We start from the raw sequence: 115,343 nt of genomic DNA on the forward strand, positions 1-115,343 counted from the left end.
GCTCTTGGGGTGTGGTTACTCCAGCCTCCAGGGCAGCCGCTGCAGTTACGATTTTGAAGATAGATCCAGGTATTGCAGCCTGCAGAGCCCGATTATTCCACTCCCCACCCCGTGGAGAGATTTGGTCAGGATTATAGAAGGGCAAAGATACCATAGCCTCAATATCCCCGGTTTGAGTATCCAGCACCACTACTGCACCCTCTTTCATGCCCGCCTTGACTGCCAGTTTCTCAATCCCCTCCTGCAGGTTCTTATCAATCGTTGTGTACAAAGACAAGGGATAATAAGGATTACCTGGTGCCCTTACTTTAATCGGGCTTCCCGGCAGTCGATTGCCTCGCGCATCTACCTGGGTATAAGCCTCAGTATGACCCACTCCCCGGAGCAGCGGCTCCAGTGTTTTCTCCAATCCATCAGTGCCTGTCAATGGAATTCTAAGACCTGTTGGTGAAACTTCACTCTCCGATGTGGCAACCGCCTCAGACAAATATCCAAGCCATTGCCGCCCTGTTGAATTGCCGTCATATCGGCGGGCAAAAGGCAGCACACTTACACCATCAATCCCTAGTGCGCTCACCTCTTCAGCTTGCGACGGTGTAAGTGCCAAGGGGTGCTCTGCAGATTGTGAGGGCCATAGCAGAGGTTCCTTCAGGGCGGAACGTCTGTCCTGCAATTCTTCGTAGCTAACACCTAAGATCACAGCAAGACGGTGCAGCGGTCCGGACTGAATTTCCTCTTGGGCCGTCGCCTTCCTGAGCTCCTCCTGCGGAAAAAAAGCTGCAGTCCAGACTGTTTCTCCGGCTAGTGGTTTACCGTTCCGGTCATAGAGACGACCCCGCCCGCTATCCAGTACGGTCTCCCGCTCACTCTGAATCTCTGCCATCTTAGCCAATGAATATTTGGCTCCCGGAACTGTCTGATCCTTCATCACCAATTGGAGCCAAGCCAATCTCAGGATCAACACTGCTAGTGTGGCAGACAAAATAAGAAATCCACCAAATATACGTTTACGGGTGAAGTTACGCAACACCTTGCCTCCTGACCAGAGTTTATTGTCTTTATTATGTCCCACTCCATATTTCTCAGACTGTCTTTGTGTCATAGGAAACGGATATAAGGTAGTATCTGGGCGGCCGCTCAGCGAACGGAGCGTTGCTACAATCGCAACTTTCAGCAGTAAACATTATAAAAATAGACCAAAAAAAGCTAGCAAGTCTCCAATAGAAGGAAACTTACTAGCTTCTGTCTTTTTAAATAAAATAGATAACTCATCAATCGAAAAACTCTACTTAAACCCTGAACTTCGATAATCCTTCTCTCAGCTTATGCGATGCATTCTCCAAACTGACGGAAAGCTCTACCAGGTGGGTACTTACGCCTTGCTGCTCCCCACTGAGGGAAGCTACTTCCTGAGAAGATGCCGAAGATTGTTCAGCTACTGCACTAACATTGCTCATCGTTTCCGACAGCACACCTTGTGATTGGTTTAGACCGTCTATCGACATTGTCACAGACTCCAGACGAGCAATAAAGTGATTCATCTGCTCCTGAACGGATTCGAAAATATTACTTGTATCCTGCACCGAGATTATCTGCTCTTTAAAGAGCGGCGCTACCTCCGACAGAGCAGCCACGGTATCATTCATATCTATCATAATTCGGTCTGTTATGTCCCCTACAATAGCAATATTACGTTTAGATTGATCCGCAAGCTGGCGTATTTCTCTAGCTACCACCATAAAGCCATGTCCCGCTTCACCCGCCCGAGAGGCTTCGATACTTGCGTTTAATGACAAAATATTGGTCTGCTGCGTAATACTTTTCATTACCTCGAGAACTTTTATTACTGAGGTCGTGGTTTCTTTCAGTTCATTCACTTTTCTCACGAGTGTATTTGTCATATCTCCAGTCAAGCTCGTTCTTACCAGCAACTTTTGCAGCTTATCGACGCCTTCCTCACTAGATTGCCCCACGTTATGTGCCATGTTATCCATCTCATGGGTGGCAGTGAGGACCGTATTCATCTGCTCGGAAATCTCTCCCGTCAGTCCATTGCCCCGATCCGCTTCCAAGGCCAGACTGCCGGCGCCGCCGGCTATCTCTTCGGTTGCAGCAGCAATGTCTTTCGCTGATTCAGCAGTCTTATGTGATGCGATGCTAAGCGCATCTGCTGTCACTAAGACCTCACGCGCTGTCTCATTCGTATGTGTTACCAGCTCTGTAATACGCTCCATCATCATATTGAAGGAAGAGGACAGCTGCCCAATTTCATCGCGAGAAGTAACAGTTGTACGCACACGAAGATTTCCTTCTGCCCCTTCAGACATCAGATCCTTCAAGCGGGTCAAAGGTCGAGAGACCATCCGGACCATCCACAGCCCAATCAGAATGGCAACAACCGCAGCAGCAGCTACAGCTATATAAGTGGTCTGAAGAATGCGATTCGCATCTTTGAACAGATTCTCAGAGGGCACAACGCCCAACAGTCTCCAGCCCGAGCTGGCTAATGTACTATAAACCGCCAGTATAGATTTGCCCTGCTCATCAACTGTCGGCAAAGAACCCGAAGTCTGTCCCACTCCATTCAGAAGCGTTCCACCTAAACTCAAATAGGAGTCACTCCCTTGATGCAGGGAAGAAACAATAAGTTCATCCTTACTAGTTAGCAATTGAATATAGGAATCTACTCCCAAATTCACTTTACTAAGCTGGCTCTCCAGTTCACTGACCTTGATATCACTGACAGCTATGTATCCTGCATCTTTGGTAATGCCCTCAATCGATTTTGCAAAATGGATTACTCCAGAAGTATCTCCTTTTTGCACGGTTTGCGTAAGCCATAGACTTTGCGGCTTGTCCTGCAGCTGTTTAAACCAAGAGGCGGCCCTTGCGCCTTCAATAAAAGCGCTATCCTTTGTTCCCGCTACAGCAATAGGCAAACTTGCTTTCATAGGTATAAGATAGACAGCTTGTACACCTTTGACTCCGGAGAGCCCGTCGTTTAGTTCAGTCACGATCTGGCTGGACTGTATCGCAATTTCTTGGCTGCTGGAACCTTCAAGATTGACTTTACTGAACGCATCCTGAATTTCTCGGTTATAAAATATCTGCCCCAGATTGTCCTCAAACCGCTGCATTACAACATCAATCTTATCGGCAGTCTGGACAACAGTCTGCTGACTGGAGGATAAAGCATTGCGCTCGATCGTCTGCTTGGCAACAGAATAAGACGTATACCCCAGTGAAAGCACAAGCACCATCGTCGCAATAAAAAATACGAGAAAGAGCCGCAACCCCAACGATTTGGAGGGGTGCAGCCGATTTAGAACGCTTACTCTTCTTGCTTTGGACTTCAACAAAATAACCACCCGCCATCATCTACAGTTATTCTTGTAAGTGTCTATAACGTTACAAGTTTACAAGGTCATGAATGCTTGGAGGGCTCTATCACCAAGATATGGAAGATACTCATGACCGTATTCATAATAAACCATAAGTTCCTTTGACGCTGTGATTTTGTTGTATGCTGCAAATTGGGTGGAGGGTGGGCAGATTGTGTCCGCTAAACCGGTCACCCATAAGACCTTAGCTTGGATTCGTTCAGCCAGATTCTGAATATCAATAAATCCAAGTCGGTTAAAAATCTCATCCTCACGCAAATGATGCGGATCAAAAAAACGGAAGTAATAGTTGATTTCCTCATAAGCCGAGGTCGTAATATCCAGATCCCAAGCCCGTTTGTAATCGGAGAGAAAGGGATAGACCGGCACAGCTAACGCTATACGTGGTTCAAGAGCTGCACAAGCAACCGTCAATGCCCCACCCTGAGACAAACCAAAGGCACCCACTCGTGCTGGATCTACCTCTTCCATCGACATTAGAATTCTGGCAGTCTGCGCTGTATCCAGAAATACATTGCGATAGTACAGGTTGTCCGGATTAGGATCATCGATGCCGCGAATAATGTGACCACGAATGGTCGTGCCCTTTACGATAAGATTATCCTCAGACAAGCCACCCTGACCCCGGCAATCCATCGCCAGCACACTGATTCCATGCGCCGCATAGGTTACTTTCTCCATCCAGTCTCCGCTGTCGCAGGAGTATCCGTGGAACATGACTACACCGGGTCCTTTTTCAGTCACCGTCTTCTTTGGTCTTACATATTTACAGTGTATTCTCGCACCACCTACTCCGGTAAAATACAGATGATAACATTCCGCCAGTTCACTTACAAATTCAGCTGGCACCAGCTCATAATCTAGTGTCTGAGCGTCCAGTTCCTGCAAGGCCCGCTCCCAGAACAGGTCAAAACCCTCTGGTCTCACACTGCTCCCTTTATATTCTTTTAGTTGTGGTAGTGTCATATCGTTGGCCAAGATCGTTATCCTCCTTAGGGTTGGGGTTACTTCAAATCAAGCAAAAAAAGGGTTGGTGCTGTTAGCGTAACTACGAGGAATGTTTGGGCTTACGATCGCTTCTCCAGTCCCAAAATTCCTCTTCGTTACTACAGCACCGCTTATTTTCGCAAAGATGAACTAAATCCAATAACTGGGATTTAGTAAAAAGAGCAGAAACGGAAAACCTGCGTGCATGGTTTTCCGTTTCTGCAGGTTTACACTGAGTTAAATATTAGCGAGTACATTCAACCTAGATTTTGCCCAAACCAGCATCGTCCCCAACCTCTTCGTGGGTATCGATAACGTAGTTGACAATTTCTTGGATGGTTGTGTAAGCAACACCTACATAAGTATCGGCAGCGCCATAATAGATGGCGATCCGGCCGGTTTCGGCATCATGCAGGGTAGCGCATGGGAAGAGAACATTGTTCACGAAACCTCTCTCTTCATACCATTCCTCCGGGGTCAGCACAAAGTTCTTGGAACGGTATTTCACTTTGGAAGGCTCATTAATATCCAGAATTACAGCACCCATGCTGTAGACGAGTCCATTGCAGGTTCCTGTAACGCCATGATAGAACATCAGCCAGCCTTCGGAGGTTTCGATTGGAGCAGGTCCACCACCGATTTTGACACTTTGCCACCAGCCTTGACCACCTTTGGACATTACGTGGCGGTGTTTACCCCAGTAGACGAAGTCAGGGCTTTCGCTCAGGAACACATCACCGAAGGGAGTGTGGCCGCTGTCGCTCGGACGGGACAACATAACGAAATTACCATTGATTTTCTTAGGAAAAAGAACACCGTTGCGGTTAAACGGCAGGAATGGATTTTCGAGGCTGACAAATGTTTTGAAGTCTTGAGTTTTGGCTACGCCGATCGCAGCACCATAGAAATCAGTACACCAGATAATATAATAGGTATCTTCCACCTTAACCAGCCGTGGGTCATAAGCATACCGCGGCATATAAGGATTGCCTTCTTCATCAATAAAATGGATCGGCTCATCATCAATTTTCCAATCGAGGCCATCTGCACTATATCCCATTCGCAGATGGGGACGAGTAGTATTATCCTCGACACGGAATACTCCGAGAAAGCTTCCTTCATATGCGGCAACTGCACTGTTAAAGATGCGGGCAACACCCTTTGCCGGGTTTCTCTTGATAACCGGGTTATCATCATGTCTCCAGAGCGGATTCGTGTGTCCTTCCGGTTTCTCTTGCCAAGGCATATTCGGCAAGTTATTTCCAATCAACTGTACTTCTTTCATAGTTAAGCTCCCTCCAAATGTTATACCAGTATATTAAATTTCTCTATTTCACTGAACCTTGCGAAAATCCGTTATAAATATACTTCTGCAAAGATGTAAAGATAACCAATGTCGGAATAATTGCAATCATAATTGCGGCACAAATGACTTCCCACTGTGATCCGTAAGGGCCTTTGAATTTGAACAATGCAGTAGAGATAACTTGCAGATCACTCTTCGGCATGTACAAAAATGGTGTATAGAAATCATTATAAATATTTACGCCTTTTACAATGATGACTGTCACAATCGCCGGCTTCAGAAGTGGCAATATAATTCTCCAATAAATGGTCCAATACGAGGCTCCATCCAGCATCGCCGATTCATCCAGCGATTCGGAAATAGAATCCAGGAATTGCATGAAAATATAAACAGCGATAATATCTGTTCCCAGATACATCAATATGGGCGCCCAGCGTGTATTAAACAGCTCCAATGAGTTGATAATCTGGAACGTAGCCACTTGGGTAGTGACACCCGGAATAAGTGTAGCTACCAGAAAAGCACCCATTAGCAAGGCACTGCCTCTAAATTTAAAACGGGACAAAATATAGGCCATCATTGAACCTGTCAGAGTCGCACCGACTATAGAAATGACAAGAATAATGAGCGTATTCTTAAAGCCAAGCAGCATTTTTCCATCGACAAAAGCCTTGGTATAGTTCGAGAAGTTCAACCAGTTCTCCGGCAAAGTCAACGGTCCTGTTGAAGCATACTCCGTGTTGGTCTTTAGGGATGCGAACAAAACAACCACGATCGGAACCAAGGCGGCTAGCGCTCCCAAAATCAAGGTGAGGTATTTGAATACACTCGCTGCGGTATATTTTACATTATGCATATTCTAAGCCTCCTCCTTAATCAGAACACGCTGCAGAACGGTCACTATAAGGACGATGCCCAGCAGAACTACAGCCATGGCCGAAGCAAGACCAAGCTTACTATACTTAAAAGCCAAATCTACAGTCTGAATAACAAACGTGCCACTTCCGTTGGAACCACCGGTCATAACATAAGGAATTTCAAACACACCAATCGCGCCACTGACCGCGAGGATCAGATTTAATTGCAGGATACGTCTGATGCTTGGAAGAATAATATGTCTGAATTGATGCCATCGGTTGGCACCGTCGATATCGGAGGCTTCATAAATATCCTTGCCGATGGAAGAGATAGCTCCGAGAAAAATAATAAAGTTCATCCCCATATATCTCCACAGGGAAGCTCCCGCGAGCGAGATATTGATAAGCTTCGGATTCAGCAGCCATTTCTGCTGCAGGCTTTCCAGTCCAATCATCTGCAGGATCGTGTCCAGTGTTCCATCAGGTTTGAAGAAGAACAGGAAAATAAAGCCGATGGCTACACCATTCAGCAGCGTGGGGAAGAAGAGAATGCCTTTGAACAGATTTTTCATCCGAACATTAAAGCTGAGAATCGTTGCAAAATATAGGGCGAGTCCCATTTGGACAAAGGTGGCGAAGAAATAGTACAAACTGACTTTAAATACAGCAAAATACTCAGGTTTCGTAAAGATTGTCTTATAGTTGTCAAAACCTACATATTCCATCGTCTTGCTGAGTCCATTCCAATTCGTAAAGCTGTACTGGAACATTTTGATTACTGGAAGATAAGCAAAGGTGAATAGCAGCACTATTGGCACCAAAGAAAATAACAGTATAATAAGAATCCGTTGATTTTTATAGCTCATATCGGATAATTTGAACACTCTCCAACCTCCTAGGAACGCATACCTATAATTCCATTTAATCTAATTGAAAAATGAAGGGGAACATGCCATGTGGCATCTTCCCTTTCTTTGACTCTGGTTGTACTCTATTGAATATTATTGAGCTGTAATCTTAGCCCGTGCAGCTTTCCATTTGTCGTTCAGATCTCTCATGATATCATCATAGGATTCTTTTCTGTTGCCGATGGCCGCTTCAATAATAACTTTCTTGAAGTCAGGCTGCCAAAGACCGATTTCTGCTTCCTTATCAATCGCATCAACCCAGCCTTCTTCGCCGGCTTTTGCTGGAGCTAGAGTGTCAAAAGTTACATCCGTGCCGTCAAACTGTTTCAGGATTTCTGGAAGCTCTGCACCTTTAACTGGGCTCATACCGCCGCCTTCAGTTGTTGGATATCCGGATTCGTTAATGAACCAATCTACCCATGCTCTTGCTGCTTCTTTATTTTTACTGTGAATACTTACGCCCAAGTTATAATCATCGGACAGAGGTACAAGAATTTTGCTAGCATTGGTTGGGAACGGCATGAATCCAATATCATCAGGGTTTGTTGCAAGCCCTTTGATTTGACCAATGGCCCAAGATCCGAGCATCATTGTACCGATTTTACCGTTAGCCAGATCTGCCTTGGAAGATTCCCAGTCTGTTGTCGTCGGATCTTCTTCAATCAGGCCTTTTTGTGCGGCATCGAACAAGACTTTGTAAAGATCATAATGCGGTTGTCCTTTAACAAAGTTATCATCGGAAGCGACTTGACCAATGTTCACATAATCACGATCGCCAGCTACAGTAGCCAGATCGGCTTCCCACTGGGTCAGTGTCCAGCCAGCTGCATAGTTGGTATACAACGGCACAGCTTTAGTCTTGTCTTTAATAGATTGCAGTGCAGCCATGAATTGATCGATGGTTCTTGGAACTTCTGTAATACCCGCATCTTTAAATACTTGTTTGTTATAAATAACACCGGAGAAGTTGACGGTGATCGGAATTCCGTAGGAAATACCGTCAACAGTACGTTCTTCAAGACCCGTATATTGCTGCTCCAGATCGGAGATTTTGCCTAGAGGTTCAAAAAAGTCCGGAAGATCTTTAATAGCTACGCTTGTAGGCAGCAGCAGAACATCTCCATAATCTTTAGTGCTCATACGAATTTTGATCTGATCTTCGTAGGTGGCAAGTGCTTCAAAGTTCACTTTGACATCCGGATATTTCTCGTTGAATTTTGCGGCATAATCCTTGAATACGGTATCAACAATATCTGTTCTTTGGGTGATGACCGTGATATCTCCCTTAATATCCTTGGCTGCATCAGTTGGAGCGGTAGTTGCCTCCGTTGACGTTCCTGCATTCCCTGTAGTTGCTGCCGGTTCGTTGTTTGCATTGTTATTCGAGGAACAACCTGCAAACAAACTAGCCATGAGCGTTAGTGTCATTAATCCCATTGCTGTTTTGCTTTTGTTCATTTCTTGTACGACCCCTCTCATCAATTCAAATCCTGTTTTTAATAATAACAAATATAATAACTGTTATCATCATACTCTAAAAATAAAATAATTAAGTGCTTCTGAAATCGTATAATTATTTCGAAACTGTATGATGATATCGCTTACAAACACATTATAGATCTATTTTAAAGGTAAAACGATGGTTTCAATTGTTTTTTCTGGTCTTCAATTTGTTATTTTTGTTTTTATTATACCCAACATTTGTTATTATACATATTTAACTAGGCAAAAAAAAGAGAGCTCTCCGCCCTCCTGCTATAATCTGGACCCTTAGTCAAGGACACTTGAAAAAAGAGTGGTTTAGAACCATTAGGAAACTAACAATAGGTGATTCCTGTATTGAACAGGGGTCATCTTTTTTAAACCCCATTGATATCTGTGGTGGTTGTAATAACGGATATAGCGATCAATTTCAAACTGTAGCTCTTGTAAAGATCGGCAACTGCGGTGATCCACATGATCTTTTAAATGGCCGAAGAATGATTCTTGAGGGGCATTGTCCCAACAATTCCCACGCCTGGACATCGACTGACCTATCCCATACTTCTTCAGCAGTGCTTGGTAGGTTGGACTCGTGTAATGGCTGCCTTGATCGGAGTGGATGAAGACATCTTTGTGTAACTTCACACGTTTTTGTTTCATGAGAGCGTCAATCGTGTCCGTGGCAATATCTAATGTGAGCCGGTTAGATACGTTGTAAGAGAGGATCTCGCCCGTCGAGGCATCTAGCAGGGTCGATAAATACGCGATCTCCGAGCGACCATGCGGGAGATAGGTGATGTCGGTAAGCAACCCCAGACCCGGAATACCCTTTTTAAAATCCCTTTGCAGACGGTTTGGAAGGGTCCGATGTTCCTTCGTAGCCTTCGCCATACGCTTATAGGGGTTAGGTTTTCTATGCGGGCATACGATGTTGAATTTCTTCATAAGCCTGCGGATTTTCTTCAGGTTATAAAGGATGCCAAACTCGTTCTCTAGAACCATCTTGATAGAGCGCGAGCCCTTCTTGTATCCTCTTCGGTGGAAAGCCTTCTTGATGTAGTCTCCCGCTTTAGCATCTGAACGAGTTCGCTCCAAGCGTGTATCTGCGGAACCTAAGTAGCTATAGTATCCCGAACGAGAAACGTTAAGCAACTTGCAAATGTAGCCTGTCATACGTCCTAGACCTTGATCCACAGCGTTCTTAATGAGTTCGAATAACTTAGTTTTGCTTAGATTCATTCCTTTGGCTACCAGCAACCTTTCTTTCGTGTCTAGCTTTTTTAACAAATCGACTTGAGATTCGAGCAGTCTAATCCTCGCTTCTTGCTTTGCAATGACTTCATCCGGGGATAGCTCCCGCTGCAAAGGACGCCCAGTGGCTTCCTTTCGAGAGTCGGATAGTCCTACAATCCCTCCTTGTTCATAGGCTTTCTTCCAGCGGTCAGCAGACTGTTCGATTCGCTTCATACCCATTACACTCACGTTAAATCCGTGAGCTTCGAAGATCTCTCTTGGGGTTTTGCCTGTCATGTATTGGTCAATAAATAACTGCTTAAATTCATCCGCATAGGTTATCGCCTTGTCACTCACTCTAACGACGTATCTGTTCTTTGACATCTGTTCACGTTCTTCTTCTGTAAATCGCTTCTTACTCATTTAATCCCCTCCGCTGTTCTTTCAGTATACAAAAAGGTACCCACAGCTTGAACACCTTTTTTTAAAGTGTCCAGTCTATGGGTACCAGTGTACTAAAAACGGCTTCCTATTATAAAGCCTATATTTAAACTATCTATTCATTTCATTTTTGGCTTGTCTGTAACCGCTCTTGTAATCTTTGGGAGTCATGCCGCACATTTTCTTAAACAGCTTATTAAAATAAACGGGATCACTGTATCCGACCTTCTCTGCTATTTCATAATTCTTCAAGTCAGGCTGCTCTGTCAGCAGCTCTTTGGCCTTGGCAATACGAATTCCAATCAGATAATCCGTTATCGTCTGGCCGGTTTTGAATTTGAATAATCGGCTGATGTAGCTCGCATTCATACCAACCGTGTCGGCCAAGCGCTCCAGCTCAAAATTCTGCCCGTATTCCTTCTCCAATATAATCTTAGTCTGCTCGACAACATAATGTTCTCCGCCTTCAGCTGCCTGGATCACTATTTGTTCACGCTCTCGCTCCGGTGGCTTCTTCTTCTTCTCCTCGTCTACTCTCTTGAGCAGTTCATATAATTGTGTCTTATCAATCGGCTTCAGCAGATAATCAAGCACACCATGCCGTATCGCCCGCCGCGCATATTCGAATTCGCTAAAGCCACTCAGTACTGCGATAGAAACATTCTTCATGCTCCCTCTAACCTGCTCAATGAGTTTGAAGCCATCCATTCTTGGCATTTTGATGTCAGTGATCAGCAGATCAATATCTTCTGGACCTAATTTCGCCAGATGCTCCCAAGCCTCCTGACCGTTTCCATACGATCCGATTACTTGAATTTCCAAATCCATTCTGGAAGCAATCTTCGCAAGGCCTCTGCGAATGACCTCTTCATCGTCCGCAATCATGACTTTAATCATTTGAGAATCACCTCCAGTTGTAGTATTCCGCCCAATGAATACGCTATCGCACTAATTATAGACTTCAAATTTTCATTAGCAAATGTGCTGTGTTGCTCTTTTATAGTCTTGTATTTACTTTACGTATTTCCTCCTTGAAATCAATCTCAAAAAAGTATATAACTAAAGTGTATTGTTATTATTAAATAACAAAATAATAATAACAATATAACAAAATCCCTTTCATTAGTCTTCTAACATACTCTATCAAAAGTGAGGGTTACCAATGTCATTGCAGAATGAATATATCGGAGGTATAACCTGGGGCTTCATGGGCAGACGTGGGACATGGAGTACTGACGAGGCTGAACGCTCTATGGAGTTAATGTCCTCGGTCACTGGAGCTAACTGGACGGCGATTGCCTTTAGTGCCCTTCAGGCTACTCCGCAAGCTACGGAAATTCCTTATTGGGAAGAACCAACAGTTAGCGATGAAGAGGTAAAGCGGGCCATTGGAAAGGCCAAGTCACTTCAGCTTAAGGTATGCCTGAAGCCGATTGTAAATTGTGCGGACGGCACTTGGCGCGCCCATATCAACTTTTTCGATAAGGATGTTCCCTGCGAACCTAAATGGTCCCAGTGGTTCAGCTCTTATACTAACTTTATCTTGCACTTTGCTGCTATCGCGGAAGAAACCGGCTGTGAGATGTTCTGCATCGGCTGTGAACTAGTGCAAGCAGACAGACGAGCAGAGGAATGGCGCACTTTGATCGCAGAAGTCCGCAAAATCTACTCCGGTACAATCACCTACAATTGTGACAAGTATCAAGAGGACAATGTAACGTGGTGGGATGCACTCGATGTTATTTCCTCCAGCGGTTATTATCCAGAGCACGACTGGGAAGCCCAGCTTGACCGAATTGAGGCAGTGGTACAATCATACGATAAACCGTTCTTTTTCATGGAAGCCGGATGTCCGAGCCGCATCGGCAGCGCAGCCATTCCTAATGACTGGAGTTTAAAGGGCGAACCAAGTGAAGAGGAGCAGAATCGTTTCTATGAGGCTATGTTCCGCAGTTGTGAAGCTAGAGAATGGGTTCAGGGCTTTATGCTCTGGGATTGGCCTGCTCGTCTATATCCAATTGAGGAAGCCGCACAAAATGATGATTACTGCATGTATGGCAAGCAAGCCGCTAGCCTCATTAAAGATTACTTTACCACCAAGACCAAATAAGTAAGATAAAGGAGTGAACTTAACAACAATGAATAATCCCTCTGAACTATGGCTATCCCAGCTTGAGAAGGAACTGCAGGACAATATTCTTGGCTTCTGGATGAAACATACAGTAGATGAAGAGCATGGTGGCTTTATCGGTGAGATCGATAACAAGCTGAACATTATTGCCGGAGCCGAGAAAAGCCTTGTACTTAACGCTCGGATTCTGTGGACATTTGCGAGCGCTTACCGTTTATATCAGCTCCCAGAATATCTAACTATAGCGGAACGCGCCTACGCCTATTTGCTGGAGCATTTCACCGATAAAGAATACGGCGGGTTGTTCTGGATGGTTGATGCTTCGGGTTCACCTTCCCAACCCAAGAAGCAGATCTACGGCCAAGCCTTTGCCGTGTATGCCCTAGCGGAATTCTATCATGCAACCGGTCGTCCGGAGGTTCTGGAGGAAGCGATTCAGCTGTTCCATATTGTTGAGAAATACGGCTATGATCCTATTTATAAAGGTTATATCGAAGCCCTCTCACAGGATTGGCAAATGACGGACGACCTCAGCCTCAGCACCAAAGACATGAATGAGAAGAAGTCGATGAATACACATCTTCATGTGCTGGAAGCTTATACCGGACTTTACCGGGTCTGGAAGTCGGAAGAACTGCGCGACAAGCTGGCTGAGCTGATTGAAATGATGCTTGAGCATATCATTGATGATCAAGGACAACACTTTCATCTCTTCCTAGACGAGGAATGGAACGTCAAGTCTGACCGCATCTCTTATGGTCATGATATCGAGGGTAGTTGGCTGTTGGTAGAAGCTGCTGAAACGCTTGGAGATAAGGAATTGCTTCAGCGGGTGCGCACAGTGGCCATCTCGATGGCAGAGGCGGTTCTCGCTGACGGCGTTGCTGGAGACGGCGGAATATGGAATGAGGCTGACCACAACGGCCTAATCAATAAAGAGAAGGATTGGTGGCCGCAAGCTGAAGCCGTTGTTGGCTTCTATAATGCCTATCAGCTGACAGGTGAATCCAAGTTCGCAGATGCAGCTAGAGCTGCTTGGACTTTTATTGACACCTATATGGTAGACCACAAGCTGGGTGAATGGTACTGGGGTGTAGATGAGAATCTGCAGCCGATGGCTCACGAACCCAAAGTAAGCGCTTGGAAATGTCCTTATCATAACAGCCGAGCCTGCTTCGAAATGATTCATCGATTATCATTAATTACAAAGGGGAACTGACAATGACTTCAGTATTTCAAGCACGCAAACAACAATTAACCGAAAAATATGAGGCTTTGATCGAACGCAAAAATGAGAAAGTGCCTTTCAGCAATGGCACTTATGACCGTTATCAGCATCCACTGCTTACAGCAGAGCATGCACCACTGATCTGGCGTTATGACTTCAATCCGGATACCAATCCGTATTTTGCCGAAAGAATCGGTGTGAATGGTATCTTTAACCCGGGAGCCATCGAGCTTAACGGCAAATTCTATATCATTGCTCGCGTTGAAGGCAATGATCGGAAGTCCTTCTTCGCAGTCGCTGAAAGCGACAGTGGTGTAGACGGCTTCCGCTTCTGGGATCACCCAGTCGTACTGCCTGAGACCGAAGTGCCTGATGTTAACGTCTACGACATGCGTTTGGTCAGCCATGAGGATGGCTGGATCTATGGCTTGTTCTGCACAGAGCGCAAAGATCCGGCAGCGGCGCACGGCGATCTCTCTAGTGCAGTAGCCCAGTGCGGAATTACCCGCACGAAGGACCTGAAGACTTGGGAGCGTCTGGCCGACCTGAAGACCGGCTCCGCACAGCAGCGCAACGTTGTACTGCACCCTGAATTTGTTGAAGGAAAATATGCCTTCTACACCCGCCCACAGGATGGTTTTATCGACGCTGGTTCAGGCGGCGGTATCGGCTGGGGACTTTCTGACACCATTGAGGATGCAGTAATTTCAAGTGAAAGCATCATGGATGAGCGTCACTACCACACCATCAAAGAAGTGAAGAACGGCCAAGGACCTGCTCCAATCAAAACTGCACAAGGCTGGCTGCACATCGCTCATGGCGTACGGAATACAGCTGCAGGCTTGCGCTATGTCCTCTATGCCTTCCTGTCTGATCTTAAGGAGCCTAACAAGATAACTCACTCCCCAGGCGGCCACTTCATTGCCCCTGATGGTGAAGAACGTGTCGGCGATGTATCGAACGTTGTATTCTGCAACGGTGTGATTGCCCGGGACAATGGTGATATCTATGTGTACTACGCATCCTCTGACACCCGCATCCATGTGGCTACAACCACTGTTGATCAAATGCTCGATTATGTGCTGAACACACCTGAAGATCCACTTCGCTCCTATGCTTGTGTGCAGCAGCGGATATCTTTGATTGACCGGAATTTGCAGCTGTAGACTGAAGTCATTCACTTTAATCTACTTTCAATTACAAAGCTAGCCTTCCATTCCGCTTATAAAAAAGGCGTTCCTCCAGCTGCGACCAGCTGGGAGAACGCCTTTTTTCTTCTACTCTCCAACCTATTCTTAGCTAGAAAACCATCTCATGCTCGGGTAGGTGTCCCCTGATGGAAGAACATTTGCCAGCCATTCTCACCAAATTTCCAAATTGAACTGCGCAAAGTATGCTGCAACGATTTCTCATTGAATATTCGATACGTGGTTAATACCGCCTCTTCGGACAACTGATGAATTTCAAAATGGCTTAATGTCATTCTAACCACGCCTATACCCCCTTCACTTATCCCCTCATATTTATGCCATACGTGACCAGAACTTCCATATTCAAAAAAATCGTCTGCCAATAACTTTGAAACTTCTGCCGCGGAAGTACGAATTTCTGGCTTCAACAGCCTTTCCTCCAACTCACGCAAATGCTCCTTTAACGAAAATTCATGCTCCACGTTTATGCCCCACCTAGAACTCAGATTATTAATCTCCCTCTATGTTCAGATATATCTACCTCCACCTATGGCTGTTTAACAATGGGAAATTCAGTTTAAAAATAAATCATTAAATATTAGAACTCTATGGAGGTATGAATATTATGTTCAAACGTATGGATGAAATCATGATCGAAATCCCGGAAGTAGAGAAACCAGATCCTAATGCTGCAGCTGCTATACAAGAACTGTTAGGCGGGAAATTTGGAGAAATGTCCACACTGAACAATTACCTCTATCAATCTTTTAATTTTCGTTCAAAGGAAAAGCTTAAGCCATTCTACGATCTGGTGATGAGCATAACGGCGGAAGAACTTGGTCATGTCGAGCTAGTATCGCATGCTATCAACAAATGCCTGAGAGGTTCAACCGACTATAAACAGCCGGACAATACCCCACTTGGTTCGGTCAAAGATGCGAGACTGTCTTATCACTTCTTGGCTGGTGCTCAAGGTGCAATGCCGTTCGATTCCATGGGTAATCCCTGGACCGGAGCTAATGTGTTTAACAGTGGAAATTTGGTGGAAGATTTACTGCATAACTTTTTTCTTGAATGTGGAGCCAGAACACATAAGATGAAAGTATATGAAATGACGGATCATCCGGCGGCACGCGCAGTAGTTGGGTTCCTACTTGTCCGTGGTGGAGTTCACGTTGTTGCATATGCCAAGGCACTAGAAATAGCCACAGGCGTTAATGTAACTAAGTTGGTACCCATTCCTTCCTTAAGCAACAAGTCATTTACCGAAGCCAAGAAATATGAGGAAAAAGGTGTTCATACGAAGCTGTACACATGGAGTGACAGCGACTTTAACTCGATCGATCAGATCTGGAAGGGAACGCATCCTGAAGATAATCTTCCACTTGAAGTCATCCAAGGTGCTCCAAAAGGTTTCCCGATTCCTGATGCGCCTGCAGTCAAAGAGGAATTCGCCCCCGGAATCTCCGCAGAGGAGTTTAAAGAAATCGCCAAAAGGCTGAAAATGGCTGGGAATATTAAAGAGTAATCAGATAGAGTAGTTATATATAGGAATAACTTCTGAAAAGCAGTCTCTTGGATTATCAGGAGCTGCTTTTTCATACCCTCTTTAGTCTTCATCTTTATTGTTCTCTGCCTTTATTCAACAGCGAGCCTTAGCTGTACATTGTGCAACTATTAAGCCTTATATCACTCTAATAATGGATTTAGTTGTATATACAATTAAATCTAATCATATGGCGAAATTGAATGATTTAACTGCATGAAGTGCAGCTAAACTCTGGTTAGCACATGCTAGGTACATGGAAAATGGCGTGATTGGTGTGTTGGATTAGCTCCGCGGTTCAGCCACAGATTCGCGGTGTACGATATCAGCGGAGATGAGGATCTTTTCCAGGGGTGCAGAGGGATTATGAATACGACTCAATAGCTTTTCTACCGCTGCATGGCCCATCGCTTCTTTGGGTACATGGACCGTTGTGAGTGGGGGCACCCCTCGTGAGGCATCCTCAATATTATCAAAACCGGTGACAGAAATATCGTCTGGAAGGGTGAATCCTTCTTCCTTTAATACCTCGCTAACTGTAAGCGCGATGGAATCATTGGCACAGATTAGAGCTGTCGGCAATGTCTTTGCTTTTTTCCTTTTGTTGATCCAATTCTTAAATTCATCACGGAATGTTCCATCGTCCATACCTTCCAGAAACAGCATCTCATCATCTTCCATCGGCAACCTCATTCCGCTCTCTTCAAGCGCACTGCGAAAGCCGATCCAGCGGTCACGAAAGCTGCGCGAATAACGGATATTGCCGATAAAATGCAGCCGTGTATGCCCGGTACCCATCAGATGATTGCTCAACCTGGACATAGAATCCACGTTATTGGCAAACACGGTATCGCTCGGGATTAACGGGTCCTCATGATCGATCAGAACCATCGGCAGACCGATCCGGTGTACCTCCAGCAGTAAGGAAGTAGAAATTTGACCTACCCCCACCAACCCAAGAATTCCATTTGGATTCAGTATATTCACAAAATTGTCTGCACGATGCTCTGACACAATAACCATACCAAGCCCTTCACTATCCAGAGCAAGCGCGATGCCATCCACGATCTTTCCCCAATAGAGAGAGTCCTGAGTCTGGGAACGGATATTAGGCATAAGAACAAGCACCGATTGCTTGTTACGGTCACTGCCTACTCCCTGCGTGGTACGCTTTATACTTTGGACGTACGCGTTCTTTTGCGTGAAATAGCCTAGCTGTGAAGCCGCCTGAATGACCCGCTCTCTGGTGGTTTCGTTGACTCCGTCTTTGCCGGACAGCGATTTAGAGACAACAAACTTGGACACGCCGAGATGATCGGCTATTTTTTGCATCGTAACCTTTTTAGCCATATGTAATTACCTCCAAAATTCTCTTGAATTCTATATCTCAGAGCGTAGATGATTACTGCAGCTCCACCCGCGCTTCCTTCCACTTCGCATTCAATTCGTCAAAAGATTTCTGCAAATCCGGTGCAGCAATGAGCTCCTGAATATAATCTCCCGACCAAAAGGATAGCTTCGCTCGGTTCGCCATTTCGATGAAAGCATCACTCTGCACGGTAGCCTCAACTAGTTTAGGCTGATAGGACATGAACTCGCGGTATTGCGGCAAAGAGGGCTCAGCTGAACTGTCTGCAGGCAGAAAACCCCAATCTGCTATATATGAGGTCTCTTTCACAAAAAAATTCAGCCAGGCCATAGAAAGCTCCTTGTTCTTACTGTACTTGCTGACTCCGATGAACCAATCCGGATTGAGTGAGACATAATGTGTACTGCTGTTATCATAAGGAAAAGGGAAGAAACCAATATCGTCCGGTGAAGCCCCCGCGTCAAACTCCTGGCGGATCGTCCAATTTCCTTGCAAATACATGCCCACCTCGCCTTTGGCCAGCTTGGTCTTGGAGATCTCCCAATTGTTCGAGAATAGCTGATCCTCCACGTAGCCTTTTGCTATCATTGTTCTGGCAATGGAAAGTGATTTTCCCCACTCATTGTCTAGTTGCCAAGGATTATCCTGGCCTACCATATTATTGAGATACTCGGCGTTCCCGGTCATATAGTTAACCAGATTATTGCCCCATTCCCGCAGTGGCCAGACGGCTCCATAATTCATATACAGCGGCGTTATTCCGGCCTGCTTCAGCTTAGCGCAAGCTTCATAGAATTCATCAAGCGTTCTAGGGATTTCGAGAATGCCTGCTTGTTCGAACGCCCGTTTGTTGTAGACAATGCCACTAGTAGTAGTTCCTGTAGACAGCCCATACCTTTTACCGCCGTATGTAGCAAATGTAGTAAAGCGTTCATGGGCAGACGTAGCTTCATCCAGCGGCTCGAAGAAATAATCCAATTCCTTCGCTGGCAGATTAACAGGCAGCAGCAGTACATCACCGGCATCTCTTGTGGACAGGCGTACCAGAATATCTGTTGCGTAATTGGAGAGGCCTTCAAACTCCACGTTGGCTTGCGGATATTTTTGTTTGAACTGGTCCACATAGCCCTGAAAGGTTCCATTCTCAATCAGATCGATCCGGTTCGTCAGCATGACTATATCGCCCGTCAGACTGGATGTTCCTTCGTCTACGGTTGGAGACGGTGTAGATGCTACCTGTTTGGCATTCTGGCTATCACAGCCTGTCGCCAGCAGGAAGAGCAGCACTAGCACTGTAGTACAACGTATTCTTATCCCCTTCAAGTGGACAATCCCCTCTCATTCTCTGACTCTTTTCATCCCAACATAGGTTCCGTTTCCAGCAGCGGTAGAGACAGGATAACATCTGTACCGTTTCCAGGTTCGCTGTATACCTTAATGCCATATGCCGCTCCATAATGAAGCCGTACACGCTGATGCACATTTTTCATGCCGATTCCCCCGATGATACTTTTCTTCGGTGGGCTTTCCTTCTCCATAGCGGTATTAAGCTTGTCCAAGGTAGCCGCATCCATACCGCATCCATCGTCTCGGATATGAAAAAACAACATATTCTCTGTATACTCACATTTGATGCTTAGATGCATCTGCAACTTGCTGTCATCCAGACCATGGTATGCGGCATTCTCAATAATGGGTTGAAAGACCAGCTTAATAATAGAATAATTGTCGAGCTCCTTCGGAACATCGATCTGCAGCAGGAATCGGTTAGGGTAACGGCAGTTAAGCAGTTCCACATAATTGCGTACATAACCGAGTTCCTGCTTCATCGTTGTTCTGCTAGTTACATCGCTTGTGCTATAACGAAGCAGCTTGCCAAGAATAGAGATCATATCAGCGGCTTCGATATCATCATTGAGTTCAGCAGTCATCCGGATCGATTCCAGGGTGTTATAGATAAAATGTGGATTGATCTGACTCTGCAGCGCCTGCAGCTCTGCTTCCTTCTTCTGCTCTTCAATCTGATAAATATCCTGAATCAGTTGCCTGATGCGGGCCAGCATTCGATTGAACTGATGCCCTAATAGGCCGATTTCGTCCCGCCGTTGGACTCTAAACGTCACATCAAGGTCACCACCCTGCACCTTTTTCATCAGCTGAATCATTTGTGTGAGAGGTTTGGTCAAGGCAAAGGATAGGATAATCGAGATCATAAGCGCCAACACAATAATACTCAACGTAGCAGCAAGCGTTACATTGCGGGTTACCTTCACGTCCCGAGTCAGTTCATCAACCGGGATGGAGATGATCACCTTCCAGTTGGTTTTGGTCGAACTAGAATATATATTTAGCCGTTCTTCGTTGTTCACAGTATCGTAGAAGCTTCCGGCAATTCCCGCGGCCTTCTGAAATAGCTCAGAATGAGAAATATCCGTAGTGAGCAGCGATTTATCACTGTCATAGACCACTTTGCCTTTCTCATCAACAATCAGCGATTTGCCGTGGGTTACGTTATCCAGCTCGGTGACCTGGTTCTCCATGTTGCTAATATTGGCTTCCACTGCGATCAGTCCAATTGGATTCCACAGTCCATCAACAATTTTACGAACTACGGTAAACGCATAACGGGTACTCTGTAGATTACTCGTATACGCCTGAGTACCGAACAACAGTGCTTCTCCATTGGAATCTTTGGTCTGCTCACTCCAGAACTTATAGCTCTCTTTCAGATCAAGGCGTACCCCCCATCCTTGGCCGAATAATATCCATTGCCATACCCATCAAAAATGTAAACCGAGTTCGCACCGCTCTTGATATTGTTAATAAAAGAGATATTCCCTTCGATTCCTCGCTGGATGGACAGCAGTAAATCGAAATCACTTGGAGACAACGAGGCGCTGCCTTCACTTCCATCCATCACACTTTTTTGCTCATAGTAGTGGTTCGAACGGATTAGATTCTGCTTAATATCATTTACATAGGCTGGCATTGATGAAATACGCTTCATATCCTCAATATAATCATCTATCCCATCCATCATTTGATCGATTAATTTCTCCGAGTAAGCAATGGTATTCCCTTGGATAGACCCCGAATAACTTTTGTAGGTGATTACACTTATGAAGGAAAGCGGGAGTGTAATAATAATTAAAAAAACGAGGAGTAGCTTGCGTTCCATGCTCATGTCCGCAATTATGGACCACCAGCTGAAATTACGTTTAACTTTCATTGGATCTTTCTCCTCAAGGCAATTTTACCTAACTTGTTATCAAATCATAACAAATACCTAACAAAATTATTATACGGGGTAGTGCTTCATTACACAACAATAAACCGCTTCTTCACGAGGAAGAAGCGGTTTATTGGGCACAACTAGCTAACAATAACTCCCGTTAGTTATATTAAATAGTGAACAGTGATAGCTTGTCTTTCAATTGACTAGAAGCACTCTCAAGCTTGCCGGACAATGAAACGAGATGATCACTCACATTTTGTTGCTCGTTGCTGAGTGAAGCCACCTCTTCCGACGTCGCCGATGATTGCTGAGCTACCGCACTGACATTACCCATTGCTTCAGATAATATACCCTGCGAATGATTCAGGCTGCCAATCGCTGTTGTCACTGACTCCAGACTCGTAATGAAATCATTCATCTGCCCTTTTACGGATATAAAGATATCACTAGTACTCTTAACAGAGCTGATCTGCTGTTTAAAGAGCGGTGCGACCTCTGACAACGCGGCTACGGTAAGGTTCATTTCCTCCATAATTTTATCTGTAATACCAGCGACAAGCGCAATAGACTGTTTGGACTGATCAGCCAGCTGCCGGACTTCGCCTGCAACCACCATAAAGCCCCGTCCTGCTTCGCCTGCTCTTGCAGCTTCTATTGTCGCATTCAGTGATAAAATATTGGTCTGCTGCGTGATGTTCTTCATAACATCCAGCACCTTGATGACCGAGAAGACCGTTTCCTTCAGATTATTAACCCGCTCTACAAGAGCACCCGTCATTTCTCCGGTACGGCCTGTCTGATCGAGCAGCACTTCCAGCTGTAATGCTCCCTGTCCACTGGCTTCTCCTACGCTACGTGCAGCTTCGTCCATCTCTGCGTTAGCAGAAATCACAGTTTGCATTTGAGTTCCGATCAGATCTGTTAGATCGCTGCCACGTTCAGCCTCAAGTGCCAAACTGCCTGCTCCATTGGCAATCTCTTCCGTTGCTGAAGCAATTTCCCGCGCGGATATCGCTGTCTTGCGTGAAGCATCGCCAAGTTCGCCTGCGGTCTCAAGCACTTCGCGGGCGGTTTCCGTCGTCTGTGATACAAGTTCTGTAATACGTCCCATCATAATATTAAATGAAGCGGATAATTGGCCTATTTCATCAGAGGATGTATATTCCGTGCGTACGCTTAGATCGCCCTTTGCACCCTCAACCATCAAATCCTTTAGACGGGCCAATGGACGTGCGATCATGCGTACCATCCAGATTCCAATCAGAACAGCCAACAGCGCAGCTGCGCCAGCGGCAATAAAGGTTGTCATCAGAATCGGTGCTGCTGCCTTCACGAGTTGATCCGTAGGAACTACACCTGCCAGCTTCCAATCGGCTTTCTGCATCGGATTAAACACGGCCAGTAGAGCTTTCCCATCAACATCCGTTGTCTCTTGGCTGTTGCTGTTAGCCTTGCTATCCTTAATGAAACCATATACCGATGGTTTACCATCCGATTCGGGAGCATTAGAGGCTACTACCGTTCCATCTGCTGTGACCAGCTGAATATGGGAACCATCTCCCAGCTTGACGCTTGTGAAGGCATCCTCCAGCACTTTATTCTTCATCTCAAGCAGCACCACATAACCTGTGTTTTCTCCGAGATTCTTGAGCGAGCGCACCATGGCAACGTTCTTCTCACTATTGCCTTGAACGGCTGTCGAGAACCAATAGTTCAGGGCACTTTTCGCTTCTTCTGAATAATAAGGTTGATAATCTTTTGTATTTGCCACTACCTGTTTATACCAAGCCTGATCTCTTATGCCATCCAGTTCAAGAGTAGAGCTGCCACTTGTAATAATATCCAAGTCAGGGCTTTCAGGCACTAGTGTAATGCTAACTATATTAGAGTCCGCTGTTGTCTGGCTGGTAAGCTTCTTGCTGATTGCGTCCGTAGCTACAAATTTATCGTAATTGCTTGTTGCTGCCTTCAACTCTGACAGTTGCCCTTGCACCTGTGGATCGAAGAACATCTGCAGTGCCAGATTCTCATACTGCTTAAGCATAATATCCAGCTTCTCAGAGGTCTGAATAATGGTCTGGCGGTTAGCCTCTGATACATTATCCTTGATCGTATTCTTTGCTTTCGTGTAAGACAAGACGCCAAGCGCCATTACTACGATAACGATTGAGCATAAAAAGATCAGAAAAAGCTTCACTCCAACCGATTTCACTGGATTGACTTTCTTCATCTGCCCTACCGAGCCACGAAGCGTATTTTTATAGTCTATCTGTGATATCTTTCGAAACCCCTTTTTCAACTTATCATTGTTTACTGTAGGCACTTTGCCCTTAGAGTTAGTCTCTGTTTCCTGTACTATCGCCGACTTCTCATTTTTCTTAATCACGCTAATCCTTCTTTCTTTCTTCTCTTCCTTCTTACTCTCCTGTCTAGGAGTCGCCATTAAGATCACCTGCCAGTTAGTTTAGAGGATGTATGTAAGCGTTAACTAGAATATATATCGGTTTATAAGCTCTTTTATCTTAGATATTTGAAGAATTTTATGTGATTTTTTATATCTATTAACTTTTTTAAATAATTCTCCAAGAAAATAGAGAGATTCTTTTTATTAAAAAGAACCTCCCTGAAGATGATTAAGAAGACTTCCTCTTCCGCATCATATCAAAATATGCAACTGGCTGATCCACTTTCAGTCGTACACGCTGCAACGGATGACGTGCGGCATCAAGCACATTGCCTTCCTCATCCCACAGTTCTCCCACCGTCTGTTTGAACAGTGTATTATTCGGGCCAAAGAACTCCACCTGTTGTCCCGGCTTGAAGTTATTGCGCTGCTGAATCAGTGCTGTACCGCTGTCCGCATCATACTCTAAGACCAATCCTGCAAAATCAAATGGAGTCGCCTTTTCTTCAGGCTCATAAATATGATCCTCATGATCCGGTGTGTCATAGAAAAAACCTGTATTCAGCGGACGGTTCGCCGCCTTATTGAGCTCATCCAGCCATTCCTGTTTCAGTTCATAGCCCTCAGGGTCTGCCATATAGGCGTCAATAGCCTTACGGTATGCATTGACGACCGTAGCCACATAATGAATGGATTTCATCCGGCCCTCAATCTTGAAGCTGTCAATCCCTGCTTCGATCAGCTCAGGGATGCTTTCGAGCATACACAGATCCTTAGATCCCATTGAAAAAGGATTATCCTCAGGTTGATGCAGCGGCAGTTGAGTCACACCTGGCTGCAAAGGCTCTGGAGATTGCAGCGCCTCGGCCTGCTCTTCCTCCGACACCCATGGACCTTCAGGACGCGCATCCTCGAACAGGTCATATTTCCAGCGGCAGGATTGACAGCAGCCTCCGCGATTGGAATCGCGGTCTGTGAAGTGATTGGACAGCGTGCAGCGTCCAGAATAAGAGGAACACATCGCGCCATGAATGAAGCTTTCGATTTCGATATCGACATGCTTTTTAATCTCAGCGATTTCTTCCAGACTAGTCTCCCGACCCAACACTACACGTGGCAAACCTTCTTCCTTCCAGAAGGCTACAGCCTGCCAGTTCAAGGTGGACTGTTGGGTGCTGAGATGCACCTCCAGCCCCGGTACCAGGCGACGCGCTGTATCCACAATAACAGGATCTGCCACAATAATAGCAGCGATGCCGACTTCATATAAGTTACGCAGGTATTCTTCAATCCCGGCGATATCTTCATTGTGAGCATAAATGTTCGTTGCAACAAATACCTTGGCACCATATTTCTTGGCGAATTCCACGCCTTCACGCATTTCCTCGAAGCTGAAATTGTCTGCTCCTGAACGCAGGCCGTATTTCTGACCTCCGATATAAACTGCGTCCGCGCCATAATGCACAGCGAATTTCAACTTCTCCAAATTACCTGCCGGAGCGAGGAGCTCCGGTTTGTCCAGACGGTAACGTTTGCCCTTATGCTGCGGCTTTGTCATGGTTCCCATTCCTGTTCTCCCCTTCCAATTAAAATACTTGTTCTTTATAAAAGAATCCGAACGAAAGCTCCCGCTCCGGGTCCTGCAAACCTTTAATTCCGTCAAGCCACTCCTCCTGGAAAGCATAACTTTCCGGATCAGCAGCATAAAGATCAATGGCTTTACGGTATGCCTTTACAACCGCTGCATTGTAGGCTATCGGCTTCAACAAACCTTCTATTTTGAGACTCTGCACACCAGCCTCCATCAGTATATGAAGATCCTCCAAAATACAAATATCGTCAGAGCTCATAATATGTGTACCATTCTCATCCTCATAGATCGGGAACTTCTCATCCTGGCGTTCGGCTTCTATCAGAAAGAGACCCCGATCCTTGCCAAGGCTCCCCCCATCACTAGGGCGGCCTTGATGGGACATATAGCTCTGTACAAGCTTGCGCTTGGAATGGTAAATGTTCGTCATTCCGTGCACTTGAACCTGCGCCTCCACTTCCAGCAGCGGCACCATTTCCGTCATTTCCTCCATGTTCAGCTCACGGGCCAGTACGACCCGCGAAGCGCCCTTACGGCCCCAATAGTTAGCAGTGGCATAATTGGTGGAGGTCATTTCAGCATTCCAATGCAGCTTCAGGCCTGGCGCTTCCTGCTTCACGGCTGCCAGCACGGCGGGATCACCGAATTCAACACCGTCGATCCCAAGCTCTCCAATTGCCGATACATAGATCGGAAGCTCGTCCAGCAGACGGTTAGGCATCAGTCCTCCCAGACTGGAGTATACTTTGCAGCCCTGTGCATGTGCCATGTCTATCACTGCCGCTGTATCCTCCAGCGAGAAATGACCAGCCAATCTCATCCCGAAACGGTCATCCCCGATTAGCAGAGCATCCGCTCCAGCATTCAGTAATATAGCCGCCTCTTCCAAGGAAGCCGCCGTCGCCAACAGCTCCGGTTTCTTAATCATTTGTAAGCACCACTCTTTATTTTAATAGTTTATTGCGCGGATTGTTTGCTTTTTTCAATATTGGCTAAATGTTCCTTGTAAGTCTTGGCAAATAGATGGCCCTGAGTGCCGTCCTTTTTAGTAACATAGTAGAAATAGTCCGAAGTCTTAGGCTCTAAAGCTGCCTGTATAGATGCCAGTCCTGGATTGCTGATCGGTCCCGGAGGAAGACCAGCATACTTATACGTATTATAAGGGTTGTCGACTTTCAAATCCTTGTTGTACAATCTTGCCTTTTGCTTGTCCAGTAAATATTGAACGGTCGCATCAATCTCCAGCTTCTGTCCCTCTTTCAGCCTGTTATAGATAATACCAGCTACAAGCGGGCGCTCAGAGTCCACAACTACCTCCCGCTCCACAAGCGAAGCCACCGTCAAAAGCTCATGTAGAGATATTCCCCGTTCCTTCAGCTTCTGGCGCCAGTCTGGAATCATATCCAGCTTCTTCGTTAGCTGCTCAAGCATAGCCTCCACAATCTCCTGCGGAGTACTGTCCTTAGCCAATTCATAGGTTTCCGGGAACAAGTATCCTTCAAGGCGGTGCCGAAGCTTCTGATCCTGCGGAATACCCAGAACATCGGCTTCTGTTAGTCCTGTACCTGAATTTAGGAGTCCCAGAAAAACAGCCTCATCCTGGTTCCAGGCAGTTGCAAGCTTGGCCGCAACCTGTTCAGCCGTATACCCTTCAGGAATCGTGAAGTTGACCATTTCCGTCTTCACAACATCGCCCTGATTCAGCCTGGTAATGAGATCGTCATAGGTGTCACCTGGACTGGCCGTATAGGTACCTGCCTTGAACAACGAACCTTCCTTACTCCATTTCAAATAACCTTTAAAAAAAAGACTCTTACGAATGATGCCATTATGCTCAAGCAGGTCAGCAATTTCCGCGCTTCCCATACCCTTCTCTATCGTAAAGGTAACGGCTGGTCCTGCAGGCTCAACCGGCTGCATACCATTCCAGATGTACCATGCCCCACCTCCTCCTGCTACTACCAGCAAAAGAATAAGAATAAGCACAGTGCGAATAACGGATTTCAAGTGTGTCTCCTCACTTTCCGAAACTAAAGTATAAAATTGAATTGTCTTAAATTCAACATATATTTCATGGGAAGGTTATAATGAAGCCTACAAGCTCCTATATATCCAGCAAAAAGAGAGCGGAATTCTCCGCTCTCTTCCGCGCTAGACATAAATGTAAGATACATGTGGTTTTATTTACGCGTCATCGCCGGGAAAAGTCAGCTCATCGTACAGCTCCGAGATGTCTTCCCACTCTTCATCGTCCTCGATACTTTCGAGCTCCGGCAATCCATCAGGAGAGAAGACAATATGCATAATCTCATCTTCTATATCTTTTCCGGGGCTTCCCAGTACCGCATAACCACGATCACCGATCTCAAATTCTGCGATAATATTGTAAACGGAAGATTCGCCCTGCTCATCTTCCAGTTCTACTGTTTCTCCATAAGTTTCTTTGAGCTTGGACGACCATACCACTTGATCAGCAGAAAATTCAGTCATTATCCTCTTCTCCATCCAGCTCGTCTACCAGTGTGTTGAACGTCTCTTCGACGATCGCCCACTCCTCGTCGTTATCGATCATAAACAGCTGCAGATCGTCACCTTCTTCCTCATAACGGAACGCATAAACCTCATCCGTTTCCTCGTCTTCGGAATCCAGTGGAACCACCATCATATATTTGGCATCCGAACCATCAACCTCAAATTTCATGATGACTTCGAATTCCTCTTCATTACCATCCTCATCAGGAATATAGATGATCTCCGGTTCTTCCTCTTGGCCAATCTGCTCGTTTGTCATATCCGCGCACCCCTCACCTTTTACTATTAGCATCCAAAAAATTTTGCAAAATCAGGGCTGCAGCCATTTTATCTACAAGCCCTTTGCGTTTCTTCCGGCTGACGTCCCCTTCAATCAATACCCGCTGTGCGGATACCGTCGTCAGACGCTCATCCCAAAGGTGTACGGGCAATTGTAATTCCTCCCGCAGCTTGTCAGCAAACTCTATGCAGATCTCACCACGGAAGCCTATAGAACCGTTCATATTCTTCGGCAGACCCACTACAATCTCTCCGATTTCGTGCTCCTTGACGAGTTCACGGATACGTACAAATTCATTGCCGTTACCACGCCGCTCAATCACTTCAAGCGATTGCGCAGTCCATCCGAAAATATCGCTTGTGGCGACTCCGATTCTTCGGTCACCGTAATCCAAACCTAACTTCTTCATCATTTGGTGTTATCCACCCGATGATTGGCAAGATAGAAACGGACCAATTCTTCAATCAGCTCATCACGTTCTTTTCTCCGGACCAAACTTCTCGCATTGTTGTGGCGCGGAATGTAAGCCGGATCTCCGGAAAGAAGATACCCTACGATCTGATTGATCGGATGGTACTCTTTCTCCACCAGTGCATCGTATACGGCAAGCAGTATTTCCTGGGGAGAAGCTTCCTTTTCATCGCCCTTCACATTGAATTTGACTGTTTTGTCCATGGAGTCCATTTGTGACACCTTCCTTCTGCAAAATCACCCTTATAGGCGCCTTCGCAAAGTTGCTGCTGTACAGCTTACTTGCTGACTTCATCATAACATATTCAGGGTCCAACGAGGAAATCCTGCCCGAAAATAACGCTTTTTTTGGCATTTTGTCCACAATAATAATGTATTTTTTGGTTTTCAAGCTATTGTCAAACACGTATATTCGTGAAAATAAGACAAGCTGCTACGCCAGCGCAGCCACCAGTTCTTCAGCTTTAGTCAGTGCCTCAGCCAGCTTGGAAGCATCCTTGCCACCAGCCTGTGCCATATCCGGGCGTCCACCGCCACCGCCACCGCAGACTGCAGCAATTTCCTTCACCAGTTTGCCCGCGTGGAAACCTTTTTTCACCAGCTCTTGCGGTACAACTACGACAAAATTCACTTTATCGTCCATAGCTGCGCCTATCACCAGCACGGCATCAGGCAGCTTGGATTTCAGTTCATCCACGGTAGTGCGCAGTGCATCCATATTTCCAGCTTGAACGGAAACCGCTAGCAGTTGTGTACCCCCGCCTACAATCTTCACGCTTCCTGTCAGCTCAGCTGCAAAGGTAACACTCAGCTTGGCCTGCAGCGATTCATTCTCACGCGAAAGCTCACGAACTTGAGCGTGCAAGGCTTCAATCCGTTTCGGAACATCATTCAGCGACGATTTGAGCAGTCCTGCTGACTGCTTGAGCAGATCAAGCTGGCTTTCTGTAAACTGATAAGCGTAACGTCCGGTTACCGCCTCGATCCGGCGCACACCGGAGCCTATCCCACTCTCGCTAAGCAGCTTGAAGATGCCAATCTGTGCAGTATTTGCGACATGGCAGCCGCCGCATAATTCCAAGCTGTAATCGCCAACCTGAACGACACGGACGATGTTGCCGTATTTTTCACCAAAGAGCGCCATCGCACCCATTTCCTTGGCTTCATCAATCGGTTTGCTCTCAATAACAACATCTAAACCGCGCCAGATTTGTGCATTCACACGCTGCTCAATGTCACTCAGTTCTTCTGCCGTAATGGCACCGAAATGCGAGAAGTCAAAGCGCAAACGTGCGCCTTCTACTAAAGAACCGGCCTGATTCACGTGACCGCCAAGCACTTCCTTCAGTGCTTTGTGCAGCAGGTGCGTCGCGGTATGATTCTTCACGATATCCTCACGCTCTGCACGATTCACCTCAGCGCGGACGGTATCGCCCACTCTTAACTCTCCTGCTTCCACAGTTACCAGGTGTACATGCTGTCCGTGTGGAGCTTTGAACAGCCCCTTCACCTTAGCGGTCACAGAACCGCCAGTCAGCACGCCGGTATCGCTCACTTGTCCGCCGCTTTCCGCGTAGAATGGTGTTGTGCCCAATATGACTTGGCACTCTGCACCTTCGCCAGCGACATCTACCAATATACCGTCAAGCACGATTGCCAAAATTTCCGATTCGGTTACCGAGTCATTATAACCAACAAATTCGCTTTTAACCGTCAATTCACCTAGAACTCCGCCCTGTACCTTCATGCTTCCGCCATCATGGCGTGCGGCTCTGGCACGTTCGCGTTGCTCTTGCATCGAAGCATCAAAACCCTCGCGGTCTACCGTAAGTCCTTGTTCAGAAGCAAAGTCTTCCGTCAGATCGAACGGAAATCCATACGTATCATACAGCTTGAACGCATCGGCACCAGCGATTGTGCTAAGTCCATCAGCTTTGGCTTTGGCACTAATCTCGCCCAGAATAGCCAGTCCATCAGACAAGGTCTCATGGAAACGTTCTTCTTCCGTCCGGATAATCTTCGCGATATATTCACGGTTCTCCACTACAGATGGATAGTAGACGCCCATAACTTCTCCAACAGTTTCAGTAAGCACATGCAGGAAAGGCCGGTCCAGACCCAAAGTCTTGCCGTAACGGACAGCGCGGCGCAGCAAACGGCGGATGATATAACCGCGTCCTTCATTAGAAGGAAGTACACCATCACCCACGGCAAAAGTAACCGTACGCACATGGTCAGCGATAACTTTAAGCGCGATATCCTGTTCCAGATTATCTTTATAGGTTATGCCAGCGAGCTGAGCGGTCTTTTGGATAATAGGTTGGAACAGATCCGTGTCGAAGTTGGAATCCACATCCTGCAAAATGGAAGCAAAGCGTTCCAGACCAGCACCCGTATCAATGTTCTTGTTAGGAAGCGGCGTATAGCTGCCGTCCTTGTTATGATTAAACTGTGAGAATACCAAGTTCCATACTTCGAGCCAACGCTCATTTTCTCCGCCGGGATACATTTCCGGATCACTCAGGTCACTACCATAGGCATCACCGCGGTCATAGAAGATTTCCGAACAAGGACCGCAAGGGCCTTCGCCGATATCCCAGAAATTATCATCTGTCAGCTTAATGATACGTTCAGTGGGTAGGCCTACTTTTTCATTCCACAGCTTGAAAGCTTCTTCGTCCTCATGAAACACAGTCACGGAAATGCGCTCCGGATCGAAGCCAATCCACTCTTTGCCCGTCAGGAATTCCCAAGCCCAGGTAATCGCTTCTTCTTTGAAGTAATCGCCGATAGAGAAGTTGCCCAGCATCTCAAAAAAAGTATGGTGGCGGCGTGTCTTGCCGACGTTCTCGATATCATTGGTACGAATACATTTCTGCGAGTTAGCCAGCCGCGGATTCTCTGGAACCTCCCGGCCGTCAAAGTAAGCCTTCAGCGGTGCCATACCTGCGTTGATCCAGAGCAGCGAAGGATCGTTATGGGGAACGAGCGACGCGCTGGGTTCAATCTTGTGACCTTTACTTTCAAAAAATTGCAGCCATTTGGAACGGATTTCACTTGCTTTCATAATGTACAGCCCCCGTCTACATATTTAATGCGGCACATACGCCGAAAAACAAAAAAAACGCCCCTGAGAATTCAGGGACGATTAATATCGCGGTACCACCCTGGTTATCGCCTTGACCCGTATATTACTACGAGACAACTGCAGACGATCGCCTTGTCGCGGCTGTTAACGGGAACCCCCGGTGAGCTTGTCCTCACACTCCGAAATCAGCTTTCCGCCAGCCAGTCTCCAAGGTTCTCGCAGCCATTACGAAGTCTATCGTAAAGGAACCTGTTCTCTGAGGAAGCCATTCTCTTGGCGTACTTCATTTCATCAACGTTTTGTCCGATTTTCATTTTAACATTTCAAGTATAGCCAGCGGCCTTATTTCTGTCAATCTTGGGGGTAGGAAAAGAAGGTTCAAACCAAAATTAGCGGTTGACAGGGTTCGTTCGTGAATCAAACTAGGAATAAATCAATGATTTACGATTAGCCCCAAAAATGGATCTAACTTACTATATAAGTTGAACTTGAGATCTCCCTAAACCGGCTTTACTTGTAACTGCAGTGAATGTTTGGACTTCCGGCAGCTGTTTGCGGATGAAATTCGGAGACAGCTTATGCTTACGATGTGAGCTTTCCTACGGAAAGCTTTCGGGCGGTCGCTATCGCTCTCCAGTTCCAAAATTCCCCTCCGTTCCGTTTACCTCTAGTTATATTTTTTAGTTCAATACACATCAAAATTGTAGCGTATAACTTCAAGAGGATGACGAAAATACCAGGCAAGAAGAGCTTAGAGCGGATGAGATTCCTGTTCATTCAGTTGGTTGCTAAATAATCCATGCCCTTTTCCTTATTAGCTCTGTAGATCGTTATAAAAGTAACTGTAATATGAAGAAGCAACCTTGAGTCCAGTAGAATACCGGACTAAGGTTGCTTCTTTATAAATACGACATGCTACAGCTTACTTCAAGTAGGTTCCTGTCTCTCCAATTCCACCGCTGCCATTCAATACATATACCCTTGCGTTTCCTTTGCCGGAGCAGGTCAGCGTAATGGTGCCGTTTGTAACAGTTTTCGTATCACCAGTCACTACATCCACATAAGTCCCATTTGGAATTCCGGTAAACGTTGCGTTTCCCGAAATCGTAACCAATGCAAAGCTGTCAATGCCTTTGGCACTGTCGGTATATCTTCTTTTAAACGCCAAGTTGCCCGTTACATTCTCTGTTGAATACTGGCCTTTTTGCAAAGCCGGAACCGCTCTTCTGATTAAATTGAGTTGTCTGATATGTTTCGCCAGCGGATAATTCAGTGATTCCGCCAGTGTCCCACTGGCATTAGTATATCTCCCATAATCTTGAACTGTAACACTGCCCTCCATGTGGTCACCGTAGTAAGCACGACCTGTTGAGCTGAGCGGTGCGTTTGGACCCGGATCGATGACTGCCCCTTTTTTGAATTCAATTTCAGTACCATAGAAGATCGCGGGTATTCCGCGGAAGGTGAACATCAAATCGAGATTTTCGGCCCAAGTATCCTGAGTACCTGCAAATCTTTGATTTTCCGGAGCTTGATCGGGTGCATAGTCATGAGAGTCGACATAGGTTACATTCCAAGTAGCATCGTTATAATATTGGTCACCACTTCTCATACTGAATGCTTCCTGAGCGGTCTTGAATGCCCAGTGCATTGGAAAGTCAATTACATCCATACCCGATTTCATCGAATAGTCTGGTGCATGATAGATATTGCCATTTAAAAAAGCATTGTTCGAAGTTGGCTGTCCGGTTGTGGTAGCGTTATCTGCCCACTCTTGTTCAACAGACAACTTATTGGAAGCGTAGTCATTTTTCCCGTCGCCTGGATATGATTTCGAATCTTTCCAAGTATAGAATGGGGTCGAAATCGCCGGAATCCCGCTGTTCCAGACATCTCTGTACCGAGTAGCCACCTCACCAAAGACATAGAAGTCTGAACCGCCTCTGGTCTTCCAGGCCGGAACAAAGTATTTATTGAAAATATATCGGCTTACATGCTTCACCGTGTCGACACGAAAAGCATCAACACCCATGTCAATGTAATGGTTATAGGTGTCAATCAAATATTGATCAACTGCAGGATTTTCCGTATTCAAGTCCACACAATCTCCGGCAATCTGTCCTGTCTGTACGGTATAAGATTCCCATGAAAGACTTTTTTCGGTATGGTAAATGTTATTATTGGTTTCTGCGGTCTTCATTAAAGTCAGCCTTGCCTGATATTGCTGATCAGGGGTCATGGAATCATAGTTCGATGGCAGTTGAGTTGATATTTTGATTAAGTTGCTAACCGTGTCCGCCTTAGTCGCATCTTTTTTGAACATGGGAAACAGATTCTCTTCACCGAAATTACCGGTATGATTAACGACGATATCCTGAATAATCTTCAGCCCTTTGGCATGTGCTGCGTTGATTAATTCCTGATAAGATGCTCCGGTCGATTCATACCTTGGATCTACTTTGGCAAAATTGATAGCATGGTAACCATGATAATCATAACCGCTCGCATTCTGCACAACAGGTGTAATCCAGATGGCACTGAATCCGAGAGCCTTGATGTAATCGAGCTTTTGAATCAGCCCCTTAAAATCCCCTCTCCAAGCTGGGTCCGAGTCCGGGTTTCCCGCCTTGGCATCATCCCATGCATGCACATTGTTGCTAGGATCGCCATCATAGAACCGGGAAGTGATAACGAAGTAAATGCTGTCTTCCCGGAAATCGCCCGAGTTTCCAATGTTATAAACAAAGCTCTGTACAGTTTGATTGCCAGCGCCGTCTATAACCAGAAATTTCAAAGTCGTAGTCTTGGAGATGAGAATGGAGGGTCCGGTCAAGCCAGCCAATACATTGCCAGAAAGATAAACTTTAGAGCTAGTGGAAGGTTCCTTACCATCATCTGTATAGTAGGCAGTTGTCGTTGCCGCCTTGTTATCTTTCAGATTGAAGGATACGGTAACCGAAGACGCGGAATTCCCAACAGGCAAATTTGCTGTGATTGTTGGAGCTTGCAGATCTGCATTCAAGTCAATCACATAAGCGAATGAGGCCACGCTTCCTGCTTGACCGATGGAGTTAATACCGAAGGCTTTGAGGGTCAATGAGGATGCAACCTGTATTGGCAAGGTATACAAGGTCGATGATACCGAAGGTGTCGACCCGTCGGTCGTATAGTATATTTTATCGCCGCTGTTACTACTTGAAAGCGTCACTGTTTGGGTTGAATCGTATGTTTTGGGCACAGGTGAGACTGAAATCACCGGAAGTTTGGGAATATCTGGGTTGGCATCATACCATACGTTATCCGCGTAGTACCAACCTTCTTTCACACTGCGTGACAAGTCAGCCGTCTGTTTGCCACTGCCGTCATTAAAGATAATGCTTGCACCCGCGGCTGTGGCAATAGTATAGCTGTACCAGTCGTTCCCATCGGAATTCATTAGAATTCCCGGCCACGTGCCACTTGTCGGAACAGTTGTCGGACTCAGATTCCAGTAATGGATTCGAACTGTTGAACTCCAACTTGAGGGTTTCTTAAAGTGAACCGTTAAGCCAGCCGACGTTGGTGTTGGTGTTGGTGTTGGTGTTGGTGTTGGTGTTGGTGTTGGTGTTGGTGTTGGTGTTGGTGTTGGTGTTGGAGTAGGCACCACAGTAGCTGTCGGCGTTGGTGTCACTGTTGGTGTTGGTGTTACTGTAGCTGTCGGTGTAGCGGTAGCCGTTGGTGTCGGTCCTGCCGAGATGGTCACATTGTCGATATTGATATTCCCGCTGTCATCTGCATCGTATTTGTATGCAACTGTATTATTCCCCGCTAGTAAGGAGAGAGCTTCTGTTTGGTCCCCCCATATATCCCAATTTGCCAGGTTCGCTAGAACTGTCTGTTTTACCTTTGCTCCATTGACGTAAATGGAAACTTTCTTGGCACTGCCAGTCGCATTCGCGTAATGAAGAGTGGCATTATACGCAGCTGAGGAGGAAGACTGAACGGTGAAGGTTGTTGTTGCTCCGGTAGCTGTGTATCCATCAACAAAGCCGGTTCCTGAATATCCAGTGTGATTCGAACTTATTTTTGCGCCGCCTGACAAGGCTGCACCCTCGGCTTCGTATTTCCCGGCAACAGGAATAATGACCGTCCAGTTCTTCCCACCATTGCTATCCCAGCTATCCGTTGGAGAAGTAATGTGAAAACAATATATTAGTGTGGCACCCTCCTGGACGTTGATGTTCGCCGTATACGTGGTCCCGTTCTTGGACATGGACGTGTCTGTAGTATTCGTCCAGTTATTCGTGGACCAATGCAGAGTCACAGCTGCCGCTGTGGAATTTGTATAGGTGACTGTATAATCGGTATTGCTGGCCGAAGCCCCGCCGGATAATCCGAACAAGCTAAAGCATAGCGCAAAAATAATCAGCCAAGAAACTAAACTCCTAGTTTTTTTCCGTAACAAATAAACAACCTCCTGATCAAATTTTAATGGAGTTGCGTAGTGCAAACGTTTGCAATAAATGATAAAAAAAGATACATAACAAAAAATTTTATTTATGAACCGCCTCCACCCTTATTTTACATAGGAAAATTATTTGTATGCGTTTACAATTGAATCTGAAAGAAGTAATTCAGTTCCATATAGTTCCATAACTAATGAATTTTCCTTGTTTATGATTATAGGCTCCAAATTTTTTTTGGTCAATGCATCTTTTCGGCTATCATTCTAAATTTTCAGCTGTCTATTTACGCAAGTACAAACGTTTACACAACGGATAGTTTCAGGCTGGTGTCCTTATTATCGCATGTACAACAATGAATGTGGCAAGTTGACGATTCCCATTTATTAGGTTAATCTAATACGAAAAGAGCCCTCTCCTTTGGAATTTAACATACGGCAGTATTTTTGCAGCAGTCAACTAACTAGTTGACTATTGCAAAAATCTTGTCGTGAGCATGGGTGCGACTGCACCACGAAAATTCGTGAGAACTAGGAGCTAGCGGGTAATTTGATAGTTACAGCTGATGATGCTAACGCTATACGTCTGTCCAATAGTTTCCCTAGTATTTTCATCCAGACGGGAGAATGGAATGAACCTGGGTTTGTTCAGAAACCAAAATTTTAGATTGCTTGTCATCGGTTACTCTACTTCGTTTTTTGGTACGGTCTTTCTCAATACGGCACTTTCACTTTACATTTTAAATGTAACAGGTTCAGCTACCAAATATTCACTAGTGTTGTCCCTGGGAATCATTCCTCAAATACTGCTTGGTTTATTTGCAGGCGTTGTTGTGGATAGGGCAGATCGGCGAATGCTTATTCTATTGTTGGATATTGGGCGTGGATTATATTTAATATTACTTTTTGCATATTCAATATTTTATCCGCTTGGGGAATGGCTCGTCTATGCAACTGTTTTCCTGTTTGGAATCTGTGATTTGTTTTTCACTCCTGCCTTTGTCACAATCCTTCCTTCAATCTTAGAAAAAGAAGATTTGATTGATGGCAACTCGCTGCTGACTACCCTAACAGAGGCTACAAAAACTTTGGCACCAGTGCTAGCGGCTCTAATCTATACAGTGAGTGGCATCGGAGTGGTCATGCTGGTTGATGGTTTAACTTTCCTCGTGTCTGTTGTAACCACTTATTACATGGTTTTTACCAAGCCACTTAAACATTTGGGTAAGGTTACTTTATACAGGGATGTGCAAATCGGTTTAGCTTCAGTCTTTACACGTGATGTTCGCATAACTTCACTGGTTCTAAACGGTGTGCTGACACATATTTTCTTACACTCGTTCGTGCTCGTAGGAGTGCCGTACCTATTGATAAATATTTTTAAGGGAACTGCTATACAATTCGGTACTGTCCAGACAATGATGACTGCAGGCTCTATCTGTGCGATTGTGGTTGTAACTTTTATTAAAAAACGCTTTAACACTTCACAAAACATAGGTTTAGGCATACTCGGAATGACAATAACGGTCTTGCCCTATTTCGCGTTAGGCAATAACCATTTTTTGCAGCTATTTTCGATTAGCACGCTCGCACCGGTCACCTTTTTCAGTATGGTCACTTTTGCTATTTATCTTGCCTATAATACTTATGCCGTATTTTTCATTGCCTTCTATCAAAAAATAATCCCAACAGAGATGTTGGGACGTTACCTTTCTGTGTCATCATTGCTCTACGCGATTGGCAGGCTGCTTGGCTTCAAAATGTATGGATATTTGCTCGATCATGTTCCATTAGTTGTTTCTATAGGGGTGCTGGGCTGTGGCATGCTGTTAAAAATGCTGATTCATATTCCCTTTATGAAACAGGATAAAAAGCTCAACGCAAGCGAAACTCCCGCGGAGTCTGGCCGGTCTGGCGGTGGAATAAACGCGAAAAGTAGTGCACCGAACTGAAATGATATTTTTTGGAAATCTCCGTAATGCTCAGGCGGGTATGGAGCAAGTCCTCCTTCGCTCGGCCTAGCCGGAAGCGGTTCATATATTGGATGGGGGAACAGCCGGTGGATTTCCAAATTCGTCAAGTCATTTATATTTTTGTATAATCATAGGGGTGATTGGAAGAGCTGTTAGTTATGATAGATCAAACCGAAAGAGGTTGACGATAAATGTCCTTTTCTTATCATCATTATGATGCTGTAGGTCTTGCGGAGCTTATCAAAGCGCGTGAAGTCTCTCCGCGCGAGCTTGTGGAAGCCGCATTTGCCCGGCTGGATGAAGTGAATCCACTCCTGAATGCGGTTGTGCGCACTCGCCGCATAGCTGCGCTCAAGGAAGCGGATCACATGCCTGTCGATGATTCATCCCGGCCATTTGCGGGAGTTCCTTTTCTGCTGAAGGATATCTCCCAAGCTATAGGGGGCGAACCGCTGACCTCAGGCGCACTGCTGTTGAAGGACAATGTTGCCAAGCGGGACTCAAACTTTGTAGCTCGTATCCGGGGCGGCGGCTTCATTCCGCTTGGACATACCAATACGCCCGAATTCGGGCTTAAGAACATTACCGAGTCCGTCCTGCATGGACCGGCTCGCAATCCCTGGAATCCTCAATATTCGCCCGGCGGTTCAAGCGGCGGCTCTGCTGCCGCAGTTGCGGCGGGCATCGTTCCGGCGGCGGGGGCAAGTGACGGCGGCGGATCGATCCGTATTCCGGCCTCGTTCACCGGCCTGTTCGGACTTAAGCCAACGCGCGGTCGAACACCGGTAGGACCCGGAGTCGGCCGCCAATGGCAAGGCGCGTCCATCGACTTCGCGCTCACCCGCTCGGTACGCGATAGTGCAGCCCTGCTGGATCTGCTGCAAATTGTACAGCCCGAAGCCGCTTTCCAGACGCCGCTGTATCCTGGCGTATATCTGGACGACCTGTACAAGCCGGCAGATCGAAAGCTGCGGATCGGCTATACGATCACTTCGCCAGTCGGAACACCTGTTACGGAAGCAGCCGCACAGGCTGTACTGAAAACCGTAAACTGGCTCGCTGCCGCAGGACATGAGGTCGAAGAAACGCGGAATCCGGTGAATGGCGTAAGGCTGATGGAAAACTACTATACGATGAATGCTGGCGAAGTCTCCGCGATGTTTCTCTCACTTGAACGGATGAAGGGCCGTGCCATTACTGCCGGGGAAGTTGATATTGTGACCTGGGTTCTTGCTGAAGCCGGCAAAAAGGTCTCGGCCGCAGAGTTCGTACACAGCTTGAATGAATGGGATATCGCTGCCGCCCAAATGGCGGCATTATTCAATCGCTACGATCTGTACGTGACGCCGACCAATGCCGATTCGGCACCTAAAGTTGGCGAGCTTACCCAACGTCCCGAGGAAATCGAGAAGCTACTGCAGGTTAGCGAAATGTCCAAAGAAGCGCAACGACAGCTGATCTATACCATGTTCGAGCCGAGCTTAACCTATACACCCTTCACCCAGCTCGCCAATCTGACCGGTCAGCCAGCCATGAGTGTACCCGTACATATGACGCCAGCAGGACTTCCGATTGGTGTTCAGGTGACGGCTTCGAAAGGCCGCGAAGATCTGCTACTGCAGCTCGCCGCACAGCTGGAACAGACAGATCTGTGGGTAGGTATGCAGGGAAACCCGCTTTCCACATAACGAAGTGTAATGATTCTTCCCCGTGCTTTCCCGTCTTCCACCATCTTAACGAGCAGCAGCATGATTTCCCGCTCATACAGCTCCTCAATATAATGAAACATCGCTTGGTCATCGATCATTAACTCTTTCACAATAGCAGGGGGTAGGCAATGCTTTTGGACTAAATAATGGCTCGTTGCTTTCGCTTTAGGGATTGAGCTCTTCAGACGGGGTGATCTGCCTTTATAGAACCAGGTTGTAAAAAGCCCATTTGAGTAATATAATTATTAACTATATAGGCTTAAACGTAAATGAAATTCGGAGGCAACCCATGAAACTTGATCTGACGGAAGAATCCCTTCCTGTGTATGAAGCATTATCCAGCTCTGTACGTCTGCATATGCTGCGTCTGCTTGCTGAACACCCGATGAATGTCAAAGAATTGGCTGGTGCAGTAAAGCTCAGCAGCGCTATTATGACTATGCATGTACGAAAGCTGGAGACCGCTGGCCTAATCCGAACCCATATGGCACCCGGACGCAGTGGCCTGCAAAAGATCTGTACACTGGATGCCGATCACGCCGAAATCATCTTTCCGGGTCACCTGGAGGCGGGACGCAAGAGCTACCGCAAGGATATACCCGTAGGTCATTATTCCGACTTCCTGATCGAGCCTACCTGCGGACTCGCAACTACCGAGCAGGTTATCGGCAGCTTCGATGATCCCCGCTATTTCTGGGATATGGAGCGGATGAACGCTGGTATTCTCTGGTTCGGCAAAGGTTATGTTGAATATAAAATCCCCAACTTCCTGCTGACCAGCCAACAGCCCGAGGAACTGGTCATCACCATGGAAATTGCCTCCGAAGCACCGTCAGTCAACAATAATTGGCCTTCGGATATCACCTTCACACTAAATGGAGTAGCGTTGGGCTTCTGGACCAGCCCCGGCGATTATGGGGACAGCCGTGGCAAATATACGCCCACCTGGTGGCCGGCGCTCACCAACCAATATGGCCTGCTCAAGCAACTGCGCATTACCCAGAAAGGCACCTTTATGGATGGCTTGAAGTTGTCTGAAATTACGCTGGAGCAGGTGAGCATCCGCGATAAACAATGGACCTTCAAGCTCTCCGTCGATGAGGATGCGGAGCATATCGGCGGTTTAACGCTTTTTGGCAAAGGATTCGGCAACTATAATGAAGATCTTGTGGTGGAGCTGTTCTATACAGATATCCGTTGACCGGACTGAGAAGCCCCTATTTGCTGAAAATAACTATGTAATCCGTTCTTACGGACTCAGGTTCCGCTATTTTCGCTAAACCCACTGATTCTGAGGCCATTTTATCCTAATAACGGATTCTCAGTCCGCGAACACTCCCAAACAGCAACAAACAACTGAAATAGCGGAATTACAGTCCGCAGTGACAGGTCACCATAAGTGTGTATAAGTACCATGTAAATAATTCGTTCGGCCTCCCTTAATTCCCAAATAGAGCCGCATTCTTCTCCCGAACAGGGGAGTCGAATGCGGCTCTTGTTGTGTTTAGCGATATTTAATTTAGGGGTGCCCACAAGCCCCCGCCAGGCAGCGGACAACCCCGTTCCTTAAGCTTGGCTACAACCGGGATAATGCAGCCGCAGGCCAGGCAGGTAACACCTTCCTGCAGCTTCGGGCAAGTTCCGCACAGTGTTAGCCGTTTTGCGTATACCTCTTCAGAAACAGAATTCTCCAGATTGAACATGGAGGAAGACAAGATACGGGCAATCTGTGCCTCCGTAACTTTGTAATCCTCGCGGCACCCCTTGCATGCTGATGAAGTTGACATTGCCATCCCGCCTTATGCTTGTGGCTTAATTTCCAGCACAGTTACGGACATTGGAGCCAGTTCCACGGTCAGACGGTCACCCTCCAGCGTATAGGCATGAAATGGCTGTGGTGCCACTGCTTCCGGCTGGCTGAACGTATTATGAGCATCGATAGTTTGACCTGCTAGGGTTGTGCCAGTTATTTCGACAATCTGTCCAGCAAGTCCGCGCAAATCCATGGGAACAATGGAACTTGCTTCATGATTCAGGTTGCACAAACTGACATGAATCACTCCCTCAGCAGTAATGGAAGCCGAAGCCGATATCTCAGGAATCTCATGTCCATCGAAGCTGTAAGAACCGCTCTCCAGCGTCAAATCCAGCAATTCAGCATCCTGATGTACCTTGTACATGTTAAACACATGGTACGTAGGGGTCAGCAGCATTTTCTCCCCTTCTGTCAATATCACCGCCTGCAATACATTAATCGTCTGCGCAAGATTGGCCATCCGCACCCGGTCACTGTGTTTGTGGAAAATATTCAAGGTCACCCCTGCCACCAGTGCATCCCGGATCGAATTCTGCTGATAGAGGAATCCCGGATTGGTGCCAGGCTCGACATCATACCATGTACCCCATTCATCGACAATCAAGCCTACACGCTTCTCTGGATCATATTTATCCATAATGACGCTATGCTTCGTAATCAGTTCTTCCATATGAAGTGATTTCTCCAGAGTAGTGAACCACTCGGCGACTTCAAAGCCTGTAGCCGTTCCTTTTTTGTCCCAGGTTGGGCCGGGAACCGTATAATAATGCAGCGTGATCGAGTCCATAAAGCGTGTTGCTTCACGCATCAGAACTTCCATCCAATTGTAATCATCTGAATTAGGTCCACAAGCTATACGGTGGATATGATTGTCGCCATAATTGCGAACATAGGTCTGATATTGACGATACAGGTCAGCATAATATTCAGGACGCATATTTCCTCCGCAGCCCCAGTTCTCATTGCCCACGCCAAAGTAAGTCACAGCCCACGGTTCCTGTCGGCCATTCGATTGGCGCAGCTCGGACATCGGGGATACACCGCCGAAGGTTAAATACTCCACCCATTCAGACATTTCCTGCACGGTACCACTGCCCACGTTTCCATTAATATAAGGCTCACATGCCAGCATAGCACATAATTCCATAAATTCATGAGTCCCAAAATGGTTATTCTCAACCATACCGCCCCAGTGAGTGTTAATCATGCGTTTCCGGCCTTCCCGCTCGCCAATCCCATCTTTCCAGTGGTACTCATCGGCGAAACAGCCGCCAGGCCAGCGCAGCACAGGGATTTTGATTTCTTTAAGCGCTTCCACAACATCGTTACGGATACCCTTGGTGTTCGGGATTGTAGAGTCCTCTCCAACCCAGAGCCCTTCATAAATACAACGTCCCAGATGTTCGGAAAAATGACCGTAAATATTTCTGTTAATCTTTCCTTTGCGGATATCCGTGTTAATTACAGCACGTTGAGTCATTATTCTTGCCGCCTCTCATAGTTAACATTAATATTAATTAATTAATACTTATATGAATATTATAGACGTCTGAAATCCCATTCGTCAATCTAAAAAAAGCAGGACGCCAAAAAGACCCATTACCTAAACAATAGGCAATGAGTCATAATCCATTTACTCTTGATCAACAGGTTTATGGATACCATCCTCGTAGAAATCAAAGACAAGCTGCTGCTGCGTTCCCCTAACGCCGTAGAACACGTCAGATATCTTTTTCCCCTTACGCTTCAGCTCCGCTTCAAGCCACTCCTCAGTTAGTCCGTTATTCTTCAGGTTATTCTCCATCAGGGTCCCATCCATAATTAATTCAAGAGGAAAACTTTGAGGATGGAGATGCAGCTTCATATCCTTTTTGGTCACATATTGATATTTTTCTTTTTTCAGAACCGAGACCATTCCGTTATCCTCTAGAACCGCATATTCAACCTCTTCAATATTAAAAACCCCATTCCCCCGCAAGGCCTGATCCAAGGAATCCAGCGAATATCTTACCTTTCGCATATTGTCTTCCAGAATTCTCCCGCCTTCAATAAGGACCGTTGGCGAACCGGATATCCAGTTCCTCATTTTGTGGTTCTTGAGAGCAATAACAGATAGCAAAAGGGAAGTGCCGGCAATCATGATGAGCGCCAAGATCATATATGAGGATTTTATGTTTTTGTTAAACGCCAGGTTTGACGCTACAGCCCCTAAGGTAATTCCTGTTACAAAATCATGAAAGGTCATATTGGAGATCGTCTGTTTCCCGAGTATTTTGGCTATTAACAGCAGCAGTAATATAGCAGATACGGAGCGTATCACAACATCTAAATAGGCTTGCATCTCAAATCCCCCTCACTGCTGCATTATTTACAAATACAACAGGAAAGAAACCTGATTACAGGTTAATTCTCCTCCGCTCAATATTAGATGCTATTCCGTCTCTCCTATACTACAGTACGATTTGAAAGCGTATTTATGATACACTAGCAGTGGAATGACTAGTTTAGTCTAATAATGGAAGACAAACAAGTGTACAAAGGAGACCTAACATGATTGATGTAACAGGTAGATGGGCGTTAATTACCGGCGCAAGCAGAGGTGTAGGTTATCAGACAGCCCTCTTTATGGCGAAGCAAGGCTGCAATCTGATTTTGCATAGCAGAAGTTTTGAACATACCCAAAAGGTAGAGGAAGAAGTTAAAGCTTTAGGGATTGAAGCCTATTGTGTACAGGCTGAGCTGGCAAATAACGAAGAAGTAATTGCTATGCTCGATGTAATTGAAGCAAAGGGCACAACTGTAGATATCGTGTTCAACAATGCTGCTGTGCAGATTGCCTACAGAACGGATTATTGGAACACTCCGGTTGAAGACTTTGAAATGAGCTTCCGCATTAACTTTATTTCAATCGCAACCATATGTAATCGCCTGATCCCCAAAATGATTGAACATGGCTTTGGACGTGTGATCAATACAACCAGCGGAATTAAGAATGAACCCGAGCAGGCAGGCTACGCAGCCAGCAAAGCCGCCCTTGATAAGTTCACCAAGGATTTGGCTTCCCGACTGGATGGAACAAATGTAATGATTAGTTTGACTGATCCGGGCTGGTGCCGTACGGATTTGGGTGGTCCCCAAGCCACAAGTGCCGTTGAAAGTGTAATACCCGGAATCGCAGTAGGTGCTTTCTTGGATGATCAGAAAAGCGGAAGATTCCTGCACGCGCAGAATTTCACGGAGTTATCCTTAGCAGAAGCTGTTGCCAAAGCAGAATTGATAGAAGCTACTCCTTATACTATTTAAAAATATAAACATTTAATATCCATTTATTTCTGACGATTCGTTAGCTGCTATTACAGGGCGAGCGGATCGTTTTTTTCATCCTATACCCTGATTGAACCACATTACGGTTGGAATATCAGGGTCATGACAAATTGGGTGAACAAGAGGAGATACAGGAAATAACTGTATTTATGAAGAATTAATTACTAATAACGATCTTCTTAGGAGAGGACAATCACAATGCAGATTCTAATCATACGGCACGGACAATCGGAAGCAGATCTCTTGAAGGTACACGAAGGAAGAGCGGATTTCCCACTAACAGAATTGGGTCGAAGACAAGCTAAACTGATGGCTGAAAGAGTAAAAGAGAACTTCCCTCCTGAAATAATTTGGGCGAGTACTTTGAAACGCGCTAAAGAAACCGCAACAATTCTGGCTGATGCACTTTATTGTCCTGTGAAATTTGAAGATCGTTTGATGGAATATAATAATGGGATACTTGCTGGGCTTACGTATGAGGAAGGCAAGAAATACCCAATTCCAAAGACGATGCATGAGCGCCGTGTGAAAAACGGTGAGTCCTCAATCGAATTTAGAATGCGAGTGGAAAGCATTTTTTCGGAAATACTGTATACCTCCACGTATAATCGAATAGCTATTGTCGCCCATGGAGGAGTAATAAATAACCTAATGAGAGCATTTTATAAAATGCCCGTAACGACGGAGTTTTTATTTAAGAGTGGAGATACAGCGATTCACTTAGTAGAAATAACAGAGAAGGAGCGTATTGTACATTTTTCAAATGACCTCGCGCATCTTCAGCATTTGCAATAGTCAATGCACCTTCGTTAGAAAGAGAAGGAATGAGGCTCTATTTAAAAATCAGAGGTTGACTTTACATGCGAACATAAGCGGAGGGTCGGAGGGAATCTGGAGAAACGATAGTGTTCGCCTTTAACAGCGATCGTAAGAACCCTCCGAACCCGTAGCGGCTTGATTCACAAACGGTCAACTGCTGGTTTTGGTTTTAAGCCGGGAATTATAAGGGAGATTTGTAATGTTGTTCAGAAAATTCAAAGGCTTGTTTGTCATTCTTCTAGGATTGTTGGCTTTAGGAGCGCTTATTTTGTGGACACCCGCAGGAAATGATGCAATAGCTAATATAGTCTCAAATACAAGACTTGAGGGTTATGCGAAGAGCTTGGGAATTGAAATACACAAGAAATCCCCCCCACTTCCCACAGTAACTTCAGAAGCTTCAGAAATACCCGTTGTCCAAAGCAGTTATTGCTGGGGAACACTGGGCTGTGGCGAATATGCGGGTGGAAAATTAATGCTTGAAGGAAAATCTGCTACGTTGGTCCCGTCAGGTTCAGCCATTAGTATACGGTTTGATTACAAGCCTAAGCCTACTCAATTGAATGTATATCAGTATCTAAATGATACAGCCATTAGTATTACTTTAAGAGATGGGCATTTTGATGCTCCTAAAGAAAGTGGAGTTTATTATTATGGCATTTCAGCCTACTGGACATCTGATGACGGTAAATATTCGAAAGGTGATACATCGTCTGTGTTTGTTATCGAAGTGAAATAGCCATGAACAAGATTTACACAAACCAAAAACCAGCCAAACAATTTACGCTAGTGTTTGGCTGGTTTTTTGGGCGGTATAACAGGATTAGTTATCTCACCATTTAAGCAATGTGTCCACCTTCACCGGCAAACCGGTAGCCATCGAATGATTGGCAGCAATACCGGTCATGATCGACCAGGCGCCATCCACATGAGACGCTGCACGGTTAAAGCGGTCATCGATCGGCCGTTCAAAAATATCACGCAGCATCACCGGATCTCCACCGCCATGACCGCCGACTCCTTCCTCAATTTCCACTTCATACGGTTCGGCAAACTGAGGAAAGATAGTGATTGTTTTATCTTTCACTGCGCCCTCCTGAGCCTTGCTGCCACCGGCATTCACATAGGATTGTTCGACGACCTTAACTTCCATCCGGCCCTTTGTCCCGTTGAAGACAACGATAAAACCCTCCCATGGCAAATAGGCATTCAGCGAATAATTCATGATAGTTTTGTTCTTGTATTTGACCATAACGCCCATCGTATCCTCAATGCTGATGTTATCTCCAAACACACTCTGATCCCGCAAATATCCATCCTCATGCTCAGTATCCAGATACATAGCCTTCAGCTGTTCATTATCTTCCAGATGCAGGGCAAAGGGATCGTTCTTCGCCGCCGCACTCCCATGAACACGCTGATAGAATTCACTCACGCCACGTTTCTCGGCATTTTCTCGACCGTAGAATCGGAGATCACCCATCGCAAACACCGTTTCAGGACGCGAACCCAGCCAGAAATTCATCAGGTCAAAATGGTGCGTTGATTTGTGGACCAACAGTCCGCCACTGTTGCGTTTATCGCGGTGCCATCTGCGGAAGTAATCCGCTCCATGCTGTGTATTTAACAGCCATTCAAAGTTAACAGACAGCACCTCGCCAATAGCCCCGTCCATGATCAGTTCACGGATTTTGGTATTATGCGGGGCATAGCGATAATTGAACGTAACCCGCAGTTTTTTGCCGGTCCGTTCCACAGCGTCCAGAATCTCCTGGCATTTCTCTTCATCAATAGTCATCGGTTTCTCGGAAATCACATCACAGCCAAGCTCCATAGCCCGAATAATATAGAGGTGATGCGTACGGTCAATACTCGTCACAATCACTGTATCCGGCTTGGTTTCAGCAATCATGCGGTCAAATTCATGCGCTTTATACACAGGCACAGCGTGATACTCATATTTCTCCTGCAATAGCTTGTTGGCATGCGCCATTCTTGCTCCGTTGACATCACAGATGCCCACGATCTCTGAGGTTTCCCGGTAGTTCGTGGTGATCTCACCATAGAAGAACTCAGCCCGGCCGCCGGTACCTACAAACACGTATTTCTTCTTACTCACAATTATCACTCCATCAATTATGGATTTGGTTGCGTTTTCTTTCTATAGTGTATAGTATAAAATACATCTAAATCTAAGCATTTATTAGTGATTCACTCATAAACTATGTATATATTATCCTCATTTTATTAAAAGGAGCCCCCACATGCCCGAAGCGCTCCATTCAGAGTTTTTCATTGAACAGCTCAAACGAACCGGACCTTTCAGCATGGACTCCGACCATGTTCACGATAGCTATGAAATCTACTATTTATTAGCTGGCGAGCGTAACTATTACATCAACAATCTAGTATACTCTCTACGCAAAGGTGACCTCTTATTCATTAATAAGAACGAATTGCATCGTACTACCGCCAAAGGGACAGCGCGTCACGAACGGATCTTAATTAACTTTGAAGAGGTTTTTCTGCAAAAGATGATGGCCCAGGTTACTCTCCATTTCCCATTTATGACTACTCAAAGCATGCTGCTCCGGCCCGATGCCCATGAGCAGGGCGTTATAGAGAATATTCTCAACTCCATGCAAAAGGAACAGGCGGAGCACCGGGCACAGCATAACTTATATCTCCAGACGCTGCTTCTTCAGTTATTTATTGAAATGGGCAGAATCCAGGAGCTGCAGCGGGAAGCCATTGCTCCCGAGAATAATGAAAAGCAAATAAAGGTCTATGAAATCATTGATTATTTACAGACGCATTATGGTGATAAGCTGACTCTGGCGCAGTTGTCGGAAAGCTTTTATATCAGCAGTACTTATCTGTGCCGTCTGTTCAAACAAACCACCGGTTTCACGATTATTGAATATCTGAACTATATCCGCATCCAGAAGGCCCAGCAGCAACTGCGCGAGTCAAACGCCAAGGTCACCCAAATTGCCGAGGATACCGACTTTGACAGCATCGCCCACTTCGGACGCGTCTTTAAGCAAATCGCCAAGCGATCGCCCTTGCAATACCGGAAGCAGAACCGTTGATATAGTCATTAATAAACATTGATTATTATTGGATAAGGGGATAGCACTTTTTGGGGGGTGTACTTTGAAATCAACGGGAATTTCTCCCGCTAATCCTCAATTCTGAGCAAAAATCAGCTAATTAGAGGGATATTTTCCCTATACTTCCACTATACTTTCACTATATGTTCAACTTAGCTAGCCACGAGGAATATAGCTTAGATGCTTCCTCGCTGGAGTGAATGCCCGATGTCTGTTTAATAGAAGAGTTGTCGATACTGCCTAGTAAATAACTCAACTTTCGCAGCTCAAATCTCTAAACAAACCCTTGATATAGCTGGGTAAACTAGAGATCCATTCCTCTAGTTGACAAAAAACGGACGTTTTGTTCTTCTTGGTATTGGCTTGGGACATTTCAAGAAATAAATTCATGAGTTGCTGGAGGGCGGTCTGATAATCCAGATCGCGGACTTCATCCGCGAAGAGAAAAAAGAGACCTCCAAGTGTTCGGTCATCACTCGATTGACGCCGTTCGTACTCCATCGCTAAATAACGGCTGAATACAATCGTTGTATGGCTAATCAGTTGATCGAAGGAACGACCTTGAAACTCGGTTCCCAGTTTCAAATAACTTTTGGTGACTTTGAAAAAGGTCTCTATACTCCAGCGCATGCCGTAGATTCGTACGATTTCAGCTGCATCTAGCGTCACATCTGTACTTAAAATCGCGAGCCATTCTCGTTTTTTATTTCGGTTGCGCACAAAAACAAGTTTCACGGGTAGACCGCAGGTCGTCTGTACGATGACAGAGCCTTTAATGTCTTTGGCATTCGATTTGGGAAGGCTTTGAAAGACTTCACGCAGCGTCATTCGTGTTCCTTGAACCAGATAGTGTTGTTTCATTTCCTTGACCATGCCAATCACACCAAGGCCTTTGCCGGTGAGCTGACGAAAGAGTGGAACTTGGGTAAACCAGCTATCCATAAGCACATAGTCGGCAGTGAATCCCGCTTTCAAAGCCCGTTCCAGCAAGGCGACAACGGCATCCGGCTTCCGAGAAAAAGCCTCCATTCGACGTTTGTACCCAGCGCTGCGTTTCGAGAGATTCGAAGCCATTTCGCAAATACGATTGGCCAGCTTGGCCGAAGAAAGCATGACAAAGTCAAGCGGAGCGAAGCTAAACCCGTCCGACCAGCCTAACGTTAACAGGGTGTAGCCTTTAATGAATTTGCCCGTGGAATGGTCAAATACTCGTGCCAGTAACTCTTCTTTTTTACTACGGTTTCGGCTCAACACGGAATCGTCAACGATGAATACTCGTACACGCGAAGATGAAATAAGCGATTCGAAATAGAGCACAATGCGAAGACTTAAGGTCTGCAAAAAGCGCCGCCAAGCAAAAGAAGTTTGATTTAAAAACCGATAGATAACATCTTTGCCTGGAAGATCTGCTCCACGGTCACTCTCTAGGAGTCGAAACCAGTTCTTACCTTCGAAGACTAAAGAGAAAACGATTTGAAAAACCGCGAGACTCGAAAGACCAAAGGATTTGGAAATACCTGCGTGTCGTAAGGTTTTCCCGATATGGAGAGTGACAAAAAGTTTGGAAAAGCGAGACTGTTCAGACAGGGAATGTTGTTGTAACATAGGGTTACGCACCTTTCTTGTTGGCATGGTTGATTCGACACTTCCATGATACCAAACAAGTAAGGTGTTTTTTGTCAATAGCAACAAAAGTATTGAATTCTTCTTACGCCCTCAAGGGTTTAAGACAATATTCCAGGTGCGAAAGTTGAGTAAATAACTTTAATAGGTGGGAATGACGATGTGGACCTCACTAAGTAGTAAAGATAATATGATTGCTGAAATGTTTAAGGTTGCTTTGGAGCTTGAAGAACCCTGGAAATTGACACACATAGAATATGACGATAAAGACGAAGCCTGGCATCTATTTATCGACTTCGAACGGGGAGCGATCTTCGCTTGCCCGTCCTGTGGTGCTGCATGTAAAGCCTATGATGCGGAAAAGAAGGAATGGCGTCATCTGGACTTTTGGAATTGGAAAACCTATATGCATGCCCGTGTCCCTCGGACAAACTGCACGAACTGCAACAAAGTGACCCTCGTCCCTGTAAAGTGGTCACGTCCTTTATCCCACTTTACGCTGCAATTTGATGCTTGGGCCATGCGGCTTATGGCGGAGATGCCGGTCAATGCAGCCGCCAGAGAACTTCGAGAACACGATACACGGATGTGGCGGATTTTTCATCACTACGTCCATGTAGCCATGAATGAACTGGATCTGACGGGTGTGAAACGAATTGCTGTAGACGAAACTTCGTCCCGTCGAGGCCATCGTTACATTACTTTATTTGTAGATGTAGATACCAAAACGGTATTGTTCGCAACCGAAGGAAAGAGTAAGGATACCCTAGAGAAATTCAAACAACATCTGATGAGCAAAGGGGCAACAGCCACACAAATTCAGGAAATTTGCTGTGATATGTCCCCCGCCTTCATCCGAGGTATTCAGGAGCAGTTCCCTGAGGCTGAAATTACCTTTGATAAGTTTCACGTCATGAAAATGGTGAATGAAGCCGTTGATGATGTTCGCAGAGAAGAACAAAAGCAAGTTCCTGAACTGAAAAATAGTCGATATCTGTGGCTGAAAAATGCATCTACCCTAAAAAACGAACAGAAGGTGGAACTGGATAAGCTAAAGGACGGACACCTCCAAACCGGGAAAGCTTACCGCTTAAAGCTATCTCTACAGGAACTCTGGACACAGCCACACATTTTAGCCGATGTCTATTTACGGGAATGGATGGGTTGGGCTAGACGCTCCCAACTGAAACCTATGATGGAATTATCCAAAACCATGAAGCGACACGAAGAAGGCATTTTACGATGGTTTCACAGTCGCATGACGAACGGCTTGCTTGAAGGTATTAACGGGCTCATCCAAGCGGCAAAGAGAAAGGCGCGGGGCTACCGTAATGTCCAAAACTTGATTGCGATGGTGTACATGACGGCCAACAAGCTTAGGCTCCCAACGCTCGCAGCTCGTCGAGGGTAGTACCCCTCCCCTTTATACCAAGGTGTTAGGAATCTATTAAAACAAATAAATCTATGATCCTATTCTAGACAGCATTACCCATCCAGTAGAGCGAAGAGCCGCTTAGATTAGCAGCAGTAATTCATCTTTAATACTACTAAAAAGGAGTGTCCGCAGCCATTTGTTGGCCTTTGGGACACCCCTGATTTACACTCGGATGAATGTTTCTTTGAATGATTCTAGGCTTAGGAAATTGATCAATGCAGCTCTTAACCAGACTGGTAGAATTTATCCCCAGCCTTACTGCTAGCTGCCCTTGATTACGCCTTTTTTGAGAATCACATTCCCGTATAATGCTTCTTCACCAGTAACTATAATGGCATAACTCTGCTTGGACCGATTGTAGAAGTCGAAGCGCTCCTCATATTCAATCGTGGCATCCTCATCATGTTTGGCGAGGATCGCTTCATAGGTAGACCAGATGACCGGCTCGGTAGGGTCCCCCGCAACCACAGACATAAATGCCGCCTGATGCGACGCATAATGGTCTAGTGGAAGCAGCTCCAAGATGGCATCCAGCAACTGAGGGATACCTATCCCATCATAACGCAGTACTTTTGAATGCAGCGAGTGTCCCGGATAATTGGCATCGGCCAGTACTAGCTCATCTCCATGGCCCATTTCCATCAGTATACGCACCAGCTCGGGAGATAACAGCTTAGGAATTTTTTTTAACATAGGTTCCGCTCCTTACATGCCATAAAATGATCTTAGCGCCACCAGCTCTTCAATCCGATGCTGCGGCAGTTCGCGCTCCCCGCCAATCATCCGGGTGATGAAGGTCAGCTTAGCGGTATATTCCAGTCTTTCCATGTTCATGTAGGCACCCATGACGTCCTTGCCCCAGGTAAGCGCACCGTGACTTTCCAGCAGAACAGCAGTTTTTTTACCTAAAAAAGGAACGATGGAGTCCGGTATTTCCTCCGTTGAAGGTGTACCATACACGGCCAATGGGATATCCCCCATCGCAATTACAGACTCGGGCATCATCATCTTATCCAGAGACTCGCCCTTAATAGCAAAAGCTGTAGCATACGGTGGATGCGCATGAACTACACCGTTGATCTCCGGGAGTGCATTATAAATCTTGAGATGCATCTTCACTTCCGTGGAAGGGCGGTAGCCTTCGGCTGCTTCCAGAATTTCTCCCTGCAGATTTACCTTTACAAGCATATGCGGCTCCAGATATCCTTTGCTGACCCCTGTCGGGGAAGCAAGTACTTCATTCTCTGACAAGCGTGCCGAAATATTACCGTCATTGGCTGCAATAAAATCCTTGTTAAACAGGTTCTTGCCAATATCACAAATCTGTCTACGTAATTGTTCCTCTTTAGTTTCCATGTATGATACTCTCCTCTTCTCTAATCCATCTTATAATTTATGAATGTTACACAATTGCCGGATGATAGCTAACTAGCGTATAAGATCGCGCTACAATATCTCTAATTGCGGAAGCTTCCACAATGCCAAGCGCAGCTAATTGAACCACAATATTCCCAATGGAGCTCGCCTCAGCAGGTCCCGCCACAATTTCTCGGCCAGTGGCATTTGCTGTAAGCTGGCACAGCAACTCATTCTGAATGCCCCCGCCAACCATGTGAATAGTGCGGATGGTGGTTCCGGTTAAAGCCTCCAATTCATCAATAGTCTGGCTATACGACAATGCCAGGCTCTCTAATATAACTCGAATGATTTCAGCCTTCGTATGAGGCACTGGCTGAACGGTCTTCACACAATATTCTCTAATCCGCTGAGGCATATCTCCTGGTGTGCTGAAGATCGGATCGTTGGGATCGATGATGGCTGGTGCTTGTGCAAGAGTTCCGGCAAGCTGCACCATTTCGCTATAACTAACTGGCTCACCCGCTTCTGCCCAATTCCTGTCACATTCCTGCAGAATCCACAGCCCCGTAATATTCTTCAACAAACGGTTAGTGCTGCCAAAGCAGCGCTCATTGGTAAACCCATACTCATAACTCTGATCCGTAACGATAGGCTCCAGCGTCTCCATCCCTACCAAAGACCAGGTGCCACAGCTTATAAAAGCTGCCTCGGCTTTGCTGATATAAGGAATCGAGGCTACTGCGGAGGCCGTATCATGGGAAGCTCCAGCGATTATGCTCATAGGACCAATTCCAAGCTCGGCCTGTATTCCCGGATCAACCAGCCCAATTACTGTACCTGCGGAGATTCCTTCCGGGATTATAGCCGTCGGAATACCCAGCCTGTTAAAGACCTCTTCGGAAACCCCTCTGGAGGCAGCATCCAGCAGGCCACTGGTGCTCCAAATCGTCTGCTCCGCCACAGCGATGCCCGAGAACAGATAATGAAATAAATCGGGCATCATTAATATTCGGTCCACCGTCTGTGTGAGGTCAAGGTTGCTCTGAAGATCAGAATACAGCTGATAGACCGTATTTATCAGGCTCGGCTGGTTGCCGGTCAGCGCAAATTGCTCTCTTGGAGACAGCAAATCCTCCATCCTTGTGCTAATTGCGGCCATTCTCTGGTCCCTGTAATGATGCGGGGAATAGAGCAGCTGTCCCTGTTTATCGAGAAAACCATAATCAACTCCCCAGGTATCCACGCTGAGCGCCAATGACTGCCCACACCTTCGATGAGCCTTTTGGATGCCCTGCTTCATTTCGTGGAACAGCTTCAGAACATCCCAGTATAAATGTCCGCGGATCTGCACGGGGATGTTGGCGAAACGATGAATCTCTTCCATGCGCAGGGTATCACCATCGAAGATTCCTAACATGACTCTGCCCGAGCTAGCGCCGAGATCTATCGCCAACAGCTTTATCGTATCGTCCATTTCTTGCACACCTGCTTCGCCAAAGGATTTAATAGAGCGGTCCAAAGTTCTGACAGGCTCTGTAATCCGCACCCTCAAGATCTCCGGTACCGAACAATGACCAGACCCGTGGTCTGAAAATACGCGACTCTTCCACGTTATGCATACTGACTGGAATGCGCAGAATAGAGGCTAGCGTAATCAGATCGGCACCAATATGCCCGTAGCTGATTGCCCCGTGATTGGCACCCCAGTTGTTCATCACATCATAAACCGATTGGAATGAACCTTGGTTCGTAAGCTTAGGTGCAAACCAAGTCGTCGGCCAAGTGGGGTCGGTTCTTTGATCCAGCGTGTTATGGACATCTTCAGGCAATTCGACCGTATAGCCTTCAACCAGCTGCAGAACAGGTCCAAGCCCTTTTACCAGATTCATCCGCGCCATCGTGACCAGCATTCCGCCTTTTGTTAAATAATCAGTAGAGAAACCGCCCCCACGAAAATATTCCTGTGAAGCTGCCCGGAACTGGGTTTGTGCCAAGCAGGACTCGACTTCCTGATCCGTAATCTCCCAAAAAGGCTTAATGGCTGGCTTACCCTCAAGGCTCTGCTCCCCTGTTCCATCCAAAGCAGCCGAACCCGAGTTTATTAGATGCAGCAAGCCATTTGCAGCATGACCTTGTAATTGATGACCTGTCACACGCTCAACTGCGGCCGGACTCCAGAAGGTGCGAACATCGGCAAAAATTTGTGCAGTGTTCGTCAACAGATAATTAAACAGCATCGTTACACCGTTTAAGCTATCATTCTCAGTCGCCACAATATAAGGCGCCCGTTTGCCGTTCCAGTCAAAGGAGGAGTTAAGTATCGTCTCCATAAAGTCACCGTTCGGAAAGTGGTCCGTCCAATGACGCTGGCCTTGAAAGCCACTCACAATCGCATTGTGACCATTTGCTTCTTCCTCGAAGCCGAGTTTAGCCAGCTCTGGATTCCCAATCATCAGATCGCGTGCAATCAGCGTCATTTTGACACAGGTCTCCCATTGCTGTTCCTTCTCTTCATCACTGATCTGTAGATGCTCTGGGTTATTGTCAGCTCCGATTCGGCAGTTTTCCTTCACCCAGCCCAAGGCCCGCACGAATTCTGCTTTATCATATATTTCTTCTTCAAAACGGCGTACATATTCAGACATATCCACGTATTCATTACGCATACCTAGATAATCTTGAAAGAACTGTTCGTTTACAATTGAACCTGCGATTCCCATGGAGACAGAACCCATCGATAGATACGATTTGCCCTTCATAAGTGCAACCGCCATGGCTGATTTGGCAAACTGCAGCAGCTTCGTTTGTACATCAGCGGGGATATCCTCACTGCTTGATTCCTGCACATCCTCACCGTAAATGCCAAACGCCGGAATGCCTTTTTGTGCATATGCAGATAGAACAGCAGCCAGATATACGGCACCGGGACGTTCTGTCCCGTTGAAGCCCCACACGGCATGTGGGATCGAAGCATCCATATCCATGGTTTCAGAGCCGTAGCACCAGCAAGGGGTTACGGTAAGCGATACGCCCACATTGGCACTTGAGAACTTCAGTGCGGCGGCGGCGGCCTCTTTAACCCCTCCAATGGTGCTATCAGCGATAATACATTCCACATGCGATCCATCTGGATAATATAAGTTCTCTTCTAGAAATTTGGCTACCCGCTGAGCCATACCCATAGTCTGAATCTCCAGCGATTCCCGTACACCGCGTCTTCTTCCATCTATAGTAGGACGGATACCAATCTTAGGATATTTTGCTGCCACTGCTGTTCCTCCTCAAGAATAGGTTAGAATTTCAATAGATTAAAGCGTTATCATTACTTATCTCAATACCATCATAGAATCTATAATCTATTAAGTCAACAAAGAAACCACAACATATTATGATATTTGTGTGGTTTTTTGTGATATTGTAATTGTATTCTGTGGGTTTTCTGTAGTATTCATTTCTTTTTTTAAAAATATAAAAATTTATATGTTGCACACGATAACTTATCCTTATATTTCTCGAAGAAACGGGTGCCGTCCATATAAAGGACGGCGAAGCCGTTTCTTCTTGTTTATAAGGCTTTGTAGTAAACTATTAAATATGCAGATTTAGACCAGGGGTGAGCAGTAGATGAAGGCTTTTGAACGTCGCGAAGTGATAATAAACGAACTATACAGACATAAGAAGGTACATGTAGCAGATTTGGCGCAGAAATTTAACGTCTCGGAAGAGACAATACGGCGGGATCTCGATAAGCTGGATAAGGAAGGCCTCGCCAAAAAAAATTACGGCGGCGCGATTCTAAACGCCCACACGAATGAAGATCCCTCTTATGCCAGCCGACATCAGGTCAATCTTGAAGCCAAGCAGAGGATCGCCGTCAATGTACTCGAGCTGATCAATGATGGCGACAGCCTGATGACCGATACTAGCTCAACAGCATTTGAGGCACTGCGGAGAATCCTTGATGAGAAAAAGAATCTGACGATTATCACCAATTCACTGGTGGTTCTATCCGAATTCCAGCATTCCGGCCAAAAGCTGATCTCCACAGGCGGGACCTTGGGGCCCGAGACCAGCTCCTTCGTAGGTCCCAATGCGCTGCAGACGATTCAAAAATATAATGTAGATGTAGCTATTTTCAGCTGTAAAGCCTTGTCCATGACAGGTGGACTCAGCGATTCGAACGAAGCGGAAAGTGAACTTAAGGTGCTCATGCAGCAGCAGGCGAACAAGGTCATACTGCTCGTAGACCACTCCAAATTTGACCGGATCGCCTTTATTAAATTGCTTAGCTTTGATAAAATCGATTATATTGTCACAGATCAGAAGCCTACGGATGAATGGATTGCTTTTCTGAATAAATTTCAGGTATCCCTCATCTACACTCCTGCAGAATAAGCTGCGGAATTAATAATAGAGCACCTCTCTATGACTAGAAAGATGCTCTATATATGAAATTTATGACTGGAACCCATCTAACAATACTGCAGCGAAACGGATGGCTGACTAAGAAAAAGATAATATTAACAGCCTTTTCTGCCGCTAATGAGACTCTTAGCTCGCTAGGAGACCCATTAACAGCATTTCCTGCCTTTAAATCGTTGTGCAGAGACCATTTGGAGCAATTTCGCTAGAAATAACAGCATAAATTGACGTTAATTACTAAAAACCAGTCAAATCTCCGTGATTAACAGCATAAATTGCCTCTAAAATTAATTAACAGCCCATTCTATCCAAAATCTAGCACATACCCCTGCTCCGCCGCAGTATCAAACTCCGCGATCCCGTCCATGATACGATACTCAACCGCTAATCCGCCGGTAGTCGTCACAGACGACAGATTGGTGTTGCTTATTCTGCACAACCCGCCTTTGTGGGAATGAATTCCCATTTGTACTGGAGCTCCTTGTGCCCACTTCAGACTGACCTCTAAGCCACCTCGCGCACGCAAGCCCTTGAACTCACCCACAGGCCAAGCATCTGGCAGTGCCGGAAGCAGCTCCAAATAGCCTTGATGAGATTGCAGCAGCATTTCGATAATTCCAGAGGTTGCTGCGAAATTCCCGTCGATTTGAAAAGGTGGATGCGCATCGAACAGATTCGGATACACGCCTCCATGCGCACTGCCTTCTTCCACCAGCTGCAGTAAATTGGCTAGGAGCTGTAATGCACGATTTCCTTCGCGAAATCTGGCCCACAAACTGATCTTCCAGCCGAGACTCCAGCCCGTTCCACCATCGCCTCGCCGCTCCAGACTTTGCTTGGCCGCCTGAAACAGCAGTGGATTGGTACGCTCCGTCAGTTGGACCCCCGGATATACCCCGAACAAGTGTGAGACATGACGGTGGTGCACATCCTCGTCCTCAAAGTCGCTCGACCATTCCTGTAATTGCCCGTATTTGCCGATCTGCAGCGGGAATAAAGCAGATCTCGCCGCGATTAATTTCTGAGTGAATAAGACATCCGTACCCAAAAGTACAGAGGCATCAATACAATTGCTGAATAAATCCCAGATCAGCACCATATCCATGGTGGAGGCTTTACTAACACCTACCAGGTTGCCATTACTACGGAACTTATGCTCCGGCGAAGTTGAAGGCATCGTTACCAAGACTCCATTTCCGTCATCGATTAACCAGTCCAGACAGAACAATGCCGCCTCTTTCATCACTGGGTAAGCACGATCTCGCAGGAAATCCTTGTCCAAGCCGAATTCATAATGCTCCCATAGATGATGGCATAACCAGGCACCTGCAAGTGGCCATAGCGCCCAAACGGCTTCACCATGCCCTTCCCCACCAGCCGGAGAGCTCTGACGCCAAATGTCTGTATTATGGTGAGCCGTCCAGCCCTTTGCTCCATAATGAGTTTCGGCGGTCTTCCGCCCCGTTTGGGCCAGCTCCTCAATTAATGTAAATAAGGGTTCATGGCATTCCGCCAGATTGCCGCTCTCTGCCGGCCAATAATTCATCTGAGTATTAATATTCAGCGTCCAGTTGCTGCTCCAAGGCGCTCTGGTTTCTTGATTCCAGATGCCCTGCAGGTTGGAGGGCTGAGTACCTGGACGTGAGCCGGAAATCATCAAATACCGCCCATATTGAAACAGCAGCGCGACCAGTCCGCGATCTTCTGCACCATATTGTTTAATCCATTGATCTGTAGTCAGCTCTTCAGGAGCCACACGTTGCCCCAGATTGAGCTGAACGCGGTTGAAGAGGGCGCGATAATCATCCATATGTGCTATACGAAGAGCTTCATATGTATCTTCCAAAGCTAGACGCAAGTCTTGCACGGCGGCTGCACTATAATCCTTGCCTTCTCTGCCCGGCAATTTAGCAAAGCCGTTATAGCTGGTGGCTGCGCTGAAATAGAGCGTGACCGCTGTTGCCTCTTTAATGTGAATAGCACCAGCAGCAAATTCTGTATGACCACCTTCAGTCTGTACGCCAACCCGACCTTCAAAGCTCATCGCGTCGGTATTATCCCAATCTCCGTATGACAGCGGACGTTTCTTGCTCATATAATTCGGATCGGCATTCTCTGGTGCTATTCCCCGAAGAATCAGTTGTCCACCTTCTACCCCTATGCGATGCCGCAGTGGACTGTCGAGTTTAATACTCAGGCTCAGCATTCCCGGCTCATCCGCAGCAAGATGAAGTGCCAGCACACGACCTGGATACGAAGCGAAGGCTTCGCGGGTATAATGCACCCCGCCAATGGTGTAATCCACACGGGATATGCCCTGCTCCAGATCCAAAGTTCTCTCGTATGCCTCTGTATAATCACCATGTTCAAACTGTAGATACAAGTCACCAAAGGGCATATAGGATTGGGCGTATGGACCGAGCATTTTTTTACTCAGCTCATCTGCTGCAAGATATTCCTCCTCAGCCAGCAGGCGCCGCACTTCAGGCAGCAGTTCAAGCGCTTGTGGCCTGTTACGGTCCTGCGGGCTCCCCGACCATAACGTATCTTCATTCAGTTGGAAGCGTTCCTTCTCCACGCCACCAAAGATCATAGCCCCTAAGCGGCCTCCACCAATCGGCAGTGCTTCGTTCCAATCCTTGGCCGGTTTATTATAATTCAGCTTCATGACTAACCTCTCCCTAATAAAAGAATCAATTACTCAAAAGACCACTCTTCTCGACGGTCTTCAGCCATTCTCTGGCAATCAGATCATGTCCGGCTGTCGTCGGATGCACACCATCCCACAGCCAATAAGCCGCATCCGTTCTAAGCGCTGCTTTATTAAGAGCTCCCTGCAGGGGAACAAATACCGTATGAAACTGCTCGGCTAGCTGACGGACAACCTGCTGATAGTGTTTAATCCATCCCTCCCAGGCTTCCCATTGCTCTGCCGGTGCTCCGGTATTCAGAATAAACGGCTCGCATAGAATCAGCTTCGTTTGCGGCATAACCTCGCTTGTTTCCACAAGCACATGCCGGTAAGCCCTTTCAAAACGGTCCGTCACCCCGCTTGGTTCGCCCTTCATCGTTCTCCAAATATCGTTAACCCCGATTAGAATACTGATCATATCAGGCTTGAGACTGATCGCATCTTCGTTCCAGCGTGCGTATAAATCAGAGATCCGGTCGCCACTTATTCCCCGGTTATAGAATATTGGCCGTTGCTCAGCCAGATCGTTGCCCAGCTTCCCGCCAATGATATAGGCATAGCTATGCCCCAGAATATGATTCGGGTCATCGTCACGCCCGCGGTTGCCATCAGTGATCGAATCCCCTTGAAATAAAATAATCTTATTGGTTTTAGAAGTTGAATTAGACATCTAATGTTCATCCCTTTAATTATAATTTAATAGATTTAACAGCCTCACCAGTTTCCCTCTCCCGATAACTGCCCGGGGCCTGACCTACATATTGCTTGAACCCTTTATAGCAATGACGCGGATTCTCGTAACCGACACTCCGCGCAATTTGTTCCAAGGAGAGGGTTGGCCCTAGTACCATCAGCAGCTTCGCATTCTCAATCCGGACCATCCGTAAATAATGTACAAAGGTCTGGCTGGTCAGGACGCAGATAATTCCCTTATCCATCTATGATCATCAGTTTCAGCAATGGATTCCTCCTTTTCTAGCCTAAGTTACCTTCTGTTATTATTATAACAAGCCACCGCAGAAGTCTATAAATATCTACTGTGGCTATTTCTACTAGTCTTTGACTTCCTGCCTTATTCGAATAATTTTTGCAGTTCTACATATTTCGCTTCAGACTTGAAGCGGCTCATGGACTGCAGCCGTTGAATCCGTTCTCATGTGTATCCCAAGATCAGAACAGAAAAAAGACCAACCCGAAATCTCAGGTTGATCTTCTATTTATTATTTCTTGGATCTAGTGCATCCCGAAATGCATCACCTACAAAATTGATGGACAATACGCTCACAATGATCATGATTCCGGGTGGAATCCATAACCAGGGTTGTGAAGTAAGTACGGTTAATGATTGAGCACCAGCCAACATATTTCCCCAGCTTGGAGTAGGCGGCTGCACGCCAAGCCCCAAGAAGCTTAGTGCCGCTTCGTCAAGTATTGCCCGGAAGTATTACTGTAAGGGTCCCATACCGCTGCCACATTAACCCAATCATAGATGGAGGGCAGCACAACAAGCGCGGCAATCAGCAGCAAGGCAACGTGAACCTTAAACAGGTTCCGCCAATCGTCTCTATATATCCGCAGTATTCCCGCCATTTGCTACCACCCCTGAGCCGTAATTTAGATTCATTACTATGCCCGGAGTGACCACTTTTTACTATTAAATCTCTATTCTTAGGACTCCAGTAAAGGGAAGCCACTAGTTTTCGCAAATAATTGCAACTTTTTCAGGATAGTTCCGTTTATAAGGTATAACGCCGTTTGAGAACTATCAGTAAGGGTAATTACCTAGTATAGGCTTACGACACTGAGCTCTACAAAGGCCAAGGGGGAGATTGTTTATGTTTACGAAAAAGTCAGTTTATGTCTTGCCTGTTCTTGTCCTGCTATTCCTTTCTCTCATTACTACGGCAAGCACAGTTGGAACACGGGTAGATGCGCAAAGCATTGCCAAGAGCCAGCAATTAACGGTTTATATTCATGCGCTGCACACAGACAAAGGCGCTACTATAATTACAGCAGATGAAATTCAGTGGTATGAAGGCGCGGAAGCAGATCGTGTGTTTGCCCAACAAGATCCAGAAGCTGCAGCTGAAATAGGTGGTGCACTGGATGGTTACTATATTCTGAATGACAGTGACACATTAAGTAATTATCCGGTCGCAGATAATGCTACAGTGAGCATGCAGATTTATGATCATACCGGCAACATCAATGATCTTGATATTAATTGGAATGAACAGCTCACCTTGCCGGAATTTATCGCTCAATTTAACAAGACAGACGTTTTTGATCTGAGCCAGTCGCCTTATCACATCACGATCCAAGATGGCAAGGTAACCGCCATTACTCAGCAATATACTCCTTAACAAAGAAGGGGGTGTTCCACAGCCACAATGTTCTGGCTGCTGGGGACACCCCTTCTGTGTTTTTGAGTAAGACTATAATTTCCCCGCCAATTCCCCTCTGATGAAACGGGTGCCACTTCACCAAACTCCGGAGGATTAATTTAGACGTCGGTTGGAAAATAACTGCATTTTATGCTGCTATTTCAGCGATTTCGCTCCTCAAATCCAATTTAACTGCAATATATGCTGTTAAATTGGACCTCAGTGTGAAAATCAGTCCAAATCCAATAATTTAACAGCATAAAATGCATTTAATCGCTACAAGACCAGAAAATAATGGAATATAACAGCACAAAGTGCAGTTATTTCAACTAAGTAGACTCCATTCTACCTTACAACATTTATTTCTCATCCCACAGCGCTCAGCACTCGACACTCAATGCTGAGCATCTAATACGCCAACTACTCTTTATCCCAATACTAACCACTTTCTGCATACTCGAACCGAACACTCACTTAAACGAACATATTCGCTGTACCTCAGCGAGCATTCCTGACTTTTTCACACCTATTCGAACGTTGAACTATTTACCACCAACCGCCATGACTATAAGCTTAAATAATACTATTGCACATATAGAGATTGGTGGTGGAACATGTCTGTTAAGACATCGACGCATTCGGCGACAGAACCCAACGTAATAAAGGATTTCCGTATGGATCAGGTCAGCATTACTGATCCTTATTTCATTAATGCTTTTGCCAAAGAAATTCAGTATCTAAAGAGCTATGATCTGGATCGGCTGCTGGCCGGATTCCGTGAGAACAAAGGTCTGCCTCCCAAGAAAGACAAGTATCCCGGGTGGGAAAACACCGAAATTAGAGGCCATACTCTAGGACACTATCTCAGCGCACTCTCTCAGGCTTACCTCAGTACCCAAGATAATGAAATATTAATGAGATTGGAATATATCTTAGTAGAACTTGCTCTCTGTCAGTTGGACAGCGGCTACCTTTCGGCTTTTCCGGAACAACTATTTGATAACGTGGAGAATAAACAGCCTGCTTGGGTGCCCTGGTATACTCTGCACAAGATTATAGCTGGACTTACTGCCGTGTATGCTTCCACTCATAACAATGCCGCCTATGAGATTGTGACCAAGCTTGGCGAGTGGGTATTCCGGCGGTCCGCGAACTGGTCTCCTGAGGTTCAAGCAAGTGTGTTATCCGTGGAATACGGCGGTATGAATGATTGTCTCTATGAACTGTATAAGATGACGGGTGACGAGCATCACCTGATTGCTGCGCATCAGTTTGATGAGTTGACACTGTTCACACCGATCCATGAGGGCAAGGATATCCTTAAAGGCAAACATGCGAATACGACCATCCCGAAATTCCTCGGCGCGTTGAACCGTTATTTGGTATTAGGGGCCAGCGAACAATTTTATCTAGAGGCTGTCCAGCAGTTCTGGGAAATGGTTGTTCACCATCACAGTTATATTACCGGAGGCAACAGCGAATGGGAGCACTTTGGCGATCCAGATATTCTCAATAGCGAGCGCTCCAATTTCACCGCCGAAACCTGCAACACCTATAATATGCTGAAGCTTACGCGAGAATTGTTCAAAATCACCGGAGACGCCAAATATGCCGACTTCTACGAGAATACCTTCCTTAACGCCATTCTCTCGTCACAGCATCCGCATACTGGGATGACGATGTATTTTCAACCTATGGCCACCGGATATTTCAAGGTTTACAGCTCGCCATTCGAGCATTTCTGGTGCTGCACCGGAACGGGAATGGAGAGCTTTACCAAGCTGAACGATAGCATCTACTTCCATGACAGCAGCAGTATTTATGTCAACCAATACTTGAGCTCTACGCTGGTCTCGGAGGAACACCAACTCAAGCTGATCCAAACTACCAGTATTCCTTATAAGGACACCGTTCAATTCACGGTGCAGACCTTACAGCCGCAGGACAAGCCGCTTGTACTTAAATTGCGCTTACCGGACTGGATCGCAGGAGACACGGAGATCAGCTTGAACGGGGAAAATATAGACTACAGTATCGCTCAGCGTTACGCTCTAATGGACAGAATATGGCGGGATGGCGATACTCTCCAGATCAGAATCCCTATGAAGCCTTCTTTCTATCATTTGCCGGATGCCAATAATGTAGTGGCCTTTAAATATGGACCTGTTGTCCTTAGCGCCGGGTTGGGACAGGCCGATATGTCTGAGTCGGCAACAGGGGTAGCCGTCAGTGTGCCCACCAAAAATATGCTGGTTAAAGACTTTATCACCACCGCTAACCACAATGTTGCGGAATGGCTGGAGGAATTTGCACAGCATTTTGTCCAGAATAACTCGGAGCTTGCTTTTACTTTACGCAATACGGATGAGGATGACCGGCTGGTATTCACGCCCCACTTTAAGCAGCATAGTGAACGATACGGGATTTATTGGAATTTAGTCGAGTCGGATTCTCCGGAATTGCAGCAGCATCTTTTACAAAACAAGCTAAATCAAAGAGTTCGAGACGCCACCATTGATAGCTTGCCGATCGCCAACGATCAATACGAGCTTGAGCATCACATCAAGGGCCAGAATACCTCGGTGGCTACTTGGGACGGATATAACCTTAGACAGGCCGAGAATAATGGCTGGTTTAGCTATCAGCTTCAGGTCATTCCTCATACGGATAACTATTTGTCGGTGACTTATTTCTCGGGCAATAACGGTAAATCCTTAGACATTTATGTGGATGATAAGCTATTGGCTAAGGAAACGCTGCAGACGGACAAGGCCCGGACTTTTTATAATAAGAGTTATCTACTCCCAGCCGCTCAGGTAAAAGAAAAGTCGGAAGTAGAAGTTAAGTTTGTTGTTTCTGGACAGATGAACGGTATCTTTGATGTGCTGCGCATGATGACAGGCTTTGACTCTAACGCGAAGCTGCAGGATTTGGCGTTTGATGAGGGCGTTTATTCAACACCTTTTACTCCAGACCAGACTGCATATACGTTAACTGTGGCTCAAGCAACAGCAAGTCTACAGATGAATACCGTAGTACAACATAAAAATGCTGTGGTCTATGTGAATGGAATTCTAATCGACGACTCGCAAAGCCGAGTGATTCCCCTGCAAGATAGCCCTACAATATTGAAGCTTTTGGTTAAGGCAGAGGATCAGGTCACTACACAAGAATATACGGTTACTGTATTGAAGAAACTGGAGTAATAAGCAGAACCTCTCCACATATCGCTCTAAAAAAGTACCCCGCGGACGATTATAGTCTGACGGGGTATTTGCCGCTATTTTCGGACTATGATTCTGTCTGTCCCTCCATCCCAAGCGATGAAATATTTGTAAAATGACCCGGGTGAGGTAAAATTATAATATTAATGGCTTGGAGAAGAGGTTAACGATGCTTAATGAAAATAGCAAATCCAAAACACTTGGTGAGTTTCTGAAATCACGGCGAAACCGGCTTCAGCCGGAACAAGCAGGATTTAGCGATTCCTACAGCCAGCGAAGAACGCCAGGACTCCGGCGGGAAGAAGTCGCTACACTGGCTGGTGTCAGTGCTACCTACTATACTTGGCTGGAGCAAGGCAGAGAAGTCACTGCATCCAGGGAGATCATCGAGAATATCGCAAGAGCTCTGCAACTGAGTGCGGACGAGCGACAACACCTGATGGAGCTATGGAATCCCAATGAGCCTGAGGCAGTTATATCTATAGATACGATGCTGAATCCACAGTGGCGGGATATTATTAGCCAGCTGTCTTATCCTGCCTTTATTACGAATGAAAGAACACAGGTATTTGCCTGGAATGATGCGGCTAATGAAATCCTCATTGATTTTAATGCTTTGCCAGTGTCAGAGCGTGTGATGCTGCGCTTGTTGTTTACCGATTCCGGACTGCGCTACCGTATGGTGAATTGGGAAGAATTCGTGCTCCACTCCGTCGCTGTCTTTAGAACTTATTATGACAAGCATCAGGAAGATCCGTGGTTTAAAGAGCTCGTAGAGCAGCTAAGTGCGGAAAGCGCTGAGTTCTTAACGATGTGGAAGCTGCATAATATTCAGCGCAAAAAAGTAAGCCGAGTCTATATCCAGCCCCAAGATGTTACCAAGGCTGTAACCTATGATATCCATTCCTTCGTAAGTCTTGCTGACCACCCGGACCTGCACGTTTGCATCTATACGCCGATTTTTTCGGATAACTAAGGCTACTCTCCCTAGTAATAATCTTACTAGCATAACCATACTGTGGTTGCCTCCCGACAGGTCGATTAGAATGGGAATATGTTCAACCAGCCATGATCACTGAGAAAAGAGGGAACCGCATTATGCAGACAAGAAAATTGGGACACGAAGGGCTGGAAGTATCGGCCTTGGGCCTTGGCACGATGATGATGCCGGACAATGAAGAATCGGTAAGTACCCTCCTGGGAGCACTGGATCTTGGGGTGACTCTTTTTGATACAGCAGATATTTACGGAGAATTCTTGCAGGGGCGCTTTGGTGGCAATGAGAAGTTGGTTGGTCGGGCGCTCAAGGGTCGGCGGGACGAAGCCGTAATTGCGACTAAATTTGGGATTACGCATACCCAAGGGCCTAAAGGAGATCCGGCTTATATCAAAAAATCCGTGGACGCCAGCCTATACCAGCTAGGTATGGATTATATCGACTTGTATTATCAGCACCGTCCCGATCCCCATACCCCTATCGAAGAGACCATCGGGACGTTGGCCGATCTGGTCAAAGAAGGGAAGATCCGCTATATTGGCCTGTCGGAAGCCCCTCCTGAGCTGATCCGCCGTGCGCATGCCGTCCATCCGATTGCCGCTGTGGAGACCGAATATTCACTATGGAGCAGAGAAGTGGAAGATGAGATTCTACCACTCGTGAAGGAGCTGGGGATCGGCTTTGTTCCCTATAGTCCGCTCGGCCGCGGCTTTCTGACCGGCCAGATCAAGAGCTTCGACGATCTGCCATTGGATGATTACCGCCGCTATTATCCACGTTTCCAAGGCGAGAATTTCGCCAAGAACCTGGAGGTCGTTACGCTGATTGAAAAGATGGCTGCGCAAAAAGGCTGCGCCCCTTCCCAGCTAGCGCTGGCGTGGCTGCTCGCACAGGGAGAGAACGTCGTACCTATTCCGGGAACGAAGCGGCTGGATAGAGTACAGGAGAACCTCGGTGCCCTGCAGGTATCCTTGTCTGAAGATGAGCTTGCCCAAATCGAACGGATCTCACCCAAGGGCATCGCTGCGGGAAGCCGGTTTCCCGGGTAAACAGAAACCTGATCACATTCATATTCTTCGCTAAGTGAGCCTCATTATTGAGAATAGAGGGAAAAACTCCCTCTATTCTCATCAAAACCTTCACTTTTTGGGAATTAGAGGGAAAAACTCCCTCTATTCTCGGCGTAATCACTCATTTATGCCCAAATGGACAAATTTAAAGGGACGATTTCCCTCTAACCTCTAAAATATCCTAATTAGAGCATAATTAGAGGGCGAAATTCCCTCTAATTTGATGTGCTGACCTCTGTAAATCAGTAACCAGCAGAATAAGCTGAATGATAGTTAAACGGCTACAAGCATGCCTGCCAACCCCGACCTGACAACCACAAACAGAATCCAGCCGCCTAGGTAGGCAGCTGGATTCTGTTGTACATATAATACCACTGCATCGCTCCAACCTTATAATAAGGACTGAAGTTCCGGGTCAAGAAATCATACCCAGCTACATGACCGGTGTCGGTGACAAAGGAATTCGGCTTGCTCGCAGCAGGATGAATCCAGGCGGATGGCTCAGCGGCATTCCCAATGAAATGGGTCATTGTATCGGCAATAAGCACGAGCGGACCATAATTCAAAACAACGATATCCGGATTAACCTGATCTACCGCTTTGAAATAGAGCGCGAACGGAAATTCCACCTCTACGATGTCTCCATCTTTCCAGACCCGGCTGATCGTTGCCCATTCATTAGCTGAAATTGTCATGTCCAGCGGTGCCCCATTAACCTTGATCCTATTTAATCCTGATGCGCCCCCTTTTCCTCCCCTCTTTTGAGGTCATTGATGTCTTTTCCTTATTACCAGCTTATACTTTATTTAAATTTGATCAAATAGTTAAGAGTTCGAATATGTGTAAAAAGGTTAGTCATTATCTAAACACTTTCTAGTAAGCGCTTTACATACTGCTTGCTTTAATTAATAATGAGGTACAAAGAAGTGTACTAAAGTCAGTACAAGGAGGACTCGTGGATGATTGCTTTCGAGCTGCTCGTAGATGTGCCTGTTGATTTGGAGATCACGGGTAAATTTATCGCTCCATCTTCTGATTGGATCCACTTAAGTAGAATTTTGCTGGATTATGAGCTTATTGTGATCACACATGGCGTATTATATCTGGCGGGTGACAAGCAGCATTTTGTAGTTTCCAAGGGAGAATATTTGCTCCTACCGCCCTTAACGAAACAATATGGTTATAAAGCTTCGGAATGCAGTTTCTATTGGCTGCACTTTTCCTCCAAGAACGGAATAAAAATTACTGATATCTCCAATCATCCCCATAACAAGGAAGACAATAAGATTATGCTGCCTCAGTATGGAACCCTGAAAAGTCTGGAGAAAATCATTGTTATGATGAAGCAGCTCCAGGATGCCGTTCGTGGCTACAACCAAAAGACGTTAAATAATTATATGTCGACTGTAATTCTATGCGAGCTGTACAATCAGGTCTTCTATACGGATAATGACCCTTCCAAGAAAACCAAGCAAGAGCAACTGTACAACGATATTGTAGATTATATTAAATGGAGCCGCAGCGAACACATCAAAGTGTCGCAGATCGCCGCCTACTTTGGCTACAACGATAAATACTTGTCCCACCTATTCACGACCATTTCCGGTTTGTCCCTGAAGCAATATATTTTGCAGCAAAAAATGGAGCTGGCGAAGTTTCTGCTGGCGGATACCAATCAGAACATCAATGAAGTCTCTATTCAGCTTGGTTATACCGATTGCCATAACTTTATGAAGTCCTTCAAAAAGATTGTGGGTTTAACGCCGACCGATTTCAGAAATGCTTATGCGAAACGTCTGCTTTTTTATGAGTAAACAAGAAGAAACGGGTACTGTCCTTTGCATGGACGGTACCCGTTCTTCCTTATGTGTATGGTTAAGTGAAGGATTGTTTAGCTTCTACTATCTTTTACCGGAACTCCGAAATTCGGTGTGCCATCCTCGTTCCAATGAAAGACTTGCGCACGGGTATGACGGTTCGGATCGTACAGTGGATCGCCAATGATTTCTTTATAATTGCGGGCATGATAGATCATCACATCTTCCCCGACCTCATTGATCGTAAAACTGTTATGGCCTGGGCCAAATTGTCCATTCTCGATACTGGTCTGGAATACTGGCTCCGGCCATTTCGTCCATGAAGCGGCATCCAATAGATTACTATCTTCATCCACAGAGAGCAGTCCCATACAGTAGTTGAAATCGGTAGCGCTGCCCGAGAAGCTGATGAAAATACGTCCATTACGCTTCAATACAGCTGCGCCCTCATTGACGCTGAAGCCGATAATCTCCCACTGGTATTCAGGAGTGGAAATCATAGTCTGTGGACCGGTCAGCGTCCACGGATTGCTCATTGCCGAAATATACAGGTTCGAGTTCCCTGGAATCTTCAGATCTTTCTGAGCCCATACATAATAGAGCACACCTTTATGCTGAAAAGTAGTCCCATCCAGCGCGAACGATTCCCAGGCCGTTTTTACTTGGCCTTTTTCTACCCAGGTTCCTTCCAACGGGTTCGCAGATTCGTTCTCTAGCGCATACATGCGGTGATCGAATAAGCCGTCCTGCGTCTCCGTCGTGCGGGCAGCAGCGAAATAAATATACCATTTCCCATCAATGTAATGGATTTCCGGAGCCCAAATATTGGCACTAAGCGGCCCTGTCTCATACTTGCGCCAGGCAACAATGGGTTGGGCGGCCGTCAGTCCCTCAATGGACATTGCTCTACGCACCTCAATGCGATCATATTCCGGTACGGAAGCCGTATAGTAATAATAGCCGTCCGTATGCTTGTACACCCATGGATCAGCGCGCTGCTCCACCAGCGGATTAAGGTATTGTCTATTTATATTCATAATGGTTTCTCCTTTGTGAACTTCAACAGTAAGCAGCCATGCGGCGGAAGATCTTGAGAGACAGCATCCTCTTCAGCTTCAAATGCACAGCCTCTCCATAAATCACGAATAGTAGCTTGGGCTGGCAGGTTAAGTTGCTGGAATGACAGGTTAACGTTTAAATTCTCATCGCTAAGATTGAATATAGCAACGTAATGGTTGCCTTGTTCATCCTCCGCTGTCCAGATAGCCAACTCGTCATTCCGCAGAACCGAAATGCCTCCCTTGCCATATCGATGTAAGTGCAGTACTTCTTCATTGGTCAACAAAGACAACGTCCATTCATCATTGTCGCGCAACTCTCCCCCGAACATCAGTGGTGAGCGGAAGATACTCCACAGCGTCATCATCGTAACCTGCTCGTCAGGGGTAAACCGCGTAAACCGGTCGCCCCCTCCATCTACGGATCGGATGCCGAGATGACCGAGCGGCAGCATATCACAATCGGGCCAGTGGCCTGGTTGAACATAAGCTGCCCATTGCTCACAGCGCTCGAACATCCCGCGCAAGAGATGCCAATGATCCCAATAATCATCGGTCATTCTCCAAAGGTTGGCGTGGCCTGCTAAATGTTCGGCCTCCTCCAACGGAGCTGGTCCAGGTGACAAGCTAAGTACTATTTCCCGTCCGCAACGATCAATAGCCTTGCGGATCAGTTCAATCTCGTTCTTGTGGTATCCATAAAGTCGTGAAGCGGCAATATCGTCTACCTTGATATAATCCACGCCCCAACTGGCATACAGCTCAAAGAGTGAGTCATAATAGGCCTGACTGCCTGACTGCGCAGCATCGACCCCATACATATCCGTATTCCAGGGACAAATGGAGTTGGGATGGGCAATATCGCGCGCGGTACGCTCTGAACCAAGAATTCTACTGGCACTATGAACTGCCTGACGCGGGATACCACGCATGATATGAATGCCAAATTTCAAACCTAGACCATGCACATATTCAGCTAGCGGTGCAAAGCCTTTTCCGCCTATACTTGAGGGGAAGCGGTTCTCCGCGGGTTGAAGTCTGGAATATTCGTCCATCACTAGGGGTACAAAATTACGGTATTGCGACGAATTCGCTCCCGGCTCATACCACTGGATATCTACGATCACGTACTCCCAGCCAAAATCCTTCAGATAGCATGCCATGTACTCCGCATTGCCTCTTACTTCTTCTTCATTAACACTAGCGCCGTAACAGTCCCAGCTATTCCAGCCCATGGGGGGTGTTGCTGCTAGCAGTTTCTCTGCGATGGCCTCCACGTCCTTTCCTGATAACCGCCTCTATTCACTACAAGATTGCTACTCTAGAGTTAGCACAACAACAGAAGCAGGCGGAAGCTCGCAATCCAGTACTCCGCCCTTTATGGAAGCGCCATCGTACGCGGACGGTGTTACGTTGTCTGCTGCCTCGAACGTATTATGGGCATTCAACTCTGTATGGGTCAGGATTAGACCGGATACCATCTCGTGCACCGCACCTTCAATATTGAAGCTAAGGTTCGCTTGTTCCTTATGGCTCAAGTTACAGATCGATACATATACCTTGCCGCTAGCATCACGGGAAGCAGAAACGCTAAGTTGCGGAATAGTAACCTCTCCAAAGGTATAATCAGGACTCTCAAACGTTAATTCAAGCAGCTCGTTATCCTGATGCACTTTATACATTTCAAATACATGGTAGGTGGGCGTAAGCAGCATTTGTTCACCCTCTGTCAGGATCATCGCCTGAAGTACATTGACTACCTGAGCAAGATTGGCCATATGAACCCGACTGCAGTGTTGTTGAAAAATATTAAGATGTATGCCTGCTACTAATGCATCTCTCAAGGTATTCTGTTGATACAGAAACCCGGGATTCGTTCCAGGCTCATTCAGGAACCACGTGCCCCATTCATCTATAATCAATCCTACCCGCTTCTCCGGATCATACTGATCCATAATGGCAGAATGACGGGTAATAAGTTCGTCCATATGGAGTGATTTCTTCATCGTCTCGATCCATTCGGCATCGTCGAAGCCAAGTGCGTGGCGCTTCTCTTCCCAGCTCCCTGGGATGGTGTAGGAATGCAGACTTAGGCCATCCATGAAGCGACCAGCTTCCCGCATCAATACTTCCGTCCATTTGTAGTCATCGACATTGGCCCCACCTGCGATTTTGTAGAGCTGGTTATCACCGTAGTTTCTTACATACGTCTGGTAACGCCGATATAAATCCGCATAGTATTCAGGACGCATGTTGCCGCCACAGCCCCAGTTCTCATTGCCGACACCGAAATACTTGAGCTTCCATGGTGTCTCGCCACCATTCTCCCGGCGCCAGTCAGCCATTGGAGATTCGCCTTCAAAGGTCATATATTCAACCCACTCCGACATTTCCTGAACCGTGCCGCTGCCTACATTGCCACAAATATACGGCTCGCAATCCAGCAATTCGCATAGCCGGAAGAATTCATGTGTGCCAAAGTGGTTGTTCTCCACCAGCCCACCCCAGTGCGTATTAACCATCCGCTTGCGCTCTTCTGATGGCCCGATGCCATCCTTCCAGTGGTACTCGTCTGCAAAACATCCGCCCGGCCAACGCAGCACAGGTATATTCACTTTTTTGAGCGCGGCCAAGACATCATTACGGAAGCCTTCCGTATTCGGAATAGGTGAATCTGCACCTACCCATATCCCTTCATAAATACATCTGCCCAAATGCTCGGCGAAATGTCCGTAAAGATGACGACTGATAGTTCCTTTACCTACTCCTGCATTTAATTTCAAAATAGTAGCCATATGTTCTGTTCTCCATCCTTTCCTGCTCCATGTCTTCGTTCACTTCAGGAGCTCTGTTTACCCCAGCTGGCAATGCCGATTTCATTCAGTCCGGTAAATACAAGCGTGGCTCTGTTCTGCTCCCAATCCCATGCAGGCAACAGTTGAAGCTTCTCGGTGCGGCCCGCTCCCTGTTGAATATCGTTCCATACCAAAGTTAATGTTCTATTACCGTCCAAGGACCATTGTCCTGCACCACACGCTCCCTCAACATTGCCGTTGCTCTGAAATACTAGCGGAGCCGATTGTACCTGTCCGTCCACCGAAGGGTCCAATAGCACTTGCTCCCATGTTCCGGTTAGTAGACGTTCTGGGATCTCCTGTTCCAGCTCTCCTGCATAACGTTCCGGTGAAACTACTGGCCAACCGTCCTCTGTCCACAGTATTTTACGGACATGCAGATAAGCCCAGTGCTTATCCATTTCCCCTCGTGCATGATGAACCATGAAATAATTGCCGTTATCGTTTAATACTGAATTATGCCCAGGAGCTATCCATCCCGGATCATCGCCAAACCGGTAGCCGCCGAGAATTTTGGTCCCGATCTCATACTGTGGCAACTGCTCACTATCGCTCATATCTTGGCCGTTATAATCCAGATAAGGCCCAGTAATAACATCTGCACGCGCCACACGGACGTTATAATCCTCGAACAAGGAATCGTAGGAAACAAACAGATAATATTTCTTGAACTGCTCGTTGTACACAATGTAGGGTCCTTCAACAGCTCCGTCTTCAGTAACCCTATCGCGTTTGGCAATCAGCGCTCCGAAGCCAGCATGCTTGGGCTTGCCCGATTCCTTATCCAACTCAATCAGATGAATGCCGCCAAAAAAAGAGCCGTAAACCATCCACATCTGTCCCTCTGCGTCCGTAAGCACATTGGCATCAATCGCATTGAGATGATCCTCTGCACGCGTCTGAATCACCACGCCTTCATCTGTCCAAGGACCTTCAATAGACGCTGAGGTCTGAAGGCCGATCAGCGATTGTCTGCTCCCAAATGTAGATGCCGAATAATACATCCGGTATTGGTCGCCGTATTTCACAACGTCTGGAGCCCATAAATTCACGGAATCGGCCCAGTCCTTGGCCACCTGTGGAATTCCTGGCAACGCATAATGCACCCATTGCCAGTGGATCAGATCCTGTGATTTACGAACCATAATTCCTGGAGTAAGCTCGCCACCGACCTTCACATCGGTAGAAAATACATAGTAGCCTTGATCCGTCTTAATGATCCCGGGGTCATGGGCGTTATGAATGGTCCATGCCGATTCTTCATGAATAATGGAAGTATCATACATAGTGAAGGGTCCGGGAGAATCCGGAAAGACTGGCTTCATATCCATTTCCAACAGCACCTCCAGTTATTGACTACCCTTTGACTCCAGAAATCGCCACAGACTCGATAATTTGTTTCTGGAAAACCAGAAAAATAATCAGCATTGGCAATAGCGAAATGATCGATGCCGCCATGATAAGCGGATAATCGGTCTGAATGGCGTAAGTCGCATTGAAGTTCGCAATAACGAGCTGCAAGGTCTGCTTCTCCGGTGAATTCAGATAAATAATCGGCGCCAGATAATCATTCCAGATACCCATAAACCATAGGATCAGCTGTGCGGCAATCGCCGGTTTAATCAATGGGAAGGTAATCGAGCTATACAGTCGGAAATACGAACTTCCGTCAATCTTGGCGGCTTCAATAATAGCGTTAGGCACACTGCTCAAATACTGCCGCAGGAAAAAGATCATGACAATGTTACCGAAGAGACCCGGTACGATCAAAGGCAACAAAGTATCGATCCAGCCCAGCTGGGAGAAGATGAAGAACTGCGGAATCATAACAGCTGGATAAGGAATCATCAGGGAAGACAGCATCAGCAGAAATATTTTATTTTTCCCCGGGAATCTCAGCTTGGCAAAAGCAAAGGCTGCCAGACTTGAGGTGAACGTACCCACTATAGTTACGGAGAGGGCAATGATCAAACTGTTCTTAATCCCGCTAAGCAGCGGACCGGCCTCCCAGATTTCCTTGTACTTACCGAAATTGAACGGACTCGGAATCCAGACTGGCGGTAAAGCGAAGACATCCTGCTTATCCTTAAGTGAAGTGGACAGCATCCATAGCAGCGGACCAATCATGAACACTGCACCAATTAGTAGAATAATGAATATGATTGTACTCGTGAGATTTCTTCTTCGTGAATGGGACATATTATATTCGCTCCTCTCTCTCCATATCAATCGACATCGAACGAAGATTTCTCGTTCATTCTAAATTGGATAAGAGTCACAACAAATATGAAAGCGCCGAGGACTACTGCCATAGCGGAAGCATAACCCATCTGGAAGCTGCCGAAAGCCTTCTGCCAAATGTAGAACACTACGGAAGCCGAAGCATATTCCGGACCGCCTGTAGGGGTCATAATGTTCATCTCGGTAAAAATTTGCGATCCTCCGATAATATTCGTAACCACAATAAAGAAGGTGACTGGACGTACCATCGGCCAGGTAATATGCCTAAAGGACTGAAAGCCATTTGCCCCATCAAGTTCTGCGGCTTCATAATAAGTTCTTGATACACTCTGTAGCGCTGCTAAATAGAGCAGCATGGTATAGCCGAGACCCTTCCAGACAGCCATAATAATCAAGGCTGGTTTAACAGTGTACTTATTAGCCATCCAGTTGGGACCGGAAATACCAAACAGATCCAGAAACTGATTCACTAGACCATAGTCACCGTTATAGGCCCAGTTCCACATAATGGAGACTGCTGCCAATGAAGAAATGACCGGGACATAGTAAATAACACGAAAGGTAGTAGTACCTCGAGCTCCACGGTTTAATCCGAGAGCTAGTAGAAGCGCTAGCGTGATACCGATTGGAATCCCCAGCATCATGAACAGCGTATTAAACACTGCTTTATGAAATAATTCATCCGTAAACAGATCTGTGAAGTTGCTAAGACCAATAAAATTCATCTGGCCCAAGCCGTCCCAGTCCGTTAACGAACCATAGATGGAGTAAAACATCGGATAGAGTGTAAACACAATTAGACCCAGTAATGGAGCAAGAATAAACAAAAATCCGTAAATCTTTTCTTTCCGATAGAGGTTGGACGTGGTCATGTTTTCTTTCACCTCAGATTCTGATATCAGAATGAAAATGATGTTAGTCTGATGGAATCAGAAGCTAACATCATTATTCATCTGGTTTAAAGAAGAAGTTTATAACTTATTTTTTGGATTTTTCTTCTTGTTCAATCGCTTTGTCCAGCAATTTCTGCATTTTAGGCTGCTCTGATTTCACATAATCAGCCGCGGTTACTTTGCCATCGATCACAGGTTGAATGTCTGTGAAGAACAGATTGTACCATTCTGCATTGTAAGTGTAATGACCTGGAAGAACTCTTCCGTAATCATTGACGATTTGCAGGAATTCTTCTTTATTAGCTGGTTTAGTAGTAGTATCTGCTGCCCACTCTGTAGCCATATCAATCAAGTTAGGAATTTGCACTTTTGCTTTTACAAGCGCTTCCATACCTTCTTTCGAAGCCGTCAGATAATCAATCAAGGCTACTGCTTCTTCCGGATACTTCGTTTTTGCAGAGGCACCGATACCTAACGAACCAGTCCATGTTGCTGATTTACCGGTAGAACCTGCAGGGTAAGGGATTAGATCATAATCGAACGGCAAGGTTTCATAAGTGCTCATATCCCAAGGACCTACTGGGAAGAACGCCATTTCGCCCTTCATCCAACGTTGGTAAGTATCCAGTGTTTGTGCTTGCTCAGTGGAAGGTGTTACTTTGTATTTATTTTGCAGGTCAGCCATGTATTGCAGTGCTTCCGCAAATTTCGGATCATCAATGGTTACCTTAGTTTTAGTTGCATCAATCCAGTCAGCCCCATTGCTCCATACAAAAGCCTGAAGCGCCCATTGTACGTTAAAGCCAGTACCGTATTGATCCGGTTTGCCATCTCCAGTAGTATCAACTGTTAACTGCTGAGCAACTTTGACAAATTCATCCCATGTATACGGTTTGTCTTTATCGGGAAGTGGAATGCCTGCTTTTTCAAACATGGTCTTGTTGTAGCCCAGTGCGAAAGGTCCAACGTCTTTAGGCATACCGTAAATATTGCCTTGACCCGCCATTGTGCCGTCATAACGGTACAGGTCTACACCATATTTCCAAATATTATCAAGGTTAATATCTTTATTAGCTTCAATATAGCTAGTCAGATCCAGCAGTACGCCACTGTTCACATATGCCTTCAAATCACCCGATTCGAAATAGAACACGTCGGGGACGCTTTTACCAGTTATGGAGGCTTTCAGTTTCGTAGCATATTGATCGGCCGCTGTCACAATTATTTTCACTTTTACATTTGGATGGTCAGCTTCGAATTTTTCGATTACTTTTTTGTAAGCTGCCTGCTCATCCGTTCCACCTCTGTACATAAAAGTTAATTCTTTAGTTTCTTTTGAATCATCCGTTTTAGTTGCTGTTGTTCCTGTGTTTCCGGTATTACTCTTAGCCGCATTGTTGTTGTTTCCTCCGCAGCCTGCTAGTACAACCGATACTGTCAGAATTAATGACAGCAGTGTAAACCAACTCTTTTTCTTTAGCAATGTAACCCCTCCTAGAATTTTCTGAACAGAAGTAATGCTATATAGAAGAACTAAGTAACCGTTTGCGGGTTCTTATTAGTTCAAGCTACCTTTACCCAGCCGAATAACATTCCATGAAGCCTTGGAAATAAGAGTCTCAACAAAGCCGTCCTTACACACTGTGCCAGTAGCCCTTGCAGGCTTTACTTTCTCTTCCGTAGCCGTATTCACTGCCAACAGATCATCATGCTGCAGGACAATATGCTCGATCAAGGAATAACCCTCGAAACCGCGAACATCACATTTCAGCAACATGCCTGCCTCAAGATGACGATTAACCGCAAAGATCGTAAGCTCATCGGCTTCCTCGTTGTATACGATTGCACTATCCAGGTAAGGAACATCCGTATAATCTTGTGCGTCATATTTAGGCGAGTTCACAATAGGTTGAAGCGAAACGCCGCGACCGTACAGGGAAGTATGTAGATAGGGGTAAAAGATCGTCTGTTTCCAGGACGTTCCACCCGCTTCGGTCATAATAGGGGCAATTACGTTCACCAGTTGAGCCAGGCAAGCCATCTTTACGCGGTCCGCATGTCTTAGGAATGTGATGAGCATACTGCCGATGAGCAGTGCATCCTCAAAGTTGTATTGATCCTCCAGCTGCGGTGGTCCCACCGTCCAGGGCTCGATCTTGGTATCCGATTCATTGGAATGGTACCAGACGTTCCATTCATCAAAGCTGAGGTACATCGTCTTCTTGCTGCGCTTCTTCGCTTTGATATAGTCACAGGTTGAAGTTACCGTGTTGATAAAATGCTCCAGATCCATGGAACGCGCCAAGAAATTGGCGGTATCCTTGTCACGGTTTCCATAATATTGATGCAGGGAAACGTAGTCTGCAACCTCATAAGTATGATCTAATGTTACCGCTTCCCATTCTGGGAAACTTGGCATCGCTGAGCTGGAGCTTCCACAGGATACCAGCTCAATACTTGGATCTACCAAACGCATGGCCTTTCCTGTCTCATAGGCTAGTCTGCCATACTCCACGGCCGTCTTTTGGCCAATTTGCCAAGGTCCATCCATTTCATTACCGAGACACCAGGTCTTAATCTGATGCGGCTGTTCTACCCCATGCTTGCGCCGTAAATCACTCCAATAAGTTCCACCGGGATGATTGCAGTATTCGAGCAGGTTGCGCGCGGCATCAACTCCACGTGTTCCCAGGTTAACAGCCATCATAACCTCAGAGCCTACCTCTTTAGCCCAGTTCATAAATTCATTGGTACCCACTTCGTTCGGCTCTATCGTTCTCCAGGCCAGCTCCAGACGCTTGGCACGCTCTATAACGGGGCCAACTCCATCCTCCCAGTTATATCCGGATACGAAATTCCCTCCTGGATAGCGGATGATCGGCACATTCAACTCCTTGACTAGTGATTTCACATCGCCTCTAAAACCGTGAATATCAGAGGAGGAATGCCCTGGTTCGTAGATTCCGCCGTACACCGCCCGGCCCAAGTGTTCAATGAACGAGCCGTATATGCGCTTATCTACTTTGGCAATAACAAATGACTTATCGACGATAAGTGTTGCTCTTATTGTATCTGACGACAATAGGTTCACCTTCCATTTTATATATTTGTTAAATAATTAAAAAACATTTGAATGTATTCGCTTACAGTTATAAAATAACATATATAAACGCCTCTGTAAACACACAAACATAAAACTATTCATATTTTTATAAAATGAAAACAAATAGTAGCTTATTATTGAAATAAATAGCTTATTTTCTGAAAATTATCGTTTTATAATTTAGTTTAATGTGAATATAAAGGCCATATCCATAAAAACAGAACTTAATTTTAAGCCAATTCTACAAATTTAGGAAGAAAGCTTTATTTTTGAGGCTAATTAGTTTATAATTTTATGAAATAGTTGATTTATTCACAACGTCACTGGAAGAAGGTACTATGATATGATTTATATTAAAGATCTAATGAGCGGAATCGATATCTTCAAGGCTCTCAGCTCTGAAATCAGAATTCAAATTCTGGAGCTTCTAGCCACCAATCAAGCCTTGAACCTGAATGAAATTGCCAAGAAGCTAAATCTCAGCAATGGCGCCATTACCATGCATATTAAGAAGTTAGAAGATAGCGGCCTTATTGAGATTAATACTTCGGTTGGCAAGCATGGCATTCAGAAGGTCTGCTATTTGAATAAAGATAAACTAATGGTCGATCTTCGCAGTAAGGATGTTGACAATCTTTATGAAGTTGAGATTCAGGTCGGTCATTACAGCAACTATCAAGCGGTTCCTACCTGTGGTCTGGCTACCAAGGACAGCATTATCGGTGACTTCGACGAGCCTCGTTACTTTGCTGATCCCCAGCGAATTGATTCGGAGATTATTTGGATGGCTGAGGGTTTTCTCGAATATCGTATTCCGAACTATCTTAAAGCCAATCAATCGTTCCGTGAAATCCAGTTCTCCATGGAGATCGGCTCTGAGGCTCCCGGCTTCAATGACAACTATCCCTCCGATCTATACTTTTATGTAAACGGTATCGAAATTGGCTTCTGGACCAGTCCTGGCGACTTTGGAGATTCCCGTGGTACCTTTAATCCCGACTGGTGGCCTCCACATTTGAATCAATACGGGATGCTCAAGCTGATCCGAATTAATAAGGATGGAAGCTTCATTGATGGCTGCCGCATCTCAGACGTAACCCTTGATGATATTAAGCTGGATTACAAAAGTGAGCTGACCTTCCGCATTGCTGTAACCGACAAACCCGTCAACAAGCGTGGACTGACGATTTATGGCAAACATTTCGGCAATTATAGCCAAGATCTGATGGCGCGTGTACTTTATAATGTACATGAAGTTGAGGAAACCAATAGTCGCCTCACTACAGCGACAGTAGAATAAGAGGGGCTATCACTTCAAAGCTGTAAAGACAAAACGAGCCAGTCTCCGGGTTATTGGAGACTGGCTCGTTTTTGTTTTCGATCCGTAGCAGTATAGCTGCTGGAATACCCCTTTATTGTTTGGCTAAGTTTCGATTGTATAATTAATCTCCATTCAACCCACACTAAACCCTGTCTCCCAAACCACCGAGAAGGAGTGTTTCGAATGCGTGAAGGTCTGATTCCCGCCGTTCTTGGAACCGTAGTAACCGCGTCTAGCGCCGCTTTGCTTGGCAGCAGGTACAAAATGCTCGCAACTGGCGTACTTGGATTTGGTCTGGCACATGTCGTATTGGGTACCATTGACCTGTTTGAGCATCGGTAAGTTTTGGTTGGAGGATACCGAGCAGGTAGGACCCAGCGTCTCTGCTCGGTTTTTTCAATATGTCATTACAAGAAGAAATCGATTGGCCGTCCTTTATAGCGACGGTACCTATTTCTTCGAGAAATATAAGGATAAGTTATCGTGTGAAACCTATAAATTCTTATATTTTAACAAAAAACGGCCCTAACCCCGTACTCAGGCTTGGACCGCTCATCCTATTCCGCTTTATTTCACAACTACATAAAATAGTCGTTCTGCATCTTCGTCCGCCTCTGTCCACTCGAAATCGGCATAGATATTCACAGTGCTGAATCCAGCCTTGAGCAGCTCTGCTGTCATCCAGTCCGGATCATATGCACGCTGAATATGTGTCTCTTCGAAGCGGCGGTACAGATCACTCCGTCCCTCTTCACGAGCGAATATGGACAGGTGATGTTCAATCTCGCAGCGTGGGGCATCCAGCTCACAGGTCCAAATATACGACACAGTAGACTCATCCAGTATAAAAGGTTGCTCCTGCTCGTAACGGATTAGTGTGTTCGGATGATGCACATCGAACAGAAAAGTACCTCCTGGCTTCAAACCCGCATAAGTACGAGCGAAGACATCCGAGATGTCACTTTCTTCAAGCAAATAGTTGAGACAATCGCAGAAGGAAATTACAGAATCTACAGGCTCCAGCAGTTCCCATTCCTTCATGTTTTGTCTAACCCAACGTACACTTCCCTCTCGAAGAAAACGGCGTCCCTGAGGATGCTCCTCCATCTTGCGTTGCGCCACGGACAGCATATCTGACGACAGATCAATTCCGGTCATATGATAGCCCTCCGCGGCAAGCGGAATGGTGATGCTGCCTGTTCCACAGCCAAGCTCAGCGACAGTCAAGGGTTTACCATACTTTTTCCAGGCGGTTTCCGCGAACGTTAACCAATCCGGATAAGGCATGTCTGCCATGAGCACATCGTATACATAAGCAAATTTCCCATAGGAAGACACTAGGTGCACCGTACTTTCTATCACCAAATTTAGTAGAAGTAGAGCTTTCGCTGCTCCGGCAAATTATTCGGTCGTTTCTTCTTCAGTCGTAGCTGCATTATCCTCAGCAGGTGCTGCCTCACTGACAGCGAGATAGGTCCAATTCTCCTTCTGAGTAATCATACCTTCCTTCAACAGCTTGCCCAGCGCGCGCTTGAAAGCAGACTTACTAATCCCAAAACGTTGCTTGATCACATCCGGCGGTGTGGAATCTGAATAAGGCATTCCTCCACCCGGGCGGGCGTGCAAGAACTCCAGCAGTGCAGCGGAATCTACATCCCGGCCAACTTCTCTGCGATGAGTCATGGAAATATTAATCCGGCCATCCTCCCGAACATGAGAGACACGCGCTTCGAATAGCTCACCTAAGCGCAGCAGACGGCTGCGTTCAGAGGAATGGACCATGCCAAGAATACCAAAACCAAGCACACCGCCATCAACCAAGACAAATGTGCCCATTTGCAGCGGTCTATACACTCTGGCGGAAACGACCTTGCCCATCCAGGATTCAGGCGCGGGAACAACATACGGCAACAGCTCCAGTTCTCCAGAGAGCTTGGCGCGAAGACGTCCTTGTCGGTCATGCTCCATCATTACAAATACGCGGTCACCTACCATCGGATGCAGATCCTTCAATTCTGGAAGCTCACTGAGCGGCAGCAATAGCTGGCGTCCGAGCCCCATTTCGAGGAAGCAGCCTAGACGCGGATGAATATCAGCGACTTCCAATAGCGCCATTTCACCAAGCGTCAGGAAAGGCTTTTTCATTGTAGCAGCGAGACGATCCTCGGTATCAAAAAATATAAAGACCTCGACTTTATCGCCAGTCTTCACTCTTTCAGTTAGCTCTGTATAATGCAGCATGACATCTTCGTCACCCGCATTTAGAAAGAAACCGTAAGGGGATACCTCCCGCACTATTTCAAGCGTAACTGTAGTTCCAGCAATCAGACTCATACTGTTTCCACAACCTTGGCGTCTGACCACAGGCGCTCGATATTATAATATTCGCGTTCGTCGCGGTGGAATATATGCACAACTACATCCCCAAGATCCATCAGTACCCAGCGACCTGAATTCATGCCTTCAATACCGCGAATAACGCCACCAGCTTCATGTACAACCTTGCGAACTTCAGTAGCAATCGCTTGTACTTGCACATCTGAATTACCGTGACAGATTACGAAGTAATCACTAATGGGTGAAACATTACGCAAATCCAGGCAAACGACGTTGCCCGCTTTTTTATCTTCTACAGCCTTAAGAGTCATTTGTAACAGTTTGTTTGTTTGTATGTTCATTTATTTTCCTCCAATAGTCTAACTAAATCATTACGCGCCAACACCGTTAACGGAAAAATAATCCGTCGTTTCTCTAGCAACAGGCTGATTGTGGAATCAAACCCGGCTACTAATCCTTCTTCCAGACTAACCTTTGCCAGCTTGCGGATGTTCTCCACACCAGGGAAATCCCGGCCAGGCTCGATATAATCGGCAAGACAAACAATTTTCTCAAGAAGACTCATGCCTACACGACCTGAAGTATGAAATCGGATTGCAGCAATAACTTCGGGATCAGTAATACCGTACTCCCGTTCCGCTACAAACGCGCCTACTTCCGCATGCCACAGCTGCTTATCGTGTTTCAACAAATCTGCAGACAAGTCGTTCTGCTCGATAATCTCCTTCATTCTGTCCACTGGCCAATATTTGGCCACATCATGGAGAATCGCCGCTTGTTCCGCACGTACAGGGTCAGCACTGTAGCGCTCCGCCAGCTTGATCGATGATTCCATAACGCCCAGTGTATGCTTCCAGCGCTTGTCGGGCATTTGTGTAGAGACCGCTTCAATCAGCGCTTCACGGCTATATGCCATACAATCCACTCCTTTGCACATAATCGAAAACAGCATCAGGCACCATATACCGAATCGATTTCCCTTCTGCAATCCGCTCTCTCAGCATGGTGGATGAGATATCAACCAAGGGCATATCCGCTAGCTGTACCTTCTCTGCAATAAAGCCAGGCAGTGCTTCGAGATTCAGCGGTGTTCCCGGACGACCCACCCCAATAAAAGTAAGGCTCTGCACAAGCTCTTCAATGCCGTGCCATTCCGGCAGATTCTGGACCATATCCGCTCCTATGATGAAATAGAAATCGAAATGCGGATATTTCTGCTTCAGCTCCCTGACGGTATCAATAGTATACGATACTCCGCCTCTGGTTATTTCCCAATCCAACGTACGAAAAGAATCATGCGCTCTGAGCGTCTCCAGCACCATTGCCAGTCTGTCCGCACCAGATACACCAGCCTCATGCTTATGCGGCGGGATATGCGAAGGCATGAACCATACTTCATCCAGCCCATAGGTATATCTCGCAGCTTCCGCTGCCATCATATGACCGATATGAAGAGGATCAAAAGTCCCACCCATAATTCCGACTTTCAAGAGTTCAACCTTCTCAAGTGATGTTTGACTCATCCCTTAACGAGGTAGCTCAATCGTCTTATTATCGCGAGATTCCTTGTACAACACAATCGTCTTCCCAATGACCTGAACAAGCTCAGAGCCGGACTGTTCAGCCAATGCGGCACCGATTTCCTTTGGATCTTCAACATTATTGTTCAGCACGCTAATCTTCATCAGTTCGCGCTTCTCAATAGCTTCTTCAATGTGGCGGATGAGATGATCGTTCACGCCACCCTTACCGACCTGAAATACAGGATCAAGATGATGGGCCAGTGAACGAAGGAACCTTTTTTGTTTTCCAGTTAACATAATTGAACTAACTCCTTATTTACATATATTATTACCCTAAACTTCTGATTCCATTTCCTGTTCTCCACCAAGGCAATTCAGAATCGTCTTACGCATGATATCAGTTGGGGCAGGCTGTCCCGTCCAATACTCAAGCGCATACGCCCCTTGATAGACGAACATGCCAAGACCACCGTGAATACGGCAGCCACATTCCAGTGCCTCCAGCAGCAGCCGGGTACGCAGCGGATTGTAGATAAGATCGCTTACTACCATTCCTTCATGAAACAGTGCAGAATCCAGCGGTGTCTCGTCCATCTGAGGAAACATGCCTACAGAGGTTGTATTAATAAGCACATCTACACCGTCCATCATTCCCGCAACTTCGCTCATACTGATTCCAGTGAGTTCACCTTTGCTCGAATAGGCCTCAGCCAGCTCGCGCGCGGTAGCAGCAGTGCGATTAGCGATGATAATCGAGGAAGGCTGCTCCTGAAGCAATGCAGACACTATTCCTCTTGCCGCACCGCCAGCTCCGATCACCATAATCTTCGCACCGTTCAATTCAGATATAGCTTCTGTCTTCAGTGAACGTACATAACCGATTCCGTCCGTATTGTATCCGGTCAGCACTCCGTTATCATTAACAATGGTATTGACTGCACCGATCGCTACCGCAGTTTCATCCAGTTGGTCCAGATAAGCCATCACTGCTACCTTGTGGGGAATAGTCACATTAACACCACGGAAGCCAAGAGTACGGATCGCTTGGATCGCCTCTCCCAGCTTCTCCGGTGTCACATGCAGCGGTACATAGGCACCGGCAATCCCCATTTCCTTCAGTGCAGCAGCATGCATAATGGGAGATTTGGACTGAGCAATAGGATCGCCCATTACACCCAGCAGGATATCCCCGTTCATATAAGCCCCAGTTGCAGTTGTCACTAGTATAATCCTCCCTAGTTAGATCAGCGAAGGGCGGGTAAGCACCTTCACACCACGCGGAACGTGAATGGCTACTACTGCACCTTCAGTTCCGTTGACCTTAATCCAGCCCAGACCCGAAATGAACAGATCGGTTTGAGTGCCTTTGCTAATGCTGAACTCATGACGCTGCCACTGTGGAAGCTTGTCCATATGGTCGCTAGCGGGTGGCGACAGCATAACGCCGCGGTGCTCCTGGTACAGAGAATCTGCTCGTTCCAGCTTCGTGCGGTGAATTTTGAGCGTACTGCTGATATAGCAGGTGAACGACTGATGTACACCCTGTACGAAATCAAACCTTCCCAATCCGCCAAAGAAAAGCGTCTGCCCTTCGTTCAGCTGATAGACCGCCGGCTTCAGAGTATTCTCAGGCATAACGGCTTCCAGATCCTGCCGTTCCACCAATTCACTGTAGCGCCAAGGATACACAATGCCTGGAGTATCAATGATATAGTGACCATCATCCAGGGGAATCTTAACAGTATCCAAAGTAGTTCCTGGATAGCGGGAAGTGGTTAACTCCTGCTCCAGATCACTGTAGTCGGAGATCAATCGGTTAATCAGTGTAGATTTACCAACGTTGGTCGCTCCAACAACGTAAACATCACGTTGACCTCTCTGCTCAGTTACCGCTTCCAACAAACGATCAAAGCCCTGATTACGCTTGGCGCTGACGAGTACAATTTCTACTGTACGCAGTCCTTGCTCCTTGCAGCGCTGCTGCAGCCAGTTGCGCATCTTGTTCCAGTTCGTCACCTTGGGCAGCAAATCGCTTTTGTTCACAGCAAGAATAACCGGGTTATTGCCGACGAAACGCTGCAGTCCCGAAATCAGACTGCCTTCGAAATCGAACAAATCGACAATATGGATGACCAGGGCGTTCTTCTCGCCTACACCGCTCAGCAGACGAAGAAATTCATCCTGGTTTACAGAAACGGAAGAAGCTTCATTATAATTCTTAATCCGGAAACAGCGTTGGCAAATGACCGGCTCCCGTTCAAAAGCGACCTCTGGGATATAGCCAGGAAGATCCTTATGTTCGGTCTGCAGCTTGATTCCGCAGCCATTGCATTTTACAGGGCGTTGTGTTTCACTTTCTTGGTTCATTTAGATTTATCCTCCTCTTGCCACAATCCTTGTTTACGCAGCCGTGTCAGAGCAATCTGCTCTATCCGACGGTTAATTCTCGTGCCGATGCCTTCATCTTGTACAGAGATAGGTAGCACCAAGACCGTATACAGGCCCAACCGATTCCCACCGTATACATCTGTAAGCATCTGGTCACCCACCACAATCGTCTGCTCAGGTGCAAGCTCCATCAGCTTTATCGCCTTGTGAAAAGGAGCATTGCTTGGCTTGCGGGCTTGATGCACGAATTTAATATCTAGAGGCGTAGCAAACTTCGATACCCGGTCCATATTATTATTCGATACAATAATGAGCTTAAAGCCCAAGGTTTTGACCTTCTCGAACCAAACCAACAGCTCCGGTGTTGCCAAAGGCGCTTTAGCACCAACTAGCGTATTATCCAGATCCGTAATAATGCCTCGATAGCCTTGCTGGTACAACTCTTCTAGTGCAATATCAAATACCGTATTTACTCGGAGTTTAGGGACTAGCATTTCAAACAATACGTTCACCTCGATTTCATACCAAAAACTATATCATACTCTTTGCGCAACGCATATGAATCTGCTACAGGGATTCACTACTGCATAACCTTAGTTTTTGGACTTCATGCTTTTCCGCAGCCGCAAAGCTTCAGTATACACCCTGCGCCAGTCTTTGTCTTCAATAACATCTGGGCTATATTTCGCCTGCTCAAACAGTCCCAGCAGTGAATAGAGAATTTCGGCAATTGCCGGACGTTCACGGCCCCAACGTGCTACCGCTTCACGCAATGTTTCATACTCTTCTTTTCTCAATCCTTTACGTTGCATATAGTGAATCCAGCGCTCAGTTTCCGCCACAATTTTCTGATCCGGTGTTAACGGACGCCCATTGCGCAATCGCTGAACCAAGAAACGAAGATTAAACCGCTGTTGCCAAACCAGGTATGTTAGCCACGCCAATAATACTGCTGCAGCTGCTACGACAGCCCAGTCTCCCAGATGGAATCCTGTCTGTCCTGCCCCGTCGTTCACTGCCGTTGCTTCGTCCGGCTGATTCTCTTCCTGATCTGTACTATCCAAATCAGGAGTATTCTCATTCTGGGTCAGCAGAGGAACATTGAAGCCTGGGGTTGCCTCAACAGGAATCCAGCCATAATCCCCAAAATAGACCTCAGCCCAGGAATGGGCATCTGCATTCGTGATTGTGTAGTTATTATTAAGGATTCTTCCTTGCTGTAAAGCCATATTATCCGGTAGCTCTGCTTGTTCTCCAGGCGCATAACCTTTAACCCACCGTGCGGGAATATCCAAAGAACGGGCCATCGTTACCAGGGCAGTAGAATAATAATCGCAATAGCCCTCCTTCACCTCAAACAGAAAGCTGTCTACAAAATCTGAGCTTGTACTGCGTGATAGATCCGGTTCATTGGTATACGGGAACGTTTCCTGTAGATATTGTTGCAAAAGTGCCGTTTTTTCATACGGTGTTTGTCCCGTTGCCGTTATCTCTTCAGCCAGTTCCTTCACCCTTGCAGGGAAATTACCAGGCAGCTGCAGAAATTGCTTATCAATAGTATTCCCGTCATACAGCTCTGCATAAGTCTTGGTGGTCAGCTCTTGAACTGGAATGACAGGCACTTCAGCAGTTAACTCATAGGACAGCGGATATTTGCGGTTATTTTCGTCGGTATCCCACAAAAGCTCACTATCCCGGCTTCTCCAGAACAACCCATTGCTACTATTCTCACCATTAATGGACTCCACCTTGGAGATGGCATAAGGGCCGAAGAGCACCGGATAGTCATTGTTGTTTAACAACTTAACCGTCTGTTGCAGCGCTTGGTACTGGACCTTGGGGGCCACAGTAGTCTCCAGATCTTCACCCACCGCTGCACCTTTGAGCGGTCCCCGGTTAACTCGATCATTATCTGTCCAGCCACTTCCAGAATAGACGCTGCGAGTCTCTCCGCGCATATAGGTGCGTAAATCCGAGGTCACTGTCATCACGGGTGAATAATCAAAGCTGAAGCCTCCGCCCAAATTGCCATCATCCATACTATAGCCGGAGGTGGTGTTGTTCACAGCGGTAATTCCATTATCGGTTTGTAAAATTCCCTTGGAACTTGAGCCAGAAGACGTCCCCGTTCCATTCCATTCTTTCCATGCCGTATAAGGATCAGTCAGTGTAGGACTTACTTCAGGCATATTAACACCAGTAATAATAACTAATGAGAAGATGATGGCTATATTAACGACTACTTTAATAGGATAATCCAGCAGGTAAGACCAGCCGTTTGGATATTGAAGTTGGAAATTCCGCAAATGTTGAGTTACTAGCCAACCCATTGCGGCAAATACCGTCCAAGCTACCTCCTGCCACAATACGGAGGGTGTAAAGGAATCCAAGGCAGCAAAAGCAGCAATGTTCATGCCTATAAATAGCAAGATGCGAGCCTTAGAGGTTACCCACCATGACGACAGTAGCAGCAAGCCCCAAGCGCCCAATACGAACCAGAGATAGGGGAACATCTCGGCAGCTATGTTTGGCAGCTGTTCTCTCAAGGTAAGCAATGGATCGGCAAGGTAAATACCATAGTGAATGAGCATACGGTACATAATATAGACAACAACTACTGCTTCCAGCAGCAGCCTGTACACCCATCTGACCGGTAAAAGAATTTCTATAACAGCCACCGTAGTCAGGACAGTCAATACAACGGCTGTTGTTACCGCAAGCCAGATCGAATCCGTGTAGGAGACCCACTGCAGCGCAATGATCATAATCCATAATAGACTAATGGAACGGTGCCAGGACGACTTCTGTAGATTCAGCCAGCCTCTCATATCATAGATCCCCTCCTAATACTGCGGGAAGCTCCTGAAGGGAACGGATGTTGTAGCCAGATATATTGTGTGATCTCAGTACATCTATCCAGTCGGTATTGCGGCTCATCCCTGAAGGATTGCGCACATGCAGGTGTGAAGGCGTCATTCCCCTGCTCTCTGCCCAGCGTAGCGTATCCAGCACAGGCTTGCCGCTCTGAGGGCTGATGAGCACGAAATATGAACCTTTGGGGAACATAAGCTGTCCTTTTTCCAGTCTGGAGACTAGCGGGCCACGGCCTTCCGCATTGATATCAATCAAATATTGAATCATCTTCTGCCGCTCAGCCCCTGATTCCGCAGGGGTAAAGACTTTGGTAGCTCTGTCTAAACAGCATAGGCCGATGCCGATCCGCTCACGCACACCGAAGCCGAGCAGTGAAGCAGTTACAGAAACCGCCAGCTCAAATTGATTCGAAGACGCGTAAGCCGACGCACTGCCGTCCAGAACAAGCATTGTTTTGGGGACGGATTCGTGCTCGAACTCTTTGGATTTCCAGGAACCTGTCTTGGCAGTAGCATTCCAATGAATGCGCGTCAGACGGTCGCCATAAACGTAATCGCGGACACCATTGATCTGCGTTGTTTCCCGCCGGGATTGCACTAGCGAGACCTGCGGTCCCGCTAGCCGGGATTTCCGTTCGTACAGCTGCCAACGCGGGACAAATATGGCACGAGGCAGCACACGAAAATGCCCTTCCGCCATAAATTTCCCTTTGTGCTCAACGAGCCCAAATATATCCTCACTTAAGATATCCGTCTCGGAGAACATATAACTCCCCCGTTCGAGCATCGGTGTCTGAAAGCGCAGTTCGCCTATTCCCCGCATGCTGGGAATAACACTTTCCTCAAATACCCATGATTCTCCGTTATGCCGCCGCAGAATCTCTCTGACCACCACATAGGGCAGCGGCAGAAATCCCGGAATGGTAATATTAAGCTTCACGCGTAGATATCCCCCAGCGTATAACAGGTCAGGCTTGTCCTGCTCGGAATACAAGCTGCGTGAGCCCCGAGCCCGCCGGACACCACCCAAACCTCCAACGATCAAATAAATTAGCAGCACGGAGACCATAATAAAGAGCATAAATGAAGTCTTGCCACCCTGAAAAAGTACATACATTAGGGTAATACACCAAATCGCGAGTATGCCGGCGAGCTTCGCCGGCTGGATAACAGCTGCCGCCGCAGACAAGAAGCGTCTCATCTTATTGCCTCATCGTAACAGGTACATTTATACTCTGCAGAAGCTTCTGCAGCATGGAATCCACACTGACATTGTCCAGACGCGACTCTGGACGCAGCAGAATGCGATGGCCGAGTGCAAACGGCGCGAGCACCTTCACATCATCGGGAAGCACATAATCACGTTCTTGCAAAAAGGCATAAGCTTTGCAAGCCATCATAAAAGACAACGAGGCCCGTGGACTGGCACCTAGCAGCACAAGCGGATGTTCTCTCGTCTGACGTACAACATCCAGCAGATAGTTCAGTACGGGATCGCTTATATAAATTTCACGAATCTCTTCTTGAATGGCGGCAATCTCCCCCATAGTTGTTACCGGCAGGAGTCTATCGAGAGGCTGTCCCTCCTGATGGCTCAGCAGTAGACTCTTCTCGGTTGCCGCATCAGGATAGCCTAAGCTCATTCGCAGCATAAAGCGGTCTAGCTGAGCCTCAGGCAGCGTATAGGTACCCTCGAAATCAATCGGATTCTGAGTGGCGCACAGCATGAACGGATGCGGCAGAGGATAAGTCTCGCCGTCCACGGTTACATTCCGCTCCTCCATGACTTCCAGAAGTGCGGACTGGGTCTTGGTTGTAGCACGGTTGATCTCATCAGCGAGCAAAATATTCGTCATGACTGGCCCTGGTCGAAAATGAAACATCTCATCCCGCGGATGATACACCGACACGCCGGTTATGTCACTCGGCAGAATATCCGGGTTGCATTGAATCCGGCGGTATTCGCCTGACATTGATCTTGAGAGTGCCCGAATCAGCTGGGTTTTGCCAGTTCCCGGCACATCCTCAATCAGGACATGCCCACCGGCAAGTAATGCCGTCAGCAATAATTGTATTTCAAATGATTTGCCTAGTATGCAGGATTCCAGATTAGTGCGAACAGCATGTACTATGTGCATTGATTCTTGACGTACGGGCATATATGGTAAACCTCCTATGTCAGAATAAGCATGATCATTTATATTTTACATGATTCAGGGACCCAAAGTACATTATTGCAGTGTATAAATTAAAGAAATATGTACAAGGACAAGTTGAAACGGCTTCGCCGTCCTTTATACGGACGGCACCCATTTCTTCGAGAAAGATAAGGATAAATTATTGCGTGAAACCTATAAATTGTTATATTTCAAAAAAAGCTGAAGCGAGGGCTCCAGCTTAACTTTTTTGAGGGATTCATACGTCATTTTATTCTCTTGACACCAGTGTGTTTCTAACCCTTTGGTCTTACCACTAAAGCTGCCAGGAATGAGAATACAATCGCTGACGAGATCCCGGCGCTAGTCAAACTGAACATGCCGGTGACTACTCCGATCCAACCGTCCTGTTCAAGTTCGGTTAATGCTCCGTGCACTAGGGAATTCCCAAAGCTGGTAATTGGGATGGATGCCCCTGCCCCAGCGAATTTGACCAAGGGGTCGTACAGCCCGAAAGCATCGGCAATGGCTCCTGCTACAACCAATGTACTCATCGTATGTGCTGGTGTCAGCGCCAATACATCGAACATCAACTGACCAATTACACAAATAGCCCCTCCTATTAAAAAGGCCCATAAATAAATCATACTCCTTCACCTCCGATTTCCAGGGCTACAGCATGTGCCACACAGGGAATGCTCTCGCCCTGCTGATAGGATAAAGGTGACAGCAAGGCGCCAGTTGCCACAATCAGCACCCGCTTCAGCTCCCCCTTCTTCATACGTTTCAGAATATGTCCATAAGTTACGACTGCAGAGCAGCCACAGCCACTTCCACCAGCGATCACATATTTTTGCTTGTCCAAATCATAAATAAGCAGACCGCAGTCATCAAATTGGGTTTGCTCCATTGGTATTCCCTCTTTTGCCAGCAAGGCTTTAGCTATGGGTAAGCCAACTGAAGCAAGGTCACCGGTGATAATTAAATCATAATATCCTGGGGAAAGGGTTGTGTCCCGGAAATGTGCGGTTATTGTATCTGCAGCTGCGGGCGCCATCGCTGTCCCCATATTAAAGGGGTCGGTAATATCTAAATCCATGACACGTCCGATGGTGGCTGATACGACCTGGATCCCTTTGCCAGAACCGTCATTTTTGCCGATAACTGCACAGCCAGAACCTGTTACTGTGTATTGGGCGGTTGGTGGTTTTTGAGAACCATATTCGGTCGGGTAACGGAACTGCTTCTCCACTGTACAATTGTGGCTTGAGGTTCCAGCCAGCACATATTTACTGCCCCCGGAATCTACAATCATTGAGGCGATTGCCAAGCTTTCCATAGAGGTAGAACAGGCGCCGAATACTCCGAGATAAGGGACACCCAGCTTCCTTGCTGCAAATGAACTACTGATAATCTGATTCATCAAATCTCCACCAACAAAAAATTCCAGCTGCTTCTCATCTATTCCTGCATTGTACAGCGCCAGCTGCGAAGCTTTCTCAAATAAGGTGCGTTCTGCCTTTTCCCAGGTTTTTTCCCCCATCTTCAAAGTGTCATAGATGAAGTCAAAATCTGCTGCTAACGGTCCTTCTCCCTCCTCGGGTCCGACCACGGCGGAAGAACCTAGAATTACGGGACGAGTAGTGAACTGCCAGGTCTGACTGCCGAGTTGCTGCATATCTTAGTGCCCACCTCCTAAGCCCAGAAAGGCATAGATTATTCCAATCACGAAGGCTGCCACAGCTCCAAACACAATTACAGAGCCGGCTAGCTTGAACATGTTCCCGCCAACCCCGAGCACCAGACCTTCGGCACGATGCTCAAGTGCTGCAGAGCACATACTATTGGCAAAACCTGTGACGGGCACCGCAGTGCCAGCGCCAGCCCATTGAGCCATTTTGTCGTACACTCCAAAACTGGTAAGTATAACCGAAATTAGAATCATCACAGCAACGGTAGGACTCGCCGCCTCCTTAGAGGTCATTCCGAAAATAGCCATAAAGGCCTCCTGTACGCCTTGTCCAATTACACAGATTAGGCCGCCCGAGAGGAAGGCCCGCAGACAGTTTTTAAATACAGGTCGTGCTGGCACAAATGGCTTGGACAATTTCTCATAATCCTGTGGAGTCAGGGTATCTAGCCGCAGCTTGACGCCAGATCTTTTGGTTTTTACTGGCAAAGAGAACACCTCCTGAAGTTAAACGAAGGGGGCCTCATGGCCTTTCATAGTACCTGTGTGGCCCCTCAAACTTGTCTTCGCTTAGAAGTTTCTCTTATTGTTAGCCATTTATCGCTCCGTTATGTCCCGCAAAGCTCAGGAAAAATACAGTAACACCACAACCAGCAGCATAAACAGAACAAATATCAGTACAGCTTCATTCTCCAAGCCGTACCGATACCGATGTCTCTTTGCCATTCTGCTGGCCTGTACGCTCCGAGAGTATACTGGTTTCCTTCCTTTCTGCATACTATCCGCTACCCTCATCCCAGATTCGCATCCTTTCTACTGCTCCTGCCATCAGAGCCACTACTGCATAGTATTCGGAGATATTGCGCCCGGTGTTCGTTTGCCTCAAGCATGGACAAGCGAGCCGACAATGTTCATACTGGATAAGATGATTAACAAAGGAGCGATACGAATATGAATCAAGAAACTTTGGATTTGTTCAAGACTCTGACTGAATTCCCCGCAGCTCCAGGCTTCGAACGCGAACTGCGTGCTTATGTCAAGGATGCTATGGCACCGTATACTGATGAATTCGTACAGGATCGTCTAGGCAGCCTGTTTGGCGTGCTGCGCGGTGAAGAGAATGGGCCCAAAATTATGGTAGCTGGGCATTTTGATGAGGTTGGTTTCATGGTAACTGGCATCACTGACAACGGAATGATCCGTTTCCAGCCGCTGGGTGGCTGGCTGTCCGCTGCTGTAGCTTCACAGCGACTGCAGATCATTACTCGCAAGGGAACGCTGACAGGCGTTGTGGGGAGCACTCCCATCCATCTGTTAAGTGATGAAGAGCGGAGCAAGACTGTAGATATCCGCAAGATGTACATTGATATTGGAGCAGACAGCCGCGAAGAAGCAGAAAGCTTCGGCGTTGCCCCGGGCCAGCAAATCCTGCCGATTTGTCCCTTTACTCCACTTGCCAACCCTAAGAAAATTATGGCTAAAGCTTGGGATAACCGCTACGGATTGGGTCTGGCCATTGAATTGGTTAAAGAGCTGCATGGTAAAAAGCTGCCAAATACCGTCTTCGCTGGGGCTACTGTACAGGAAGAAGTAGGATTGCGGGGAGCACGCACTGCGGCTAATCTGCTCTCACCTGACATTTTCTTCGGTCTGGATGCCAGCGCTGCTGCCGATATGACTGGAGACCGCCAAGCGTTCGGCCAGCTCGGTCAGGGCGCGTTGCTGCGCATTTATGACCCAACGATGGTCACCCACCGCGGACTGATCGAATACGTTCAAGATACGGCGGATACCCACCGGATCAAATATCAGTATTTTGTCTCCCAAGGGGGAACGGATGCTGGTCAGGTGCATGTCAGTGGAATCGGTGTACCGTCAGCAGTAATCGGTATCTGCTCACGATACATACACACGGCCTCGTCTGTAATTCACAGCGATGACTATGCAGCAGCCAAAGAACTGCTAATCAAGCTGGTAGAAGGGCTGGACCGCACAACGCTCCAGACGATTATTGAGAATAGCTGATGCTTCATCAGATGATATTAATATGACAAAAAGCCGTAGGGAGGATTATCTCCCTACGGCTTTTTCATATATTCAAGTGAATTATTTCTTCAGTTTGCCATATTCGGCCATAACGGATTGATGTACTTCATGGTCAGCAGCCATGCCGGTATACTTCGTAACGGCCGCCTCGACTCCTAGCTCGGCAATAGCAGCTTGAAGCTCTACCGCTTCTGGATCATCTGTTACGTCGAATAACAGAGCAGCAGCCATGGAACGGGTCAGTGCAGTATAGCTCAGCCCTCTCTCATAAGCCTGAAGCGCTGGTGACACCAGACGGTCGTTCGGAGACAGCTTCCGGAGCGGAGAACGGCCTACACGAGACACTTCATCGGTCAGCGCAGGGTTGCGGAAGCGTTCAAGGATTTTATCAATATATTTGCTGTGTTCAGCTTTATCGAAGCCATGCTTCTGCACCAATACGGCTCCGGTCTCCTCTAGCACTTCCCGTACCAGAGCGGTCAATGGCTCGTCAGACATCGCCTGTTGAATAGTTTCGTAGCCACGCAAGTAACCCAGATATGCAGCTGAGCAATGTCCAGTGTTCACTGTGAACAGCTTGCGTTCAATGTAAGGCTCCAGATTCTCCACATAATGAACACCCTCTATAGGCGTGTAGCCTGGAATCATTTCCGAGGAATCCACGACCCATTCATAAAAGGGCTCAACAACCACTTTTAGAATATCATCATGTTTCTGGAGCGGAACAATTCGGTCTACGGCCGCGTTAGGGAACGCCACAGAAGCATCTGCTTTGCGGCGGGTATCTTCATCCAGCTTCGCATACACGAGCTCTTTGAGCTGCGCACTCCCACCAATTGCATTCTCACAAGCGATGATATGCAGCGGTGCTGCAGAAACTGCCACCCGTTTGCTGATGCCTTCTGCAACTGTACCCGCAATAAATTTCAGGATGGATACGCCAACAGCTGTTGTAACTATATCCGCTTCGGCAATGGCTGCAGCCACCTCTGCGGCATGGGTTACGCTGCTGAGTGCTGTTACATTATTAACAATAACCGTTTCCTGTCCATCGCTGGCCAGTGTCACCGGATATTCTCCACGTTCCTGAAGCTGCGATACGAAATCCTCATTCACATCTACGAAGCATACTTCATAACCTGCCTTTGACAAGAGTAGACCGATGAACCCTCTGCCAATGTTGCCCGCACCAAAGTGTACAGCCTTCATTATTCAACGCCTCCTTCAAAGAGAGCAATAATATCAGCCGGAGTAGTAGCATTCATTACCCGATCAAGTGCACCATCTTCGGAGAAAATCATGGCTACATTCGTCAGTACTTCCATGTGTCCATCTCCCGCAGCTGCAATGCCAATGACGACAAAAGCGGGTTCATCTCCGCCAAAATCAACGCCATCCGGGAAGCGAACTACAGATAACCCAGTAGATTTGATAAAAGGTCTGGCCTCCTTGGTGCCGTGCGGAATTGCAAGCCCTTCGCCCATATAGGTCGATACTACCTCTTCACGCTCCAGCATCTTAGGGATATATTCCTCAGTAACATGTCCTGCAGCAACAAGCAGCTTACCCGCCATTGTGATGGCTTCGTATTTATCTTTTGCGGCACCATTCATTATTACTTTATCTTCTGACAGTATACTCATATGATTTCTCTCGCTTTCAAATTTTATTTTCAAAAAAACGCAGAAGCTCTGACGATAAGTATCGCCTGATCTCCGACTCCGTCCGTTCTTCCAACAACTTGACTAATTCAGAATTCAGCAGCAAGGCGCTAATTTCACTGAGCACTTCGAGACTCTCCTTAGACAACTTACGCGGGGCAAGCATGAGCAGAATCACTCTGACTTCAGTATCCCCCTCCAGTTGAACTGGCTGTCTCAGACGATATAAAGTCAACGAGGACATATGAATGTGACTGCTCCGTGTATGGAAAAGCGCGAGTCTTGTATCCGGGATGACTTGACTGGCCATTCTTTCCCGCTCCAGCAGACGCTCCAGCAGAATATCAGCATCTCCGATCACACCGCTGCCATTCAGCATATCCAGCATTTCCGACAGTGTTGCTCGCAGGCTCATTCCGGTGTTATCCAACGGGTGAAACCGGAAGCGTTCGAGCAAACTAACCATCTCATCCAAAATGCTTTTATGACTCTTCATTCTATCTAATGCCGCTTCCTCCTGTACCGATTTGTCAGGTTCGCCGGGTGAAGAAATCTTTCGCTCACTCAATGTAGTATTCTGAATATAGTTCAGCAGCTTTTCTATTTCTTCCCCTGACAGCAGGGGGCTAATTTTGATATACCGGTCTTTATCCAGTGGAAGATCAATCGTTGAAATAATCAGATCATAGGTATCCTCTGGCAGCCGTGCAGCCTCGTACCAGGAAATATTCCGCAAAATTTCAATCTGCGGCATCTCCTTCGTAAGCCTTGTAGCCAATAGCCGGGAAGAGCTTAACCCACTGGCACAGACGAGAATTGCCCGTACATTACGCCTAAGTTGATTCAATCTTTCCACGGATGCACCAAAGTGCATCACCAGAAATCCGATTTCCTCATCCGGAATTTCCGGCTCCATCTGCAAATCCTCAACCGCTGCCCGGATGATATTGAATAAGTATTCGTAATCTCTGCGTATGGGTCCGAGAAGGGGATTCCGTATACGGGTTCCTTCACGAATCCGTTTCAACGCCGGATCAATATGCTCAAGCAGACCTTCTCGTAGCGAGCGATCGCTTTGGAAGGAAATCCCCGTCCGCTTCACAACACTCTCCGTCAGTCTATATACAATTTCCATCAACTCAATATCTCCATAAGCAAAGCCTGCAGAGGAGAATGAATCCTGAACCTGGTCAAATAATCCGGCAATATAAACAATTTCAACCGCTGGAAAATGCAGACCCAAAGTCTCACCTAGCCGCTGCACATAAATCTCCGCACCTGCAATATTACGATGATCAGACAAACGTGCATACCCCGCCTCTTCAGCGCTATCAACACCTCTGTCTATCTCTATCCGCCTTGCAGTAACAGCCAGACCCAGCAGCAGCTCCATGTATACAATTTCCGGGAGTTCAGTTGTCCATTTCCACTCCATGTCCCATAACGTATTCTCCACGTCCATAAGATTACTCTTACCTACCGTGGACAAAAGCATCTTGAATATTGGATTCACATCAAGCTGCAAATTATGGCCTACCAAATCTGACAAATCAAGATGTTCAGCAGCCAGTCGGCAGATGGCCCGGCGTTTGTCTATCTCAGAACCGGTGATCTCCACACCGTATCCTCTTCTGCGTACCAGAAGTAAACCGAACTTTCGTACCCATGGCTCGAGTTCATCCAGATCATAGCTGATCGATGCAACGGTTACCTTCAAAGAATGAGCGAGGGAGTAGAGCTTCACAGGCTCCACCGCCTCCAGTAGAGCACATAACTCATATACTTTACGATCCTCGCCCGAGTACTCCGCCAGCTTTTCTTCCCGCAAAAAAAGACGCAGTTTCTCAAGACCGGCCTCAGGACCGTTCAATTGAAGGCCTTTTCCTGATTTCCTGCTCAAATCCAGCCCGAAATCCTGCAGGATCAACTCGATGTCTTCCATTTCCCGATGAACGGTTCTCACGCTTACACCGGTACCTGCCGCAATTTCAGCCGCCGTAATTCCCTCACTCACTCCTAAGAGGAGCAATATCATCTGGCGTTGCCTGGCGGTAATTTTCCTCATATCTGGGGACCCTCACCTTAAATGGAGACAAACGCTGGCTTTGTCAGCCAGCGTCTCCTATATTCACCATTTTATACGTTTAAAATATCAATGTACAATTTCGCCACTTACTTCAGACGTTCCACGAGTTCATCATATTTAGGACTCTTCAGGAAGTTGTCAATAGAGATGTGCTCTGCATTTGGACTGTTGGCAATTGCACGATCTGTCAGCGTCTTCTGGGTAACCACGATATCGGCGTCTGCCGGAATTTCACTGACTGCAGAGTTAACGACTGTAATGTTAATACCTGCTGCTTGCAATTTCTTTCTAAGTACAGAAGCGCCCATGGCACTGGAACCCATACCTGCGTCGCAAGCGAAGACAATTTTGTTAACATCAGCTTTGTTGCGAACATTAGCTGCAATAATAGGGGATGTAGCTGCAGTCTGAGCAGCTGTACCAGCAGTTTTCATGTCTTTGACTTTAGCTGCTGCTGCTTCCAAATCCATCTCTTCTTCATCGTTCTTGCGCACTGTCTTCAGAAGTACGGAAGCCAGCAGGAAGGATACGACCGTTGCTACAACGACACCGGACAGCATCGGTAGATAGCCACCCTTTGGCGTCATGGCGAAGTAAGCAAAGATACTACCAGGCGATGGTGAAGCTACCAGACCTGCACCAAGCAATTGGAAAGTAAACGTACCGGAAACACCACCGCCGATAACTGCCAGGATCAGACGGGGATTCATCAAGATGTACGGGAAGTAAATTTCATGAATACCACCCAGGAAGTGAATGATGATCGCCCCTGGAGCGGAAGATTTAGCAGAACCACGACCCACTAGCCAGTAAGCAAGCAAGATACCAAGACCAGGACCTGGGTTGGATTCCAGCATGAACAGAATGGATTTACCTACCTTTGAGGCCTCGCCAAGGGCGATAGGACTAAGGATACCTTGGTTAATTGCGTTGTTCAGGAATAATACTTTTGCTGGCTCAATGATGATGTTGATCAGAGGCAGCAGATTATGGTCAACCAGGACTTGAACACCATCGGACAGGACGTTGGTCAGACCTTGAATTACCGGTCCAATACCTTTGAGTGCGCCTATTGAAAGTGCACCACCGATAATACCAAGCGAGAAGTTGTTGACCAGCATTTCGAAACCAGCTTTGATTTTGCCTTCGACTGCTTTATCAAACTGCATTAGAATCCATGCGGACAAAGGACCCACGATCATAGCTCCGAGGAACATTGGCACCGTTGTACCCACGATAACCCCCATGGTTACTGTTGCACCGATAACGCCTCCGCGTTTGCCGTGTACCATTGTACCGCCTGTATAACCAATCAGCAGCGGCAGCAGGTAGGTAATCATTGGTCCTACCAGTGCGGCAAGACTTGCATTTGGAATCCAGCCTGTTGGAATAAATAATGCCGTAATTAAACCCCATGCGATAAAAGCGCCGATATTCGGCAATACCATACCGCTGAGCATGCGGCCGAATTGTTGAAGTTTCACCCTTGCACCACCGGATGAAGTTTGCTTAGTTGCCGTTGTGGCCATTTGAAATGCCCCCTTAAATTATTGAATGGGACTCCTTTGCTGTTAAGCTTTGTTAAAGGTCATCCCCTATGTACACATCCTAAATCAAAGCGCTTTCTTTGTCACCAAATTGAAAACACGGTTTCGTCATGAACGTTGTTGACAACATTTAAGAGCGCTTTCTAAGAAGAAACGGAAGCCCGCATAGATCGCTTGGCTCCCGCAATTTCACCTGTATTAAATTTCGAATTCAATATTTGCTAGAAACGATACGATTGGATGCCCAGCTCTTTCATTAAAGCGGTATCCTCACGGTAGCGGTGATAACTGTCACCAACTATATCACCATTTATACCCTGCCCGGAATGCGAGAGAACGTATCCATAACCGTCAAATCATATCCAGCGGAACCTTCCAGGACGGTCTTGGAAAAGCATCCTCCAGTTTCCACAAATCATCTTTAGTGAAGGTAATCAACCCGGCAGCCGCATTCTCAGCAACATGCTTCATTGTGCCTGCTTTGGGGATGGCGATAATATCCCCGTCACGGATCGACCAAGCTAGCAGCACTTGTAGCGGTGAGACTCCGTGAGTAAGGGCTATCTCCTGCACGGCCTCACTCTCAAGCAGTCCTTTGCGAAGTGAGCCGGCTTGAGCCAATGGAGAGTACGCCATTACCGGTATCTTGTGACCTCTTAACCAGGGCAGCAGCTCATGTTCAATTCCTCTGGAGCCCAAATGGTAGAGTACCTGGTTCGTGACACAATGAGTTCCCTCAGCTATATGCAGCAGTTCCTTCATATCGCCCATGTCGAGATTAGATACGCCCCATCTGGCTATTTTGCCTGCAGCCACCAGCTTCTCCATGCCTTCCACGGTTTCCTCAAGCGGAATATTTCCCCGCCAGTGAAGCAGGTAAAGATCCAGATGATCGGTCTTCAGTCGGCTCAGACTTTCTTCGCAGCTGCGGGCAAGATGCTCGTTCCCAGCATGATACGGATAGACCTTGGATACAAGAAATACTTTTTCCCTGATCCCTTCTAAAGCTTCTCCAACCAGCTCCTCCGATCGCCCATCTCCATACATTTCAGCTGTATCTATCAGATCCAGACCTAGCTCCACGCCCAGTCTCAAAGCTGCGATCTCTTCTTCCCTGTGGGCCTCGCTATCGCCCATAAACCAGGTTCCCTGCCCAATCCTGGGCACAGAAGCCCCATCCGAAAGCAGCAGCCGGTTAGAAATATCCCTATTCATATTTAAAGTCCCCTTAGAGATCAATTGTTTACTTATTATACTTACCACGTTATGCATTTCAAAAACATGGATAAGTGTCCAAATATTTAATTATCTTAGGCGATTACCTTAAGACCTACTGCCGCCCCCAGAATCATGAGGATACAAGCAATCCGCCGCAGATCTCGTGCTTCTCCATGCAGCAGCATACCCAGAAATGCTCCTCCGGAGGCGCCGATTCCCGTCCACACCGCATAGGCTGTCCCCATTGGCAGGTTCTTCATGGCCAGTGACAGTAGAACAAAGCTCCCTCCAAAACCAAGAAAAAGTTTAACCACACCTTGCCAGCTGCGTTTCTTATGCAACTGACTAATCATCGTCACCCCATACATTTCGAATAGTCCAGCTATGACAAGAAATAACCAAGCCATTTAGGACACCTCCTTAACAGTGTTGTCAGGAGTGACCATTTTTAAGCCTATCACACCGGTTAGCAGCAGAAGCACTAAGATCATCGTCATAAGCTTAAACGGTTCACCAAAGAATAGAGTGTCCGCTAGCACCGTTCCGGCAGATCCCAGTCCTGCAAATACAGAATATACCGTGCCAACTGGCAGTGTCTTGCTTGCCGAGATCATCACACTGAAGCTGGCTGCAATCGCTATTACTGTAATAAGCCACTCCCACGGTGTGTCTGCATGCTTCAACCCTATGACCCAAAGCACCTCTAGCACAGCAGCGCCAACAACCTTTACCCAGCCTGAATTCCTCTTCATTTCTTTCTCCTCCTAACACAAATAAGCCCGGAAGGTCATCGTCATCTCTGACGATTCCTCCCGGGCTTTTATCCCTCCGTGTAGACACGAGCCTGCTCATTCACAGGTTCATGCGTTTTCCCTCGGACCAGCCAGCCTATGTAGCAACTGCGGAACCCTAGAAAACAAAACAACTATTAAGTTACATCACATGTTAGCAAATTAGGGTCAAAAAAACAACCCTCCAGCACAATCAGTACTCCCCAAGGCTCAAGGACAAGGGAATCAGCCTGCTTCACAGCAGACCCTGATAAGAGCTCCACACCATCACCATATGCATACACCACGGAAGCCGCCGTTTCCGAGTAATTGAAATAGTAACGTACAGCTTTGTTATCACTGTTATAACCCGATTTCACGATGATTGGATAAGCAAGCTCCTGATTGCTGTCCCATAATCCAGCCTCTTGCACAGCGACTTTCAGCACACTTCCTGCTACATCAGGGCTTGTCATACATCCCATATAAGTCGCTGTCCCCTGACCATAACGGTTGCGAGTCACAGCGGCGTATGCGCCCCAATGCGGATGATCGTAACTTAGCAGCACCTCAGCCGTGGTCGGAGTGAGCAATTCCATCCAAGTTTCTATCCTTCTATCCTCTGTTCCCAGATCCAGACTGCCACTCTTCAAGCCCACCTCATGAGGGGTAACGAACATGCTGTAGCCTATACCACAGGCCTCACTGATGATCCCCGGCTGCTGAGTGCTCCGAACCTTGACGTTCTCATTGGCAAAGCCGCTTTTGAAGGAATACACTACATGTCCGCCTTGGTGCACATAGTCATTCAATTGCTCCAAATGTACATCCTCCACGGCATAAAGCGCCGGAACTACAATCAGGCTGTATTGGCTTAGATTATGAAATGAAGGCTGAATAAAATCACATTCGACATTCATCCGGTACAATTCATCATACAGCCAGCGTACTACATCGTTATAAGTCTTCCCGTCAGGCAGCTTGAACCATTCCATCGCCGTCAATGCCTCGTTGCTGACCATCACGGCAACCCTATTCTCCTTGCGCAAATCGACTAGCTGCTGACTTAAAGCTTGGAAATCCCGGCCAATCGTCATAGCCTCGTTGTATACCGGATTGGGCTTGAAATCATGGCTCAACAGGCCTTTCCAATAGGTCTCGAACGAATTATGGATGGAGTGCCAATGCCAGTATGCTACCATGTTCGCACCAGAGGCGAGATGGCTGAAGGCTTGTTGCCTTAATTGACCTGGAAACGGAGTCCAGTTAGGAAAGGCTTGCGCCTGTGTCTCCAGAACAAGGTAATTGCTGCGCTTCAGCGACCGTGCCATATCGCCGCCAAAAGATATCTCCGTGCCAGTCAGCTCATGCTGAGACGGATGGTAAATATCCACACCAACAATATCAAAAGGCTCGGCCGCGGCAAAATGATCTACTGACGGCTGCACACCAAACGAATATCCCCGCCACTCAAAATCAAAATTCTGCGTCACAAATTGTCCGGGTTGTTTAAACTCATTCACCAGTGCTACCTGCCAAGCCAGAAATTGGTTAACCAGCCCTCGCTGAAATTTGGCGAACTCCGCCCCAAGACTGCCATTAATGGTACCAACCACCGAAGGAAAGTCCTCCCAGCTGTTGATCCGGTTGCTCCAGTAATCCAGACCGAAACACTCATTGATATTCTCCAGCGTGCCGAATTTCTCACGCATATATTTGACGAACTGCAGCTGAACATTATCACCTGCAGTATCATAGTGCTTAGTCTCGTTATCGGTCTGATAGCCGATGACCGCAGGATGCTTGCTCACGCGGCCAATCAGCTTGCGGATAATCCGCTCCGCATGGAACAGATAGACTGGATTCGTGATGTCCATAATCTGGCGGGCGCCATAACGTCCGAGCCCTCTGGGAGTTACTGCCAATACATCCGGATGCTCCTTGACCAGCCAAGTCGGGACGGCGTAAGTAGGTGTCCCCACAATAACTTCAATTCCGGCAGCGTACATAGCGTCCAGTACTCGGTCCACCGAAGTAAAGTCGAATACGCCATTTTGCGGCTCATGGGTACTCCAGGTGGACTCCGCAATGCGGACTACGTTAATGCCAGCTTCCTTCATCATGGCGATATCTTCAGCGAGTCGCTCATAAGGCATATATTCATCGTAATAGGCAACGCCATACCGTAGTTTACTCATCCTTTTAGATTCCTTTCTGTCTAGCCTTTAATTGCACCTTCCGCAATCCCCTGCATAATGAATTTTTGGAAGAATGCATAGATGACGATAACCGGAAGTGCAGTCAAGACGAGCGCCGCCAGAATCAGCGACCATTCCTTGTTATATTCGCCAAACAACGTGTTCGTGGACAGAATCAGCGTATATTTGGTTGAATCGGTTAGCATAAGTAAAGGCAGTAGAAAGTCATTCCAGATCCACAAAAAGTCGAGAATCGCAATCGTTACTGTGATGGGCAGCAAGAGCGGAAAGATAATGCGGAAGAAGGTCTGAAATTCTCCACAGCCGTCAATACGTGCGGCTTCTTCCAGCTCGCGGGGAATGGACTTCACAAACCCATGGTATAGAAAGATCGCCATATTCACGCCAAGGCCGATATAAATAATGGCCAGACCATAGGTACTGCCGCTAACATGCAGGTTTTTGGCCATCCGGGTCAGTGGAATCATAATGGAATGAAAAGGGACCAGCATCGAAGCAATAAACAGGAAGAAGATCATGTTGCTCAGCCTGCCGCTAGTTCGTGACAGCTTGTAGCCGGCCAAAGCCGCACAAAACACGATTCCACCTATGCCGATCACAGAAACAATAGCAGAGTTGAGTGTACTATTCAAAAGATTGATTTTATCAAAAGCCTGGCTGTAGTTCTCAAAATGCAGCTTGGTGGGCAAAGCTATAAAAGAAGAGAACATCTCTCCCTGCGTCTTCACCGAATTAATAACGGCCAGATAGATCGGAAAAAATGAAATGATAGCGCCTACACAAAGAAACAACGTAATGAATAAATCCGTTACTTTTTTCTGTCTCATGCTTCCACCTCTTTTTTCTTCATGACTCTGATCTGAATGAAGGTGAAGATTAAGATAATAATGAACAGAATGACGGATTTAGCACTTGCATAACCGTAACGGAAATTGTTGGAGAAAGCTTCTTCATAAATGTTCATCGTTATCACCTGTGTACTGCGTCCGGGACCTCCGCCAGTGAGACCGTAGACCACCTCGTACACTTTAAAGGCTCCATTAAGAGTGAGAAAGAAACAAATCGTAATTGCATGTGTAATCATCGGCATCGTTACATTACGGAATGCCTGAAATGGGGTTGCTCCATCAATATGCGCAGCTTCTTTCAAGCTTTGCGGTACGCCCTGCAGAGCTGCCAAATATATAATCATCATATAGCCGACACCATTCCACAGCGATACGATAATAATCGAATAGAAAGAATACTTCGGATCTCCAATCCATAACTGATCGAGGAATTTCATAACGGTCTTCTCCGCGATTTGCGGCAGTACCTGAGAGAACACGAAGGTCCACATAAAGGCACTTATGATGGTGCTGATCATATTTGGCATAAAGAAGATCGTACGAAAGAAGCCCTTGGTTCTTGTTTTAGATTCAATAAATACGGCTAGTAATAGAGCCAGCACATTTTGCAGCACAACCATAAATAGCACATATTTAAGTGTAAACAGTAATGAATTCACAAAGTCCGGGTCTTCACGCAGCGCTTCGATAAAATTGGCGAGACCATTAAAAGAATAGTTCGGGTTCAACCCGTTCCAGTCCGTAAAGCTGTAATACATGCCGCCAATCGTCGGAATCAGCAGAAACAAGGTGTAGAAGATAAAAGCAGGTGCAATGAAAGCAAGCAATGAAATATATTTTCTGTAGCTCTTAATAGGCACAGTATGATCCCCTCTCCATGGGTGTGAATACAACAAGCGGGATGGAGGAAGTTACCCCTCACCTTCCATCCCGCACAGTATATTTCAGCTTGCTTATTTATTCACTTTGTTAAAAGATTTCCAAGCCTTATCCAGTGCCTTCAGCACCTCATCCTGTGACAATTGTCCGGCATAATAGGCTTGCAGACCTTTACCCACCTCGTCTTTGACCGATTGCGGAATGGCCGGGTCCTGAACAGATTTGCCTGCTTTGACATAAGTCATCGCGTCGTTGATCCACGGATAGCTTTCATAGGTGTGGATCTTAGCCACCGGATTGAACTTCAAGGCCTGGAAGAATGCGTTGGAGGCTTGGTCATCCAGCACGTAGTTCAAGAAATCGAGGGCTACGTCCTTGTTCTTACTGGTCGGTGATACAGCCAATGATGTTGAAGCACTAAGATTGATCAAGGTAGCGTTAGGATCATCGTTAATCGGCAGAGGTGCCACTCCGAAATCCAAGTCCGGATTCGATTTCAGAATGGTTTCGGCATACCATGGTCCTTGCAGCCACATGGCCCCTTTACCTGCAGCAAACGCTGCAGCACCATCATCACCACCAACCTCTGTTGCTTTGGTTGTACCGTTGCTGTTGATGAGATCAAAGATATCAAAGATCGCCGACTTCATTTCAGTAAAGGAGCCCTCGTCTTTATTCATCTTATCCACGAACGTAGGGTCCTCGGTCTTCACGATTGCGCCGACAGCGAGCGGCAGCACCAGCTGTGGAATCCAAGATTCTTTATAGGAGAGAACAAAAGGAGTTATCTTCTTGGCTTTAAGCTTCTCTACAACCGCCTTCATTTCCGTCAAAGTCGTTGGTGGTGTCAAGCCTAGCTCCGTAAATATTTTTTTATTGTACAGATAACCCCATGATAAGGTTTCGAGTGGTAGAGCAACGACTTTGCCATCAGTTGTAGTAACAGAAGGTTTCACGCTATCCAGCAGTTTAGCGACAAAAGGCTGGCTGGTCAGATCTTCCAGATATCCGGCTTTGTAATAAGAAGGAATCTCGTTGACCGCATGAATGGCGAATATATCAGGTGCATCATTGGAGGCCAGCCGTGTCTTCAGAATTTGCGAAGCATTATCGGCTGTCGGCATTTCCAACTGAACAGTTACATCAATATTTTTATCAGCTTTTTCCTTGGTAACGAAATCGGCAATATATTTGTCATAATGTTCCTTGAAGCGCGGCTGTGCGATGAACATCTTGAGGGTAACGCTTTTGGCCTTTTCTGTAACTGCCTTGTCACCCTCTGCCGAACCTGCGCTGCCTGTGTTATTGTTGGCGCCACAGCCTGCCAGAAGTGTTGCTGCTAGAAATGTGCAAAGTATACTCGTTGTTGTTCTTTTCATATCGTAAGACCTCCCAATGCCTCTGTTTTTGTTTACGCTTTCATTGTATCTTTATTATGAAAGCGTTTAATTGGACGGAATTACCCTCCTGGGTTGGACATTTTTAAACCTGTGCATTCTTTCTCATTTCGCCGGGTGCAATACCATAATGCTTCTTAAATACTCTATAGAAATAGGCAACATCCTCGTATCCGCTCATTTCAGCCACAGACTTGATAGGTATGTTATCCTCGGCGAGCCATTGCTTGGCTTTCTCCATCCGCAGATGCAATACATATTCCGTAACGTTGCGGCCATATTCCAGCTTGAAGACCTTGCTCAAATATTCTTTGCTGACAAAAAAAACTCTGGCTAAAGCCTCCAAAGTAACAGCCTCGGCAAAATGGTTATCAATATATTGCCTAACCTCTTCGAGATTCAGCCTATTCTTGAACTTGCGTTGGCGGATCAGTTGCTCCAGACTTTCGCCGTATTGCTCCACCAGAAAAGCTGTAGTATTCTCGCAGGACGAGAAAACCTCGCGGTTCACTTCGAATTTCAGGGATTCGTCTTCAAGGGCATTACACTTCATGAGTTCCATGAGCAGTTGCAGCATTTCTCGAGTGACCTGCTGAAGGATGCCCGACTTCGTAATCCCACTCTGTTCCAGTTCTCTGCCCATCCCTTGCAGTACGCTGAGCATCCCCTCCGAATTCAATTCATTGAAATGAACCCGCAGCAGCTGTTTATAGGAGGACAAGGAGAAGGAAACCTCCATATCAAGGGGCAGCGGAGCGGATTCCCGGGAGAAAGACTCCAGCTCTCTTTTGCACTTTTGCAGAACTGCATTCAGCTCTTTGGGATCTATCGGCTTCAGTAAGTAATCTACCGCTCCGTAACGCAGGGCACTCTGTGCATATTTGAAATCATCGTAACCGCTCACTACCACAACCTTTACTTCAGGATAGAGGTCATGGAGATTAATCATCAGCTGGACTCCGTCCGCACCAGGCATCCGCATATCCGTAATGACAATCTGAGGCGACAACAACTCGGTAAGCTGCAGCGCTTCTATCCCCTCCTCCGCTTCTCCGGCAATCTCCATTCCCAGACTTTCCCAGGCACCAAACGTCCTTACAATATCACGATTCCAACTTTCGTCGTCCACTAGCAGTACTTTAATCATAGATGTCACTGTTCCTCTCAAGCGGAATGGTCATTACTACTGTAGTTCCCTGCCCGGGTTGGCTATCTACGCTGATTCCACAGCCGCCGCCAAAGTGCATATGAAGCCTAGAAGCGACATTTTGTAAACCGATCCGGTCACCGTGTGTCCATAAGCCTTCCGTTTGGTTCAGCCGTCCGCGCAGCTCCGCAAGCTTGCTGTTCTCCAGCCCGATTCCGTTGTCGCGGATGCTGATGATTACCTCATTTGCATCCGTGATAACGTTGATCTCCAGCTCCCATGGTCCTGCTTGCAGCTCCAGTCCGTGAACAAAAGCATTTTCGACGATAGGCTGCAGAGTCAGCTTCGGAATCATGCTCTTTAGCGCCTTCTCATCCACCTGAATGGTGTAGGTTAGCCGGGAAGAGAAACGCTGCTTCTGGATCTGCATGTAATTATTCAGGTGATTCAGCTCAGCTTGCAGCGGCGCCAGCGCGTCGGGCTCTCGTATAATGTAACGAAACATATCGCTAAGCGATCTGATCACCTCGTAGCTTTCCGCCGGGTTGCTCTTGAAAAGCATACTGCCGATCATTTGCAGCGTGTTTTGCAAAAAATGAGGGTTAATCTGCGCTTGCAGCGCTTTGAGCTCAGCACTCTTTTTCTCCAGACTAATCATATATTCTGTCTTAATATGCTCTCTGATCCGATGAGACATCTGATACAGCTTCGTCTCCAGAAAGCCGATTTCATCTACGCGGTTGCTAATCTGGACCTCACGGTCTTTCATGAGCCCAAACCCTTGAATGGAACGGGCCAGACTAACGATAGGGGTCGCCAGCCGCCACGCCAGAATAATAGCTACTAGTGTAGCTACAATCACTGTAAACATGCCGACAATAAGACCAAATTTCATGGTGGCGAGTGAACTCTGATTAATAAAGCTGTTCGGTATAATCGTGATCAGCTTGAGGCCCACCGGATCAATCGTGTTATAGAACACATATTCACTATTACTTCGGAAATACCCCTCACCGGCACCGGTGTCAGCTACCTGCTGCAGTATTTTCGGCGTTGGGGCTTGTCCCCAAGGCTGGTACAGTATCTCTCCAGTAGGTCCAACTATAAGCACCGTGTGCTCGTCACCGCGTCCCAGCAAATCTAAGGTCTGGTCCAGCACTCCCCAGCGAATCTCCAGAGAAATGCCACCGAGCTTCTCCTGATTCTCAAATCGATTAATGCTGCGGATCAGCTGAAACTTGCTGTTATCACTGCTGTCCACTTGGATCATGAAATCCTTATCCTGTTCGAACAGCATTTTGTAGGGTGCCGGAATACTGACCGGCGATTCAATATCGCTTTGCGAAGCATTGATAGTGAACAGCTTATTGTACTCCTTCAGATACAGCTCCACCCCGATCACATGATTGCCTGCCGAGTAGAACAGGTTCGTCAGGGTATCAATAATATTCTTCTGGGCGGCGAACTGACTGGACAAGCTCGCTTCCTCCACATTAGCCAGGTAATCACTTAGATGAGGACTGATCAGAACGGTATAAATTAGATTGTTCAACTGAGAGAATTGATCGCCGAGATAAACCCCTGTCCATTTCATATTGGAAAGATTCGTACTGATGACTTCTGCCTCCATCGATCTACGGTTATTCTCGGCGGCTAATGCTGTTATGGTCACAATCGGCACTGCAGCCAAGATAACCATGGTAAGAATAAGTTTATTGCGAATGCTGCGTCGGAAAGGCTCCGTTAGCTTTACAACCCATTTGGCAAACATCAGTGCTTCCATCCTCCCGTAACTAATAGCTTCTAATACAAGAAGAAACGGCTTCGCCGTCCTTTTATAGACGGTACCCGTTTCTTCGAGAAATATAAGGATACTTGGGCTCTATTTTAAAATCAAGTGATTGCTTTTCAGACAAAAAACCTGATCCAATTCATATTCTCGATAAATGAGCCCGTACTTTTAAGATAAAGGGAATTCCTCCCTCTAATTTTGTAAAAATACTCACTTTTTAGGAATTAGAGGGAAAAGATCCCTCTAATTCCTTTCAAATACCCTATTTAAGCCCAAATGGATAAATTTAAAGGGAGTATTTCCCTCTATCTCGATGTGCTGACCTCTGTTATATCCGTTAAAAGTGGCTCTATTGCGCGTTTTAACTATTTAGGTTATGGTCAAGCACTGATTATGGCATTGAGCAGATAAATTATAATGTGAAAAATATAAGCATAATTTATGGTGTGAAACCTATAAATTCTTATATTTTCAAAAGGCTAACGTCCCCCAAAACAGGGACGTTAGCCTTTGGATTATGCCATAGAATTACGGTAAACAGTAAGCTTCTATTTCCTTTAGTTCAGGACGATTGTATGAAAGGATTGTGGCTTAAGCACAAAGGAGTGCACAGAGGAACCACTATCCAGGTTCAGCACCCGAGGCTCGTCAAATGGATTGGAGACCACCAGGGTTACGCGGCCATCCATTCCTTTAAAGGCTACTGCATTGCCGCTCCATGGTCCCTTAAGCCCAACTCTTACTGCACCCGGACTCGTGAACCGTGAGAAATGCTTCATCACATAATACTCTGGATTACGTACGGCTTGGCCCACGGCAGGATCTATAGTCAGCATCGAGTTTTGCTCCCAGCCCCAAGTGCTCCGGCCTCTAGGCTCCAACAGCATATTCCAATAAATATAAGCATTCACACCATTCATGAAATAATGCTGATATAAGTTAAAGATGTATTTGGCATAGAACCAGGTATTTTCCCCATCGCCGCATTCATTTTCAGTCTGCATATAGCGCAGCTCTGGATAACTCTGCACAGTGCGCTGGATCGCATGTTTGCCAGCCCATTGGTAACCGACGCCTTTTACGTACTTGTACGCCTCGGGATCACTAAGTACTACGCTGGCGAAGGCATCATAATCCGTGGATTTTTTCTTCAGCCATTCATCCCATGGCTCCGGAGCATTGATGGTGCCAAGCCAAATTTCCGTATCCAGATTATGCCGCGCAAACGCCGGTCCTAAGTAATCGCGGATGAATATACGCAGTTGCTCTCCAGTCCATACGCAGGAAGGAAACTTCTGATCAGCGACTACCTCATTCTGTACATGCACCTGATGAATCGTGATTCCCTCTGCGCGGTAGGCCTCAACGAATTTGACGAAATACAAAGCATAGGCTTCCAGAATTTCCGGTTCCCAGCGTAACGTACCATAGTTATACGACTTCGGAAACTTCATCCACGTGGGTGGACTCCACGGGGATGCGAATAACTTCAAGTCTGGATTTAGCGCCAGGGCTTCTTTTATATAGGGAATCAGTATTTGCCGGTCACGTTCGATAGAGAAATGTTCCATCGCGTAATCCCCATCCTGCTCGTTCAGGCTGTACCAATCGAGCGCATAATCACTAGCACCGATCGGAAGTCTACAAATGCTGAACCGCTGCTCGCCTTCTGGATGGAACAAAGCATGCATTACCGTTGCTCTGTCCTGATCCGACAAATGGGCAAGCGCGGTGAAACCCAGCTCATTGAAACAGCCCCCGAAGCCCTCCAGCGTCTGAAATATCTCTGAAGTGACCGTTAGATTGACTGCTGAGCCGTCGGCTGTGTGTGGTAATAGCGATATCTGCTCTATTGCTTCCTCCACCCAAGGTAACTCTTCCGTGCTGGAAAACCATTGAAACTCATACTTACGCATATCCCGCAACCTCCATATCGTCAATAGTGTGTCCATTAATCTGGTAAGCTAAGAATAATCTTGCTAAAATACTGGAAATTCTCAAGGGAAAACAGATATAATCATATTTGATTGCGCTTTCATTATACCTTATAGAATAGCCTATAGAATTGGACAAAACGGCCGTGCAGACTTGGACTTTTTTAACCTGGACATTTAATGAAATGCTATAAGGTATAATAGAAGAGGTCTAATACAAGCTCTCAAGAAAGGTGTTCAGCATGCATAACATCAAATATATTAACGGGTACGAAAATCAATATGTTCTATATTCAGGAATCACTTTGGATAATCAATATGCTGTGTTTACGGTAAGTCGGAATTATGATGAAGATTTCAGCTTTGAGTCGGGATTTCAGGCGGGTATTCTCAAGTATGATTTCCTAAACGAAACGACCGAATATTTTGCTTATGAACCGCAGGTATATTTGGAAAGTAAAACATCGGCGCAGAACAGTATTTATTTTGCCTATATCACCTGGGTTAATCAGTTAGCCGAAGTTAGCATTCATCAGTTGGATTGCCGTGACATGAGCGCGCGCAAAGTATATAGCCTGCAGTTGGAAGATATTCTTGCGGGTGATGTGAAATCCGGACTCTGGGCAATCCAATTGTTCGGCATCAGCGACCGTTATCTAGTTGTGGGAATTCCGAAACTGCCCTACCCGGCTAAAGGAGCAGGGTCACGCTTCACTCACCACCTGCTAATTGATATTGACCAACAGACCCAAACTATCATTCCAGACCGATTAGGCGACAACGATCGTCTGATATACATGGATTCTATAGAAGTTGTAAACCCAAATCATGGAGCACAACTTGTGATCAGAACATCCAATACGAGCAGTGAAATAGCCTTTCAGAGCTTAGCAGTTATAGAGTTCAACACTTTTATTGACTTGGTGCATACCCAACAGCCCATCGACGAATCCTACATTATTACGCAGACAGATCCGCTGAACGGCTTTATTGGCTTAAGCCTTTCGGACCCTGGGATGGTCGGTGCCTATAAGCATTGTTTCCCTGATCACCGTTCTGAAATTGTCTTATATGATGTGGACACGAAACAGCGTACGGAAATCAAGCTTAGAAATCGATTCGAGAAGGTGTTTATTGAATACCCCGAGGTACTCGGGTTAAAGAAAACGGATTCCACCCACGATCTGTATGATACCAGCAACGGACAACGGCTGTTTACTACCTATATGGAGCGAACCCTACGATTCGCAAACAGTAGCTATGCGCTTACGCAGAAGTTCTCCACAGGTCATGTGCTGCTTCACGATATCCGTACCAAATCCATCCTTGCAGAATATATAGGAAATTGTACTAGCTTCCACTATATACCTGATCAGAAGCTGCTCATCTTAGTTCCTTAATTGCAGGATAAATACAGGCAGCAGCCTGTGTTGGGAGTGGAAAAGTATTTTTTATCGAAATCT

98 protein-coding genes, 2 pseudogenes and 1 riboswitch (1 of these 101 cut by a window edge) are annotated in these 115,343 nt (G+C 46.5%); of the genes and pseudogenes, 22 read left to right on the forward strand and 78 right to left on the reverse strand.

Translation table 11 applies throughout. The features are described from left to right. From H1230_RS24065 to H1230_RS24105, 9 genes are all read right to left on the reverse strand, one after another. On the reverse strand, positions 1-1,027 hold the 5' portion of the coding sequence (locus tag H1230_RS24065; RefSeq protein ID WP_239712380.1) for a peptidoglycan D,D-transpeptidase FtsI family protein. 776 nt of this gene lie to the left of the window's left edge; 1,027 of the gene's 1,803 nt are visible here — the first part of the coding sequence; the start codon lies at positions 1,025-1,027; the stop codon falls past the left edge of the window. 262 nt (positions 1,028-1,289) lie between these two features. Further along, positions 1,290-3,356 (reverse strand): methyl-accepting chemotaxis protein, encoded by a 2,067-nt coding sequence (locus H1230_RS24070; RefSeq protein WP_239712381.1) that lies wholly within the window; start codon positions 3,354-3,356, stop codon positions 1,290-1,292. Between the two features lie 60 nt (positions 3,357-3,416). After that, on the reverse strand, positions 3,417-4,379 hold the full coding sequence (locus H1230_RS24075) for an acetylxylan esterase (RefSeq protein WP_239712382.1): 963 nt from the start codon (positions 4,377-4,379) through the stop codon (positions 3,417-3,419). A 271-nt stretch (positions 4,380-4,650) separates the two neighbouring features. Then, positions 4,651-5,673 carry a glycoside hydrolase family 130 protein gene (locus H1230_RS24080; protein WP_239712383.1) on the reverse strand — a complete coding sequence of 341 codons (1,023 nt, stop codon included), beginning with the start codon at positions 5,671-5,673 and terminating at the stop codon, positions 4,651-4,653. A 43-nt stretch (positions 5,674-5,716) separates the two neighbouring features. After that, entirely contained in the window at positions 5,717-6,550 is an 834-nt protein-coding gene (locus H1230_RS24085; RefSeq protein ID WP_239712384.1) for a carbohydrate ABC transporter permease, read from the reverse strand. A 3-nt stretch (positions 6,551-6,553) separates the two neighbouring features. Next, positions 6,554-7,435, reverse strand: a complete 882-nt coding sequence (locus H1230_RS24090; protein ID WP_239712385.1) for a carbohydrate ABC transporter permease — start codon at positions 7,433-7,435, stop codon at positions 6,554-6,556. Between the two features lie 117 nt (positions 7,436-7,552). Beyond that, positions 7,553-8,917, reverse strand: coding sequence for an extracellular solute-binding protein (locus tag H1230_RS24095; RefSeq protein WP_239712386.1), 1,365 nt, complete (start codon positions 8,915-8,917; stop codon positions 7,553-7,555). A 351-nt stretch (positions 8,918-9,268) separates the two neighbouring features. Beyond that, a complete protein-coding gene (locus tag H1230_RS24100; RefSeq protein WP_239712333.1) occupies positions 9,269-10,597 on the reverse strand; it encodes an IS3 family transposase in 1,329 nt (442 codons plus the stop codon). A 129-nt stretch (positions 10,598-10,726) separates the two neighbouring features. Next, on the reverse strand, positions 10,727-11,512 hold the full coding sequence (locus H1230_RS24105) for a response regulator transcription factor (protein WP_239712387.1): 786 nt from the start codon (positions 11,510-11,512) through the stop codon (positions 10,727-10,729). Between the two features lie 265 nt (positions 11,513-11,777). Between H1230_RS24105 and H1230_RS24110 the strand changes: the two genes are divergently transcribed. Genes H1230_RS24110 through H1230_RS24120 form a run of 3 tightly spaced genes read left to right on the forward strand, consistent with a single transcriptional unit; the run spans position 11,778 to position 15,140 of the window. Continuing rightward, entirely contained in the window at positions 11,778-12,725 is a 948-nt protein-coding gene (locus H1230_RS24110; RefSeq protein WP_239712388.1) for a glycoside hydrolase family 113, read from the forward strand. 28 nt (positions 12,726-12,753) lie between these two features. Beyond that, positions 12,754-13,965 (forward strand): AGE family epimerase/isomerase, encoded by a 1,212-nt coding sequence (locus tag H1230_RS24115; protein ID WP_239712389.1) that lies wholly within the window; start codon positions 12,754-12,756, stop codon positions 13,963-13,965. Positions 13,966-13,967: 2 nt separating this feature from the next. Beyond that, the gene (locus tag H1230_RS24120; RefSeq protein WP_239712390.1) at positions 13,968-15,140 is read left to right on the forward strand and encodes a glycoside hydrolase family 130 protein; all 1,173 of its coding nucleotides are present in this window, start codon (positions 13,968-13,970) and stop codon (positions 15,138-15,140) included. A gap of 146 nt (positions 15,141-15,286) precedes the next feature. Here the strand turns inward: H1230_RS24120 and H1230_RS24125 are convergent, their stop codons facing one another. Further along, positions 15,287-15,646 carry a nuclear transport factor 2 family protein gene (locus tag H1230_RS24125; RefSeq protein WP_239712391.1) on the reverse strand — a complete coding sequence of 120 codons (360 nt, stop codon included), beginning with the start codon at positions 15,644-15,646 and terminating at the stop codon, positions 15,287-15,289. Positions 15,647-15,789: 143 nt separating this feature from the next. Here H1230_RS24125 and H1230_RS24130 point away from each other — a divergent pair, with 143 nt between their 5' ends. Next, positions 15,790-16,692: a manganese catalase family protein gene (locus H1230_RS24130; protein WP_239712392.1), complete on the forward strand. Its 903-nt coding sequence runs from the start codon at positions 15,790-15,792 to the stop codon at positions 16,690-16,692. Positions 16,693-16,995: 303 nt separating this feature from the next. Here H1230_RS24130 and H1230_RS24135 read toward each other — a convergent pair whose 3' ends face one another. From H1230_RS24135 to H1230_RS24200, 14 genes are all read right to left on the reverse strand, one after another. Next, on the reverse strand, positions 16,996-18,060 hold the full coding sequence (locus H1230_RS24135; protein WP_239712393.1) for a LacI family DNA-binding transcriptional regulator: 1,065 nt from the start codon (positions 18,058-18,060) through the stop codon (positions 16,996-16,998). A 52-nt stretch (positions 18,061-18,112) separates the two neighbouring features. Next, on the reverse strand, positions 18,113-19,402 hold the full coding sequence (locus tag H1230_RS24140) for an ABC transporter substrate-binding protein (protein WP_239712394.1): 1,290 nt from the start codon (positions 19,400-19,402) through the stop codon (positions 18,113-18,115). 32 nt (positions 19,403-19,434) lie between these two features. Further along, positions 19,435-20,748 (reverse strand): sensor histidine kinase, encoded by a 1,314-nt coding sequence (locus H1230_RS24145; RefSeq protein ID WP_239712395.1) that lies wholly within the window; start codon positions 20,746-20,748, stop codon positions 19,435-19,437. Positions 20,749-20,804: 56 nt separating this feature from the next. Next, positions 20,805-21,308 carry a hypothetical protein gene (locus tag H1230_RS24150; protein WP_239712396.1) on the reverse strand — a complete coding sequence of 168 codons (504 nt, stop codon included), beginning with the start codon at positions 21,306-21,308 and terminating at the stop codon, positions 20,805-20,807. Positions 21,309-21,480: 172 nt separating this feature from the next. Next, positions 21,481-23,757: a methyl-accepting chemotaxis protein gene (locus tag H1230_RS24155; protein ID WP_239712397.1), complete on the reverse strand. Its 2,277-nt coding sequence runs from the start codon at positions 23,755-23,757 to the stop codon at positions 21,481-21,483. Positions 23,758-23,947: 190 nt separating this feature from the next. Beyond that, positions 23,948-25,285: a peptidase U32 family protein gene (locus tag H1230_RS24160; protein WP_239712398.1), complete on the reverse strand. Its 1,338-nt coding sequence runs from the start codon at positions 25,283-25,285 to the stop codon at positions 23,948-23,950. A gap of 19 nt (positions 25,286-25,304) precedes the next feature. After that, a complete protein-coding gene (locus H1230_RS24165) occupies positions 25,305-26,237 on the reverse strand; it encodes a peptidase U32 family protein (RefSeq protein ID WP_239712399.1) in 933 nt (310 codons plus the stop codon). A 29-nt stretch (positions 26,238-26,266) separates the two neighbouring features. Continuing rightward, positions 26,267-27,316 (reverse strand): endolytic transglycosylase MltG, encoded by a 1,050-nt coding sequence (gene mltG / locus H1230_RS24170; RefSeq protein WP_239712400.1) that lies wholly within the window; start codon positions 27,314-27,316, stop codon positions 26,267-26,269. A 177-nt stretch (positions 27,317-27,493) separates the two neighbouring features. After that, positions 27,494-27,799 (reverse strand): DUF1292 domain-containing protein, encoded by a 306-nt coding sequence (locus H1230_RS24175; RefSeq protein ID WP_239712401.1) that lies wholly within the window; start codon positions 27,797-27,799, stop codon positions 27,494-27,496. Further along, complete coding sequence (locus H1230_RS24180) at positions 27,792-28,100, reverse strand: DUF1292 domain-containing protein (protein ID WP_239712402.1); 309 nt, start codon at positions 28,098-28,100, stop codon at positions 27,792-27,794. The genes H1230_RS24175 and H1230_RS24180 overlap by 8 nt, the downstream gene beginning before the upstream one ends. Positions 28,101-28,113: 13 nt before the next feature. Beyond that, the gene (gene ruvX, locus H1230_RS24185; protein ID WP_195724452.1) at positions 28,114-28,530 is read right to left on the reverse strand and encodes a Holliday junction resolvase RuvX; all 417 of its coding nucleotides are present in this window, start codon (positions 28,528-28,530) and stop codon (positions 28,114-28,116) included. Next, positions 28,530-28,805: an IreB family regulatory phosphoprotein gene (locus H1230_RS24190; protein ID WP_154121468.1), complete on the reverse strand. Its 276-nt coding sequence runs from the start codon at positions 28,803-28,805 to the stop codon at positions 28,530-28,532. Before H1230_RS24190 ends, ruvX begins: the two co-directional genes overlap by 1 nt. A 220-nt stretch (positions 28,806-29,025) precedes the next feature. After that, a complete protein-coding gene (gene alaS / locus H1230_RS24195) occupies positions 29,026-31,659 on the reverse strand; it encodes an alanine--tRNA ligase (protein ID WP_239712403.1) in 2,634 nt (877 codons plus the stop codon). 943 nt (positions 31,660-32,602) lie between these two features. After that, positions 32,603-36,124, reverse strand: coding sequence for an alpha-amylase family glycosyl hydrolase (locus tag H1230_RS24200; RefSeq protein ID WP_239712404.1), 3,522 nt, complete (start codon positions 36,122-36,124; stop codon positions 32,603-32,605). A 629-nt stretch (positions 36,125-36,753) separates the two neighbouring features. Here H1230_RS24200 and H1230_RS24205 point away from each other — a divergent pair. Beyond that, the gene (locus tag H1230_RS24205; protein WP_239712405.1) at positions 36,754-38,073 is read left to right on the forward strand and encodes an MFS transporter; all 1,320 of its coding nucleotides are present in this window, start codon (positions 36,754-36,756) and stop codon (positions 38,071-38,073) included. Here the strand turns inward: H1230_RS24205 and H1230_RS24210 are convergent. Beyond that, positions 37,997-38,158 carry a helix-turn-helix domain-containing protein gene (locus tag H1230_RS24210; RefSeq protein WP_239712406.1) on the reverse strand — a complete coding sequence of 54 codons (162 nt, stop codon included), beginning with the start codon at positions 38,156-38,158 and terminating at the stop codon, positions 37,997-37,999. The genes H1230_RS24205 and H1230_RS24210 overlap by 77 nt on opposite strands. Before the next feature lie 127 nt (positions 38,159-38,285). Between H1230_RS24210 and H1230_RS24215 the strand changes: the two genes are divergently transcribed. After that, entirely contained in the window at positions 38,286-39,782 is a 1,497-nt protein-coding gene (locus tag H1230_RS24215) for an amidase (protein WP_239712407.1), read from the forward strand. A 310-nt stretch (positions 39,783-40,092) separates the two neighbouring features. Beyond that, entirely contained in the window at positions 40,093-41,004 is a 912-nt protein-coding gene (locus tag H1230_RS24220; RefSeq protein ID WP_239712408.1) for an ArsR/SmtB family transcription factor, read from the forward strand. A 313-nt stretch (positions 41,005-41,317) separates the two neighbouring features. On the opposite strand, the gene H1230_RS24225 is transcribed toward H1230_RS24220, so the two are convergent. From H1230_RS24225 to H1230_RS24235, 3 genes are all read right to left on the reverse strand, one after another. Next, complete coding sequence (locus H1230_RS24225; RefSeq protein ID WP_239712409.1) at positions 41,318-41,590, reverse strand: DUF6171 family protein; 273 nt, start codon at positions 41,588-41,590, stop codon at positions 41,318-41,320. 12 nt (positions 41,591-41,602) lie between these two features. Beyond that, positions 41,603-43,099, reverse strand: a complete 1,497-nt coding sequence (locus H1230_RS24230) for an alpha-N-arabinofuranosidase (protein WP_275590960.1) — start codon at positions 43,097-43,099, stop codon at positions 41,603-41,605. A gap of 153 nt (positions 43,100-43,252) precedes the next feature. Further along, positions 43,253-43,960, reverse strand: a complete 708-nt coding sequence (locus tag H1230_RS24235; protein WP_239712410.1) for a DUF421 domain-containing protein — start codon at positions 43,958-43,960, stop codon at positions 43,253-43,255. Positions 43,961-44,169: 209 nt separating this feature from the next. Here H1230_RS24235 and H1230_RS24240 point away from each other — a divergent pair, with 209 nt between their 5' ends. The 3 genes from H1230_RS24240 to H1230_RS24250 all read left to right on the forward strand — a co-directional run bounded on the left by H1230_RS24240 (position 44,170) and on the right by H1230_RS24250 (position 46,501). Beyond that, a complete protein-coding gene (locus H1230_RS24240) occupies positions 44,170-44,922 on the forward strand; it encodes an SDR family NAD(P)-dependent oxidoreductase (RefSeq protein WP_239712411.1) in 753 nt (250 codons plus the stop codon). 219 nt (positions 44,923-45,141) lie between these two features. Continuing rightward, a complete protein-coding gene (locus H1230_RS24245) occupies positions 45,142-45,738 on the forward strand; it encodes a histidine phosphatase family protein (protein WP_239712412.1) in 597 nt (198 codons plus the stop codon). A 223-nt stretch (positions 45,739-45,961) separates the two neighbouring features. Next, positions 45,962-46,501 carry a hypothetical protein gene (locus H1230_RS24250; RefSeq protein ID WP_239712413.1) on the forward strand — a complete coding sequence of 180 codons (540 nt, stop codon included), beginning with the start codon at positions 45,962-45,964 and terminating at the stop codon, positions 46,499-46,501. Between the two features lie 93 nt (positions 46,502-46,594). Here the strand turns inward: H1230_RS24250 and H1230_RS24255 are convergent, their stop codons facing one another. Continuing rightward, positions 46,595-47,881, reverse strand: a complete 1,287-nt coding sequence (locus H1230_RS24255; protein WP_239712414.1) for a Gfo/Idh/MocA family protein — start codon at positions 47,879-47,881, stop codon at positions 46,595-46,597. Positions 47,882-48,026: 145 nt separating this feature from the next. On the opposite strand from H1230_RS24255, the gene H1230_RS24260 reads away from it, so the two are divergent. After that, positions 48,027-48,854, forward strand: coding sequence for a helix-turn-helix transcriptional regulator (locus H1230_RS24260; protein WP_239712415.1), 828 nt, complete (start codon positions 48,027-48,029; stop codon positions 48,852-48,854). Positions 48,855-49,127: 273 nt separating this feature from the next. Here H1230_RS24260 and H1230_RS24265 read toward each other — a convergent pair whose 3' ends face one another. Continuing rightward, positions 49,128-50,480, reverse strand: a complete 1,353-nt coding sequence (locus H1230_RS24265) for an IS4 family transposase (protein ID WP_239712416.1) — start codon at positions 50,478-50,480, stop codon at positions 49,128-49,130. A 178-nt stretch (positions 50,481-50,658) separates the two neighbouring features. On the opposite strand from H1230_RS24265, the gene H1230_RS24270 reads away from it, so the two are divergent. Beyond that, positions 50,659-51,909, forward strand: coding sequence for an ISL3 family transposase (locus H1230_RS24270; RefSeq protein WP_239712417.1), 1,251 nt, complete (start codon positions 50,659-50,661; stop codon positions 51,907-51,909). A gap of 285 nt (positions 51,910-52,194) precedes the next feature. On the opposite strand, the gene H1230_RS24275 is transcribed toward H1230_RS24270, so the two are convergent. Genes H1230_RS24275 through H1230_RS24290 form a run of 4 tightly spaced genes read right to left on the reverse strand, consistent with a single transcriptional unit; the run spans position 52,195 to position 56,561 of the window. Continuing rightward, positions 52,195-52,626: an RbsD/FucU family protein gene (locus H1230_RS24275; protein WP_239712418.1), complete on the reverse strand. Its 432-nt coding sequence runs from the start codon at positions 52,624-52,626 to the stop codon at positions 52,195-52,197. A gap of 12 nt (positions 52,627-52,638) precedes the next feature. Beyond that, complete coding sequence (locus H1230_RS24280; RefSeq protein ID WP_154121524.1) at positions 52,639-53,289, reverse strand: class II aldolase/adducin family protein; 651 nt, start codon at positions 53,287-53,289, stop codon at positions 52,639-52,641. A 46-nt stretch (positions 53,290-53,335) separates the two neighbouring features. After that, positions 53,336-54,838 carry a rhamnulokinase gene (locus tag H1230_RS24285; RefSeq protein ID WP_239712419.1) on the reverse strand — a complete coding sequence of 501 codons (1,503 nt, stop codon included), beginning with the start codon at positions 54,836-54,838 and terminating at the stop codon, positions 53,336-53,338. After that, complete coding sequence (locus tag H1230_RS24290) at positions 54,795-56,561, reverse strand: L-fucose isomerase (RefSeq protein WP_239712420.1); 1,767 nt, start codon at positions 56,559-56,561, stop codon at positions 54,795-54,797. Before H1230_RS24290 ends, H1230_RS24285 begins: the two co-directional genes overlap by 44 nt. A 355-nt stretch (positions 56,562-56,916) precedes the next feature. On the opposite strand from H1230_RS24290, the gene H1230_RS24295 reads away from it, so the two are divergent. After that, on the forward strand, positions 56,917-57,687 hold the full coding sequence (locus H1230_RS24295) for a DeoR/GlpR family DNA-binding transcription regulator (protein WP_154121525.1): 771 nt from the start codon (positions 56,917-56,919) through the stop codon (positions 57,685-57,687). A gap of 331 nt (positions 57,688-58,018) precedes the next feature. Here H1230_RS24295 and H1230_RS24300 read toward each other — a convergent pair whose 3' ends face one another. The 5 genes and pseudogenes from H1230_RS24300 to H1230_RS24320 all read right to left on the reverse strand — a co-directional run. Further along, a complete protein-coding gene (locus H1230_RS24300; RefSeq protein ID WP_239712421.1) occupies positions 58,019-60,382 on the reverse strand; it encodes a glycoside hydrolase family 95 protein in 2,364 nt (787 codons plus the stop codon). A gap of 25 nt (positions 60,383-60,407) precedes the next feature. Continuing rightward, a complete protein-coding gene (locus tag H1230_RS24305; RefSeq protein ID WP_239712422.1) occupies positions 60,408-61,076 on the reverse strand; it encodes an SGNH/GDSL hydrolase family protein in 669 nt (222 codons plus the stop codon). Between the two features lie 19 nt (positions 61,077-61,095). Beyond that, on the reverse strand, positions 61,096-61,344 hold the full coding sequence (locus tag H1230_RS24310) for a helix-turn-helix domain-containing protein (protein ID WP_239712423.1): 249 nt from the start codon (positions 61,342-61,344) through the stop codon (positions 61,096-61,098). 275 nt (positions 61,345-61,619) lie between these two features. Next, positions 61,620-61,841, reverse strand: a pseudogene (locus H1230_RS24315) (ABC transporter permease subunit); the annotation flags it as partial. After that, positions 61,841-61,996, reverse strand: a pseudogene (locus H1230_RS24320) (hypothetical protein); the annotation flags it as partial. The pseudogenes H1230_RS24315 and H1230_RS24320, both read right to left, overlap by 1 nt. Before the next feature lie 245 nt (positions 61,997-62,241). On the opposite strand from H1230_RS24320, the gene H1230_RS24325 reads away from it, so the two are divergent. From H1230_RS24325 to H1230_RS24340, 4 genes are all read left to right on the forward strand, one after another. Further along, the gene (locus H1230_RS24325) at positions 62,242-62,769 is read left to right on the forward strand and encodes a hypothetical protein (RefSeq protein WP_239712425.1); all 528 of its coding nucleotides are present in this window, start codon (positions 62,242-62,244) and stop codon (positions 62,767-62,769) included. 635 nt (positions 62,770-63,404) lie between these two features. Next, on the forward strand, positions 63,405-65,996 hold the full coding sequence (locus H1230_RS24330; protein WP_239712426.1) for a beta-L-arabinofuranosidase domain-containing protein: 2,592 nt from the start codon (positions 63,405-63,407) through the stop codon (positions 65,994-65,996). A 187-nt stretch (positions 65,997-66,183) separates the two neighbouring features. Continuing rightward, a complete protein-coding gene (locus H1230_RS24335; RefSeq protein WP_239712427.1) occupies positions 66,184-66,990 on the forward strand; it encodes a helix-turn-helix transcriptional regulator in 807 nt (268 codons plus the stop codon). 122 nt (positions 66,991-67,112) lie between these two features. After that, a complete protein-coding gene (locus H1230_RS24340) occupies positions 67,113-68,060 on the forward strand; it encodes an aldo/keto reductase (protein WP_239712428.1) in 948 nt (315 codons plus the stop codon). A 356-nt stretch (positions 68,061-68,416) separates the two neighbouring features. Here H1230_RS24340 and H1230_RS24345 read toward each other — a convergent pair whose 3' ends face one another. Further along, on the reverse strand, positions 68,417-68,803 hold the full coding sequence (locus tag H1230_RS24345) for a beta-L-arabinofuranosidase domain-containing protein (RefSeq protein WP_275591265.1): 387 nt from the start codon (positions 68,801-68,803) through the stop codon (positions 68,417-68,419). Positions 68,804-69,040: 237 nt separating this feature from the next. Between H1230_RS24345 and H1230_RS24350 the strand changes: the two genes are divergently transcribed. Continuing rightward, positions 69,041-69,895, forward strand: a complete 855-nt coding sequence (locus H1230_RS24350; RefSeq protein WP_239712430.1) for an AraC family transcriptional regulator — start codon at positions 69,041-69,043, stop codon at positions 69,893-69,895. Positions 69,896-69,972: 77 nt separating this feature from the next. Here the strand turns inward: H1230_RS24350 and H1230_RS24355 are convergent, their stop codons facing one another. The 8 genes from H1230_RS24355 to arfA form a co-directional block, all read right to left on the reverse strand. Beyond that, positions 69,973-70,935, reverse strand: a complete 963-nt coding sequence (locus H1230_RS24355) for a glycoside hydrolase family 43 protein (protein ID WP_239712431.1) — start codon at positions 70,933-70,935, stop codon at positions 69,973-69,975. Further along, the gene (locus tag H1230_RS24360) at positions 70,932-72,191 is read right to left on the reverse strand and encodes a glycoside hydrolase family 27 protein (RefSeq protein ID WP_239717537.1); all 1,260 of its coding nucleotides are present in this window, start codon (positions 72,189-72,191) and stop codon (positions 70,932-70,934) included. Before H1230_RS24360 ends, H1230_RS24355 begins: the two co-directional genes overlap by 4 nt. Before the next feature lie 81 nt (positions 72,192-72,272). Next, positions 72,273-73,751 carry an alpha-N-arabinofuranosidase gene (locus H1230_RS24365; RefSeq protein ID WP_239712432.1) on the reverse strand — a complete coding sequence of 493 codons (1,479 nt, stop codon included), beginning with the start codon at positions 73,749-73,751 and terminating at the stop codon, positions 72,273-72,275. Between the two features lie 44 nt (positions 73,752-73,795). Next, a complete protein-coding gene (locus H1230_RS24370; protein WP_481857186.1) occupies positions 73,796-75,136 on the reverse strand; it encodes a family 43 glycosylhydrolase in 1,341 nt (446 codons plus the stop codon). Between the two features lie 31 nt (positions 75,137-75,167). After that, positions 75,168-76,010: a carbohydrate ABC transporter permease gene (locus tag H1230_RS24375; protein WP_239712434.1), complete on the reverse strand. Its 843-nt coding sequence runs from the start codon at positions 76,008-76,010 to the stop codon at positions 75,168-75,170. Positions 76,011-76,036: 26 nt separating this feature from the next. Then, positions 76,037-76,924: a carbohydrate ABC transporter permease gene (locus H1230_RS24380; RefSeq protein ID WP_239712435.1), complete on the reverse strand. Its 888-nt coding sequence runs from the start codon at positions 76,922-76,924 to the stop codon at positions 76,037-76,039. 106 nt (positions 76,925-77,030) lie between these two features. Continuing rightward, on the reverse strand, positions 77,031-78,428 hold the full coding sequence (locus H1230_RS24385; protein ID WP_239712436.1) for an ABC transporter substrate-binding protein: 1,398 nt from the start codon (positions 78,426-78,428) through the stop codon (positions 77,031-77,033). Positions 78,429-78,503: 75 nt separating this feature from the next. Continuing rightward, complete coding sequence (arfA, locus tag H1230_RS24390; RefSeq protein WP_239712437.1) at positions 78,504-80,027, reverse strand: arabinosylfuranosidase ArfA; 1,524 nt, start codon at positions 80,025-80,027, stop codon at positions 78,504-78,506. 364 nt (positions 80,028-80,391) lie between these two features. Here arfA and H1230_RS24395 point away from each other — a divergent pair, with 364 nt between their 5' ends. Together H1230_RS24395 and H1230_RS24400 are read left to right on the forward strand one after the other, a co-directional pair. Next, positions 80,392-81,348 carry an ArsR/SmtB family transcription factor gene (locus H1230_RS24395; RefSeq protein WP_239712438.1) on the forward strand — a complete coding sequence of 319 codons (957 nt, stop codon included), beginning with the start codon at positions 80,392-80,394 and terminating at the stop codon, positions 81,346-81,348. 204 nt (positions 81,349-81,552) lie between these two features. Then, positions 81,553-81,711 (forward strand): asparagine synthase, encoded by a 159-nt coding sequence (locus H1230_RS24400; RefSeq protein ID WP_239712439.1) that lies wholly within the window; start codon positions 81,553-81,555, stop codon positions 81,709-81,711. A 225-nt stretch (positions 81,712-81,936) separates the two neighbouring features. Here the strand turns inward: H1230_RS24400 and H1230_RS24405 are convergent, their stop codons facing one another. The 15 genes from H1230_RS24405 to spoVAC all read right to left on the reverse strand — a co-directional run bounded on the left by H1230_RS24405 (position 81,937) and on the right by spoVAC (position 94,777). After that, positions 81,937-82,707 carry a class I SAM-dependent DNA methyltransferase gene (locus H1230_RS24405; protein ID WP_239717539.1) on the reverse strand — a complete coding sequence of 257 codons (771 nt, stop codon included), beginning with the start codon at positions 82,705-82,707 and terminating at the stop codon, positions 81,937-81,939. 63 nt (positions 82,708-82,770) lie between these two features. After that, a complete protein-coding gene (locus tag H1230_RS24410) occupies positions 82,771-83,703 on the reverse strand; it encodes a CvfB family protein (RefSeq protein ID WP_239712440.1) in 933 nt (310 codons plus the stop codon). Then, positions 83,700-84,047: a ribosome silencing factor gene (gene rsfS, locus H1230_RS24415; RefSeq protein ID WP_154117227.1), complete on the reverse strand. Its 348-nt coding sequence runs from the start codon at positions 84,045-84,047 to the stop codon at positions 83,700-83,702. The genes H1230_RS24410 and rsfS overlap by 4 nt, the downstream gene beginning before the upstream one ends. Beyond that, the gene (gene yqeK, locus H1230_RS24420; RefSeq protein WP_239712441.1) at positions 84,044-84,622 is read right to left on the reverse strand and encodes a bis(5'-nucleosyl)-tetraphosphatase (symmetrical) YqeK; all 579 of its coding nucleotides are present in this window, start codon (positions 84,620-84,622) and stop codon (positions 84,044-84,046) included. Before yqeK ends, rsfS begins: the two co-directional genes overlap by 4 nt. Further along, entirely contained in the window at positions 84,612-85,196 is a 585-nt protein-coding gene (gene nadD / locus H1230_RS24425; protein WP_239712442.1) for a nicotinate-nucleotide adenylyltransferase, read from the reverse strand. The genes yqeK and nadD overlap by 11 nt, the downstream gene beginning before the upstream one ends. 36 nt (positions 85,197-85,232) lie before the next feature. Next, positions 85,233-85,526 carry a ribosome assembly RNA-binding protein YhbY gene (gene yhbY / locus H1230_RS24430; RefSeq protein ID WP_239712443.1) on the reverse strand — a complete coding sequence of 98 codons (294 nt, stop codon included), beginning with the start codon at positions 85,524-85,526 and terminating at the stop codon, positions 85,233-85,235. A gap of 36 nt (positions 85,527-85,562) precedes the next feature. After that, a complete protein-coding gene (gene aroE / locus H1230_RS24435; RefSeq protein ID WP_239717541.1) occupies positions 85,563-86,426 on the reverse strand; it encodes a shikimate dehydrogenase in 864 nt (287 codons plus the stop codon). Positions 86,427-86,468: 42 nt separating this feature from the next. Beyond that, a complete protein-coding gene (gene yqeH, locus H1230_RS24440; protein ID WP_154117223.1) occupies positions 86,469-87,596 on the reverse strand; it encodes a ribosome biogenesis GTPase YqeH in 1,128 nt (375 codons plus the stop codon). Beyond that, complete coding sequence (locus H1230_RS24445; RefSeq protein ID WP_239712444.1) at positions 87,593-88,120, reverse strand: YqeG family HAD IIIA-type phosphatase; 528 nt, start codon at positions 88,118-88,120, stop codon at positions 87,593-87,595. Before H1230_RS24445 ends, yqeH begins: the two co-directional genes overlap by 4 nt. 90 nt (positions 88,121-88,210) lie before the next feature. After that, the gene (locus H1230_RS24450) at positions 88,211-90,445 is read right to left on the reverse strand and encodes a DUF4129 domain-containing transglutaminase family protein (RefSeq protein ID WP_239712445.1); all 2,235 of its coding nucleotides are present in this window, start codon (positions 90,443-90,445) and stop codon (positions 88,211-88,213) included. Position 90,446: 1 nt separating this feature from the next. Then, positions 90,447-91,691 (reverse strand): DUF58 domain-containing protein, encoded by a 1,245-nt coding sequence (locus tag H1230_RS24455; RefSeq protein ID WP_239712446.1) that lies wholly within the window; start codon positions 91,689-91,691, stop codon positions 90,447-90,449. Position 91,692: 1 nt separating this feature from the next. Then, the gene (locus H1230_RS24460; RefSeq protein ID WP_239712447.1) at positions 91,693-92,649 is read right to left on the reverse strand and encodes an AAA family ATPase; all 957 of its coding nucleotides are present in this window, start codon (positions 92,647-92,649) and stop codon (positions 91,693-91,695) included. 293 nt (positions 92,650-92,942) lie between these two features. Continuing rightward, positions 92,943-93,293, reverse strand: coding sequence for a stage V sporulation protein AE (gene spoVAE / locus H1230_RS24465; protein ID WP_239712448.1), 351 nt, complete (start codon positions 93,291-93,293; stop codon positions 92,943-92,945). After that, on the reverse strand, positions 93,290-94,324 hold the full coding sequence (gene spoVAD, locus H1230_RS24470; protein WP_239712449.1) for a stage V sporulation protein AD: 1,035 nt from the start codon (positions 94,322-94,324) through the stop codon (positions 93,290-93,292). Before spoVAD ends, spoVAE begins: the two co-directional genes overlap by 4 nt. Before the next feature lie 3 nt (positions 94,325-94,327). Then, positions 94,328-94,777, reverse strand: a complete 450-nt coding sequence (gene spoVAC / locus H1230_RS24475) for a stage V sporulation protein AC (protein ID WP_481857187.1) — start codon at positions 94,775-94,777, stop codon at positions 94,328-94,330. A 510-nt stretch (positions 94,778-95,287) separates the two neighbouring features. Between spoVAC and H1230_RS24480 the strand changes: the two genes are divergently transcribed. Then, positions 95,288-96,361 (forward strand): M42 family metallopeptidase, encoded by a 1,074-nt coding sequence (locus H1230_RS24480; RefSeq protein ID WP_239712451.1) that lies wholly within the window; start codon positions 95,288-95,290, stop codon positions 96,359-96,361. 81 nt (positions 96,362-96,442) lie between these two features. Here the strand turns inward: H1230_RS24480 and H1230_RS24485 are convergent, their stop codons facing one another. From H1230_RS24485 to H1230_RS24555, 15 genes are all read right to left on the reverse strand, one after another. Then, complete coding sequence (locus tag H1230_RS24485) at positions 96,443-97,591, reverse strand: mannitol-1-phosphate 5-dehydrogenase (RefSeq protein WP_239712452.1); 1,149 nt, start codon at positions 97,589-97,591, stop codon at positions 96,443-96,445. Further along, on the reverse strand, positions 97,591-98,025 hold the full coding sequence (locus tag H1230_RS24490; protein ID WP_239712453.1) for a PTS mannitol transporter subunit IIA: 435 nt from the start codon (positions 98,023-98,025) through the stop codon (positions 97,591-97,593). The genes H1230_RS24485 and H1230_RS24490 overlap by 1 nt, the downstream gene beginning before the upstream one ends. Positions 98,026-98,041: 16 nt before the next feature. Continuing rightward, a complete protein-coding gene (locus H1230_RS24495; protein WP_239712454.1) occupies positions 98,042-100,108 on the reverse strand; it encodes a BglG family transcription antiterminator in 2,067 nt (688 codons plus the stop codon). A gap of 107 nt (positions 100,109-100,215) precedes the next feature. Beyond that, complete coding sequence (locus H1230_RS24500) at positions 100,216-101,658, reverse strand: PTS mannitol transporter subunit IIBC (RefSeq protein ID WP_239712455.1); 1,443 nt, start codon at positions 101,656-101,658, stop codon at positions 100,216-100,218. Positions 101,659-101,897: 239 nt separating this feature from the next. Then, positions 101,898-101,990 (reverse strand): family 1 glycosylhydrolase, encoded by a 93-nt coding sequence (locus H1230_RS31755; protein WP_481857188.1) that lies wholly within the window; start codon positions 101,988-101,990, stop codon positions 101,898-101,900. A gap of 37 nt (positions 101,991-102,027) precedes the next feature. After that, positions 102,028-102,891: an aldo/keto reductase gene (locus tag H1230_RS24510; protein WP_239712456.1), complete on the reverse strand. Its 864-nt coding sequence runs from the start codon at positions 102,889-102,891 to the stop codon at positions 102,028-102,030. A gap of 95 nt (positions 102,892-102,986) precedes the next feature. Next, entirely contained in the window at positions 102,987-103,301 is a 315-nt protein-coding gene (locus H1230_RS24515) for a DMT family transporter (RefSeq protein ID WP_239712457.1), read from the reverse strand. After that, entirely contained in the window at positions 103,302-103,646 is a 345-nt protein-coding gene (locus H1230_RS24520) for a DMT family transporter (protein WP_239712458.1), read from the reverse strand. Between the two features lie 55 nt (positions 103,647-103,701). Then, positions 103,702-103,818, reverse strand: a riboswitch (guanidine-I (ykkC/yxkD leader). A gap of 4 nt (positions 103,819-103,822) precedes the next feature. After that, a complete protein-coding gene (locus H1230_RS24525) occupies positions 103,823-105,862 on the reverse strand; it encodes a beta-galactosidase (RefSeq protein ID WP_239712459.1) in 2,040 nt (679 codons plus the stop codon). A gap of 20 nt (positions 105,863-105,882) precedes the next feature. Beyond that, complete coding sequence (locus H1230_RS24530) at positions 105,883-106,710, reverse strand: carbohydrate ABC transporter permease (RefSeq protein WP_239712460.1); 828 nt, start codon at positions 106,708-106,710, stop codon at positions 105,883-105,885. After that, the gene (locus H1230_RS24535; RefSeq protein WP_239712461.1) at positions 106,707-107,591 is read right to left on the reverse strand and encodes a carbohydrate ABC transporter permease; all 885 of its coding nucleotides are present in this window, start codon (positions 107,589-107,591) and stop codon (positions 106,707-106,709) included. The genes H1230_RS24530 and H1230_RS24535 overlap by 4 nt, the downstream gene beginning before the upstream one ends. 93 nt (positions 107,592-107,684) lie before the next feature. Beyond that, on the reverse strand, positions 107,685-108,989 hold the full coding sequence (locus H1230_RS24540) for an ABC transporter substrate-binding protein (protein WP_239712462.1): 1,305 nt from the start codon (positions 108,987-108,989) through the stop codon (positions 107,685-107,687). A gap of 103 nt (positions 108,990-109,092) precedes the next feature. Further along, positions 109,093-110,154, reverse strand: a complete 1,062-nt coding sequence (locus H1230_RS24545; RefSeq protein WP_239712463.1) for a response regulator transcription factor — start codon at positions 110,152-110,154, stop codon at positions 109,093-109,095. Continuing rightward, complete coding sequence (locus H1230_RS24550) at positions 110,147-111,937, reverse strand: sensor histidine kinase (RefSeq protein ID WP_239712464.1); 1,791 nt, start codon at positions 111,935-111,937, stop codon at positions 110,147-110,149. The genes H1230_RS24545 and H1230_RS24550 overlap by 8 nt, the downstream gene beginning before the upstream one ends. A 566-nt stretch (positions 111,938-112,503) precedes the next feature. Continuing rightward, on the reverse strand, positions 112,504-113,862 hold the full coding sequence (locus tag H1230_RS24555; RefSeq protein WP_239712465.1) for a glycoside hydrolase family 30 protein: 1,359 nt from the start codon (positions 113,860-113,862) through the stop codon (positions 112,504-112,506). A gap of 260 nt (positions 113,863-114,122) precedes the next feature. Between H1230_RS24555 and H1230_RS24560 the strand changes: the two genes are divergently transcribed. Beyond that, positions 114,123-115,280 (forward strand): hypothetical protein, encoded by a 1,158-nt coding sequence (locus H1230_RS24560; protein WP_239712466.1) that lies wholly within the window; start codon positions 114,123-114,125, stop codon positions 115,278-115,280. Positions 115,281-115,343: the final 63 nt, after the last annotated feature.

It is taken from the genome of Paenibacillus sp. 19GGS1-52 (genome assembly GCF_022369515.1).
Taxonomy (GTDB): Bacteria; Bacillota; Bacilli; order Paenibacillales; family Paenibacillaceae; genus Paenibacillus_AQ.

What these genes read in the sequence shown, in the direction of transcription:
- H1230_RS24080 (WP_239712383.1), bottom strand. Translation starts at nt 5,673, where the DNA reads ATGAAAGAAGTACAGTTGATTGGAAATAACTTGCCGAATATGCCTTGG.
- H1230_RS24085 (WP_239712384.1), bottom strand. Translation starts at nt 6,550, where the DNA reads ATGCATAATGTAAAATATACCGCAGCGAGTGTATTCAAATACCTCACC.
- H1230_RS24095 (WP_239712386.1), bottom strand. Translation starts at nt 8,917, where the DNA reads ATGAACAAAAGCAAAACAGCAATGGGATTAATGACACTAACGCTCATG.
- H1230_RS24100 (WP_239712333.1), bottom strand. Translation starts at nt 10,597, where the DNA reads ATGAGTAAGAAGCGATTTACAGAAGAAGAACGTGAACAGATGTCAAAG.
- H1230_RS24105 (WP_239712387.1), bottom strand. Translation starts at nt 11,512, where the DNA reads ATGATTAAAGTCATGATTGCGGACGATGAAGAGGTCATTCGCAGAGGC.
- H1230_RS24110 (WP_239712388.1), top strand. Translation starts at nt 11,778, where the DNA reads ATGTCATTGCAGAATGAATATATCGGAGGTATAACCTGGGGCTTCATG.
- H1230_RS24115 (WP_239712389.1), top strand. Translation starts at nt 12,754, where the DNA reads ATGAATAATCCCTCTGAACTATGGCTATCCCAGCTTGAGAAGGAACTG.
- H1230_RS24120 (WP_239712390.1), top strand. Translation starts at nt 13,968, where the DNA reads ATGACTTCAGTATTTCAAGCACGCAAACAACAATTAACCGAAAAATAT.
- H1230_RS24130 (WP_239712392.1), top strand. Translation starts at nt 15,790, where the DNA reads ATGTTCAAACGTATGGATGAAATCATGATCGAAATCCCGGAAGTAGAG.
- H1230_RS24135 (WP_239712393.1), bottom strand. Translation starts at nt 18,060, where the DNA reads ATGGCTAAAAAGGTTACGATGCAAAAAATAGCCGATCATCTCGGCGTG.
- H1230_RS24150 (WP_239712396.1), bottom strand. Translation starts at nt 21,308, where the DNA reads ATGAAAGTTAAACGTAATTTCAGCTGGTGGTCCATAATTGCGGACATG.
- H1230_RS24155 (WP_239712397.1), bottom strand. Translation starts at nt 23,757, where the DNA reads ATGGCGACTCCTAGACAGGAGAGTAAGAAGGAAGAGAAGAAAGAAAGA.
- H1230_RS24160 (WP_239712398.1), bottom strand. Translation starts at nt 25,285, where the DNA reads ATGGGAACCATGACAAAGCCGCAGCATAAGGGCAAACGTTACCGTCTG.
- H1230_RS24165 (WP_239712399.1), bottom strand. Translation starts at nt 26,237, where the DNA reads ATGATTAAGAAACCGGAGCTGTTGGCGACGGCGGCTTCCTTGGAAGAG.
- H1230_RS24175 (WP_239712401.1), bottom strand. Translation starts at nt 27,799, where the DNA reads ATGACTGAATTTTCTGCTGATCAAGTGGTATGGTCGTCCAAGCTCAAA.
- H1230_RS24180 (WP_239712402.1), bottom strand. Translation starts at nt 28,100, where the DNA reads ATGACAAACGAGCAGATTGGCCAAGAGGAAGAACCGGAGATCATCTAT.
- ruvX (WP_195724452.1), bottom strand. Translation starts at nt 28,530, where the DNA reads ATGAAGAAGTTAGGTTTGGATTACGGTGACCGAAGAATCGGAGTCGCC.
- H1230_RS24190 (WP_154121468.1), bottom strand. Translation starts at nt 28,805, where the DNA reads ATGGACTCCATGGACAAAACAGTCAAATTCAATGTGAAGGGCGATGAA.
- alaS (WP_239712403.1), bottom strand. Translation starts at nt 31,659, where the DNA reads ATGAAAGCAAGTGAAATCCGTTCCAAATGGCTGCAATTTTTTGAAAGT.
- H1230_RS24205 (WP_239712405.1), top strand. Translation starts at nt 36,754, where the DNA reads ATGAACCTGGGTTTGTTCAGAAACCAAAATTTTAGATTGCTTGTCATC.
- H1230_RS24210 (WP_239712406.1), bottom strand. Translation starts at nt 38,158, where the DNA reads ATGAACCGCTTCCGGCTAGGCCGAGCGAAGGAGGACTTGCTCCATACC.
- H1230_RS24215 (WP_239712407.1), top strand. Translation starts at nt 38,286, where the DNA reads ATGTCCTTTTCTTATCATCATTATGATGCTGTAGGTCTTGCGGAGCTT.
- H1230_RS24220 (WP_239712408.1), top strand. Translation starts at nt 40,093, where the DNA reads ATGAAACTTGATCTGACGGAAGAATCCCTTCCTGTGTATGAAGCATTA.
- H1230_RS24225 (WP_239712409.1), bottom strand. Translation starts at nt 41,590, where the DNA reads ATGTCAACTTCATCAGCATGCAAGGGGTGCCGCGAGGATTACAAAGTT.
- H1230_RS24230 (WP_275590960.1), bottom strand. Translation starts at nt 43,099, where the DNA reads ATGACTCAACGTGCTGTAATTAACACGGATATCCGCAAAGGAAAGATT.
- H1230_RS24235 (WP_239712410.1), bottom strand. Translation starts at nt 43,960, where the DNA reads ATGCAAGCCTATTTAGATGTTGTGATACGCTCCGTATCTGCTATATTA.
- H1230_RS24240 (WP_239712411.1), top strand. Translation starts at nt 44,170, where the DNA reads ATGATTGATGTAACAGGTAGATGGGCGTTAATTACCGGCGCAAGCAGA.
- H1230_RS24245 (WP_239712412.1), top strand. Translation starts at nt 45,142, where the DNA reads ATGCAGATTCTAATCATACGGCACGGACAATCGGAAGCAGATCTCTTG.
- H1230_RS24250 (WP_239712413.1), top strand. Translation starts at nt 45,962, where the DNA reads ATGTTGTTCAGAAAATTCAAAGGCTTGTTTGTCATTCTTCTAGGATTG.
- H1230_RS24260 (WP_239712415.1), top strand. Translation starts at nt 48,027, where the DNA reads ATGCCCGAAGCGCTCCATTCAGAGTTTTTCATTGAACAGCTCAAACGA.
- H1230_RS24265 (WP_239712416.1), bottom strand. Translation starts at nt 50,480, where the DNA reads ATGTTACAACAACATTCCCTGTCTGAACAGTCTCGCTTTTCCAAACTT.
- H1230_RS24270 (WP_239712417.1), top strand. Translation starts at nt 50,659, where the DNA reads ATGTGGACCTCACTAAGTAGTAAAGATAATATGATTGCTGAAATGTTT.
- H1230_RS24275 (WP_239712418.1), bottom strand. Translation starts at nt 52,626, where the DNA reads ATGTTAAAAAAAATTCCTAAGCTGTTATCTCCCGAGCTGGTGCGTATA.
- H1230_RS24280 (WP_154121524.1), bottom strand. Translation starts at nt 53,289, where the DNA reads ATGGAAACTAAAGAGGAACAATTACGTAGACAGATTTGTGATATTGGC.
- H1230_RS24295 (WP_154121525.1), top strand. Translation starts at nt 56,917, where the DNA reads ATGAAGGCTTTTGAACGTCGCGAAGTGATAATAAACGAACTATACAGA.
- H1230_RS24300 (WP_239712421.1), bottom strand. Translation starts at nt 60,382, where the DNA reads ATGAAGCTGAATTATAATAAACCGGCCAAGGATTGGAACGAAGCACTG.
- H1230_RS24305 (WP_239712422.1), bottom strand. Translation starts at nt 61,076, where the DNA reads ATGTCTAATTCAACTTCTAAAACCAATAAGATTATTTTATTTCAAGGG.
- H1230_RS24310 (WP_239712423.1), bottom strand. Translation starts at nt 61,344, where the DNA reads ATGGATAAGGGAATTATCTGCGTCCTGACCAGCCAGACCTTTGTACAT.
- H1230_RS24325 (WP_239712425.1), top strand. Translation starts at nt 62,242, where the DNA reads ATGTTTACGAAAAAGTCAGTTTATGTCTTGCCTGTTCTTGTCCTGCTA.
- H1230_RS24330 (WP_239712426.1), top strand. Translation starts at nt 63,405, where the DNA reads ATGTCTGTTAAGACATCGACGCATTCGGCGACAGAACCCAACGTAATA.
- H1230_RS24335 (WP_239712427.1), top strand. Translation starts at nt 66,184, where the DNA reads ATGCTTAATGAAAATAGCAAATCCAAAACACTTGGTGAGTTTCTGAAA.
- H1230_RS24340 (WP_239712428.1), top strand. Translation starts at nt 67,113, where the DNA reads ATGCAGACAAGAAAATTGGGACACGAAGGGCTGGAAGTATCGGCCTTG.
- H1230_RS24350 (WP_239712430.1), top strand. Translation starts at nt 69,041, where the DNA reads ATGATTGCTTTCGAGCTGCTCGTAGATGTGCCTGTTGATTTGGAGATC.
- H1230_RS24355 (WP_239712431.1), bottom strand. Translation starts at nt 70,935, where the DNA reads ATGAATATAAATAGACAATACCTTAATCCGCTGGTGGAGCAGCGCGCT.
- H1230_RS24360 (WP_239717537.1), bottom strand. Translation starts at nt 72,191, where the DNA reads ATGGGCTGGAATAGCTGGGACTGTTACGGCGCTAGTGTTAATGAAGAA.
- H1230_RS24365 (WP_239712432.1), bottom strand. Translation starts at nt 73,751, where the DNA reads ATGGCTACTATTTTGAAATTAAATGCAGGAGTAGGTAAAGGAACTATC.
- H1230_RS24370 (WP_481857186.1), bottom strand. Translation starts at nt 75,136, where the DNA reads ATGAAGCCAGTCTTTCCGGATTCTCCCGGACCCTTCACTATGTATGAT.
- H1230_RS24375 (WP_239712434.1), bottom strand. Translation starts at nt 76,010, where the DNA reads ATGTCCCATTCACGAAGAAGAAATCTCACGAGTACAATCATATTCATT.
- H1230_RS24380 (WP_239712435.1), bottom strand. Translation starts at nt 76,924, where the DNA reads ATGACCACGTCCAACCTCTATCGGAAAGAAAAGATTTACGGATTTTTG.
- H1230_RS24395 (WP_239712438.1), top strand. Translation starts at nt 80,392, where the DNA reads ATGATTTATATTAAAGATCTAATGAGCGGAATCGATATCTTCAAGGCT.
- H1230_RS24400 (WP_239712439.1), top strand. Translation starts at nt 81,553, where the DNA reads ATGCGTGAAGGTCTGATTCCCGCCGTTCTTGGAACCGTAGTAACCGCG.
- H1230_RS24410 (WP_239712440.1), bottom strand. Translation starts at nt 83,703, where the DNA reads ATGAGTCTGATTGCTGGAACTACAGTTACGCTTGAAATAGTGCGGGAG.
- rsfS (WP_154117227.1), bottom strand. Translation starts at nt 84,047, where the DNA reads ATGAACATACAAACAAACAAACTGTTACAAATGACTCTTAAGGCTGTA.
- yqeK (WP_239712441.1), bottom strand. Translation starts at nt 84,622, where the DNA reads ATGGCATATAGCCGTGAAGCGCTGATTGAAGCGGTCTCTACACAAATG.
- yhbY (WP_239712443.1), bottom strand. Translation starts at nt 85,526, where the DNA reads ATGTTAACTGGAAAACAAAAAAGGTTCCTTCGTTCACTGGCCCATCAT.
- aroE (WP_239717541.1), bottom strand. Translation starts at nt 86,426, where the DNA reads ATGAACGGGGATATCCTGCTGGGTGTAATGGGCGATCCTATTGCTCAG.
- yqeH (WP_154117223.1), bottom strand. Translation starts at nt 87,596, where the DNA reads ATGAACCAAGAAAGTGAAACACAACGCCCTGTAAAATGCAATGGCTGC.
- H1230_RS24450 (WP_239712445.1), bottom strand. Translation starts at nt 90,445, where the DNA reads ATGAGAGGCTGGCTGAATCTACAGAAGTCGTCCTGGCACCGTTCCATT.
- H1230_RS24455 (WP_239712446.1), bottom strand. Translation starts at nt 91,691, where the DNA reads ATGAGACGCTTCTTGTCTGCGGCGGCAGCTGTTATCCAGCCGGCGAAG.
- H1230_RS24460 (WP_239712447.1), bottom strand. Translation starts at nt 92,649, where the DNA reads ATGCCCGTACGTCAAGAATCAATGCACATAGTACATGCTGTTCGCACT.
- spoVAE (WP_239712448.1), bottom strand. Translation starts at nt 93,293, where the DNA reads ATGATTTATTTATGGGCCTTTTTAATAGGAGGGGCTATTTGTGTAATT.
- spoVAD (WP_239712449.1), bottom strand. Translation starts at nt 94,324, where the DNA reads ATGCAGCAACTCGGCAGTCAGACCTGGCAGTTCACTACTCGTCCCGTA.
- H1230_RS24480 (WP_239712451.1), top strand. Translation starts at nt 95,288, where the DNA reads ATGAATCAAGAAACTTTGGATTTGTTCAAGACTCTGACTGAATTCCCC.
- H1230_RS24485 (WP_239712452.1), bottom strand. Translation starts at nt 97,591, where the DNA reads ATGAAGGCTGTACACTTTGGTGCGGGCAACATTGGCAGAGGGTTCATC.
- H1230_RS24490 (WP_239712453.1), bottom strand. Translation starts at nt 98,025, where the DNA reads ATGAGTATACTGTCAGAAGATAAAGTAATAATGAATGGTGCCGCAAAA.
- H1230_RS24495 (WP_239712454.1), bottom strand. Translation starts at nt 100,108, where the DNA reads ATGAGGAAAATTACCGCCAGGCAACGCCAGATGATATTGCTCCTCTTA.
- H1230_RS24500 (WP_239712455.1), bottom strand. Translation starts at nt 101,658, where the DNA reads ATGGCCACAACGGCAACTAAGCAAACTTCATCCGGTGGTGCAAGGGTG.
- H1230_RS24510 (WP_239712456.1), bottom strand. Translation starts at nt 102,891, where the DNA reads ATGAATAGGGATATTTCTAACCGGCTGCTGCTTTCGGATGGGGCTTCT.
- H1230_RS24515 (WP_239712457.1), bottom strand. Translation starts at nt 103,301, where the DNA reads ATGGCTTGGTTATTTCTTGTCATAGCTGGACTATTCGAAATGTATGGG.
- H1230_RS24520 (WP_239712458.1), bottom strand. Translation starts at nt 103,646, where the DNA reads ATGAAGAGGAATTCAGGCTGGGTAAAGGTTGTTGGCGCTGCTGTGCTA.
- H1230_RS24525 (WP_239712459.1), bottom strand. Translation starts at nt 105,862, where the DNA reads ATGAGTAAACTACGGTATGGCGTTGCCTATTACGATGAATATATGCCT.
- H1230_RS24530 (WP_239712460.1), bottom strand. Translation starts at nt 106,710, where the DNA reads ATGAGACAGAAAAAAGTAACGGATTTATTCATTACGTTGTTTCTTTGT.
- H1230_RS24540 (WP_239712462.1), bottom strand. Translation starts at nt 108,989, where the DNA reads ATGAAAAGAACAACAACGAGTATACTTTGCACATTTCTAGCAGCAACA.
- H1230_RS24545 (WP_239712463.1), bottom strand. Translation starts at nt 110,154, where the DNA reads ATGATTAAAGTACTGCTAGTGGACGACGAAAGTTGGAATCGTGATATT.
- H1230_RS24550 (WP_239712464.1), bottom strand. Translation starts at nt 111,937, where the DNA reads ATGGAAGCACTGATGTTTGCCAAATGGGTTGTAAAGCTAACGGAGCCT.
- H1230_RS24555 (WP_239712465.1), bottom strand. Translation starts at nt 113,862, where the DNA reads ATGCGTAAGTATGAGTTTCAATGGTTTTCCAGCACGGAAGAGTTACCT.
- H1230_RS24560 (WP_239712466.1), top strand. Translation starts at nt 114,123, where the DNA reads ATGCATAACATCAAATATATTAACGGGTACGAAAATCAATATGTTCTA.